The organism is Bradyrhizobium sp. SMVTL-02, from assembly GCF_051853005.1.
In the GTDB taxonomy this organism is placed as follows: domain Bacteria; phylum Pseudomonadota; class Alphaproteobacteria; order Rhizobiales; family Xanthobacteraceae; genus Bradyrhizobium.
The window spans coordinates 2,609,297-2,724,639 of sequence record NZ_CP182469.1; the positions used below are offsets into that span (position 1 = coordinate 2,609,297).

Here is a 115,343-nt window from a genome sequence, read left to right on the forward strand (position 1 = left end):
CATCGTTGAAATCGGTCGGCATCTACGCGGTCTATCTTCTCGTCGTGTTCATCCGGCCGCGTGGCCTGTTCGGGTCGATGTGATGGACAAGCAATTCGTCGAGCGGCGCCGCCGCGACCTCATCACCGCCGCCGGTCTTGCCGCCGTCGCCGCGATCGTGCCGCTCTTCGTCAAGGACGTGTACGTCCAGAACATCATGGTGCTGACGCTGATGTACGCGGCGTTGTCGCAGAGCTGGAACATCCTGTCCGGCTATTGCGGGCAGATATCGCTCGGACACGCGCTGTATTTCGGGCTCGGTGCCTACACCACCGCGCTGCTGTTCACCAAGTTCGGCGTGCTGCCCTGGTTCGGCATGATCGCCGGCGGGCTGATCTCGGCCGCAATCGCAATGGCGCTGGGCTATCCCTGCTTCCGGCTCGGCGGCCACTACTTTGCGATCGCCACCATCGTGATCGCCGAGATCGGATTGCTGCTGATCCAGAACTGGGATTGGGCAGGCGCGGCCCTTGGCATCGACATTCCCGTGCGCGGCGACAGCTGGCTGAAATTCCAGTTCACGCGCTCGAAGCTGCCATACTTCTACTTCGCGCTGGCGCTCGCCTGCGTCGCCTGGTTCGTCACCTGGTGGCTGGAAGATTCGAAATGGGGTTATTGGTGGCGCGCGGTGAAGGACAATCCGCAGGCGGCCGAGAGCCTCGGCGTCGTCGTATTCAACTCGAAGATGGGCGCGGCGGCGGTCTCCGCCTTCCTGGTCGCGGTCGGCGGCAGCTTCTATGCGCAGTTCGTTTCCTACATCGATCCCGGAAGCGTCATGGGCTTCCAGTTCTCGCTCTTGATGGCGTTGCCGGCAGTGCTCGGCGGCATCGGCACGCTGTGGGGGCCGATGCTCGGCGCCGTCATCCTGATCCCGATCACCGAGCTGACGCGGTCCTATATCGGCGGCTCCGGCCGCGGCGTCGACCTCATCGTCTACGGCGCGCTGATCGTCCTGATCGCACTCGCGCGGCCGGAAGGGCTGGTTGGCCTGTTCTCGCGCCGGCGCAAGGAGGCCACGCGATGACGACGCTCCTGGAAACGCGCGGCGTCTGGCAGCGCTTCGGCGGCCTGATAGCCAACAGCGACGTCTCGATCTCGGTTGGCCGCGGCGAGATCGTCGGCCTGATCGGCCCGAACGGCGCCGGTAAGTCGACGCTGTTCAATTTGATCGCCGGCGTGTTGCCGCCAACCCAGGGCTCGATCATCTTCGATGGCGAGGACGTCACCAATCTGCCGGCGGCCGCGCGCTGCCAGCGCGGGATCGGTCGCACCTTCCAGGTCGTGAAGAGCTTCGAGACCATGACGGTCATCGACAACGTCATCGTTGGCGCGCTCGTGCGCAACACCGTGATGCGCGAGGCCCGCCGCAAGGCGCATGAGGTGCTGGAATTCACCGGCCTTGCCGCGCGCGCCGACGTGCTCGCGAGCGACCTCGTGCCGGCGGAGAAGCGCCGCCTCGAAGTCGCGCGTGCGGTCGCGACCGAGCCGAAGCTGTTGCTGCTCGACGAGGTTCTCACCGGCCTGACGCCCACCGAGGCGCAGACCGGCGTCGCGCTGGTGCGCAAGGTCCGCGAGACCGGCGTCACCGTGCTGATGGTCGAACACGTCATGGAGATCGTGATGCCGCTGGTCGACCGTGCCATCGTGCTCGACCTCGGCAAGGTGCTGGCCGAGGGCAAGCCTTCCGACGTCGTCCGCGATCCCAAGGTGATCAGCGCGTATCTGGGAGATCGTCATGCTGTCGGTGCGTGAAGTCACCACCGCCTATCAGGGCCTGGTTGCGATCTCCGCGGTCTCGATCGAGGTACAGAAGGGCGAGATCGTCTGCGTGGCCGGCGCCAATGGCGCGGGCAAGTCGACGCTGCTGAAATCCATTGCCGGCGCCGAGCGTCCGCGCTCGGGCACGGTGACGTTCGACGGCAAGCGCCTCGACGGCATGGCGCAGCATCTCATCACCGCAACAGGCATCGCCTATGTGCCGGAGAACCGCCGCCTGTTTCCGCGCCTGTCGGTGCGCGACAATCTTCGCCTCGGCAGCTATCTCTACCGCGGTGATGCGAACCGCGAGGGGCCGCTCGATCTCGTCTTCAACCTGTTTCCGCGTCTCCAGGAGCGTTTGGAGCAGCGCGCCGAGACGCTCTCCGGCGGCGAGCAGCAGATGCTCGCCATTGGCCGCGCGCTGATGACCCGCCCGCGGCTGTTGATGCTGGACGAGCCCTCGCAAGGCATCATGCCGAAGCTGGTGGATGAAATCTTCCAGGCGGTGAAGCGCATCCGCGACGCCGGCATGACCGTGCTGATCGTCGAGCAGCGCCTGGCCGAGTGCCTGGAGATCGCCGACCGCGCCTACATCTTGCAGACCGGCCGCGTGCTGATGCAGGGCCCGTCCGCGGAGATCAAGGGCAATCCGGACGTCAGGAAGGCGTATCTGGGATTGTAGCCGCTCGCTAGGATCCCTATCCCGATTGCTTCTTGTTCCGGTTCTTGCTTGCGCCGCGCAGCGTTGACGCGGGTGCGGAAGCTTGCCCGAAGCCATTCATCTGGATGCAAGAGAGCAGGTCGACATAGCTTTCGATGCCACCGGCGGAGGCCTCGGCGGAGCATTGGGTGCGAATCGTCTCCGGCGTCGTCGTCCAGATGGACCCGAGTTGTTGCTGTGCGGTTTGCTCGTCGTTCATGCACGCCTCGTAGGACTGCGGCTCGGTCAGCGACTTGTCGATCTCCTGAGTTGCCTTGCAGTTGGCCTCGACCTTGAGATCGGGGACGCCGCCGCGCGCGGACGTCTGGGCGTTTGCGGAAAGGGACAAGACAACAAAGCAGGCTACAGAGAGGAGGGCGCAGGATACTTTGAAATCCATGACAATTCTCCTGGCGATCGATGAAACAACTCCTTCAGTCAATTACAGGGGATCATGTGCTCGCGATCCCGCTGATGCAAATCAATTCCGGCAGTGCCAGAAGGTGTCGTAGCCCGGATGAGCAAAGCGATATCCGGGACCGCTGGTCCCGCATGTCGCGCCGCTCATGCGGGCTACTCCGTCGCCACATCCTCAGTCATTGCGAGCGCAGCGAAGCAATCCAGAGTCTTTCAGCGGCGGTATTCTGGATTGCTTCGCTACGCTCGCAATGACGAGGATGGGGCCGGGCCTAATGCTCGTGCCCATGGTCCGGCAACGTCACACCGAACACCTTCACCAGATCCTTCACCTGCTCCGGAGACAGATACCGCGGGTTCATCCCGCGCAGCAGCAGGTACAGCTTCGCCGTCTCCTCCAACTCTTCCGTCGCGAACACCGCGGCCTCCAGCGTGTCGCCGGCGACGACCGGGCCGTGATTGGCGAGCAGCACCGATGAATACTTTCCCGCTAGGCCTTTGATCGCATCCGCCACCGCCGGATCGCCCGGGCGGTAATAGGGCACGAGCGCGGTGGCGCCGCACTTCATCAAATAATAGGCCGTCATCGGCGGCAGCGCGGCGCGCGGGTCGATCTCGGGCAGCATCGAGAGCGCAACCGAATGGGTCGAGTGCAGGTGCACGATGGCACGTGCGCTGCCGCGCGTGTCGTAGAGCGCGGTGTGCAGCGGGACTTCCTTGGTCGGCGCATCGCCCGAGATCAGCCGGCCGGTTTCGTCCAGCCGCGACAGCTTTGCGGGATCGAGGAAGCCGAGCGAGGCGTTGGTCGGCGTCACCAGCCAGCCGCCGCCCTCCAGCCTGACGCTGATATTGCCGGAGGATCCCGGCGTCAAGCCGCGCTCGAACAGGGACCGTCCGAAGCGGCAGATATCCTCACGCAGCCGGATCTCGTTGCTGGGTTCAGTTCTCATGGCCGTCATGCCTGCTTGTCTCACGCTTTGGCAGCGCGGCCAAGCCGTGTTATTTGGTTGCCAAGCTGCCGCAAAGGGCGGCTACTTGGGAAACGTTCGTAAGGATCGGTTGTATATGTCCGCCTCCACCTCACCAAATCGGCGTATCGCCGTCGTCGGGCTCGGCTCGATGGGATTCGGCATGGCGACCTCGCTGAAGCGCGCCGGCCATGCCGTCACCGGCTGCGACGTCTCGGCTGACGCGGTGGCGCGGTTCGCGAAGGACGGCGGCGCAGGCGCCAAAACGCCGGCGGAGGCGGCCAGGGATGCCGACATCGTCGTCAGCGTCGTCGTCAATGCCGCCCAGACCGAGGCGATCCTGTTCGGCAAGGATGGCGCGGCCGAGACCATGCCGAATGACAGTGTCTTCATATCCTCCGCCACCATGGATCCGGACGTGGCGCGGCGCCTCGCAAAACAGCTCGAGGCGACCGGCCGGCACTACCTGGATGCACCGATTTCCGGTGGCGCGCAGCGCGCCGCGCAGGGCGAGCTGACGATCCTCGCCTCCGGCAGTCCGGCGGCCTTTGCAAAGGCACGGCCGGCGCTCGATGCCATGGCGGCAAAGCTCTACGAGCTTGGCGATGCCGCTGGCCAAGGCGCCGCCTTCAAGATGATCAACCAATTGCTGGCCGGCGTGCACATCGCCGCCGCGAGCGAAGCAATGGCGTTCGCGGCCAAGCAGGGCCTCGACATCCGCAAGGTCTATGAGGTGATCACGGCTTCCGCCGGCAATTCCTGGATGTTCGAGAATCGCATGCCGCACGTGCTTGACGGCGACTACACGCCGCGCAGCGCCGTCGAGATCTTCGTCAAGGACCTCGGCATCATCCAGGATATGGCGCGCAGCGCCCGATTCCCGGTGCCGGTTTCGGCCGCCGCGCTCCAGATGTTCCTGATGACGGCTGCCGCCGGCATGGGCCGCGATGACGACGCCTCGGTCGCGCGCATGTATGCGCAGGTCACCGGCGTGAAGCTGCCGGGCGACAAGTAAGCAAGAGGATCTGCAATGCCCCGTTTCGCCGCCAACCTCTCGATGATGTTCACCGAGGTGCCGTTCCTCGACCGCTTCGATGCCGCCGCCCAGGCGGGATTCACCGCCGTCGAGTTTCTCTTTCCCTACGAGCATCCGGTGGCGGCCGTCGGCGAGCGTCTCAAGCGCAACGGCCTGACCCAGGCGCTGTTCAATCTGCCGCCGGGCGACTGGAATGCCGGCGAGAAGGGCTTTGCGGCGCTGCCGGCGCGCTTCAATGATCTCAAGGCGAGCCTGGAAACCGCGCTGCCTTACGCCAAGGCGACCGGCGTCAAGCGGCTGCATTTGATGGCCGGCATTGCCAATCGCGGCGAGCGCGTCGCGATCGAGGCCTTTTACAAGTCGGTGGCGTGGGCCGCCGAATTCTTCGCACCGCACGGCATCGACATCGTGCTCGAGCCGATCAATGCCCGCAACGTGCCCGGGTACTTCCTCAACGATTTCGGCTTCGCCCGCGACCTGATCCAGGAGCTTCGGCTGCCGAACCTGAAGCTCCAGTTCGACATCTATCACTGCCAGATCATCCACGGCGACGTCACCATGCGCCTGCGCGAGATGATGCCGATCATCGGACACATCCAGATCGCCAGCATCCCCTCGCGCAACGAGCCCGACGGCGAGGAGCTGAACTATCCGTTCCTGTTCGAAGAACTCGATCGGCTCGGCTATGCCGGCTTCGTCGGCTGCGAATACAATCCACGCGGCAAGACCACCGATGGCCTTGCCTGGTTCAAGCCCTATGCGGGAGTGAAGCCGTGACTCTTGCGCTTGGCTGCATCGCCGACGACTACACCGGCGCCTCTGATCTCGCCAACACGCTGACGCGCGCGGGCCTGCGCACGGTGCAGACCATCGGCGTGCCCTCGGACGATCTGGCGCTGCCCGAGGTCGACGCCGTCGTGGTGTCCTTGAAGAGCCGATCGATCGAGGCGGGCCTTGCCGTATCGCGCTCGCGCGCAGCGGACAAATGGCTGCGCGGCCGCGGCGCGAGCCATGTGCTGTTCAAGATTTGCTCGACCTTCGATTCCACCGACGCCGGCAATATCGGCCCCGTCATGGATGCGCTCCGTTCAGATTGCGGCGAGAGCGCAGTGCTGGTGACCCCGGCGTTTCCGGAGACCGGCCGCACCGTCTACCAGGGCAATCTGTTCGTCGGCCCCGTGCCGCTGAATGAGAGCCCGTTGAAGGATCATCCGCTCAACCCGATGCACGATTCCAACCTGGTGCGCGTGCTGGCGCGCCAGAGCAGGACGCAAGTAGGCCTCGTCGATCTCGCCACCGTCACGCGCGGCGCGGATGCCGTGCGGGCAAGGCTGACCGAACTCGCGGGCAAGGGCATCGGTGCTGCGATCATCGATGCCGTGTTCGACCGCGACCTCGAGACCATCGGTCTCGTCGCGGCCGAACATCGGCTTTCGGTCGGCGCCTCCGGCATAGGCCTCGGACTGGCGCGGGCGCTGGTTTCGACGGGCAAGGTCAAGTCGGCTGCGGGGAGCGGAGAGAGCGGCGCCGCCGTCGGCGGACCGGCAGCATGTCTTGCCGGAAGCTGCTCGCAGGCCACACTTCAGCAGATCGCGAATGCCGAGCGTGTCATGCCGGTGTTGCATCTCGATCCGGACCGTATTCTTACGGGAACAGGCGAAGCGCAGCGTGCGCTGGACTGGGCGAGGCCGCGACTGGCTAAAGGTCCGGTGCTGATCGCATCGAGCTCGACACCCGATCAGGTCGCCGCGCTGCAGGCGCGTCACGGCCGCGACGCGGCCGGGCATGCCATCGAGCAGACGATGGCCGACATCGCTGAAGGCCTCGTAAAATCGGGTGTGCGACGCCTCGTGGTAGCCGGTGGCGAGACTTCCGGCGCCGTGGTCGACCGGTTGAAGATTCCCGGATTTCTCGTAGGAGTGGAGATCGCGGCGGGCGTTCCGGTGCTGCGCGCGGTCGGTGCTGGAGGCGAGATGTTGCTCGCTCTGAAGTCCGGAAATTTCGGCGGTGCGGAGTTTTTCTCGGACGCGCTTAGGCTCATGCGCTGAGAGCAGAGCCTTCTTAGGCGCTCGTTCATTTCTTTCGGCTTCCGTGCTTGTGCGGAGTCGCGGTTCTCAACTGCTCGGTCGTTTTGTTGTTGGATGTCGTCGCCGCAACTTTTGGTTGATACATAGTTCCGGACGCGCCGCCGCGCCAACACAAAGAGACCCGATTATGCTCTCCACCATTTCCATCCGCGCCAAGATCATCAGTGTCGTGGCATTCCTGCTGGTCGCGATGGCCGGCATGGGCCTGCTCGCCGTCATGAAGATGCGGACGATCAACGCCAGCACGGTCGATATCACCACAAACTGGATGCCCAGCGTCCGCGTGATCGGCGACCTCCGTGCGGGCGTCATTACCTACCGCAACGTGATCCGCGAGCACATGCTGTCGGAGACACTGGAGGAAAAGCTTGCGGCCGAGAAGACCCTGGCGACAGTGATCGAGGCGAACACAAAGTTCCGCAAGTCTTATGAGGGTATGATCACCTCGCCCGAAGAGCGAGCTCTGTACAGCGAGTGGTCTAATAAGTGGGAAGAGTACAGGAAGGGCACTCAGGAAGTCATGGCGCTGTCGCGCCGGGACGCCAACAAGATCGCGCATGACGCGCACGAGCTGAACACCAAGACAGTCAACAAGATCGGGCTTGAGGCCGATGCCATCCTGACCAAGGACATCGAGCTCAACACGAAGGGCGGCGATCAGGCTGCTGCAGATGCCGCCGACACGTTTTATTACGCGTTCCTGCTGGTTGCGATCATTCTCGGCGCCGCCGTCATCGTCGGCTTCGGCGTCGGCTTCTACCTCGTCCATGACGTCTCCAGCGGCATCAGTTCAATCATCGAGCCGATGCAGGCACTGGGCAGGGGCGACCTCTCCGCCGAGGTCCCGCACCGCGGCGAGAAGACGGAGATCGGCGCCATGGCTGACGTGCTCCAGGTCTTCAAGGAAGCGCTGATCGCCAAGAAGGCCGCCGACGAGGCCGCCGCGGCCGACGCCGAAGCCAAGATCGAGCGCGGCCGCCGTGTCGACAACATCACCCGCGAATTCGAGACCATGATCGGCGAGATCGTCCAGACGGTGTCGTCGGCCTCGACCCAGTTAGAGGCGTCCGCCTCGACGCTGACCTCGACCGCCGACCGCTCCCAGCGGCTGGCGACCACGGTCGCCGGCGCCTCGGAAGAAGCCTCGACCAACGTGCAGTCGGTGGCCTCGGCCACCGAGGAGATGGCCTCCTCCGTTGGCGAGATCAGCCGACAGGTGCAGGAATCGGCGCGGATGGCGGGCGATGCCGTCGGCCAGGCCCGCGCCACCACCGAGCGCGTCAGCGAGCTCTCCAAGGCGGCGTCCCGCATCGGCGACGTCGTCGAGCTCATCAACACCATTGCCGGCCAGACCAACCTCCTGGCGCTGAACGCGACCATCGAGGCGGCGCGCGCGGGCGAAGCCGGCCGCGGCTTCGCCGTCGTCGCCTCCGAGGTGAAGGCGCTCGCCGAGCAGACCGCGAAGGCGACCGGCGAGATCGGCCAGCAGATCTCCGGGATCCAGGCCGCGACCAACGATTCGGTCGGCGCGATCAAGGAGATCTCCTCGACCATCGAGCGCCTGTCCGAAATCTCCTCGGCGATCGCAGCGGCTGTGGAAGAGCAGGGCGCGGCGACGCAGGAGATCGCCCGCAATGTGCAGCAGGCAGCGCACGGCACTCAGCAGGTTTCCTCCAGCATCACCGACGTGCAGCGGGGTGCGACCGAGACCGGCACGGCCTCCTCGCAAGTGCTGTCGGCGGCGCAGATGCTGTCCAACGACTCGAGCCGGCTCAAGATTGAGGTCAGCAAGTTTCTGACCAACGTCCGCGCCGCGTAATTCGTCGGGCGACCTGTTGATCGAACGACGAGCGGCGCCAAAGGCGCCGCTCGTTTTGTTTGACCTGTAGCACCAGCCAGTCGGCATGTGCCTGAACTGGGTCGGCCCCGCATCGTCCGGCCGCATAGCTGCGATGTCGATTTCGCAGTGCGGTAGCAGGGAAGTGAATGCAGGATAGTGCCTGGTCATTAGCGTTTCATGCAGTGCTCAGGTAAAGGGAAAACAGGATTCCCGTGGGGGCGGATTCCGTATCCCTGCCTGACCTGGATTTGCCTGGCGCATGATTGCTCTGGTCCGTATTGCCCTGAGCCGGCCCTATACGTTTGTCGTGCTGGCGCTCCTGCTCCTGATCATCGGACCGCTCGCCGCATTGCGGACGCCGACCGACATCTTCCCGGACATCCGCATCCCCGTGATCGGCGTGGTCTGGCAGTATACCGGCCTGCCGCCGGACCAGATGTCCGGCCGCATCACCACGCCGTTCCAGCGCGCGTTGACGACGACCGTCAACGACATCGAGCACATCACGGCCAATTCCTATAACGGCTTCGGCATCATCAAGATCTTCTTCCAGCCGAACGTCGACATCCGCACCGCCAACGCGCAGGTCACGGCGATCTCGCAGACGCTGCTGAAGCAGATGCCGCCGGGCGCGACGCCGCCCCTGATCCTGAACTACTCCGCCTCGACCGTGCCGATCATCCAGGTGGCGCTGTCGGGCGACGGCCTCACTGAGCAGAACCTCGCCGACATCGGCATCAACCAGCTGCGCACGCCGCTGGTCACCGTGCCCGGCGCGGCGATCCCGTATCCGTTCGGCGGCAAGCAGCGCCAGGTCCAGATCGATCTCGATCCGACCGCGCTTCAGGCCCGCGGGCTATCCGGCCAGGACGTCGCCAACGCGCTGGCCGCCCAGAACCTGATCACGCCGGTCGGCACCCAGAAGATCGGCCAGTTCGAATACAACATCCAGCTCAACAACTCGCCGCTGAAGATCGACGAGCTGGGCAACCTCCCGATCAAGACCGTCAACGGCGCCATGGTCTATGTGCGCGACGTCGCCACCGTGCGCGACGGCAATCCGCCGCAGACCAACATCGTCCATGTCGACGGCAACCGCTCGGTGCTGATGATGGTGCTGAAGGCGGGCGCGACCTCGACGCTCGACATCATCGCCGGCATCAAGCAGAAGGTGATCGAGGTCAAGGACCAGCTCCCGGATGCCCTGAAGATCGGCTTCATCGGCGATCAGTCGGTATTCGTCCGCGGCGCCATTCAAGGCGTCGCCTTCGAGGGCGTGATCGCGGCGCTGCTGACCAGCATCATGATCCTCTTGTTCCTCGGCAGCTGGCGCTCGACCATCATCATCGCGGTGTCGATCCCGCTCTCCGTTCTCGGCGCCATCATCATGCTGGCCGCGATCGGCGAGACGCTGAACATCATGACGCTCGGCGGCCTTGCGCTCGCGGTCGGCATCCTTGTCGACGACGCCACCGTCACCATCGAGAACATCAACTACCATCTGGAGCAGGGCAAGCCGGTCGAGCAATCGATCCTCGACGGCGCCAACCAGATCGTGACGCCGGCCTTCGTCTCGCTGCTCTGTATCTGCATCGTGTTCGTGCCGATGTTCTTCCTCACCGGGGTCGCACGCTTCCTGTTCGTGCCGATGGCGGAGGCCGTGATGTTCGCGATGATCTGGTCGTTCATCCTGTCGCGCACGCTGGTGCCGACGATGGCGAACTACCTCCTTAAAGTGCAGGTCCATCACGAGGGTGCCCCACCGAAGTCGCGCAATCCATTCGTCTGGTTCCAGCGCGGCTTCGAGGCGCGGTTCGAGCGCATCCGGGGCGGCTACCGCCGCCTGCTCGGCCTCGCTTTGGCGCATCGCGCCATGTTCGTGATCGGCTTCATCTGCGTTGTCGGCGCGTCCTTCGCGCTGGTGCCGTTCCTCGGGCGCAACTTCTTCCCCGCGGTCGATGCCGGCAACATCCTGATGCATGTCCGCACGCAAGTCGGCACCCGCGTCGAGGAGACTGCCAACCAGCTCGCCGACGTGCAGAAAGCAGTCCGCAAGCTGATCCCGGGCGAGATCGAGACCATGACCGACAACATCGGCATGCCGATCTCCGGCATCAACATGACCTACAACAACACCGGCGTGATCGGTCCGCAGGACGGCGACATCCAGATCAAGCTGAAGGAAGGCCACAAGCCGACCGAGGAGCATGTGAAGGTGCTGCGTGAGCAATTGCCGCGGCTGTTCCCAGGCGTCAGCTTCGCCTTCCTGCCGGCCGACATCGTCAGCCAGATCCTGAATTTCGGTGCGCCCGCGCCGATCGACCTGCAGATCCGCGGCGCCAATCTCAGCGCCAACTTCGCCTACGCCAACCACCTGCTGGCGAAGGTCCGGCGGATTCCGGGCGTGGCCGATGCGCGCATCCAGCAATCGCCGAGCAACCCGACCTTCAACATCGATGTCGACCGCACCCGCGCCCAATATGTCGGTCTGACCGAGCGCGACGTCACCAACAGCCTCGTCGTCAACCTCGCCGGCTCCTCGCAGGTCGCACCGACCTACTACCTGAACCCCGACAACGGCGTGTCCTACTCGATCGTCATGCAGACGCCGCAGTACCAGATCGACTCGCTCAGCGCGCTGCAGACGCTGCCGATCACGGCCGCGGGCAATGCGCAGTCGCCGATTCTCGGTGGCATCGCCGATATCAAGCGTTCGACCTCCAGCGCGGTGGTCTCGCAATACGACATCCAGTCGATGGTGCAGATCTTTGCAACGACCTCGGGTCGCGATCTCGGCGCGGTCGCCGCCGAGATCCGAAAATTGATCGCCGACACCGCGAAAGAGGTGCCGAAGGGCTCGTCCGTGGTGTTGCTCGGCCAGGTGCAGACCATGAACAGCGCCTTCACTGGTCTCTTGTTCGGCTTGCTCGGGGCCGTCGTGCTGATCTACTTCCTGATCGTCGTGAACTTCCAGTCCTGGTCCGATCCGTTCGTGATCATCACGGCGCTGCCGGCCGCGCTCGCCGGCATCGTCTGGATGCTGTTCGCGACGGAGACAACGCTGTCGGTCCCGGCGCTCACCGGCGCGATCATGTGCATGGGCGTTGCCACGGCCAACAGCGTGCTCGTGATCTCCTTCGCGCGCGAGCGCTACGAGGAGCTGGGCGATCCCATCGCAGCGGCGCTTGAGGCCGGCTTCGTCCGGTTCCGCCCCGTCCTGATGACTGCGCTCGCCATGATCATCGGCATGGCGCCGATGGCGCTGGGTCTGGGCGAGGGCGGCGAGCAGAATGCGCCGCTCGGCCGCGCCGTGATCGGCGGCCTGATCTTTGCGACCTTCGCCACACTGATGTTCGTTCCCGTGGTATTCAGCATGGTCCACAAGAAACAAGGCGCCAAAGCCGCCGCCTCAACGGAGACCCCGCATGTCGCCCACTGAACCCCGCTCGGCGGTGTCGCACCGGAAACTGGGCATTTTCGGCGTGGTTGCGCTGATTGCGGTGGGCCTTGTCGTCGGCACCGGCATCCGCGCCCGCGAGGAGCAGGGCTCCAAGCTGAAGGAATGGACCGATGATCAGGCGGTTCCCAGCGTCGCTGTGACCCAGCCGAGTGCCAAGGCCCTCAACGCCACCATCGATCTGCCGGGACGGCTGGAGGCCTATTATCGTGCGCCGATCTTCGCCCGCGTGAGCGGCTACCTCAAAAGCTGGAGCGCCGACATCGGCGCCCGCGTCAGGGCCGGGCAGGTGATCGCCGAGATCGAGGCGCCGGACCTTGACCAGCAGCTGCTTCAGGCCCGCGCCGACCTCGCCAGCCAGCAGGCCAGCGCCAGGCTGTCGGAAGCAACGCTGAACCGGCGCAAGACGCTGGTCGCCTCCAACTTCGTCTCCGCGCAGGAGATCGACGAACGCACCGCCGATCTCTCCAACAAGAACGCCGCCGTGAATTCGGGCAAGGCCAATGTCGAGCGGCTGGAAGCGCTCGCCGGCTACAAGAAGATCACCGCGCCGTTCGACGGCGTGGTGACGGCGCGCGATACCGATGTCGGCGCGCTGATCAACGCCGGCGGCGGCTCGGGCCCGGCGATGTTCGTGGTCTCCGACATCACCAAGCTGCGCGTCTACGTCAACGTGCCCCAGAACTACGTGCCGGCGATCAGGATCGGCGCCAAGGCCACCATCACGCTGCCGGAGTACCCGAACCGGACTTTTCAGGCGACGGTGGAGGCTTCCTCGCAGGCCGTCGACGTCGCCTCGGGCACTACGCGCATGCAGCTCGGGCTCGACAATTCCAGCGGCGAGCTGATGCCCGGCGGCTATGCCAGCGTGAAGCTGAACCTGCAGCGCGATTCCGCCCCGCTCAGCATTCCCGCCAGCGCGCTGATCTTCAACGGCAGCGGCCTGCGCGTTGCGACGGTTGGGGCGGACGACAAGGTGCTGTTCAAGACCGTGACCATCTCCCGCGATCTCGGTCGCGAGATCGAGCTCGCCTCGGGCATCGGGCCGGACGATCGCGTCATCACAGCGCCGCCGGATGGTCTTGCGGACGGCGATCAGGTCCGCGTCGTCGGCGCCGGCGCCAATGGCAAGCCGACGACAGCGTCGGAGAAGCAGCCGCCGAAGAGCTAGAGCGTTTCACATTTTGATTGAAGCATAACCGGCGCTGGCGAAGTAGTTGGCGCATTCGCGAGGCTGGATGTCTTGGACGAGGTGACCGATATGGCGCCAAGTCTCCTCGATTGAGCGCTTCTGAGCTTGCCGCATCCAGTGTTTGATCTTGGAGAAGGCCTGTTCGATTGGGTTGAGGTCGGGCGAGTATGGCGGCAGGTACCAGAGTCTGGCGCCAGCAGCCTTGATCATTTGCCTGACGGCTTTCGACTTATGGCTTCCGAGATTGTCGAGAATGACGATGTCGCCTTCACGCAGGGTTGGCAGGAGAATGTGCTTTACGTAACCACGGAAGCATTCACCGTTGATCGGGCCATCGAAGACGCAGGGTGCCGTGAGTTGGTCATGGCGGAGCGCGCCGAGGAATGTGAGGGTACGCCAGTGACCGTGCGGAGCGAAGCCGCGCAGGCGCGCCCCTTTGGGTCCCCAGCCTCGCAAAGGGGCCATGTTGGTCTTGATCCAGGTCTCATCGATGAAGACGAGCCGGCCCGGATCGAGCCCGGCCTGCCAGGCTCGCCAACGCAAGCGCCTACGAGAGACGTCGGCGCGAGCCTGTTCGAGGGCGAACAGTGTTTTTTTTGAACCGCAGCCCTTCCCGGCGCAGGAACAGCCAGACCGCATTGTGTGAGACCTTGACCCCACGGGCTGCCAGTTCCGCCTTCAGACCATGCAGCGTCAGGTGCGGCGTCTGAGTGATCCGCTCGACGATGAAGGCGCGGTGCGGATCAAGCACAGGCTTGCGGTGACCACCCATCTTGCCAGGCGCTACCGAGCCGGTCGTTCGATAACGCTGTGACCACTTCACAACTGACGAGACAGCAACGCCAAACCGTTCCGCCACAGATCGGCAGCTCTCACCTTTGGCAACAGCGGATACCGCACGCTTACGCAAATCGTTGGAAATTGGTCGGACCATCGGATGCTGGCCTCCAGCCCAGCCAGCATCTTGAATCATATTCGTCCCAGACCCGGAATCTTGAGGGTTCTGTGAGGTCGCGTGGCAGGCGCGAGCCGCGCGCTCTGTGGTGCGTGCGACCTCATAGAAGCCGGATTGAACGAAGCTGCGGAGTTGTGGGCGCTATGGGAATAGTGCAGCGGGTGCGGCTGCGGGGAACGCTCGCCTGTGGTCGCCGCGCGTCCGCGAGTCATTCATCGGATGTGAGGGGCCCGATTGATCGGGCCAAGGGCGCGATCCAGCGAGCGATTTGCAGCGCTGGGATGCGCTACCGAACGATTGGCGGGGTGTTCGGTGACGAGCGCGGCCACGGCGACTTCGGACGTTGCCACCAAGAAGGTGATTACGGAAGGGGTGGATGGTACAGACGCTGGTCATGACGTATCACAATGAAACGGCTGGTCGCGCGCGCAGGCTCGCGGGACGATATCGACGCGCCGCATGGTGCCGCCACAATGCGGGCAGACGGGGATCTCGCATTTGGTGAGGGGATCGGCGCCGGCTTCTTGATCAGTCGGAGCGTTGCGGACAGCAAGGAGTTGACGGCAGAAAGCGATTTTATCGTTGCGTCCGCCATTGGCGAGGAAACCATAGTGGCGGATGCGGTGGAAGCTGTCCGGCAGGGTGTGCAGGAGAAAGCGACGAATGAACTCATCGGCCTTAAGCGTCATCACTTTGGTTTTACGATTCTGCCGATAGTCCTTCCAGGCAAAGCTCACCTTGCCGTCGGCAAGCGAGATCAGCCTACTGTTGGCGATGGCGACGCGATGCGTATAGCGGCCGAGATAAGCCAGCACCTGTTCGGGCCCACCGAATGGCGGCTTGGCATAGACGACCCAGTCGGTCCATCGAAGTTGAGCGAGGCGCTCGGCGAATGCGGCGGGATCGGCGAGACGGGCGAGATCGCCAAAGAAGCCCAACTGGCCAGCCGCGAAGGCAGCTTGCAGCTCTTGCAGAAACAGGCGGCGGAACAGCCTGGAGAGGACGCGCACCGGCAGGAAGAAGCCGGGCCGGCAAGCGACCCAGTGTGTGCCGTCGAGTGAAGGTCCACCACCAGGCACGACGCAGTGGATATGCGGATGGTGTTGCAGGGTTTGACCCCAAGTATGGAGGACGGCGGTCAGACCGAGCTGAGCGCCGAGATGCTTGGGGTCGGCCGCGATGGTGGTGAGCGTCTCGGCCGCGCAGCGGAACAGAATGGCATAGACCACCGCCTTGTTCTGGAAAGCAATCTCTCTGGCCGGCGCCGGCAAGGTGAAGACGACGTGGAAGTATGGCACGGGAAGGAGTTCGGATTGTCGCTCGGCAAGCCATTGCGCGCGCGCCGAGCCTTGGCACTTCGGGCAATGCCGATTGCGACAGGAGTTGTAGGCGATCCGGGTGGCACCGCAGTCGTCGCATTGCTCGATGTGGCCGCCAAGCACAGCCGTCCGGCATGCCGTGATCGCGCCCATGACGCGCCGCTCGACGCGACCCAGATGTCCGGCACGAGCTTGCCGAAACGCTTCGCCGTGGCGGCGGAAGATATCCGCCACTTCCAGAACTGGAGTCATCAGGTCCGCTCAGCCGGGCGGCACGACCTCCAGGCGGAGCCGGTCAAGCGGACTTGGCGTATTGCTGATGGTCTTTGTGGCGACTTGGGTATAGCGCGCCGTGCTCTGCAGACTGGCATGGCCGAGCAGCACCTGGATGATGCGCACGTCGGCCCCGTTCTCCAGGAGATGGGTCGCGAATGTGTGCCGCAGCGTATGCACTGTCACCGACTTGCTCAAGCCGGCCGCCGTACAGGCTGAACGGCAGGCGGCGTGCAGCACGTTAGGGACGAGCGGACGCTCGTCGTCGCGGCCGGGAAATAGCCATCGTTTGGGCCGAGTGAGCCGCCAATACGTCCGCAGAATCCTCAAAAGCTGCGGCGAGAGCATAACGTAACGGTCCTTGCCGCCCTTGCCGTGCTCGACCCGGATCAACATCCGCTGGCTATCAATGTCGACAACCTTCAAGAGGACCACTTCCGATACGCGCAAGCCTGCGGCATAGACGGTGGTCAGCGCGGTACGGCTCTTGAGGCTTGGGATTGCTTCCAGGAAGCGCACGACCTCGTCGGCGCTCAGCACCACCGGCAGTTTGCGCGGTTTACGCGCATAGGCGATGCGCTCCGGAACGGTGTCATGACCCAGCGTCACACCGTAGAAAAACCGCAGTGCGCAGACGATCTGGTTCAGCGCCGGCCAGGACATCCCCGTCGCAACCAGATGAACCTGGAAAGCACGGATATCCTCCAGGTCGAGGCGGTCAGGAGAACGACCGAAATATCGGCTCAACTTCGCTACGGCGTTGAGGTAGGATTGCTGCGTCGCCGGTGACAGATTGCGGACCGTCATGTCCTCGATCATGCGGCGGCGAAGTGGGCTGATCTCAGCCATCGGAAAACCTCCTGTCTAAAGGGTTGGGCTTCGAAAACCCGCAATCCTCTCAGACAGGAGGCAATCCTTGCTATGCCTCCCTACATGCCGCGCCAGCGGCTTCGTTCAATCCCTTCCGATTCAATAAATCCGTGAACCGCTCTAGCTCTTCTTCACCTCGCCCCGCTTGCGGGGAGAGGTCGGATCGTATCGTGGATGCGATCCGCGTGAGGGGGACTCTCCGCGAGTCCAATTCTCATCGTCCTCGTCGCAAGCGGGGAGAGGGATACTACCCCACCCGCCACTCCGGCACGCCATCGGCGGCCATCGTGACCTCGCCGAGTGAGCCCACTGGGGTGCGATTCATGTCCAGCAAATGCCCCAGCGTCGCGCTGTCGCTCGCCGGAATCCGCGCCAACGTGCGCCGATCATCCGCAGTGCGCAGCATCACCACGCCATGCTCGACACCGCCCCCACGGCCGTAGAGCACCGTGAAGCTCTCGACCTTGCCCTCGCCTGACGCCTCCGTCACGAACTCCGGCACCGCGCGCCTGTTGCGGTCGGCCTCGCCTTGCACACTCGTCTCCTGCGCCATCGCCTCGCGCGGCGGCGCCTTCGAGACCACCAGCGCATGATGCTTGGTGACGAAACCGCCCTGGCCGTAGAGCATGCCGAGTTTTGCGCCATCGCGCACGCGCCGCACCATGGCGCAGGCCGCGTGCGTCATGTAGGTGTTGAGCGGCGCGCCGAAGAAGGTGAGACCACCGGTCACGGTCGGCTGCACGTCGGCCGAAAGGCCCAGCGTCCGCCGCGCCATCTTGGGGACGCAAGGGAAGCAGCTGTAGAGCTCGATCGCGTCGAATTTTTTGCCTCCGGCAAGATCCATCACCGCCTTCAGCACCGCGTTCTGCGGATGGCTCTCGTAGAACTGGTCGCGCAGCAGATAGTCGCGTGGCTCCTCGGCCGAGGCGCCGCCGAGCGGATAGACCAGCTTGTGTTCCGCGATGCCTGCCGCGCGCGACTTGGCAAGGCTTGTGAGCAGCACGGCGCCGCCCATGTTGACGCTTGGGTTGGCGACCATCAGCTTGTTGTAGGGCCAGGCGATCAGCCGGTTGTCCGCCGTCGGCGTCGTGATCTCCTCGGGCGCATAGCGTCGCTTCAGCCAGGCGTTGGGATTCTGCGCGGCGGCTTCCGAATAGCGCGACCACAACGTGCCTGACTCCGCCATCGCCTCGCGCGGCGTCTGGCCCCAATGCGCGGAGGAGCCGGCTTCATAGAACGGATAGACCGTGACGGGCCGGAACACGCCGAGCTTCACCGCCAGCGGCTTCTGGAACGCCGCGCCGCGCTTGGGCTCCTCGACGTCATGCGCGAACGGCGTCCATGGCAATTGCGCCCCGGCACGCTCCGCCTTGGTCGCGGTCGACTGCGCCTCCGCGCCGCACACCGCGGCGACGGTGCATTCGCTGCGCGCGATGCGCTTGGCCGCCTCGTGGATGTAGCGGATCGGGCTCTCGCCGCCGACCGGGCCGTAATAGCAATGCGCCGGCGTGACGCCGAGGCGCTGCGCCAGCTGCTTCTCCGGATCGCGATAGCGCCAGCTCAGGAAGTTGACGACGTCGAGCGACTGCAACTCGCCGAGCAGCTGCGCACCGGCATCCGCCTCTGCGCGCCGCAGCGCCCGCTCGAGCAGGTCGAGCGGCTCGAGGCCCTCGGTGAGCTCCTTGGGGCGGTCGACGATCTCGCCGATGCCGACGATGACGGGGATGCGGTCTTCGGGAATGTTGGTCATTTCATCTTGCTTCAATTCACGATGTCAGCTGTTTCGTCATTGCGAGCGCAGCGAAGCAATCCCGAATCTTTCCGTGGCGGCAGCCTGGATTGCTTCGCCTCGCTCGCAATGACGGTGTGGATGCTACTCCGCCACCAGCGCATTCATGTGCTCGACGGCTTCGGCGAAATCTTCCTTGAACTCCTGCACCACCGCGCCCGCCGACTTCACGCTGTCGATCAGGCCGACGCCTTGGCCGACAAAATAGCTGACGAGGTCGCGCGCCCTGGCATTCCCGCTTGCGGCTGCGCGGTCGATTGCGTTGAAGGCGTCGCGGCTGACGATGCTTTGCAGCGGCATCGGCAGCGCGCCGGGGCTCTCCGGCGCACGGTCCCAGGCATCGGTCCAGACCGAGCGGAGCTGCCGCGCCGGCTTGCCGGTGCGCCCCTTCGAGCGCACCGCGTCGCGCGAGGACGCCGCGATCATCTTCTCGCGGAAGATTGCCGTGGTCTCGGCCTCGACGGTCGCGAGCCAAACCGAACCGGTCCAGGCACCGGCGGCGCCCATTGCCATGCAGGCCGCCATCTGCCGTCCCGTCATGATGCCGCCTGCCGCCAGCACCGGCACGTCGCGGATGCGCTTGATCGCCTTGATCACCTCCGGCACCAGCACCATGGTCGAGACCTCGCCGCAATGGCCGCCGGCTTCGGTGCCCTGCACCACGAGGATGTCGACCCCCGCCGCGACCTGGCGCAGCGCGTGCTCCTTGGCGCCGACGAGCGCTGCGACCGGCACGCCATGTTTCTTGCCCATCTCGATCATCGCCTTCGGCGGCACGCCCAGCGCATTTGCGATCAGACGGATCGGATGATTGAAAGACACCTGGAGCAATTGAAGCGCGGTCTTCCCGTCGAATGGCTGTGGCTGATTGTCCGCCACTTCGGTGGCGGTCAGCTCGATATCGTATTTCTTCAGAAGATGGCGCGTGTAGTCGCGGTGCGCCTGCGGCACGCGCGCTTCCAGGCTCTTCCAGGTGACGTCCTTCTCGCCCGCCGTCGAAATATTCTCGGGGATCAGAACGTCGATGCCGTAGGGCTTGCCGTCGATGTGGTCGTCGATCCATTTCAGCTCGCGTTCGAGCGTGTCGGGTGTGTGCACGGTGGCACCTAACACGCCGAAGCCGCCGGCGCGGCTGACGGCGGCGACGACGTCGCGGCAATGGCTGAAGGCGAGCAGCGGGAACTCGATGCCCAGCATGTCGCAGATCGGCGATTTCATGGTTCTCTCCCGGCGGCAGGCTACGCATTCTCGTTGCTTTCGCTGGCAAAGCAAAGTGACGCTAGCCGATCGATGACATGCCGGATTCGGCGAGGCATCTTGTGTGTAGACGTCGCGCGCTATCCGCGGGCCGTAGGCCGCAGCGTCCCAAGTGATGCCGTCATTCCGGGGCTCGCGCGAGCGAGAACCCGGAAGCCATTTCTCAGCGCATTCTCGGCGGGATGGATTCCGGGCTGGCCCTGCGGGTGCCCCGGAATGACGGCGGGGAGGGGCTGCCATGACAAAACGCGGAGTTGTCCCGTCCGGCACTGCATTTCGGCGCCCTTGTCATCGGCCAATTGCGGGCTAATTAATGCAGACGCATCTTTTTTGCCGGAGCCCCCATGACCGACGCCCCCGCCTACGTGCCGCCCAAAGTCTGGACCTGGAACAAGGAGAATGGCGGGCAGTTCGCCAGCATCAACCGCCCGATCGCCGGCCCCACCCACGACAAGGAGCTGCCGGTCGGCAAGCATCCGCTCCAGCTCTATTCGCTGGCGACGCCGAACGGGGTGAAGGTCACGGTGATGCTGGAGGAGCTTCTGTCGCTCGGCCACAAGGGGGCCGAATACGATGCCTGGCTGATCAGGATCGGCAATGGCGATCAGTTCGGCAGCGGCTTTGTCGACATCAACCCGAATTCGAAGATCCCCGCGCTGATGGATCGCTCCGGGCCGGAGCCGATCCGGGTGTTCGAGTCGGGCTCGATCCTGTTCTACCTCGCCGAGAAGTTCGACGCTTTTCTGCCCAAGGACATCAAGACCCGTACCGAGGCCATGTCCTGGCTGTTCTGGCAGATGGGCAGCGCGCCCTATCTCGGTGGTGGCTTCGGCCATTTCTACGCCTATGCGCCGTTCAAGATCGAATATGCCATCGACCGCTTCGCGATGGAGACCAAGCGCCAGCTCGACGTGCTCGACCGCCGCCTTGCCGACAACGAGTACCTCGCGGGCAAGGAGTACACCATCGCCGATATCGCGGTGTGGCCCTGGTACGGCGCGCTCGCCAAGGGGCTGGTCTACGGCGCCGGCGAATTCTTGTCGGTGCAGGACTACAAGCACGTGCAACGCTGGACCGACCAGATCGCAAAGCGCCCGGCCGTGAAGCGCGGCCGCATGGTCAACCGCGTCTCCGGCGATCCCGCCAGCCAGCTGCACGAGCGCCACGACGCCAGCGATTTCGAGACGAAGACCCAGGACAAGCTCGCGCCCGCCACGTAGGGCGGTTGCTTCTTCACCTCGCCCCGCTTGCGGGAAGAGGTCGAATTCGATCGCAGATCGAATTCGGGTGAGGGGAGTCTCCGCGAGTTCGACTGTCACATCTTTGCGGAAGCTCCCCTCGCCCTGACCCTCTCCCCGCAAGCGGGAGAGGGGAAAGAGAGAGCGGAGCTTTACGCCATGCTGAGCTCGTGCCGTCCCACCACCATCCAGTGCACCTCGTCCGGGCCGTCGGCAAACCGCAGGTGCCGCACGTCCTGGTACATTTCGGCGAGTGGTGTCCAATGCGAGATGCCGGTGGCGCCGTGCATCTGGATGGCCTGGTCAATGATCTTGCAGGCGCGCTCGGGCACCATGGCCTTGACCATGGAAACCCAGACGCGGGCCTCCTTGTTGCCGAGCACGTCCATCGCCTTGGCGGCCTTCAGCACCATCAGCCGCATCGCCTCGATCTCGCAGCGCGCCTGCGCGATGATCTGCATGTTGCCGCCGAGATGGGCGATCTTCTTGCCGAAGGCTTCGCGGGTGAGGCCACGCTGCACCATGAGGTCGAGCGCCTTCTCGGCCTTGCCGATGGTGCGCATGCAGTGATGGATACGGCCCGGGCCGAGGCGCAGCTGCGAGATCTCGAAGCCGCGGCCCTCGCCGAGCAGCATGTTCTCCTTCGGCACGCGCACATTGTTGAAGCGCATGTGCATGTGGCCGCGCGGCGCGTGGTCCTGGCCGAACACGTACATGGGGCCGAGCACCTCGACGCCGGGCGTGTCGCGCGGTACCAGGATCTGCGACTGCTGCTTGCTCGGCGCCGCGTCCGGGTTGGTCTTCACCATCACGATGAGGATCTTGCAGCGGGGATCGCCGAGGCCGGAGATGTAGTACTTCTCACCGTTGATGACCCATTCGTCGCCGACGAGCTTGGCGGTGGTCGAGATGTTCTTGGCGTCGGAGGAAGCGACGTTCGGCTCGGTCATGACATAGGCCGAGCGGATCTCGCCGTTGAGCAGCGGCTTCAGCCATTTCTCCTTCTGCTCCTGGGTGCCGACGCGCTCCAGCACCTCCATGTTGCCGGTATCCGGCGCCGAGCAGTTCATGGTCTCCGAGGCGAGCGGGCTCTTGCCGAGCTCGGCGGCGATATAGGCGTAGTCGAGATTCTTCAGGCCCTGGCCGGTCTCGTCATCGGGGAGGAAGAAGTTCCAGAGGCCTTCCTGCTTGGCCTTGTTCTTGGCCTTCTCCAGCAGCTCGAGCTGCTTCGGCGTGAAGCTCCAGCGATCCTCCTTGCCTTCGCCGGCCTTGGCGAACTCGATCGACATCGGCTCGACGGTGTCGCGGATGAACTTCTTGACGTGATCGTAAAGCGGCCGGACCTGGTCCGACATCCTGAGGTCGTTGAGCTCATCGCCCGGATTGAGCGTGTAGTTGGTGGTGCGGGGAATGTAGGTGTGTTTTGTCATTGGTCCTCCCGGGAGCGCTGAGATCATGTTGGCCGGGAGAATAGTCGCAGCGATGCCAAAGTGCGAGCGCGTATTTTCTCACGCGAGGCCATGCCACGCGATGGAATATCGCGACGACGTTTGAAATGTTGTTTGAATGGGGCGGCGCGCAAGTGGGCTGGAGCGCCGTCCGATCCCGGGACTCCGTCATTGCGGGCGCAGAGAAGCAATCCGGAATCTTACCGCGGCGGCAGTCCGGATTGCTTCGTCGCAAGAGCTCCTCGCAATGACGAGGACGGTCCGGTCGGCCTCAAGCCGGCATCCGGTGCATCGCGCAGATCTTGTTGCCGTCCAGGTCGCGCAAGTAAGCGAGATAGAGCTTGTTGCCCGCGCCCTCGCGGATGCCGGGCGGATTTTCGATCGGCGTTCCGCCGGCCGCGACGCCGGCGGCGTGCCATCTGTCGACCTGCTCGGGCGAGTTGGCGGCAAAGCCGATGGTGCCGCCGTTCGCGCAGGTCGCCGGCTCGCCGTTGATCGGCTTCGTCACGGAGAACACGCCGGTCTTGGTGAAGTAGAAGATGCGGTGACCGTCGACCTTGGCGGGGCGCACCTCGAGCGTGCTCAGTAGGCTGTCGTAGAACGCCTTGGCCTTGTCGAGATCGTTGGTGCCGATCATCACGTGCGAGAACATTTGCCCATTCCCCTCAGTGTTTGTAGCCCGAATGGAGCGTAGCGAAATCCGGGTCTTGTTTGCTTCTTGGAAATCCCGGATTGCGCTTCGCTCCATCCGGGCTACGAGACTCAGAACGCCGTATAGCCGCCGTCGATCACGAACGTGTCCGCGGTGTGATAGGATGACGCCTTGCTCATCAGGTACACCGCAATGCCGCCGAAATCAGAAGGCTCTCCGAAGCGGCGCTGCGGAATGCGCGGCATCACGTTGGCGACGAATTTTTCGTTCGCCATGATGCCCGCGGTCATGTCGCTCTTGATCCAGCCGGGCAGGATCGCGTTCGCGGTGACGCCGTGGCGCGCGAGCTCGACGCCGAGCGCGGGGACCACCGCGTTGATCGCGGCCTTGGTCGCCGCATAGTGCTCGTTGCGCGCGGTGCCGAAGATCGAGGCGAGGCTCGAGGTCGCGACCAGCCGGCCGAAGGGATCGCCGGCACTGGCGCGGTCGACCATATGGCGGGCGGCGGCCTGGAATGAATGAAACACGCCGTCGAGATTGGTCGCAAACATCGAGCTCCATTCCTCTTCGGTGCGCTCGATGAAGGCGCGGCGGCCGCCGCCGCCGATGCCGGCGTTAGCGAAGCAACCGTCGACCCTGCCGAAGCTGTCGAGCGTCGCCTTCATCGCGGCATTCACGGAAGCTGGATCGGTGACGTCGCAAACGCGGGTATCCACCTTGCCTGACAGCCCCGCCATGCTCGCGGCAGCAGCCTTGTTCTTGTCAGCATTGCGGCCCCAGATCGAGACGTTGCAGCCCTGGCCGGCAAGCGCCTGCGCGATGCCGAGCCCGATGCCGCCATTGCCGCCGGTGATCACGGCGACGCGGCCCGAGAGGTCGAAAATGTTCATGGCGCGTTTCCTGTTCTTGGCATAAAGCGCGTCAGCAGCTGCGCACAAGATTGCTTGCTATGCTCCGATCACCATGGACAAGACCGCGCCAAAAATCAAATATGAGCCCCGGCAAAAAGTAATTCCGGTCTGCGAAACTGACGCAGGCCGCAACTGATGAGGAAACCATGCAGTTCAAACACGTCACGCTCGATTTCGATGGCTCGGTCGCGATCCTCAGGCTCGACCATCAGGAGGTGATGAACGCGGTCTCCATCGACATGCTCGGCGGCCTTGCCGAGGCGCTCGATACGATCGAGGAGAAGAAGGATGAGGTGCGCTGCGTCGTGCTGACCGGCGCGGGCCGCGCCTTCTGCACCGGCGCCAATCTCCAGGGCCGCAACAACCAGTCGAAGAAGACCAAGGCGGGCCTGACGCTGGAGACCGGCTTTCATCCCTTCCTGCGCCGCATCCGCAATCTGCACTGCCCCATCGTCACCGCGGTCAACGGGCCGGCGGCTGGCGCCGGCATGAGCTTCGCGCTGCTCGGCGACATGATCCTGTGCGCGCGGTCCTCTTACTTTCTGCAAGCCTTCCGCCGCATCGGCCTCGTGCCGGATTGCGGCTCGACCTGGCTGCTGCCGCGCCTCGTCGGCCGCGCGCGTTCGATCGAATTGTCGCTGATGGGCGAGCGGCTGCCGGCCGAGAAGGCGCTGGAATGGGGCCTCGTCAACCGTGTCTATGACGATGGCGTGCTGATGGAGGAGGCGATGAAGCTCGCGCGCGAGCTTGCCAGCGGCCCGACCGTGGCGCTGTCGCTGATCCGCAAGCTCTACTGGGACAGCCCGGAGAATTCCTTCGAGGACCAGCTCAATCTCGAATTCCAGTGCCAGCTCCGCGCCGGCGACACCCAGGATTTTCGCGAGGGTGTCGGCGCGTTCCTGGAGAAGCGTGCCGCGCAGTTCAAGGGCAAATGATCGAGACGGAGCTTTCGCGCAGCGTCCAGCGCTGGTACCCGGGCGCGACCGGCGTCACCGGTGCGGCAAAATTGTCCGGCGGCGCCAGCCAGGAGACCTGGCGCTTCGACATCGTGCATCCCAATGGGCCGATCGGCGCGATCCTGCGCCGCTCACCGAAGGGCTATGGCGCCGCTCCAACGCGTGCGGCGGGACTTGCCGCCGAAGCGCAGCTGATGCAGCTCGCGTTCGAGGCGGGCGTGCCGTCGCCGCGCGTGATGCATGTGCTGACGGCCGAGGATGATCTCGGCACCGGCTTCATCATGCAGCGGGTCGAGGGCGAGACCATCGCCCGCAAGATTCTTCGCGATGAAGAGTATGCGGCCGCGCGGCCGCTGCTTGCGGGACAGATCGGCGGCATTCTCGCGGGCCTGCACAGGCTGCCGCAGGACAAATTGCCCGCGCTGCGCAGCCGCGGCTCCACCCAGGAGATCTCCGAGTTCGAGCGCGACTATCGCAGCCTGAACTGGCCGAAGCCGGTATTCGAGCTGGCGCTGCGCTGGCTGCGCGACCACGATCCCGGCCCCTCCGTCGAGACCACGCTGGTGCACGGCGATTTCCGCAATGGCAATCTCATCATCGGCCCCGACGGTGTCCGCGCCGTGCTGGATTGGGAGCTCGCCCATCTCGGCGATCCCATGGAAGATCTCGGCTGGGTCTGCGTGAACTCCTGGCGTTTCGGCGAGATCGACAAGCCCGTCGGCGGTTTTGGCTCACGCGAGGAGCTGTTCGCCGGCTATGAAGCGGCAGGCCGAAAGGTCGACCCCGCGCGCGTAAAATTCTGGGAAGTGATGGGCACGCTGCGCTGGGGCATCATGTGCGGCGGCATGATGCAGCGTTTTCGCGAGGGGCCCGACCATTCCATGGAGCGCGCCATGATCGGCCGCCGCGCCTCCGAGACCGAGATCGATCTGTTGCGGCTGCTGGCGCCGCGCGGGAGCTGACGCATGCAGGATGAGCCAACGCCGATCGAGCTGACCAAGTCAGTCGCCGATTTCCTCCGCAACGACATAGCGCCGCTGATCTCCGGCCACCCGGCCTTCAAGCTGCGTGTCGCCATCAACATCCTCGATCTCGTCACGCGGCAACTGACGCAGGAGGAGGGAAGTGATGCCGTGGAAGTCGAACGCCTGCGCGCGCTGCTCGGCATCGATGGTTCGGTGAGCGAGCTCAACCGCGTACTCGCCGAGCGCATCGCGAGCGGCGAGGTCGATTTGGCGACCCCGGGTCTCGCCGAGCATCTGTGGGCGACCACGATGGACAAGCTCGCGGTGGATCAGCCGAATTACGCGTCCTACAAGCGGGAGCTGGAGCGGGGCGGGTAGGCAACGCTCATCCACCGTCATTGCGAGCGTAGCGAAGCAATCCAGAATCGATCCGCGGAGGCAGTCTGGATTGCTTCGTCGCAAGCGCTCCTCGCAATGACCAGCGGAGAGACTTGTTACCTCCCCACCCATTTCGGCGGCCGCTTCTCCGAGAAGGCTTTCGGGCCCTCGATGTAGTCCTGCGAGGCCGCCATCGCCTGCACGGCCGGATAGTCGCGCTGCTCCGCGATCGCTTGCTCCAGTGATACGCCAAGCCCCCGTTGGATGGCCTGCTTGGATGCGCGGATCGACATTGGCGAGTTCTTGCTGATCATCTCCGCCCAACGCAGCGCGGCGTTGAGCGCCTCGCCCTGCGGCACCACCTCGTTGACGAAGCCGAGCTCAAGACCTTCCTTGGCGCTGACGTGGCGCGCGGTGAGGATCATGCCCATGGCGCGCTTCAGCCCGATCTGCCGCGGCAGCCGATGCAGGCCGCCGGCGAGCGCGGCGAGGCCAACACGCGGTTCCGGCAGGGCGAAGGTCGCGTTCTCCGCGGCGATGATCAGGTCGCAGGCGAGCGCGATCTCGAAACCGCCGCCCATGGCGACGCCGTTCACGGCAGCGATGATCGGCTTGTCGCAGTCGAAGCGCGAAGTCAGGCCGGCAAAGCCGCCCTTGTCCCAGCCGCGCTTGCCGCCGGCGGCCTGCCACTTCAGGTCATTGCCGGCGCAGAATGCCTTGTCGCCGGCGCCGGTGACGACCGCGATCCACTGCTCGGGATCGGCCGAGAACTCGTCGAACACTTTCTGAAGCTCGAAATGCGCGTCGGTGTGCAGCGCATTGTAGACCTCGGGCCGCGACAGCGTGACGATCGTGATCGGCCCCTTGCGTTCCACCTTGGAAAATCTCAGCTCCATCGCGCGCTCCCGCATTTTCTCGTGAAGGAATATTGGCGCCATACTACCGCGCGTTCGCGCCAGAGCACCATCGAATTGCGCTGGTACGCTTTGCGCACCTCACACGTCTCGGGTTGCTTGACTTGGCGAGGCTCTTCTCACCTTAATCGAGCGAAGCACAAATCTGCGTAGCGCCTTAACGCAAAACGACAAAATCAATCCGGGAGAGAGCCGTGGATTTCTCATTGCCTGCCGACCTCGTCGCCTATCTCGGAGAGCTCGATCGTTTCATCGAACGCGAGATCAAGCCGCTGGAGGAGGCCGACGACAACATCCGCTTCTTCGACCATCGCCGCGAATGGGCGCGCACCGATTTCGAGAATGGCGGCCTGCCGCGTCATGAATGGGAAGCGCTGCTGCGCAAGGCCAAGGATCTCGCCGACGCCGCCGGCCATCTGCGCTTTCCGGTGCCGAAGCAATATGGCGGCAAGGACGGCTCCAATCTGTGGATGGCCGTGATCCGCGAGCACTTTGCCGCAAAAGGCCTCGGCCTCCACAACGATCTCCAGAACGAGCATTCCATCGTCGGCAATTTCCCCGTCGTCACCATGCTCGACCGCTACGGCCGCGACGACCAGAAGGCGATGATCGACGGCTCGATCAGGGGCAAGTACCGCATCACGTTTGGATTGACGGAGCCGCATCACGGCTCGGACGCCACCCACATGGAGACGCGCGCGGTGCCCGCGACGCGCGACAACGTCAAGGGCTGGATCATCAACGGCGAGAAGATGTGGACCACCGGCATGCACGTCGCAACGCACTGCGCGCTGTTCGCGCGCACCAGCGGCAATGACGGCGATGCCCGCGGCATCACCTGCTTCCTGGTGCCGGCAAAGAGCCACGGCGTGAAGGTCGAAGAATACATGTGGACCTTCAACATGCCGACGGACCATCCCCGCGTCAGCTTCACCGACGTGTTCGTGCCCGAGGATGCGCAGTTCGGCGAGGTCGGCCGCGGCCTCTCCTTGGCGCAGTGCTTCGTGCACCAGAACCGCATCCGCCAGGCGGCGAGCTCGCTCGGCGCGGCGGTCTACTGCATCAACGAGAGCGTGAAGTACGCGCGGGAGCGAAAGCCATTCGGCAGGGCGCTGGCCGAGAACCAGGCGATCCAGTTCCCGCTGGTCGAACTCGCGACCCAGGCCGAGATGCTGCGATTGTTGATCCGCAAGACCGCATGGGAGATGGACCAGCTCACCGAGGAGCAGATCGAGCGCACGCTCTCCGACCGCGTCTCAATGTGCAATTACTGGGCAAACCGCCTCTGCTGCGAAGCCGCCGACCGCGCCATGCAGGTTCACGGCGGCATGGGCTACTCGCGCCACAAGCCGTTCGAGCACATCTACCGCCACCACCGTCGCTATCGCATTACAGAGGGCAGCGAGGAGATTCAGATGCGCAAGGTGGCGGGGTTCCTGTTCGGCTATATGGGGCCGGGGAAGCATTGATGGCCGTGCGAATGCGACGAAGCGTCTTGCTGCGGCGGCAGTCTGGATTGCTTCGTCGCATCAGCGCTAAATTGCTATGCAATTTTGCCGCGAGCTCCTCGCAATGACGGGGAGAGAGGATGCGCACTGTCTCCACACCGTCATTGCGAGCGAAGCGAAGCAATCCAGAAATGTCACCGTTGAGGGACTATGGATTGTTGCGTCGTTCTGCCGTCAATTCACCCGTCGATCCTTCCCCGCCCAATACGGCTCGCGCAACTGTCGCCGCAAAATCTTGCCGCTTGGATTCCGCGGCAACGCCGGCAGGAACTCCACGCTCTTCGGCGTCTTGTAGCCGGCGATGCGCGTCCGGGTGAAGTTGATGATGTCGGTGGCGGTCGCCTGCTTGCCGGGCTTCATCACCACCACGGCCTTCACCGCTTCGCCCCATTTGTCGTCGGGCACGCCGATCACGGCGGCCTCGGCGACGTCTGGATGATCGCACAGCGCGCTCTCGACCTCGGCCGGGTAGATGTTCTCGCCGCCGGAGATGATCATGTCCTTGATGCGGTCGTGGATGTAGAGGTAGCCGTCCTCGTCCATGTAGCCGGCATCGCCGGCGCGCAGCCAGCCGTCACCGCGCAGGGTCGCGGCGGTCGCCTCCGGCAAATTCCAGTAGCCCGCCATGTTAGAGCCCGAGCGCGTTGCGATCTCGCCGACCTGCCGCGGCGGCAGCGGTTTGCCGTCGGCATCCAGGATGGCGATCTCGACACCCGGCAGCGCCTTTCCGGCCGAGCGCATCCGCTCCAGCCCCTCGACGTGATCTTCCGGCGGCAGCGCGACGATGGTGCCTGTCGTCTCGGTCATGCCGTACATCTGCACGAAGCCGCACTTGAAGACCTCGATGCACTCCTTCAGCAGCGCGGCGGGAATAGGCGAGGCGCCATACAGCATGTATTTCAGCCGCGAGAAATCCACCGTTTTGGCGCGCGGCTGCCGCACCACGAACTGCATCGCCGCCGGCACCATGAACAGTTTGGTGATGCCCGACTGCTCGAAGAAATCCAGCACCTTGGTCGGATCGAACTCGCGCGCGATCACGCCGCGGGCGCCGTGATAGAGCCCCATCACGCCCCAGCCCGAGCCGCCGATGTGGAAGATCGGCATCGCAACCAGCGAGACGTCGTCGGCCGACCACCGATTCCACTCCGGCTTGTCCTCGGCATTGCCCGTCTGCACGAGGTTCAGGAAGTTCGCGTGCGACAGCATCGCGCCCTTCGGCTTGCCCGTCGTGCCCGACGTGTAGAGCTGGATCGCGATGTCCTTGGTGTCGATGGGCACCCTGGGATCATCTCCACTCTGCGCATCGCGCCAGGCCGCAAAGTCCTGCCACTCCGGCGCGCCGCCCTCGGTAGTGATGATCGTGCGCACGCCCGGAATCTGGTCCCTGATCTGGCGCACCTGTGTGACGAACTCCGGCCCGACGAACAGCACCGGCGCCTTGCAATCCGAAACGATGAAGGCGACCTCGGGCCCCGCGAGCCGCCAGTTCACCGGCGCCATCACCACGCCGGCCTTCATCGCGCCCATCAGCAGCTCGAAATAGAGATCGCTGTTCTTGCCGAGATAGGCGATGCGATCGCCCTTGTTCACGCCCATGGCGATCAGCGCGTTCGCGACCTTGTTGGTCTTGACGTCGAATTCGGCAAAGCTGGTGGCGCGGCCCTCGAACTCATAGGCGATGGCGCTGCCGCGGCTCTTCGCGCGCTCGCGCACCATGTCGGCGAGATTCGCCAATGGCTGTGTGGACATGTCTCTCCCGTGACGTTTCGTTTTGGGGAGTGTGGCGTCATCCGCGGGTGAAGACAAGATGGTCCCCCGCTGTCATCCCGGAGAAGGGCGCCTCAAGCGCGCGCAGATCGGGGACCCATAACCACACGGAGAGGTTTTGCGAAGACTCGGAGTTACCAGTCTCGCTACGACTTCTCCCTGTGCTTATGGGTCCCCGGCTCGCGCTACGCGCGCCCCGGGACGACAGCGGGGGGCCTCACCCCCGCTTCGCCCGGTCCTTCTCGTTCTGCGCCATGATGCTCTCGCGTGCGGTCTTCCAGTCTTCGTCGCTCCAGTCGCGGAGCTGGTAGAAATTGCCGCCCATCGCGAGCGCCTGGCCGCCGTCCATGGCGATGGTCTCGCCGTTGATCCAGTCGCAGCCGCCGGAGATCAGGAACACCGCGAGGTTCTGCAACTCCTCCATGGTGCCGACGCGGCCCATCGGGTTCATCGCCCTGGTGCGCGCGCCGGCCTCGTCGCCAGGCTTGATACGCTTGCTCATGCCCTCGGTCGGGATCTCGCCCGGCGCGATGGTGTTGAGGCGGATGCCGTAGCGGCCCCATTCGGTCGCGAGCGACATCGTCATGGCGTGGATCGCCGATTTGCTCATCGCCGACGGCACGACATAGGGCGAGCCGTTGCGGACCCACGTCACTGTGATGGAGACGACGTTGCCGGGCCGCTTCAGGGCGATCCAGCGCTTGCCGATCGCGTGCGTGACGTAGAACGTGCCGTGCATGACGATATTGGCGACCGCGTCGAAGCCGCGCGGTGACAAATCCTCGCTCCGCGAGATGAAATTGCCGGCGGCATTGTTGATGAGGTCGGTGAGGGGTGCTTCGCGAAAAATGTTCTCGATCATCTCGTCGACCGCGAGCGCGTTGCGGATGTCGACGCCGTGGCTGGCGACACGGCCGCCATATTGGTCCATCAGCTCGGTCGCGGTCTCGTCGCACACGATCTTGCGCCGGCCGCAGATGTGCACCTCGGCCCCGAGTTGCAGGAAGCGCGCCGCCATCGACTTGCCGAGCCCGGTGCCGCCGCCGGTCACGAGAATGCGCCGTCCGGCCAGAAGATTTTCCTTGAACATCGTCGTTTCTCCCGTACGGATTGTCAGTTAATTGGTCGATTGACTAAATCCGGCCGTCAGCTTTCTGTAAAGCGGCACCGAACAAGAACAGGGGAGAATTCATCCATGGAAGAGCGCGTCTCGATCTCGATCTCGGAAGGTGTCGCCGACGTGCGCCTGGTGCGCGCGGACAAGATGAACGCGCTCGATCAGGCCATGTTCGAGGCCCTTGTTGCCGCAACCGACCGGCTTTCGAAGGACAAGAGCGTGCGCGTCGTCGTTCTTTCCGGCGAGGGCCGCGCCTTCTGCGCCGGTCTCGACATGGGACGTTTTGCCGCCATGAAGGAGAAAGGCGGCAACGGAATTCCGGGTGGCGAAAATCGCGATCTCACCAAGCGCACCCATGGCCAGGCGAACTTTCCGCAACAGGCGGTATGGGGATGGCGTCAGCTTCCGGTTCCCGTGATCGCGGCCGTGCATGGCGTCGCGTTCGGCGGCGGCTTCCAGCTCTCGCTCGGGGCGGACATGCGGTTCCTCAGCCCCGATGCCCGGATGTCGGTGATGGAGATCAAATGGGGCCTCGTCCCTGACATGGCGGGCACGCCGATCCTGGCCCAGCTGGTCCGCGACGACATCCTGCGCGAACTCACATACACGGGGCGCATCTTTTCCGCACAGGAGGCGATGACTTACGGTCTCGCGACGCGCATCTGCGATGATCCACGCGCGGCCGCCCTCGAAGTCGCGCGCGAGATCGCGGGCAAGAGCCCCGATGCGATCCGCGCGGCCAAGCGTCTGCTCAACAACCTCGCGGTCGATCCCGGCCGCGCACTGCTTGCCGAATCCGTCGAGCAGCAGAAGCTGATCGGCAGTGCGAACCAGACCGAGGCGGTGCGCGCCAACCTCGAGAAGCGCGCGCCGAAGTTTGCGGACTAGCACAGACCTCATCCCGAGGAGCCGCGAAGCGGCGTCTCGAGGGATGGGCCACGGGCTCCCATGGTTCGAGACGGCGCTGCGCGCCTCCTCACCATGAGGGTCGAGTTCCAACAACAAAGAAAACAACAATGAACCAAACGTCCCCATTTCTCGGCATCATCTCCGGCGAGCGCCGCCGCTCCCATGCCGAGGTTGCCAATCGCGCCGACCGCATCGCAAGCGGCCTCGCCAGGATCGGGGTCCGCCAGGGCGATTGCGTCTGCATGCTGATGCGCAACGACATCGCCTTCCTCGAGGCTGCTTACGCCGCAATGCGGCTCGGCGCTTACGGCGTGCCGATCAACCGGCACTTCAAGCCGGAGGAGATCAACTACATCCTTGGCGACACCGGCACGTCCGTGCTGATCGGGCATGCCGACATGCTGCACGTCCTGCGCGACGCGATCCCGAAAGGCGTCACCGTCCTCAGTGTGCCGACGCCGCCGGAGATCCTGTCCAACTACAAGATCGACCCGGATCAGTTGAAGACGCCGGACTTCGCGATCGATTTCGAAGCCTGGCTCGCGCAATTCCAGCCCTATGACGGTCCAATCGTGCCGCAGCCCATGAACATGATCTACACCTCGGGCACGACGGGCCATCCCAAGGGGGTGCGGCGCAACGCACCGACGCCGGAGCAGCAGGCCGCCGGCGAGCGCATGCGCGCGATGATCTATGGCCTCAAGCCCGGCGCCCGCGCGTTGCTGCCGGGCCCGCTCTATCATTCCGCGCCCAACTCGTTCGGCATCCGCGCCGGCAAGCTCGGCGGCGCCTTGGTGCTGATGCCGCGCTTCGAGGCCGAAGAATTTCTGGACCTGATCGAGCGGTTCAAGGTCGACACCATCTTCATGGTGCCGACCATGTTCATCCGCCTGATGAAGCTGCCGGAAGAGGTGCGCAGGAAGTACGACGTCTCTTCGCTGCGCCATGTCATCCACGCCGCCGCGCCGTGTCCGGCCGACGTCAAGCGCGCCATGATCGAATGGTGGGGGCCGGTGATCTACGAATTCTACGGCTCGACCGAATCCAGCGCCGTCACCTTCGCGACCTCCGAGGATGCCCTGAAGAAGCCCGGCACTGTCGGCAAGACATCACCCGGCGCCGAGCTGCGCTTCATCGGCGAGGACGGAAGCGTGCTGGGCGTCGGCGAGATCGGCGAGATCTATTCTCGCATGGCGGGGCTCGCCGACTTCACCTACCACAACAAGCCGGAGAAGCGCGCCGAGATCGACCGCGACGGCTTCATCACCTCCGGCGATGTCGGCTATATCGACGAGGACGGCTACGTCTTCATCTGCGACCGCAAGCGCGACATGGTGATCTCGGGCGGCGTCAACATCTATCCGGCCGAGATCGAATCCGTGCTGCACGCCGTGCCCGGCGTGCATGATTGCGCCGTGTTCGGCATTCCCGATGCCGAGTTCGGCGAGGCGCTGATGGCGGTCGTCGAGCCGCAAGCCGGCGTTACGCTCCACGCTGGCGAGGTCCGCGCGCGGTTGAAGACCTCGCTTGCCGACTACAAGGTGCCGAAACACATCGAGATCCGCACCGCGCTGCCGCGCGAAGATTCCGGAAAGATCTTCAAACGCCGGCTCCGAGATCCCTATTGGGAGCAGGCGGGACGGAAGATCTGAGAATGAACCCGTCGGGTGGCAAATCGGAGGCCCGGGGGCACGAGTGGAGTAGCAATCATCGGGCGGCTCGGCTAGGTTGCGGTTATCGCTTCCTGCAGCTTGTGATCTTCCATGCCATCTTACCGTGCCAGTCCCGGCTTCTTCGAAGTTCCCCATGCCGCCGTCTTCGCACTGATGACGGTCACAGTCCTCGCATCAGGCTTCTGCTTCATACAGGCAGGCGGCGCGGCGGCGCCGGCGGAGCTGCTGTATCGCTACGGCGGCATGTATGCGACCGCGATCGCGCGACACGAGTACTGGCGCCTCGTTGCCTATGGCTTCCTGCACGTCAATTTCGTCCACCTTACCATGAACATGTTGTGTCTCGTGCTGTGGGGCGGACATCTCGAGCGGCGGGTCGGAGCGGCCTATTTCCTCATCATCTATCTCTGCGCCATGGTGTTCGGCGCCGTCATCGGTAATGGCATCCATTCCACGCCCTATTTGACGGTCGGCGCGTCCGGTGCCACGTCGGGCATTCTGGGCGCGCTGCTGTGCCTGTGGATCCTCGGCAAGCTCGATGTCAGGTTCGACTTCTTCGCGATCAATATCGGATTGAACATCGCGTTTGCGCTCGGCAATTCGCGGATCGACTGGGGCGTCCATCTCGGTGGTTTTGCGGCCGGGCTGATCGCCTGCGCAGTGCTGGACCTGATCGAGAAGGCGAACGTCTGGCTGCTTCGTTGCAAGTTTCCCGAAACCGTGAAGGTCAATCTCACCCTGCTTGCCTGTGTCGCTGCGCTTTGGGCCTGGAGCGGTCAGGCTCAGGCGATCGCAGCGGCGGGTTCTGGACGGGGCCCGGCCATCGTTGTCGTGATCGCATGTTGTGCCGTCGTGAAGACGATTGATCTCGCACTCTCCATCAAGAAGGGCCTCGCGATCGTCGTAACGGCCCTGGCCGGAGCGAACGCTGCCGCCGTGATGCTGTCCGGCTGGGCTCTGGCATCGTCCTGCAGCCCGCCCTGGCCGACCGGGTCCGTTCCGCTCGACAGTTTCCTCGTCACGTTCTGTCCCAATCCTGTTCTCATTTCGGGGTTAGGCGCGATTGGGGCCGCCGCGTTGACGCTTTGGCTCTGCTCGAAAGAGATATCGCGCGGGATGGAGGATGTCGGATTTGTCAGCGCCTCGCTGCGTGCCGAACGCAGCCGGCGTCATGGACTATGACCGCAGCGGTCGTGCTATAAGAGGGCTCATCGACCGCGGATCATCCCATGACCCCCGTTTCCATCCTGCTCAACATCCTCTGGATTCTCATTGGCGGCGCCTGGATGGCGTTCGGCTGGCTCGTGGCCGCCGTCATCATGGCCATCACCATCATCGGCCTGCCCTGGGCGCGGGCGGCCTTCAATATCGCCGTCTACACGCTGCTGCCGTTCGGCTCGCGGGCGGTCAACCGTTACGAGGTCACCGGTGTCGAGGATATCGGCACCGGGCCGCTCGGGGTGATCGGCAACATTATCTGGTTCGTGCTCGCCGGCTGGTGGCTGGCGCTCGGCCACCTCGTGACCGCGCTGGTCCTGGCCGTCACCATCATCGGCATTCCCTTCGCCTGGGCCCATCTGAAGCTCGCGGGCATCGCGCTGTGGCCGATCGGAAAGGTGATCGTGCCGGCCTGATATCCCGGAGTGTGCGCCGCCCCCAACTTCACCTTGCGCTGCGGCAAAAAACTTGCACACTCGGAAGGCCGGGGAGCCATAGGGAGCTCTAGAAGGGGAGCGAGCCGATGTCCCTCCAGACCGTAACATCCGACGCCACCGAGCATCGCCCGAACCGCCCCGAGGACGCGCAGGCGCTGGAAGCGGATGCCCGGCTGCGCGACGACATCCGCCTGCTCGGGCGCATCCTGGGCGACACGGTGCGCGACCAGGAGGGAGCCGATGTGTTTGACCTGGTCGAGCGCATCCGGCAGACCTCGATCCGGTTCCACCGCGACGAGGACCGGCTCGCCCGCCGCGAGCTCGAGCAGATCCTCGACAGCATGTCGACCTCCGAGACGGTGCGGATCGTCCGCGCCTTCAGCTATTTCTCCCACCTGGCCAACATCGCCGAGGACCAGAACAACATTCGCCAGATGCGCGCCCGCAGCGCCGCCAAAACCGGCGGCTCCGGCGTGCTGGCGGAGACGCTGGCGCACGCCAAGGCGGCGGGCATCGGCGCCGACCAGCTCCGCAGCTTCTTCAAGACCGCCCTCGTCAGCCCGGTCCTGACCGCGCACCCGACCGAGGTGCGCCGCAAGAGCACCATGGACCGCGAGATGGAGGTGGCAAGCCTGCTCGATCGCCGCGAGCGCGTCGCGCTCACCGCGGACGAGGCGGCCGCCAGCGACGAGCAGCTTCGCCGCGAGGTGCTGACGCTGTGGCAGACCAACCTGTTGCGCCGGACCAAGCTCACCGTGCTCGACGAGGTCGCCAATGGCCTGTCGTTCTACGATTATACCTTCCTGCGCGAGGTGCCGCGGCTGGTGAACGTGCTGGAGGACCGGCTGGAGGAGGGCGGCGAGGCTGCGACGAGCGAGCTCGCCTCGTTCCTGCGCATGGGCAGCTGGATCGGCGGCGACCGCGACGGCAATCCCTTCGTCACTGCCGACGTCATGCGCGGCACGCTGCGGCTGCAGTCGAGCCGGGTCATGCAGTTCTATCTGAACGAGCTGCACGTGCTCGGCTCCGAGCTGTCGATCGCAGCACATCTCGCCGATGTCTCCGAGGAGCTGCGCACCCTGGCGGAGCGCTCGCCGGACACCTCGCCGCACCGGAGCGGCGAGCCCTATCGCCTCGCGGTGTCGGGCATCTACGCGCGCCTGACAGCGACGGCCGAAAAGCTCGAGGTCGAGATCACGCGCCGGCCGGTCGGCAAGGGTGCGCCTTACGAGAGCGTCAGGGAGTTGCAGGCCGATCTCGACGTGCTGCACCGTTCGCTGATCTCCAACAACGCCCGCGTCATCGCCCGCGGCCGGCTCCGGCTGCTGCGCCGCGCAGTGGACTGCTTCGGCTTCCATCTGGCGCGGCTCGACATCCGCCAGAACTCGGCGGTGCACGAGCGCACCATTGCCGAGCTGATCGACGCAGCCAATCCCGGCATGTCCTATCTCGCGCTCGGCGAAGAGGCGCGCATCTCGCTGCTGACGAACGAGCTGCGCTCGACACGCTCGCTGGTCTCGCCATTCGTCAAATACAGTGACGAGACCATGGGCGAGCTCAACGTGTTCCATGCTGCAGCCGAAGCGCATGCGAAGTTCGGCTCGGACGCGATTCCCCAATGCATCATCTCGATGTGCAAGGGCATGTCCGACATGCTCGAGGTCGCGGTGCTCCTGAAGGAGGTCGGCCTCGTCCATCCCTCCGGGCGCAGCGCCATCAACATCGTGCCGCTGTTCGAGACCATCGAGGATCTGCAGGCCTCATCCGGCATCATGGACCGCATGCTGTCGCTGCACGATTACCGTCGCCTCGTCGACAGTCGGGGCAGCGTGCAGGAGGTGATGCTCGGCTATTCCGACTCGAACAAGGACGGCGGTTTCGTTACCTCGGGCTGGGAGCTCTACAAGGCCGAGATCGGCCTCGTCGAGGTGTTCGAGCGCCACCACGTCCGGTTGCGCCTGTTCCACGGCCGCGGCGGCTCGGTCGGCCGCGGCGGCGGGCCGAGCTATGATGCCATCATCGCGCAGCCCGGCGGCGCGGTGAACGGCCAGATCCGCATCACCGAGCAGGGCGAGATCATCTCATCGAAATATTCCAACGCCGAAGTCGGCCGCAACAATCTGGAGATCCTGGCAGCCGCGACGCTCGAAGCAAGCTTATTGCATCCGCGCCAGAGCGCGCCTCGCCGCGAGTATCTGGTCGCGATGGACGAGCTTTCGAATCTCGCCTTCAACGCCTATCGCGGCCTCGTCTACGAGACCGAAGGCTTCGTCGATTACTTCTGGGCGTCCACTGTCATCAACGAGATCGCGACGTTGAACATCGGCAGCCGCCCGGCCTCGCGCAAGAAGACCCGCGCGATCGAGGATCTGCGCGCGATTCCCTGGGTGTTCTCCTGGGCGCAATGCCGCCTGATGCTGCCGGGCTGGTACGGCTTTGGCAGCGCGGTCGAGCAGTGGATCGCGGAGCATCCGCAACAGGGCATGCCGTTCCTGAAAGAGCTCTACAAGGAATGGCCGTTCTTCCGCATGCTGCTGTCGAACATGGACATGGTGCTGGCAAAAAGCTCGATCGCGATCGCCTCGCGCTATGCCGAGCTCGTGCCGGATGAGGCCTTGCGCGAAAAGATCTTCGGCCGCATCCGCCGGGAATGGCATTCCTGCATCGAGACGCTGCTCGACATCATGGGCCAGGACCGGCTGCTGCAGGGCAACCCGCTGCTGGAGCGCTCCGTGCGCCACCGCTTCCCTTACCTCGATCCGCTCAACCACGTGCAGGTCCAGCTGTTGAAAGAGCATCGCGCGCAGAATCCCGACGAGCAGGTGCTGCGCGGGATTCAGCTGACGATCAACGGGATCTCGGCGGGGCTGAGGAATACGGGGTAGGGATAGCGAACAGACGGGCGCGCCGCCCGCTCTTCGCTACCCCACCCGCTATTCGGTCAAGGCTTCATCGCGCCCTGCACACTGGTGTAGACGGCATAGAGCGATGTCGAGCCGCAAATATACAGCCTGTTTCGCTGCTGGCCGCCGAAGCACAGGTTTGCCACGGTCTCCGGAATATGGATCTTGCCGAGCAACTCGCCCGATGCCGTGTAGCAGCGCACGCCGTCTTCGTTCGGATCACCCCAGCCGACCGAACACCAGACCCGGCCTTCGGTGTCGCAGCGGACGCCGTCGGTGATGCTCGGTTTGGGCATCTCGGCGAAGACCTTGCTGTTCGATACCTTCCCCCCAGCCACATCGAGGTCGAACACGCGGATATGGGATGGGTTGTCCGGCCCATCGGTGAAGCCGGTGTCGCAGATGTAGAGCTTCTTCTCGTCGGGTGAGATGGCGAGCCCGTTGGGCTCCACAAAATCGTCGACCACGACCTTGACCTCTCCGGACTTGGGGTCGACCCGATAGACATTCTTTTTCTCCTGCTCGGGTTCGGCTTTGATACCCTCATAGAAGCCGCCGATGCCGTAGGCAGGATCGGTGAACCAGATCGCGCCATCGGCCGTGACCACCGCATCGTTGGGCGAATTCAGTCGCTTGCCGTTGAATTTGTCCGCAATGATGGTGATCGAGCCGTCGAGTTCGGTCCGCGTCACGCGCCGGCCGCTATGCTCGCATGTGATCAGGCGTCCTTCGCGATCGATGGTGTTGCCGTTCGAGTTCATCGAGGGCTGGCGGTAGACGCTGAGGTGACCGTCATCCTCCGAGAAGCGCATGATGCGGTTGTTCGGAATATCGCTGAACAACAGGTATCGCCCGGCTGCGAAGTACACCGGGCCCTCAGCCCAGCGAAAGCCGGTGGCGACGCGCTCGACGGCCATGGTGCCGGCGAAGGCTGGAAAACCGGGGGGCCCGAATGTCGGCGGTCCCTTCTTGGCGGATTCCAGGTGGGAGTCGGGGTAGCGGCTCCCCGGCAGTGGACCCAGGGGCAATGGCGCCGTCGATCTCGTCGGCGCGCCCGTCTGGCCCAAGGGCGCCACGGAGGCTGCCAGGGCGGCATTCACGGAAACGCCCGTCGCCGCAACGGCGGCCGCCGCGCCCTTCAACAGGGTGCGGCGCGCAAGAAAGGGCTCGCTGGGTTCGGCAGAAATGGTCAGTGGTTTCGTCATAGTCGCCTCCCATATTTTTGTTTGGGAGGAAACCATCCGCCGGCAATCGGGCGTAAAGCGGGCGATCCCCGGCCGGGCAACCGGAGATCGCAATGCAGCAAAGCTGGGACCGGCTAGACCGGATCCCAGGTGAAGATGTCGGCCGAGCGGTCTAGCTTGTAGAACGAGCCCTTTAGCGCCGGCATGCCGTGTTCCGCGATCGATTGCGGGGTCCAGCCTTCGCTCCGCTGCACCGAGCGGATCGGCCGGTTCTGGCTGAACAGGAAGATCTCGTTCATGCGCACGCCGAAGATCTGCCCCGTGACGTCCTTGGCGGAATCGCCGAGCAGATAGCCGCAGAGCGGTGCGATCTTCTCCGGTCCCATCTGCTTGATCTTCTCGACGCGCGCCTTCTCGGCATCGGTCTCGGTCGGGATGGTGCCGATCATGCGGGTCCAGGCGAACGGCGAGACGCAGTTGGAGCGGACGTTGAAGCGGCCCATGTCGAGCGCGATCGACTTCGACAGCCCGACGATGCCGAGCTTGGCGGCGGCGTAGTTGGCCTGGCCAAAGTTGCCGATCAGGCCCGAGGTCGAGGTGAAGTGGACGAACGAGCCCGACTCCTGCTCGCGGAAGATCCGCGCTGCGGCGTGGCTGACGTAGAACGAGCCCATCAGGTGCACCTTGATGACGGCCTCGAACGCTTCCACGCTCATCTTGTGGAAGATCATGTCGCGCAGAATGCCGGCATTGTTGACGACGCCGTCGAGCCGGCCGAAATGATCGGTCGCGGTCTTCACGATCTTGCTGGCGGGGATCGCTTCGGCGACCGACTCGAAATTGGCGACCGCGGTGCCGCCGCGCTTGCTGATCTCCTCGACCACTTCTTCGGCCGGAGCAGCGTTCGAGCCGGCGCCGTCGGCGGCCCCGCCGGGATCGTTGACGACGACCTTGGCGCCTTCGCCGGCGCACAAGAGAGCGATCTCGCGCCCGATGCCGCGGCCTGCGCCGGTGACGATGATGACCTTGTCTTGCAGTGATTTGCTCATGTGGGTTCTCCGCCAGCCGTTCCAAATTCCACCGTCATTCCGGGGCGCGCCTCTTGGCGCGAGCCCGGAATCCATAACCACCATCGGGAGTATGGATTCCGGGCCTGCGCCTTCGGCGCATCCCGGAATGACGGGCTGTTACCTCTCGTTCGTAAACACGATCGTGCCTGACGCCGCGAACATGCCGCCGACGCCGTGGCACACTGAAATCTTCGCATTCGGGACCTGCGCCGGTGCGATGCCGCGCATCTGGCGCACGCTCTCCTGAAGCGCGTACATGCCGTACATGCCGGAATGCATGTAGCTCAATCCGCCGCCATTGGTGTTGAGCGGCAGCTTGGCCCCGGGGCGCGTATTGCCGTCCGCGATGAATTGGCCGGTCTCTTCATACGGCATGAAGCCGAGATCGCCGAGCCCGAACAGCGGCAGATGCGCAAACGCATCGTAGATCATGAGATGATCGACGTCCTTGTGCGCGATGCCGGCCTCCTTGAAGGCGAGGGGGCCGGCAACCTTGAAGGCGCGCGAGGAGTTGAACGTCTCCATCTGGCTGACCATCGGCGTCTCCACGCTTTCGCCGGTGCCCATGATGTAGACCGGTTTGCGAGGAAAATCCCTGGCGCGGTCGGCCGAGGTCAGGATCAGCGCGCCGCCGCCGTCGGTGACGAGGCAGCATTGCAGAAGGCGGAACGGATAGGCGATCATGCGCGAGTTGAGCACGTCGGCGACCGTGATCGGGTCCTTCATCATCGCGCGCGGATTCTTCGCGGCCCATTCCCGCTGCACCACCGCAACCGAAGCCAGCTGCTCGTGGGTGATGCCGTAGGTCTTCATGAAGCGCAGCACCGGGATGGGGAACATGCTGGGCGGGCCGTAGACGCCATAGGGCGCCTCGAACTGGCCTTGCAGGCTGTCGGCAGGGATCGAGCGCGGCAGCTTGCCGATCATCGACTTGCCACTCTCGGCGTGGGTGATCAGGACGGTCTTGCACAGGCCGGCCTCGATCGCAGCCGCCGCGTGGCGGACGTGCAGCATGAACGAGCAGCCGCCGACCGAGGTGCCGTCCACCCAGGTCGGCTTGATGCCGAGATAGTGGCAGACCTGCTGCGGCGTTTCGACCGCGGTGGCAAAGCCGTCGATGTCGGACAGCTTCAGCCCGGCATCGGCAATGGCATTGAGCGCCGCATCCGCGTGGAGCTGGAGCTGCGAGGCGTTGGGGATGACACCGAGCTCGGTGGTCTCGGCCGCGCCGACGACGGCAACCTGGTTCCTGCGCATGCTCTACCCCTTCACCGGACGAAACACGGGCAGGGTGATCTTGTCGTCGAGCTCCTGGAAAGCGACCTCGAGCTTCATGTCGAGCTCGAGCGCCTCCGGGGTTTGCGGGCAGTCGATGATGTTGCTCATCATCCGCGGGCCCTCGGCGAGCTCGACCACCGCGATCGCGTAGGGCGGCGTGAAGCCGGGCGCGGCGGGGCGGTGGTTGATCACGTAGCTGTAGAGGAAACCCCTGCCGCTCGCCTTGAAGATGCTGACCTTGCGCGAGGCGCAGGATGGGCAGAACGGGCGAGGCGGGAAGTAGACATGCGCGCAGGCGTCGCAGCGTTGCAGGCGCAGCTCGCCGGCCTTGGTGCCGTCCCAGAAATGCTGGGTTTCCGGCGTCGGTTTCGGTCGCGCGCGCTGCGGTTCGGCCATCTCGGAACGCCCTCCCAGGACTTCTTTCGACGATGGGCAGGCGCTACGCCTGCCTGTTTCGATTGATGCGACAATCGACCATCGTGCGTCAACGGTCCAGCAATGCGCATGCATGCCATCATGCGCACAATGCTTGTGTCGAACTGAGCCAGCGCTATAGATTGCGCGCGCCAATATTCCGTGGGACAGACATGCCCGATTTTCCGACACTGGCGAAGCTCGCCGACGACCTCGAAAGCGGCCGCACCACCTCCCGCAAGCTGGTCGAGGCGTGCATCGCCAGGATCGCCGATCCCGCCGGCGAGGGGCAGCGCACCTTCATCCATGTCGACAAGGATGCCGCGCTGGCGACCGCCGACGCCATGGATGCCCTGCGCAAGGTCAAGGCGGCGCCCTCGCGCTACGCCGGCATTCCCATCTCGATCAAGGATCTGTTCGACGTCAAGGGGCAGACGACGCGCGCCGGCTCCCGTGCGCTCGACGATTCCGATCCGGCCGAGCACGATGCGGTGGCGGTCGCCCGGCTGCGCAATGCCGGCTTCGTGCTGATCGGGCGCACCAACATGACCGAGTTTGCCTATTCCGGGATCGGCATCAATCCGCATTACGGCACGCCGAAGGGTGCCTGGAACCGGGCCGATGGTCGGGGCCATGTGCCCGGCGGCTCCTCCTCGGGCGCCGCGGTCTCCGTGCTCGACGGCATGGCGCATGGCGCGCTCGGCACCGACACCGGCGGCTCCTGCCGGATTCCGGCAGCCTTCAACGGCATCGTCGGCTACAAGCCGACGCAGTGCCGCGTTCCGCTCGATGGCTCCGTGCCGCTGTCCTTCTCGCTCGACAGCATCGGGCCACTGGCGCGATCGGTCAGCTGCTGTGCCATACTCGACGCCGTGCTCGCGGGCGAGCCGATCGTCGCGCTGAAGCCGCGTCCCCTGAAGGGCATGCGGCTCGCGGTGCCGACCACGATCGCGCTCGACGATCTCGACGCGGCGGTCTCCGAGACTTTCGAGCGTGCGCTGAAGACGTTGGCCGACCACGGCGCAACCATCGAGCGGATCGAGATGGCCGAATTCCACGACATCGGCCCGATGAACGCCAAGGGCGGCTTCGCTGCCTCCGAGAGCTATGCCTGGCACCGCTATCTCATCACGGCCAAGGGCGACGTCTACGATCCCCGCGTCTTCGTCCGCATCATGCGCGGCGAGGCGCAGAGCGCGGCCGACTACATCGATCTGCTCAACGAGCGCCGCTCGCTGATCGCCCGCGTCAACGCCCGCATCGCGCCCTATGACGCCCTGGTGCTGCCGACCACCGCCAATACGCCGCCGAAGATCGCGGACCTTGCCGACGACAAGGCGTTCACCACCCAGAACCTGCGCGCGCTGCGCAACTGCACCCTCATCAACATGATCGACGGCTGCGCCATCTCGCTGCCCTGCCATCGCGAGGGTGACGTCCCGGTCGGCCTGATGCTGGCGGGCGCCGGCGGCTCGGACCGTCGCATCTTTGAACTTGCTGCCGGCATGGAGGCCGTCATTCGTGTTTGATCTCACTTTCATCGTCGACGCCCAGGACACCACCACGCCGCTGACCTTGGCGATCGACCAGATGGTCATTGCCGGCTGGACCGGCCGCGACCCGGTCGCGCGCGACAAGCACATCGCCGAGCTGCAGGAGATGGGCATCGCCCCCCCTGCCTCGACGCCGATCTACTACCGTGCATCGGCGCGGCGGCTGACCCAGGAAGACAGCATCGAATGCACCGGTGGCGATTCCAGTGGCGAGGTCGAGTTCGTGCTGATCGGCTGGCAGGGCCGCATCTTCGTCGGCTGCGGCTCCGACCACACCGATCGCAAGGTCGAGGCCTATAACGTCACGGTCTCCAAGCAGATGTGTGACAAGCCGATCGCGTCGACGCTGTGGGAGCTCGAGGACGTCATCGGCCACTGGGACAAGATGATCCTGCGCTCTTATGCCACCATCAAGGGCGAGCGCGTGCTCTACCAGGAGGGCACGCTGGATGCGATGCTGCCGGTCACTGATCTGATCGCGCGCGGCTTCGAAGGTGGCAAGTTCCCCGATGGCTGCGCCATGTTCGGCGGGACGTTTGCGGCCAAGGGCGGCATTCGCCCGGCCGACCGCTTCGACTTCGAGCTCGAGGACCCCGTGCTGAAGCGGACGATCAGGCACGGGTATGACGTGACGACGCTGCCGGTGAGGGGCTGAGGCGCCTCCCCCGATATTGAGAGCGCAACTCTCTCCTCCCTCATTGCGAGGAGCCCTTGCGACGATCCAGACTGGTTCCGCGGAGGGATTCTGGATTGCTTCGCGGAGCTCGCAATGACGGGGAGATAATCATCGGAAATCGGGTGGCGGGGTGAACGTCCGGCTGCGAGGGTGATTGCTATGACAATGACCGCACGAAAATCAGCCCACCCCTCCCACTTCGCCGCCCACGTCGACGCACTCGACTGGCCGCAGATCACCGCCGAGCTCGACTCCCAGGGCAGCGCCGTCCTGAAGAACCTGCTGACGCCCGACCAATGCCGCGCGATCGCCGCCCTCTATCCCGACGACACCCACTTCCGCAGCCGCATCGTCATGGGCCGCCACGGCTTTGGCCGCGGCGAGTACAAGTACTTCTCCTATCCGCTGCCCGATCCGATCGCACAGCTCCGCCCGGCGCTCTATGCGCATCTTCAAGTCGTCGCCAATCGCTGGAACGAAGCGATGGGGATCGTCATCCGCTATCCCACAGCGCACGCGGCATTCCTCAAGCGTTGCCATGAGGCCGGCCAGGCGCGGCCGACGCCGCTGCTGTTGCAATACGAGGCCGGCGACTACAATTGCCTGCATCAGGATCTCTATGGCGAGCACGTGTTCCCGCTCCAGGTCGCGATCCTCTTGTCCGAGCCCGGGCGCGATTTCACCGGCGGCGAGTTCGTGCTGACCGAGCAGCGCCCGCGCATGCAGTCCCGCGCCGAGGTGGTTCCGCTGATGCAGGGCGATGCGGTCGCCTTCGCCGTGCATCACCGCCCGGTGCAGGGGACGCGCGGCGCCTACCGCGTTAATCTCCGCCATGGCGTCAGCCGGATCAGGTCCGGCAAGCGCCACACGCTTGGCGTGATCTTCCATGATGCGAAATGAAGTGAGTCATTGACGGCTGATTTGTTCGACAGTGTTGCCGAGGCGCAGCCCTCGCGCGAGGAGATCGCGGACGGCGCCGTGCTGCTGCGCGGCTTCATCAAGCCGATCGAAAGCGAGCTGATCGAAGCCGTGCGTGCGATCGTGGCGCAATCGCCGTTCCGGCGCATGACCACGCCCGGCGGCTATCAGATGTCGGTCGCGATGACCAATTGCGGCGAGCGCGGCTGGATCACCGATCACACCGGCTATCGCTATGATCCCATCGATCCGCGAACCGGCGCGCCATGGCCGGCGATGCCGCCGGTGTTTTGCGATCTCGCCCGCCGCGCGGCAGAGCAGGGCGGTTTTGAAGGCTTTTCGCCCGATGCCTGCCTCGTCAATCGCTACGAGCCCGGCACCCGACTGTCGCTGCATCAGGACAAGGACGAGCTGGATTATTCGGCCCCGATCGTCTCGGCCTCGCTCGGCCTGCCCGCGACCTTCCTGTTCGGCGGCCTCGCGCGCGCCGACAAGCCGCGCCGCTTTCGCCTCGTCCATGGCGACGTCGTGGTCTGGGGCGGCCCGTCCAGGCTCGCCTATCACGGCGTTGCGCCGCTCGCCGAGGGTGAGCATGCGCTGCTGGGACGGAAACGGATCAATCTGACGTTTCGCAGGACGCGGTGATCTTCCTTCTCCCCTTGTGGGAGAAGGTGGATCGCCCTTCGGGAAGGCACCTTCTCCCGCAAGGGGAGAAGGGACGAGTCCCGGAAAGACGATGCTTCGTTTACGGCTTCGGCGGATGAATGAACGCCCACGGACTCACCTCGGAGTCGCGCGTCACCTCGACCGAGATCAGATACGGCCCGCCGTGGCTAAGCGCCTTCTCCATCGCCGCCTTGAACTGGTCCGGCGCGGTGACGCGCGCAGCTGCCACGCCAAAGGACTCCGCGAGCTTGACGAAATCCGGATTGACGAGGTCGGACGCCACCACGCGGCCATCGAAGCGTTCGCGCTGGTCGCGGCGGACGTTGCCATAGGCGTTGTTGTTGAACACCAGCGTCACCACGCTGATGTTGAACTGGACGGCGGTGGCGAGCTCCTGCACGCCGAACATGAAGCCGCCGTCGCCGGTGATGGCGACCACAGGCTTGTCGGGGTTCGCCACCTTGGCGCCTAGCGCGGTCGGGAAACCCGATCCGAGCGTGCCCTGGTAGCCTGACGTGATGAAGGTGCGCGGCCGGTAGATCGGAAAGCCGTACCAGGAGGCGAAGCCGACCTGGGACAGCTCATCGGTCACGATAGCGTTCGCCGGCAGCAGCTCCCGCAGGATGTCGAGATACGCCATTTGCGGCTGGACGCGCTGGATCTCTTGTTGCGCGGCCGCGGTCGCTTCGCGGATCGCGCCGCGCCGGCCGGCGGTCTTGCTGTAGCCGGCCGTGCGCACGGCGGCAGCGAGATCGGCGGTTGCGATTTTGGCATCGGCAACGATGGCCGTATCCGAGATGAACCGCCGCATCTCGACCGGATCGATGTCGATGCGGATGCTCTTCAGGCCGGCGGGCCGATACGGCCAGCGCGACATCGTCGGCAGCTCCAGCCGCGTGCCGATGCCGATCATGAGATCGGTGTTGGGCCACAGCTTGTAAGCGGCGGCCATGGTGAGGCCGAGCTCATGCGCGTTGGAGACGATGCCGCGGCCGCTGCGGAAGGCGACCACCGGCGCATCGATCATCTCGGCGAGCTCGAGGATCTCCTCGCCTGCCTCGATGGCGCCGCTGCCGACGAAGATCATCGGCGCCTTGCTCGCCTTGATCAGCGCGGCCGCCTGCTTGATCAGGTCGGGATCGGGAAGCGGCGCAGGCAGCGGCTCCAGCACCTGCGCTGTGGCGGTATCCGCGCGCTGGGTGAAGATGTCCCAGGGCATCTCGATCGAGGCGGGGCCGCGCCGCCCCGAGGTCATCTCCTGGAAGGCTCGCGCCACCGTGGTCGGTGCATTGCCGGGCGTTTCGATCCGGTCGGCCCATTTCACGTAGGTACGCAAGGTGGCGAGCTGGTCCGGCATCTCGTGCAGATGGCCGCGCCCCTTCCCGAGGAATTGCGTCGGCACCTGACCGGTCACGCACAGCACGGGCTCGTTGCAGCCATAGGCGGTGAGCAGCGCCGCGCTGGCGTTGAGCACGCCGGGGCCGGGCACCACGCTGAACACGCCGGGCCGGCCGCTGGCGCGCGCATAGCCGAACGCCATGTAGCCGCAGGCCTGCTCGTGCCGCGCGCCGATCACCTTGAGCTGGGCCTGATGGAAGGCGTCGAACAGCCCGTAGATCTGCGCGCCGGGCAGGCCGAACACGGTGTCGACGCCATGGGCGACAAGCCCGCTTACGATCGCTTCGCCGCCGGTGAGGGTGGTCATTGCATCATTCCAATCTTGTTCAAGCTTCGTCGACGACGCCGTTGCGCAAGGAGCCGATGCCTTCGGCCGCGACCTCGATGACGTCGCCCGGTTTGAGGTAGCGCGGCGGTTCGAACCGCGCGCCGGCCCCGGTCGGCGTTCCCGTCACGATGACGTCGCCGGGGACGAGCGTTGCGAAGGTCGAGATATAGCTGATGAGATAGCGGAACGGAAACATCAGCCGGCTGGTACGGTCGTCCTGCCTGAGCTCGCCATTGACATGCGTGGTGAGGCGGATGTCCGCGATCTGTGCTTCCCTGGTGTAAGGCACCAGCCACGGGCCGAGACTGCCGCTGGAATCAAAGTTCTTGCCTTGCGTGACGTTGAATTTCGCGTGGCGCAGCCAGTCGCGCACCGAGCCTTCGTTGCAGAGCGTCAGTGCCGCAATGTGATCGAGCGCGGCGCTCTCGGCGATGTGCCGGCCTTGCTTGCCGATCACCAGCACGATTTCGCCCTCATAGTCGAGCTGGTGCGAGGCGCGCGGGCGCACCAGCGGCGTTTCATGGCCGACGAAGGAGCGTGGGCTCCGCATGAACATGCTCGGATATTTCGGCGCCTCCTGGCCGTCCTTGTACTCGGCGTTGCGGTCGGGATAGTTGACGCCGATGCAGATGATCTTTTCCGGCGCGGGGACGGGCGGCAGCCAGGTGATCTCGTTGAGCGCGTGAACCGGCGTGCGGCCAGCGGCTTCTTCGGCGAGGCTCACGAGCTTCCCGGCCGCGATCACCTCGCGGAGCGTCGGATAATCCTTGGCATAGCGCGCGGAGAGATCGACGATGCCGCCCTCGAGGACGGCGCCATAGCGCGTTTCACCCTTGACGGAATAGGTGGCGAGGCGAGGGAGTTTCATCAGTCAGCCACCAGCACGTCGGCCACGAATTTCGGCTCGCGCACGGCCTGGCCGGTGAACGGCGAGCCCTGCTCGAACCATGACCGCGGCGCCGGTGCGCCCCACAGCGTCTGGCGGCGCGGGTCGCGCAGCGACCAGCGCAGCGGCTCGTGGTCGTGATCGCCGGTGAAATAATCGCTGGTGTAGAGCTCGAGGCGGTGGCCGTCAGGATCGCGCACGTAGAGGAAGAACGCGTTCGAGATGCCGTGGCGTCCCGGGCCGCGCTCGATGTTCTTCACAAAACCTTGCGAGGCCATGACGTCGCAGAGATGGATGATGTTCATCGCCGTCGGCGTCCAGTAGGCGAAATGGTGCAGGCGAGGGCCCTTGCCATTGGTCATCGCGAAATCGTGGACGTTGCCCTTGCGATGCATCCAGGCCGCGGCGATGCGCCCGTTGGGCCCGTCCTCCTCGGCATATTCGGTGAGGCGGAAGCCGAGCCGTGCGTAGAAATCGACGGTGTCCTGCACCTCGGCGGCGAAGACGTTGAAATGGTCGAGCCGCTGCGGGTGGCAGCCGCGGTAGAGGTCGTAGCGGCGGAGCAGATGCGGCCGCCGCTCCATCGACGCATAGAGCTCGATCTGGAAGCCGAAGGGATCGGTGAACTGAAGGGTGCGGCCCTGGAAGGGCTGGTCGGCGAAGGCGTAAGCGAGGCCGTTCTCCGAGAGGAAGGCGGCGGCCTTGTCGAGATCCTTCTCGTTGCCGACCTTGAAGCCGAGCCGGGCGCAGGCCGGTGCGGCTGCTTTCCGCAGCACCAGCGAGTGATGCTGGTGCTCCTCCGCCGCGCGCAGGTACACGACGCTGTCGTGGGCGTCCTCGACATGCAGGCCGACGGTGGTCTCGTAGAACTCGCGGCTCAGCTTCAGATCGGTGACGTCGAGCACGACGTGGCTGGAACGGATGATGTTGAACGGCGGCTCGAAGACGTGTTGCGGTACGGGCATTGGCTTTCCCCTCGGTCCTGTCATTCCGGGGTGGCTCGAAGAGCCGAGCCCGGAATCTATCGCGCAGCAAAGTTGGTGGATGAACGGATTCCGGGCTCGTGCTGCGCACGCCCCGGAATGACCATTTCCTAAGTTCCCAGCTTCTGAATCTTGTGCGTGCCCCGCGCCAGCGAGACGTGCTTGGTTTCCATGTAGAAGTCGAACGAGTAGTCGCCGCCGTCGCGGCCGATGCCGGAGGCCTTCATGCCGCCGAACGGCGTCGGCAGATGGCGGACATTTTCCGAATTCACCCAGATCATGCCGGCCTCCAGCGCATCGGCGACACGCAGCGCGCGGCCGACGTCGTTGGTCCAGACATAGCCGGTGAGGCCATAGCGGATGTCGTTGGCGATCTCGATCGCGTCGTTCTCGTCCTTGAACGGCAGCACGGTGAGGAAGGGGCCGAACACCTCCTCCTGCGCCACGCGCATCTTGCCGTGCGCGCCGGTCACCAGCGTCGGCTCGACATAGTGTCCGCCGCCGGGACCGTCATGGGCCTTGCCGCCGACCGCAATAACGGCGCCGTCCTGCCGGGCGACGTCGAAATAGGAGCAGACTTTTGCCAGGTGCCGCTCGTGGATTAGCGGGCCGATCTCGGTGGCGGGATCGAGGGGATGGCCGACCTTCAGCGTCTTCACCCGCGCGGTCAGCTTCTCCACGAATTTCTCCGCGATGCTCTGCTGGACCAGCAGGCGGCTCGACGAGGTGCAGCGCTCGCCGTTGAGCGAGTAGATCATGAACACGACGGCATCGAGCGCGCGGTCGAGATCGGCATCGTCGAACACGATCACGGGGTTCTTGCCGCCGAGCTCGAAATGCACGCGCTTCAGGGTCGGCGCACCCTGAACCATGATCGCCGAGCCCGTCGCGCTCTCGCCGACGAAGCCGATCGCCTTGATGGCGGGATGCTCGGTCAGCGCCTTTCCGGCCTCTTCGCCAAAGCCGTGCACGGTGTTGAGCACGCCGTCGGGCACGCCCGCTTCCTTGACCAGCCTTGCCAGAATGGACGCCGTCACCGGCGACCATTCGGCCGGCTTGTGCACGACCGTGCAGCCGGCCGCGAGGGCAGGGGCGATCTTCCAGGTCGAGAGCATGAACGGCGTGTTCCAAGGCGTGATCACGCCGACCGGGCCGATCGGCACGCGTGTCGAGATGTTCCAGTGCTCGTCGCTCGGCGTGTTGAGGCCGTCGCGCGCCTCGGCGCATTTGTCGGCGAAGAAGCGGAAGTTCTCGGCGGCGCGGATCGCGGCCTTGGCCATGAAGCGATAGGCTTGTCCCGTGTCGATGCATTCGAGCACGGCGATGTCGTCGGCGTTGTCCTCGATCGCGTCAGCCACACGATGCAGCAGCTTGCGCCGCATCGCCGGGCCCATGTCGCGCCAGGATTTGAAGGCGAGCGCCGCGGCCGTTGCCGCCGCGTCGATGTCCTCGGCATTGCCGCGGGCGACGCTGGCGAGCACCGCGCCATCGACCGGCGACCTGGTCTCGAAGGTCTCGCCGGAGATCGAGGCGACGGTCTTGCCGTCGATCATGTGGCCGATGCCGTCGGCACGCATAGTCGTCAGCAGCGGCGCGACGCGGTCGCGGTTGGCCTGGAATACGTCGGCTTTCGGAGTGGGCTTATCCATGGGCGGCCTCCACTTTCAGGGCGTCGTGGATGTTGTTGCGCTTCCAGCTCGTGTCCTTGTCGTTGATCTGCATGTCGAACGACAGAGCGAACTTGCTGGCGGCGAAGACGGGATCGAGATGTCTTGAAAGCGCCTGGAAGACGTGCTCGCCGGCCTTCTGGCGCGTAGCAAGGTCGCGGCCCTCGCCAATGCGCAAGACCATGTCGAGAAAGCCGTAGTCCTGCCGCGCATCTGCAATCGCGTAATGCTCGCACCTGACGGCGCGGACGCGGATGCCGCCGAGCGGGAAGATGCCGGTCTCCACGGCCGCCTTGCGCACGACCTCGCACACAGTGCCGATGTCGAGGCGGCCATCGAGATTGGCCGAATATTCGATCGTGAAATGCGGCATCGCGGTTTCACTCCCTGTCTTCTTGTCGTCTTAAGCGAAGTAGCAGCTCACCGAGCCATAGGCGCCATAGTCAGCCTGGATTGTGTCGCCCTTGCGGGTCTCGATTGGACGGATGAAGGAGCCGGCGAGCACGACCTGGCCCGGCTCCAGCGCCAGCCCAAGCGGCGCGATCTTGTTGGCAAGCCACGCCACGGCGGTCGCGGGATGATTGAGCACGCCGGCTGCAAGGCCGGTCTCTTCGAGCTGGCCGTTCTTGAAGCAGAGCGCACCGATCCAGCGCAGATCGGCGTCCAGCGGACGGATCGGCCGGCCGCCAAGCACGATGCCGGCATTCGCCGCATTGTTGGCGATGGTGTCGAAAATTTGCGCGTCGCCTTGGTTTTGGGATCGACGCGCTCGATCCGCGTATCCAAAATCTCCAGCGCCGGCACCACGAAAGTCGGTGGCATTGAGCACGTCGAACATGGTGCAGTCGGGGCCGGCGAGCCGCTTGCTCATGACGAAGGCGAGCTCGGCCTCGACGCGCGTCGCGATGAAGCGCCCGGTCGGAACGAGGCCGCCATCGGCGAAGAACATGTCGTCGAGCAGAACGCCGGAGTCCGGCTCGTCGATACTGAGCGCGCTCTGCATCGCCTTGGAGGTCAGCCCGATCTTGTGGCCCTTGACGATGCGCCCCTCCGCGATCTTGACGTCGACCCAGGCCTTCTGAATCGCGTAGGCATCGGCGATGCTGATCTCTGGGAAATCCTGCGAGAGCTGGCGGATCTGCGTGCGGGTCTTCTCCGCCTGGTGCAGACGCCTCGCGCAAGCCTGCATATCGTCGTTGGAAAGCGCCATCCGTGATCTTACAAATCGTGGTGCCCGGAGATGCTTAACATGTTAAGTGAATGCGTCAAACAGAATCTGGGTTTGCTGCACTGCAAACGTTATGCGGTTTGAAAGGGCGCCATGAGCAAGAGACCGGCCGATCCTGCGAACGGAAGCGCGCCTGCTGCGCGGCAAGTGCCGATGCGCGACTTCTCGCGCTCGCTGCCGATGTCGCTGCTCAGGGCGCGCGAGGCAGTGATGCGGCAGTTCCGTCCCTCGCTGCGCGAGCACGGCCTGACCGAGCAACAATGGCGCATCCTGCGCGCGCTCGCCGCCATCGAGGCCGCCGAGGTCACGGAACTCGCGCGCACTGCGTTTCTGCTCGGACCGAGCCTGTCGCGTATCCTGCGCGATCTCGAGGCGCGCAATCTGATCGAGCGCAAGACGGCGAAGGCGGACCAGCGCCGTAGCATGGTCTCGATCTCGAAGGAGGGCGTGAAGCTGATGGCCGCCGTGGCGCCGACGTCGGAGGCGATCTACGCGGAAATCACCAGCCGGTTCGGCGCCCGCAAACTCGCCGAATTGCAGGAGATGCTCGGCGAGCTCGAACAGAGTCTTGCGGAGCTCGGCGCCGGCAACGAGGCAAGTGCCGAGGAGTGACAGCAGATATGCGCTCCGGCGAGGCAACTGTCATGGACATGGCCGCATTTTTTCGCTCAAAGTGCCGCCCAGGCCGATCGCTCGAAAGTCGGCGCCGGGACGGATGACGCCCCCTGCCGGATGACATCTTGCGTCATTGCGAACGTAGCGCGGGGATCGACTTCGCGGTAATAACGGCATCGCCTTGTCGCGGCGCTCGTCATGGTGACGACGGTCAAACAACAAAGAAGGAAGGCAACGTGGCGAACAAAGTCAAAGAGATCTGGAAGTCGGGCAAGGCCGTGGTCAATGCGTGGCTGGCAATTCCCTCCGGCTTCTCGGCCGAGATGGTCGCGCAATGCGGCTTCGACAGCGTCACGGTCGACATGCAGCACGGCGTGCAGGACTATCTCTCGATGGTGCAGTGCTTTCAGGCCATGGACAAGCACCCCGTGACCCCGATGGTCCGCGTGCCCTGGAACGAGCCCGGCATCATCGGCAAGGTGCTCGACGGCGGCGCCTATGGCGTGATCTGCCCGATGGTCAACACGCCGCAGGAAGCCAGCAACCTCGTCTCCTATGCGAAATATCCGCCGAAGGGCGTGCGCTCCAACGGCCCGATCCGCGCCGGCATGTACGGCACCGCCGGCTCCTATCAGAAGACGGCCAACGACGAGATCGTGCTGCTGCCGATGATGGAGACGAAGACCGCGGTCGAGAACATGGAAGCGATCCTCGACGTCGAAGGCATCGACGGCGTCTATATCGGGCCGTCCGATCTCGGCTTCTCCTACGGACTCGAGCCCAAGCTCGACCGTAGCGAGCCCGAGATCCTCGCCATTTACGAGAAGATCATCAAGGAATGCGGCAAGCGCGGCCTCAATCCCGGCATTCATTGCAGCGGCGCCGAGGGCGCCGCACGTGCCATCAACATGGGCTTCAAGCTGGTGACGCTCTCGAACGAGGTCGGCCTGATGACGACCTATGCCAAGATGCAGGTCAACGCGACCCGCAAGGATTCGGCCGGCAAGGCCTGAGCTCTCTCCTTTCCCTCTCCCTGCTCTTGCTGGGAGAGGGAAAGGGTGAGGGGCCTCTCTCAACACGAATCGAACTCGCATGTGGATCGCACCCGACGATGCTTCGCATCGCCAGCCATCCGCCCTCTCCCCGCAAGAACGGGCAGAGGTGAAGTAAGAGACCCAAGGAGATACCCATGACCATCAGCCCCGTCATCCGCCTGCATCCCGATGATGGCGTGGTGATCGCGCGCGCGAGCCTGCCGCCGGGAACGGTGGTGGCCAACGGCGTGACCACGGTCGATCGCATTCCTTCCGGCCACAAGGTGGCGATCAAGCCGATCGCCGTCGGCGAGCCCGTGATCCGCTACGGCCAGATCATCGGCTTTGCGACCATTCCGATCGCGCCGGGCCAGCACGTGCACGTGCAGAACTGCGGCATGGGCGACTTCGCCAAGGACTACGCCTATTGCGCCGACGTCAAGCCGACGCCGAATTTCGATCTGCCGGCGACCTTCGAAGGCATCCGCCGCCCGGACGGCCGCGTCGCCACGCGCAACTATATCGGCATCCTCACCTCGGTGAATTGCAGCGCGCATGTCGCAAGCCTCGTCGCCGACGTCTTCAAGAAGAATCCCTTTACCGGCGACAATCCGCTGGCCGATTTCCCCAACGTCGACGGCGTGGTCGCGCTGACCCACAAGACCGGCTGTGGCATGACGCAGAACGAGCCGCTGGCATTGCTCCGCCGCACCCTCGGCGGCTATGCGCGGCACGTCAATTTCTCCCACGTCATCGTGCTCGGCCTCGGCTGCGAGGTGAACCAGATCGGCGGGCTGATGGAAGAGCAGAAGCTCGCGGGACGCCTGCGCGCGATGGACATCCAGGAGGTCGGCGGCACCCGCAAGACGGTGGAAGCAGGCATCGCCTTCGTGCGCGAGGCGCTCACTGACGCCAACAAGGTCAAGCGCGAGACGGTGCCGGCGAGCGAGCTCACCGTAGCGCTGCAATGCGGCGGCTCGGACGGCTATTCCGGCGTGTCGGCCAATCCGGCACTTGGAGCCGCCAGCGATCTCGTCGTCCGCCACGGCGGCACCGTGATCCTGTCGGAGACGCCGGAGACCTATGGCGCCGAGCATCTCTTGACGCGTCGCGCCGTCAGCCGCGAGGTCGGTGAGAAGCTGGTCGACCTCATGCGCTGGTGGGACGAGTACACGAGGCGCGAAGGCGCCGAGATGAACGCCAATCCGAGCCCCGGCAACAAGGCCGGCGGCCTCACCACCATCCTGGAAAAGTCGCTCGGCGCGATGGCCAAGGCCGGCACCACCAATCTCGTCGAGGTGCTGCGCTACGCCGAGCCGGTGAGCAAGCGCGGCTTCGTCTTCATGGACACGCCCGGCTACGATCCCGTCGCCGCAACCGGGCAGGTCGCCGGCGGCGCCAACCTCGTCTGCTTCACCACCGGCCGCGGCAGCGTGTTCGGCTGCAAGCCCGCGCCCTCGATCAAGCTCGCCACCAACACGCCCATGTACAAGCGCATGGAAGAGGACATGGACGTCAATTGCGGCACCATCCTCGAAGGCGAAGAGAGCGTCGAGCAATGCGGCCAGCGCATCTTCGAACTCATCCTCAAGACCGCCTCGGGCCAGCCGACCAAGAGCGAAAGCTTCGACTTCGGCGGCGCCGAGTTCGCACCCTGGGTGCTGGGCGCGACGATGTGACGGTGCTGATGCACCTCGCTGCCGAAATGACAGACGCGGACACCTACGTAGTCATACGTAGGTGTCATATGATCGCAGGAGTTCCTGCGGTCACTCGGGATTAAGATTTCGCGCCGTAATCGTGAGGCGATGCGGGCGACTCCTTCGAGGGCGCTGCCCTTCGACAGGATTCGTCAATGATGACGCGTGCGATACGGCCGAGTGGCGTGGAAAATCTCCTCGGTGAGGAGGAGCTGATCGTGTCCAAGACCGATCTCAAGGGCCGCATCACCTACGCCAACGACGTCTTCATGCGCATGGCGAAATACTCTTACGCCGAGCTGATGGGCGCGCCCCACAGCCTGATCCGCCATCCCGACATGCCGCGCGCGGTGTTCAAGCTGCTCTGGGATACGCTGCAGTCCAAGCAGGAGATATTCGCCTACGTCGTCAATCTGGCGAAGGACGGCAGCCATTACTGGGTGTTCGCCCACGTCACGCCGACCTTCGACGAGCGCGGCAACATCGTCGGCTATCACTCCAACCGCCGCAAGCCCGATCCGGCGCAGGTCGACCGCATCAAGCCGATCTAAAAGACGCTGTGTGCGGAAGAAGCGCGACATGCCAATGCCAAGGACGGCATGCATGCCAGCTTCGAGGCCATGGTCGGACTGCTCGAGCAACAGGGTGTCGGTTACGATGAATTTGTGCTCTCTCTCTAAGGCGCAGGGAGCGACCGCGCTCGCGTGTGTTCTTGCCGTCGTTGCGTTCGGACTTTCGCTGCTCGGTGTGACCGGTATAGCCAATGCCGTCTTGCTCGGCACGACCGTCGTGCTGCTCGGCTATGCGGTCTGGTGCCAGCATCGCATGGCCGCGGCCGTCGATGAGGTCGCCGATGTCTGCCGCAAGGCCGCGCATGGCGATCTCGAGGCGCGCATTCTCAGCGAGCTGCAGGCCGGGCGGATCGGGTCCATCCAGAAATCCGTCAACGATATGCTCGACATCACCGATGCCTTCCAGCGCGAAGCCTCGGCATCGATGGACTATGCCAGCCGCGGCAAGCATTTCCGCAAGATCCTTGCACGCGGATTGCCGGGCTCGTTCCGCCGTTCAGCCAACGTCATCAATTCCGGCACCGACAGCCTCGGCCGCAGAGTCGTCGAGATCGCCGGCCTCGCAAAGCAGTTCGGCACGCATCTCGACGGCGTCGCCGGGACGCTGATGGGCGCAGCGACCGATCTCGAATCCGACGCCCACCAGATGGCAGCGGCAGCCGACAAGACCAGCCGGCAGACCTCCGGCGTGCTCAGCGCGTCCGACCAGGCTTCGCGCAACGTTGCCACCGTCGCCAGCGCGGCGGAGCAGTTGGCATCCTCGATCGCCGAGATCGGCCGCCAGGTGGCCGGCTCGACCACGAGCACGGGGCGGGCGGTAAACGAAGCCAATCGCGCCGGCAGCGAGATCCGTAACCTGGCAGACGCGGCGATGCGGATCGGCGACGTCGTCAAGCTGATCAGCGAGATCGCCTCGCAGACCAACCTGCTCGCGCTCAACGCCACCATCGAGGCGGCGCGCGCGGGCGAGGCCGGCCGCGGCTTTGCGGTGGTGGCCTCCGAAGTCAAGAGCCTCGCCAACCAGACCGCGAGGGCCACTGAGGAGATCAGCGCCAAGGTCGGCGAGATGCAGCAATCGACCACCAATTCGGTCGCGGCCGTGGAGGCCATCGCGCAGACCATCACCGAGATCAACGGCATCACCGCCTCGATCGCGACTTCGATCGAGCAGCAAGGCCTTGCCACCCGCGAGATCGCGCGCAACGTCCAGGAAGCCTCGGCCGGCACCTCCGAGGTGTCCTCCAACGTCACAGGCATCAGCGAAGCCGCCGCCGACACCGGCCGCGTCGCCACCCGCGTCAACAGCGCCTCCGAGCGCGTCCACGGCGAAGTCGAGACGCTAAGGCGCGAAGTGACGCAGTTCTTGCAGCGGCTGACCTCGGCGGCGTAGGGATTTTTGCCAAGAGTACGCTGCGAACCCTCTCCCCTTGTGGGAGAGGGTGGCTTGGCGAAGCGAAGCCGGCTGAGAGGTCTCTATCCTTTCGAATAGTCTTGCGGCCGGAGAGAACCCCTCATCCGGCGCTTCGCGCCACCTTCTCCCACAAGGGGAGAAGGGAAGAGCAGCCTCGCCGGCGCGGCCGGATGACAACCCACCAGCACCCGGCCCGCACCTTGCATAGGCACCCTCTGCCCGTTGTTAGTGCTTGATCGCATTGACGTCAGGTGTTCTGCTCAAAAAAGCTGCTGGAGCACCGCACCCCGTGTCGATCTACGTCGCATTACACCACGTCACGCACTACAAATACGACCGCCCGATCGATCTGGGACCGCAGACCATCCGCCTGCGGCCGGCGCCGCACACGCGTACGCCGATCCTGAGCTATTCGCTCAAGGTCACCCCGGCCAACCACTTCGTGAACTGGCAGCAGGACCCGCAAGGCAACTGGCTCGCGCGCTACGTCTTTCCGGAGAAGACCACCGAGCTGAAATTCGAGGTCGACTTCACGGCGCAGATGACCGTGGTCAACCCGTTCGACTTCTTCGTCGAGCCCTATGCCGACAGCTTTCCGTTCGACTATCCGAAGGACCTGAAGACCGAGCTCGCGCCGTATCTCGAAACCCTCAAGCCCGAGCCCGAATTCGCGAAATACCTCGCCTCGATCCCGCGCGAAGCGCCGAACACCGTCAACTTCCTGGTCGAGCTCAATCGCGAACTGCAGAAGAAGATCCGCTACATCATCCGCATGGAGCCGGGCGTGCAGACGCCGGAGGAGACGCTGACCTCCTGCGCCGGTTCATGCCGCGACTCCGCCTGGCTGCTGATCCAGACGCTGCGTCATCTCGGGCTCGCCGCGCGCTTCGTCTCCGGCTACCTGATCCAGATCCGTCCCGACATCGATCCGATCGAGGGGCCGCCGGAAGTCGAGAACGACTTCACCGATCTGCATGCCTGGGCCGAGGTCTATCTGCCCGGCGCGGGCTGGATCGGGTTCGACGCCACCTCCGGCATGCTCGCCGGCGAGGGGCACATCCCGGTCGCCGCCACGCCGCATTATCGCTCGGCCGCGCCGATCTCCGGCGGCGCCGGGTTTGCCGAGGTCGAGTTCGCCTTCGACATGAGCGTGAAGCGCATCCGCGAGGCGCCGCGCATCACAAAACCGTTCTCCGATGAATCCTGGGCGCGGCTCAACGATCTCGGCGAGCAGGTCGACGGCGATCTCGCCGCGCAGGACGTGCGGCTCACCATGGGCGGCGAGCCGACCTTCGTCTCGGTCGACGATCTCGAAGCGGGCGAGTGGAATACGGAAGCCGTCGGCCCCACCAAGCGCACGCTCGCCGACGACCTGATCCGCCGCCTGCGCGCGCGCTTTGCACCCGGCGGCCTGCTGCATTACGGCCAGGGCAAATGGTATCCGGGCGAGAGCCTGCCGCGCTGGGCCTTCGGACTCTACTGGCGCAAGGACGGCGTGCCGATCTGGAAGAACGCCGATCTCATCGCCAAGATCGCCAACCCGCGGCGGCCCGAGGTCAGGGACGCCGAGGCCTTCATGGAGGGCACCGCCGCGCGGCTTGGGCTCGATCTCGGCTACATCATGCCGGCCTATGAGGATCCAGTCTATTGGCTGCAGAAGGAAGCCGACCTTCCGATCAATGTCGATCCGACGGACTCGAAGCTGTCTGACCCCGAAGCGCGCGCGCGGATGGCGCGGGTGTTCGACCAGGGCCTGACCACGCCGCGCGGCTTCGTGCTGCCGATCCAGCGCTGGAATGCGCCGCCGCGCTGGCGCAGCGAGCGCTGGCCGCTCCGGCGCAATCATCTGTTCCTGACGCCGGGCGATTCACCGCTCGGCCTGCGCCTGCCGATGGGCTCGCTCGGCCACGTCCCGCCGAACCAGTATCCCTACATCGTCGAGCAGGATCCAATGGAGCCGCGCGGCAAGCTGCCGGTGTTCACCCGCATGGCGCGTCCGCCGTCGCCGCCGCGCACGTCCCATGAATATCTCAACACGGCGATTCCCGTCCGCACCGCGATGGCGGTGGAAATCCGCGACGGCGTGATCTGCGCCTTCATGCCGCCTGTCGAGCGCATCGAGGATTATCTCGAGCTGATCTCGGCGCTGGAAGACACCGCGGAGGAGATGCAGCTCTCCGTTCATGTCGAAGGCTATCCGCCGCCGTTCGATCCGCGCATCGAGGTCATCAAGGTCACGCCCGATCCTGGTGTCATCGAGATCAACATCCAGCCGGCCAAGAGCTGGCGCGATGCGGTCGAAATCACCTCCGGCCTCTACGAGGACGCCGCCAAGGTGCGCCTCGGCGCCAACCGCTTCCTGGTCGACGGCCGCCACACCGGCACCGGCGGCGGCAACCACGTCGTGGTCGGCGGCTCGAGCCCGCAGGACTCGCCGTTCCTGCGCCGGCCGGATCTATTGAAGAGTCTGGTCCTGTACTGGCAGCGCCATCCGTCGCTGTCGTACTTCTTCTCCGGCCTCTTCATCGGCCCGACCAGCCAGGCGCCGCGCATCGACGAAGCGCGTCACGACAGCATCTACGAGCTCGAGATCGCGCTCTCGCACGTGCCGCCGCCCGGCTATCAGACGCCGCTGTGGCTGGTGGACCGGCTGTTCCGGCATCTGCTCGTCGACATCACCGGCAACACCCACCGCGCCGAGATCTGCATCGACAAGCTCTATTCGCCGGAAGGGCCTACGGGGCGGCTCGGACTGGTCGAATTCCGCGCGCTAGAGATGCCGCCGGATCCGCGCATGTCGTTGGCGCAGCAGCTCCTGATCCGCGCACTGATCGCCAAATTCTGGCGCGAGCCGCAACAGGGCAAGTTCGTGCGCTGGGGCACCGCGCTGCACGACCGCTTCATGCTGCCGCATTTCATCTGGGAAGATTTTCAGGACGTGCTCTCCGAGCTCAAGCAGTTCGGCTATCCGTTCGAGCCGGAATGGTATCTGGCCCAGCTCGAATTCCGCTTCCCCGCCTTCGGCCGCGTCCATCATGGCGGGGTGACGCTGGAATTGCGCCAGGCGCTGGAGCCCTGGCACGTGCTCGGCGAGGAGGGCTCGGCCGGCGGCACCGTGCGCTATGTGGACTCCTCGGTCGAGCGGCTCCAGGTCAAGGCGGAAGGCTTCGTCGAGGGCCGCCATGTCGTCACCTGCAACGGCCGTCGCCTGCCGATGACCTCGACCGGCCGCTCGGCCGAGGCCGTGGCCGGCGTCCGCTTCAAGGCCTGGCAGCCGGCCTCCGGCCTGCACCCGACCATTCCTGTCCATGCGCCGCTGACCTTTGATCTCATCGACACCTGGAACGGCCGCTCGCTCGGCGGCTGCGTCTACCACGTCGCCCATCCCGGCGGACGCAACTACGACACCAAGCCGGTCAACACCTACGAGGCCGAGGCGCGGCGGCTGGCGCGCTTCCAGGACCACGGTCACACCCCGGGGCCGATGCAGCCGCCGCCCGAGGAACGCACAAATGAATTTCCGCTGACCCTCGACTTGCGGACCCCGCTCCTGCAATGAGTATGAGGGTGGGAAAGGGAAAGGCCCATGGGCGAGGGCGCAGCGGAAGACAACGACCAGGCGGGCAGGGCGAAGGCCCAGCAGCGGATCGCGCAATGGGTCCGCGACTATAGCCGCCTGCCCGGCATCCCCGACGAGTTCCTGGGGCCCGACGGGGCGCCCCGCGCGGTCTGGAGCCGCTTCTTCGACGCCTTCGGCGCGCTGGCGCCCGACGAGGTCGAGCGGCGCTTCGGCATGGCCGACCGTCACCTGCGCGAGGCCGGCGTCACCTACCGCGCCCCCGGTGACAGCGCCGACCGGCCCTGGTCGCTGAGCCACCTGCCGCTGCTGATCGACGAGGCCGACTGGCAGCAGCTCTGCGCCGGCATCACCCAGCGTGCGGAGCTGCTCGAGCTCGTGCTGCGCGACATCTATGGCGAGGGCCGTCTGGTCGCCGAAGGCGCGCTGCCGGCCGCCGCGATCGCCGGCAGCCCCGAATATCTCCGCCCCGTCTGCGGCGTGCCGCCGCCCGGCGGGCGCTGTCTCTCGATCTATGCCGCCGACGTCGGCCGCGGCCCCGACGGCCGCTGGTGGGTGCTCGGCGACCGCACGCAGGCGCCCTCGGGTGCGGGCTACGCGCTGGAAAATCGCCTGGTGCTCTCGCGCGCCTTTTCCGATCTCTACAAGTCGATGAACGTGCCGCGCGTCGCGCCGTTCTTCGAGGCGTTCCGCGACAGTCTGCGCGCACGCGCCGATCGCGACGAGCCGCGCATCGGCGTGCTCACCCCCGGCAGCTTCAGCGAGACCTATTTCGAGCACGCCACGCTGGCGCGCTATCTCGGTTTCCTGCTGGTCGAGGGCGACGATCTCGCCGTCAGCGACAACCGCATCCACATCCGCACCGTCGCCGGCCTGAAGCGCCTCGACGTGCTGCTCCGCCGCGTCGATTCCAACTCGCTCGATCCGCTCGAGCTCGATGCCTCGTCTCGGTTAGGGGTGCCCGGCCTGATCGACGTGCTGCGCAAGGACGGCGTCGTCGTCGCCAACATGCCGGGCTCGGGCGTGCTGGAGGCGCGCGCGCTGCTCGGCTTCCTGCCGGCGCTGAGCCGCCGCCTGCTCGGCGAAGAGCTGAAGATGCCGCACATCGCGACCTGGTGGTGCGGCCAGCGCAGCGCGCGTGATGAAGTTTTGTCGCGGCTCGACGAGGTCGCGATCGAGGGCGCCTACCGGCGCGGCGTTCCCGGCTTCGACTCGAGCGGCCCGGTGCTCGCGAGCGAGCTCGATGCTGCCGGGCACCAGCGCCTGATCGACGCCATCGCCGCGCGCGGCATGGACTATGTCGGCCAGGAAGTGGTGCGGCTCTCGACCATGCCGGTGTGGGAGCAGGGCCAGCTCACGCCGCGCCCCTTCGTGCTGCGCGTGTTCGCAGCCGCCACGGCCGACGGCTGGGCCATCATGCCCGGCGGCTTCTGCCGGATCGCCGAGCAGCCCGATGCGCGCGCGGTGTCGATGGGCGACGGCGCCCGCGCCGCCGACGTCTGGGTCGTCTCCGACAAGCAGGTCTCGACCGCGACGCTCTTGCCCGCGACCGACAAGGTCCGCATCCGCCGCATCGCCGGCGTGCTGCCGAGCCGGGCCGCCGACAATCTGTTCTGGCTCGGCCGCTATCTCGAGCGCGCCGAGGCGACGCTGCGCCTGGTGCGCGCGCTGGGCTCGCCGAGCGGACCCAACAAGGGTACCGCGGCCTCGCTGCAATCGTCCGAACGCATCCAGCGCATGCTGGTGGCCTGGGGCGCGATCTCGCAGACCTCGCGCGCGGCGCCCGGGCGCATCGTCGCCGAGGCGCTGCAGAGCGCGGAGCGCTTCGGCTCGGCGCTGTCGCTGGTGCGCGCGGCCCTGCGCACCGCGACGTCGTTGCGCGAGCGGCTGTCGCCGGACGCCTGGCAGGTCATCACCGAGATGGCCGAGCGTCTCGCCCATGAGGTCGAGGACGACGACAGCGTGCTCAGCGCCGCCGAGCTGACCCTGCAGGAGCTGGCGAGCTTCGCGGGCCTTGCGCAGGAGAACATGAACCGCGCCGCCGGCTGGCGCTTCCTCGACATCGGACGCCGCACCGAACGCGCCATCAACACCACGCGCTTTGCACGTCAATTTGCCTATGACGAGGCCGGCGACGAGGATCTCGACATCCTGCTGACGCTGGTGGATTCCCAGATCACCTACCGCTCGCGCTATCTGCTGGCGCCGATCCTGGCCCCGGTGCGCGACCTCGCCGTGCTCGACTGCTACAATCCGCGTTCGGTGGCGTTCCAGGTGGCGACTCTGAACGAGCACATCGCGGCGCTGCCGAGCCTGAAGGAGCACGGCCTGATCGAGCAGCCGCAGCGGCTTGCCGTGGCGGTGCAGGCGATGCTGGCGACGGCCGAGGCCGAGAAGCTCGACGTCAAGACGCTGTTCGCGCTGGAGCAGGATCTGCTCAGCCTCGCCGAGGCGATCGGGCTGCACTATTTCCCGCACGGACCCAATGCCAGCCGGCCGGAAAAGCTGACGGGGCTGGCGTGATCTACGACATCCGTCACGTCACGACCTACGAATACGAAAGTCCGGTCAGCTTCGCCCGCTGCACGCTGCGGCTGGAGCCCAGAAGCGGCGGCGGCCAGGAGCTGATCTCGCATCAGGTGGAGATCCGTCCGCGCCCGTCCGAGCGCAATGTCCGGCGCGACTTCTTCGGCACGCTGACCGAGAGCGTCGTCATCGAGGCCGCGCATCGCAATCTGCGCATCGACTCGCGCTCGCGCGTCTCCGTCACGCGCCGGCCGCCGGCGCGCGATGCGGTCAGTCCGCCCTGGGAGAGCATCCGCGACGTCGCCTTCGAAGCGACCAGCCTCGGGCCGTCTTCGCCGGTAGGCTACGTCTTTGCCAGTCCGCTGGTGCCGGTGCTGCGCCCGGTCAGCGCCTATGCGGCGGAAAGCTTTCCAGCCGGCGAGGGCATCCTCAAAGGCGCGGTCGATCTCATGCATCGCATTCGCAACCAGTTTCGCTACGACCCCAAGGCGACGGTGATCTCGACCCCGCTCAACGAGGTCTTCGACAAACGTCACGGCGTCTGCCAGGATTTTGCCCATGTGATGATCGCGGGGCTGCGCGGGCTCGGTCTGCCAGCCGCCTATGTCAGCGGGTACTTGCGGACCATTCCGCCGCCGGGCCAGCCGCGCCTGCAGGGCGCGGACGCCACCCACGCCTGGGTGTCGCTGTGGTGCGGGGAGGAGCTCGGCTGGGTCGATTTCGATCCCACCAACGATCTCCTGGTCGGGAACGACCATATCGTGCTCGCGGTGGCCCGCGACTTCTCCGACGTCTCGCCGGTCGACGGCATCATCCTCGGCTCACCCAAGCAGAAGCTCGGCGTCGCCGTCGACGTGCTGCTGGTGGAGTGACGGCGCGCTCCGCCGTCACCGCCGCGAAGACGATGAAGACGCATGCGCCAGGCTGCCGCGCATCGCGCGAGCCTTGCGCTGACCTCCGATAAAGCGAAATTTGATTTCCGCGCCTCGGCCGGAGCCTTCCGACTGGTCGGCCCGGCTGCATCGCGCCGTGACCGCAACCACGATCTCGCAGGGCACAAGAGCAGCTTAATTTACGTATTTGGGGTGCGGGATTTGGTCCCTCGGCCCAACTTGGGCTATGCTGATCCTCGCGCCGAGGACAACTATGGGACGTCGGGAGCTGGCGTGGGACACCACCGACAAGCGGGGCTGCATCCATGATGACGTTACCGAGACTGGCGGCGGAATCCCTGGAGAAGTTGCTGGGCTCGTTCATGCGGCGCAGGTACGGCGAAGAGTCGGCGAACGTCATCGAGAGCGCCACGCGCACCACCATGGAATGCATCGGCAACAGCGATGCGCTCTACCACAACATCGAGCATACGATGCTGGTGACTTTGGCCGGCCATTCCATTCTCAGCGGGCGGTACCTTCACACTCACCTGGAGGCGGACGACTACGTTCATGTCCTGATCGCCTGCCTTGCGCACGACATCGGCTATGTCCGCGGCCTGTTTCCGGAGGATGACGAAGATGGCTTCATCATCGACGACGCGGGGACCAAGGTGTCGCTGCCGCGCGGCGCTTCGGATGCCAGTCTGATGATGTATCACGTCGATCGCTCGCAACTGTTTGTGCGGCGGCGGCTGCCGCCGATCCGCGGCCTCGACTCTGAGCGCATCGTCCGCGCCATCGAGGGGACGCGCTTCCCGGCCCGTGAGGGGCAGGAATATGACGACGAAGCCTCGATCCTGCGCGCTGCCGATTTCATCGGCCAGCTCGGTGATCCCAACTATCTGCGCAAAGCGAACGCGCTCTATTACGAGTTCGAGGAAGTGGGCATGAACCGGCAGCTCGGCTACGACTCGCCCGCCGACATCGTGAACCGTTATCCGCAATTCTACTGGAACAGCGTCGCACCGCACATCCAGACCGAGATCGGTTATCTCAACAAGACCGAGATCGGCCGGCAGTGGATCGCCAATCTCTACAGCAACGTGTTCCGCGCCGAACGCGACATCACGCTGTCCGGGCCGCAGAAGTAAGGCCGTTGTAGCCCGCATGGAGCGAAGCGGAATGCGGGAACGCCTGTATCCGCGAATCCCGGATTGCGCTGCGCTCCATCCCGGCTACGACCGCGCAACTCCGTGAGAAAGCCATGCAACGAAAAACCATCACCACGGATGTCCTCGACATCGCCTATCTTGAATACGGCGCACCTGATGGCTGGCCCTGCATCGTGGGCCACGGCTTTCCCTATGACGTGAACGCCTATGCCGAGGCCGCGCCGTTGCTCGCACATGCCGGCGCGCGGGTGCTGGTGCCCTGGCTGCGCGGCTACGGTCCGACGCGGTTTCGCTTTCCTGCAACGCTGCGCTCCGGCGAGCAGGCCGCGCTGGGCGCCGACCTGCTCGCCTTCATGGACGCGCTTCACATCGAACGCGCGATCGTCGGCGGCTACGATTGGGGCGGACGCGCGGCCTGCGTGGTTTCCGCATTGTATCCCGAGCGCGTCGCCGGGCTCGTCTCCGGCAATTCCTACAACATCCAGAACATCGCCCGGTCCATGGAGCCGGCCTCGCCGCCGGAGGAGGCGGCGCTCTGGTATCAATATCTCTTCCACAACGAGCGCGGCCGCCGCGCGCTGGAGCGCAACCGGCGCGGCTTCGCCCGCCAGCTCTGGTCGATGTGGTCGCCGACATGGGACTTCGACGACGCGACGTTCGAGACCAGCGCGGTGTCTTTCGACAACCCCGACTTCGTCGATGTCGTGATCCACTCCTATCGCCACCGCTACGCGTTGGTCGAAGGCGATCCCGCCTATGCCGGGATCGAGGCCAGGCTCGCCGCGCAACCCGCGATCCGGGTCCCGACCATCGCAATCGACGGCGACAGCGACGGCGTCAATCCCGGCACCGCGCACCATGCGCGCAAGTTCGAGGGCTTCTTCGAGCACCGCGTGTTCACCGGCGCCGGCCATAATCTGCCGCAGGAGCGGCCGGCCGAATGGGCGAAGGCCGTGCTCGACGTGCGCGCAGCCGGGTCCTGATTTTCGCGACCGCGGGAACTTTTCACTCATCCCGCCGTCCAATTCCTGAGTTGCGCGTCAAGCTGTCAGGAGGTGAGCATGAGCGAGGACAAGAAGCCGAGCGGGCCGGATCTGACCACGGGCGTATCGCTCACTGCGTTCAAGGACGGCAAGCTGCTCGGCCATGTCGGGGACGAAGACGTCCTGCTGGTGCAGGCCGGCGGCGAGATTTTTGCGATCGAGCCCGCCTGCAGTCATTATCACGGTCCGCTCGCCGAGGGCCTCGTGGTCGGCGACACCATCCGTTGCCCCTGGCATCACGCCTGCTTCTCCCTGCGCACAGGCGAGGCCACGCGTCCGCCCGCATTGAATGCGCTGGCGGTGTGGGAGGTGACGCAGGACGGGGGCAGGATTCGGGTTCAGCGCAAGCGTGAGGCGCCGAAGCCCTCGGCCGTGCATCGCAGCGCGCCGACACCCGAAAAATTCGTCATCGTCGGCGGTGGCGCGGCCGGCTTTGCCGCAGCCGAGACGCTCCGGCGCGAAGGCTTTGCCGGCGCCATCACCATGCTGAGCAATGACGGCGCGATGCCGGTCGACCGTCCGAATCTCTCCAAGGATTATCTCGCCGGCAACGCGCCGGAGGATTGGCTGCCATTGTGGAACGAGGACGACTATCGGAGCGCCGGCATCGATCTCAGGCTCAACACCAGGGTTACGGGGATCGATCCAAGAGCACGCAGCCTGACCCTCGGCAATGGCGACAGGCTGCCGTTCGACCGCTTGCTGCTCGCGACCGGCGCCGAGCCCATCAAGCTGCAAATCCCGGGTGCGGAGCAGCCGCACGTCCACACCTTGCGCTCCGTCGCCGACAGCCGCGCCATCATCAAGGCCGCCGGCAGCGCCCGGCGCGCGCTGGTGATCGGCGCCAGCTTCATCGGCCTGGAAGTTGCGGCGTCCTTGCGGGCGCGCAAGCTCGATGTGCATGTGGTCGCGCCCGAGCGGCGACCGATGCAGAAGGTGCTCGGGTCCGAGATGGGCGACTTCATTCGCGCGCTGCATGAAGAGAACGGCGTCAACTTTCACCTCGAGGACACCGTGGAGAGGCTCGAGGGCGCCCGCGCCACGCTGAAGAGCGGCGCCGTCATCGAGGCGGACCTCGTGGTGGTCGGCATCGGCGTCAGGCCGCGCCTTGCGCTGGCCGAGCAGGCGGGCCTTGCCGCCGATCGCGGCGTCAGCGTGACTGAATATCTCGAAACCAGCGTTGCCGGCATCTTCGCCGCCGGCGACATCGCGCGCTGGCCCGATCCGCATTCTCGGCACACCATCCGCGTCGAGCATTGGGTGGTGGCGGAGCGCCAGGGCCAGACCGCGGCACGCAACATGCTCGGCAGGCGCGAGCGCTTCGATGCCGTGCCGTTCTTCTGGTCCCAGCATTACGACGTCCCGATCAATTATGTCGGTCACGCCGAGAGCTTCGACGAGGTCGCCATCGACGGCAGCATTTCCGGCAAGGATTGCCTGCTGAAGTACCTCAAGGGCGGCCACGTGCTTGCCGTCGCTTCAATTTATCGCGATCTCGACAATCTCAAGGCCGAGCTCGAGATGGAGCGCTCGCGCGGCTGACGCACCGCATTCGAAGTTGATTTGCGTCAATGTTGCTGCCGCTGTGGACTGCTTTGGTGGCTGTCGCCCCGGCACGGCATGTGCTATTCTGGCGCGTGCTCCCGGGCTTCGCAAGCAGGAGTGGCCGCCATGACCAGTGCTTCCGATACGTCTCATCATCCCAGCCTCGGCTCCGGCATCGCGGCGCTGCATGCCAAATGGGGCTGGATCGTCGCGCTCGGCGTCGTCTACCTCATCGCGGGCTTCATTGCGCTCGGCAGCATGGTGATGGCTACGGTGGCGAGCGTCATCGTGGTCGGCGCCATGATGATCGTCGCCGGCGTGACCGAGATCATCGGTGCGTTCCAGATGAAGAGCTGGGGCAAGTTCTTGATCTGGGCCTTGCTCGGCGTGCTCTACGTGATCGCTGGCTTCCTGACCTTCGAGAATCCGCTGTTCGCAGCCGTCCTGCTGACGCTGTTTCTCGGTGTCTCGCTGATCGCCTCGGGCGCCGTCAGGCTGTTTCTCGCCTTCAGCATGAAGCGCGAGAGCCCGTGGGTGTGGGTGGCGCTGTCGGCCGTCATCACGCTGCTGCTTGGCCTCTTGATCGTGGCACGCTGGCCGGTGAACAGCGTCTATATCCTCGGCCTGTTCCTCGGCATCGACCTGATCATGGCCGGCGCCGGCTGGATCAGCGTCGGCCTCAGCCTGAAGCGGCGCGGCTGAAACCTCCGGCCAGGTGCGCGGTGCCGAAGCGCGATCAGATTTGGATGGATGGTCATCGCGCTTCGGGTTGACGTTTGCGCATGAGCTTTCCGCTCAGCCGCTTCGTACCTTTCCGGATCATGCTTGGGCTGATCAATCCAGTGGCATCTCGTCGAGCGGCCAGATCGGGCGGCGAACCTTGCGATAGGTGAGGGTCGTGTAGTCATTCGTGGCAAGGCCGCCGCTGTCGGCCAGGATCACTTCCTTGGCGATCGGCTCGAAAGCGGCGCGGAAGTGGTGGGCGGACTTGACCGCGACGACCCGAAACTGCGCCGGCTCCGCTCCGAGAATTCGGAACATTTCCTGATCATAGGTTTGCAGCGTGTTTGTCGACAGCGCGATCGAGATGCCGTTCACCTCGAGCAGGGCGGAGCGGCCGAGTGTCATGGGCTGACCGGCATTCATCGGTCCCTCGCAGACGAAGGCACCGTCCGACAGCGCGGCGACGCGTCCGGCCAGCGTGAGTGGTGGCCCGTAGCTTGCGGGATCGCGCTTGGCGCCGACAACGACGTCGAGGTCGGCCCCGAGACCTGCAGCATGACAGCGGGCGGCGGCTTCGGGATCGCCGAGCACACCGAGGAGCACGCCCTTGACGTTGGCCTTCAGCAGCGCCTCCAACAGGCGGACGCCGTCGCCATAGGCGCCTGAACCCGGGTTGTCGCTGTAATCGGAAATCACAAAGGGACGGGCATCGGCGACATCGGCTGCCGCCACCGCGGCAAGCCTGGTCGCGGCCGCCAAATCATATACCGCAACAGTGACCTCGGCGCGGCGACGGTAGATCTCGTCATAGAGCGCGGCCGCAGCCTGCCGCGCCGCCGTCTCGGCGGCGTTATGCGAGGCATCGTAGGTCACCTGCACGCTGGGGCCGACCTCGGCAATGTCCGAGCGGCTGAAACCCGCGCAGAGGTCGACCGACAACAGGCCGGGCGTTCGCGCCTCCATGTCTGCAGCGCGGGTCAGGAGATCGCTCATCACGCCGCCCTGGGTTCGCCCGTGATTGCATCCGTCGAGCAGCGGTCCTTGCAGGTGGACGACCTTCGGACGGATGTTGCCGTCCATCGCCGATTGCAGCAGATCGGCCGCGCGAAGTGCCGTCTCGTATTGGTCGATATGGGGATAGGTCCGGTAGGGCAGCATGATGTTGGCCAGGCGGCCCATGCGCTTGGTGACGTTGGCATGCAGGTCGAGCGTCACCGCGATCGGGATCGTCTCGCCGAGCCGCTTGCGCAATCCTTCCAGCAGCGCGCCCTCGGCATCCTCGTCGGTCTCGGTCACCATCGCGCCGTGCAATGCGAGGATGACGCCGTCGAGCGGGCCCGTCTCGCAGGCCTCGTAGACCAGACGTTGCAGCTCGGCCCAGCACTCGGCCGTCACCTTGCCGGAGGGCGTCGCCGAGGCTGCGATCGGCTGCACCAGGGTCCAGCCGTAGCGTTTGGCCGCATCCAGATGCCCGGCGATCTCCATCTTGGTGGCGCCGAGCGCGGGGGCGATCTCGGCTCCCAGCAGAAACAGCCGCTTGCGAAAATCATCGAGCGTGGTCGGAACGATCGAGAACGTGTTGGTCTCGTGGGCGATCTGCGCGGAGAGCACACGTCGCGTCTGGCTCATAGGGGCACCTTCTTGTTCATGGAAGCCGCGGGCCTGATCTCGCGTCCTCACAAGGCGCTTCGCTAGCATCGAATCGGGCTTCCCCACCAGCAACTCGACGCAAGACCATCTGGCGGAACTCCGCTGATCTGGCGCCCTGACAAGAGCAGCCCGCCGCGCGGCTGCTTCGCTGGCGGCGATGATCATCGGGGAGACACCATGAGAGCCGCTTTGGCCCTGGCCGCAGCTTTGGCTGCCGCCTGCCTGTCCACGCCTGCGCCTGCACAAAAATCCTATGGTCCCGGCGTCAGCGACACCGAGATCAAGATCGGCAACACCATGCCCTATAGCGGCCCGGCTTCGCCGCTCAGCATCACCGGCCGGGTGATTGCGGCCTATTTCGACGAGGTCAACGAGAAGGGCGGCGTCAATGGCCGCAAGCTCAATCTGATCTCGCTGGATGACGCGTTCTCGCCGCCCAAGACCATGGAAGCGGCGCGGCGCCTCGTCGAAGGCGAGGGCGTCGCCTTCATCTTCGCCACCATGGGCACCGCGCCGAGCTCGGCGATCGCCAAATATCTCAACAGCAACAAGGTGCCGCAGATCTTCCTGATCAGCTCGGCGTCGAAGTGGAACGATCCCGCCAACATGCCCTGGTCGATGGCGCTGCCCTGGGCGCCCAACTACACCAGCGAGGCCGCGATCGACGTCGCCTATGCCCGCGCCAAGAACCCGAATGCGCGGTTCGCCGTGCTCTACCAGAACGACGACGCCGGCAAGGAATATCTGCGCGGCGTCAGGGAAGCGCTGGGGGCCGATGCCGACAAGGCGATCGCGATGGCCTCGAGCTTCGAGGTCGCCGATCCCACGGTCGATTCCCAGGTGCTGACGCTCGCCAACACCAAGGCCGACGTCTTCATGATCTATTCGGTGACGCCGCGTGCCTGCGCGCAGGCGATCCGCAAGGCCCACGAGGTCGGCTGGCAGCCGACGCGCTTCCTCGCCTCGGGCTGCGCCAACAAGGCGACCGTGATGGTGCCGGCCGGGCTTGAGGCCGGCAAGGGCGTGCTGTCGCTCGGCGCGCTCAAACCTTTCGTCGAGGCGCCGAAGGACGACCAGGCGATGACGACCTATATCGACTTCATGAAGAAGCGCCTGCCCAACGCCGACATCAACAACGTCGCCGGCCTCTACGGCTACACCGTCGCCGAGGCCCTGGTGGTACTGCTGAAGCAGTGCAAGGACAATCTGACGCGCGAGAACATCATGGCACAGGCGGCGAACCTCAAGAACGTGCCGCTGTCGCTCCTGATGCCCGGCATCACGCTGAACACCACCCCGCAGGATTTCCGCCCGATCAAGGACGGCTACATGCTCCAGTTCGACGGCAACGATTGGATCGTTGCCAGCGAGCTCCTGCGCGGGACGTGAGGCGCGAAACAGCGGCCGCGGCGACGGTGCACCCTCTCCCCTTGCGGGAGAGGGTGAATGCGCGAAGCGCAGCCGGGTGAGGGGTCTCTCTCCTCACGACGGGTTGTGCGAGCAGAGAGAACCCCTCATCCGGCGCTTCGCGCCACCTTCTCCCGCAAGGGGAGAAGGGAAGAAGCGCCCTCATCGGGCGCAGAATTCTTGGCGAACAGGAGGACCCATGGACTTTCAACACTCCGCCCGTTCGCTGGAGCTGCAGGAGCGCGTTCGCCAGGCCGCCGACAAGATGGACCGCAAAGGCAACAGGCCGCGCGCGATCTGATCGTGGCGGCCAACATCGTGGTCCCCAGCACGGCCGCCCGCGTCATCACCGCGCCATCCAGATCCACGCCGCCGCCGGCGTCTCGCAGGACACGTTCCTCGCCCGCGCTTACGTCTGCGCCCGCTTCATCCGAATCGGTGACGGCCGGACAGGTGCATCTGGCGGCCCTGGGCAAGGAACTGACCAGGCGCGACGGAGTGATGGCGGGCTGAAAGCGGTAGCTGACTGCCGCTCGCTCATTGCCTCGGCGGTGCGCACCGCTGCCGTATTTTTCATCGCGACGGCCGTTCCGAGTGTTTCAGCGACTTGCCACTTTTTGGAGGGCTTGCCGCGCCGGGTCCATTCGGCGACACTGCTCGTATTTCAAGTAGTTGTTTTAACGGGGGCCTTGCATGCCCGAAACATTGGAAAGCCTGTTGTGGTGTGCCGCGCTGGCGACGTGGCTGATGCTTCTCTTCAGGATCTTGGGTGAGCGCTTGAAGCCGCTCTCGAAACGCTTCAGCCATCTGATCGAGGTCGCTTTCGGGCCAAGGGCGAAGTGATGCGGTAACGGCCTTCCTTCAAGGCCACGTCGCGTTGCCCTTCGTAGTATCTTGCGCATTCGCAGCTCTGCGAGTGGCGAAGACGCTTGCGCCACGATTTGGAGCAAAGTTCTGCAGGTCACCGGCTGCACACCGCGGAAGAAGCTGAAACGAACGGCGCTGCTAGCCGGTCAGTCTCCGATCGAGCGAGAGCCGGCCCGCTCCGGTGACGAAGATCAACAGGGCGCCCCCCATGATCGTGATGTTCTTCAGGAAATGATTGTACTGCCCGATCTGCTGCGCGCCGGCCGGATATTCCCAGTAGCGATGTCCGACTGCAGTCGCCGAGAGTACGAACAGGAACATCACGATTGCGCAGTAGCGCGTGCCGATGCCGAGGACCAGACAAGCCGACATCACGATTTCCAGCGCGACGGTGAAGGTCGTGAACAGCACGGGCGCCGGTACGTTCAGCGACCGGAAATAGCCGACCGAGCCGCTGAAGTTGGTAAGCGCGCCGTACGCGCTGCCGATGAAGACCCAGGCCAGCAGGATGCGGCCGACCAGGATCAGCAGGTCGGCATTGCCGCTTGCGAACTTGTCGATCGCAGATGTGGACCAGGAAGAGCGCGATAGCATGGTGGCTGCCTTATCGCTGAGGACGGCACCTGAATGACGATGATGGTATCACGATCGGCGAAGCGCATGAAGGGCGCCTGGCGGCGCATGATGCGCTGCAAGCAGGCGCCGCAAATGCCGCAAGTCAATTCAAGAGTAGCGCCCAATCGCCATGCTGACACTATGCCAGTGTTTTGCCCGACGGGTCAAACGAATTTCGTAAAATCAGCAGTTTCTCGCGCCGGCGGCCAAGCATTTATAAAGCCGACCCCGGCTACTGTGCATGGGGTTGTTTTCCGAACTTTTGGGTGAGCGCGGGCCGCCGACGGCTTCGCGCGCCGCTATCCCGCCCTGGCGATGCGGCCCTCCGTCGCCCCCGCGCGCAGGTTCTGGAAGAACGTCTCCACCTCCCGCGACAGCGTCGCCGCCGTCTCGGTCAGGCTGCTCGCGGCCGTCAGCACGGAGGCTGCGGCCGTGTCGGTCTCGCCGATGGCGTCGCGCAGCGAGCTGATGTTGGCGACGAGCGTCGCGTTGCCTTGCGCGGCGCTTTGCGCGTTGGACGAGATCTCGCGCGTCGCCTGGTCCTGCTGGCCGACGGCACCGGCAATGGCTGACGTGACCTCGTTGATCTCGCGCACCGCGCCGCCGATCTCGCGCACGGCGTCGACCGCGTTGCGGGTGGAGGCCTGGATCATCGCGACGTTCTCGCTGATGTCGGCGGTCGCCTTCGCGGTCTGTCCCGCCAGCGCCTTCACCTCATGCGCGACGACGGCAAAGCCGCGGCCGGCATCGCCGGCACGCGCGGCCTCGATCGTGGCGTTGAGGGCGAGCAGATTGGTCTGCTCGGCGATCGCCTGAATGAGATTGAGCACGCCGTCGATGCGCTGCGTGGCGGCCGCAAGGCTCTCGATCTCCGCGATCGATTTCTCGGTGCGCTGGCCGGTCTGCTCGACAGCGCCAGCGCTCTGGCGCACCTGGCGGCCGATCTCCTCGACCGAAGCCGACAGCTCCTCGGCCGCGCCCGCGACCGCCGTGACGTTGTGCGAGGCCTGCTCCGTGGCCTTCGCCGCGGTGCCGGCGCGGCTGGATGCATCCGCGGTGACGCGGGTGATGGTCTGCGCGGTCTCGCGCATCACGGAGGCGTTGTCGCTGAGGCCGCGCATGATCGCGCCGATCGCCTCGCGAAACGCCTCGACGGATTGCTCGATATGGCGGGCGCGCGCCTCGCGCGCGGCGGAATCCTGCGAGACCTGCGAGGCCAGGTTGCGATTGCGCGCCATCGCGTGCTGGAACACCTGGATCGCGCGGGCGAGCGCGCCGATCTCGTCGGCGCGGCCGGAGTGCGGCACCACGACGTTCTCGGCGCCGTCGGCGACCTGCTCGATGGTGGCGGTGATCGCGGCGAGGGGCCGGGCGATCGAGCGGGCGATGATGACGATGCCGATCACGACCAGGGCCAGCGCCAGGCCGCCGAGGCAGGTCAGGACGAAGGAGAGGGTGCGGTTGGTCTCGGTCTCGTGCGCGACCTGCCTGGCGCGCTCGGCATAGACCTTGGACAGCGCCTCGAGATCCTTGTTCAGCGCCGAGCGCACCGCGCGGTTGGCGTCGTTGTCGCCCCATTCGCGGCCGGCGGCCGCGTTGATCTCGACGCCGCGGCGCACCAGCTCCTTGCGGAACTCGACGAACTGCTCGATGCGCTTCTTGAAGGTCGCGAACTGCTCGGCATCGTCGGCCTTGACGATTGTCTCCCAGCGCTTCACGACATCGAGGATCTGGGTGTTGAACTTGAGCAGGCCTTCGCCGTATTTCTTCACCACGGCCGGCTCGGTCGACATGTAGACGCCGCGCGATTCCATCACCACCGCATAGACCAGCGAGTTGACGCGCTCGACGTTCAGCGCGGCCGCGTTCGCGGTCTCGATCGCGCTGGTCAGGTCGGCGCTGCGGCGGCTGTTGTAGTCGGACAGCATCGCGATCGCCGCCGTCAGCAGCGCGAACAGCGCGAAGACCGCATAAAGCTTGGTGGCCAGCGTAAAGCGGCCCGCCAGGGTGGCGGCATTCCCAGATCGGTCGGATGTCATGGTGTTCAGGAGCCCGGAATGGCCTGAAGCGGCCGGTGAGCGACGGTCGTGCGGAATTGATGCAAAACTATGCGAAATGAAGATGGACGCGGCGTTAACGCGCTGCTTGGCTCCCTTCGTGCTTTGTCGAAAGGAAGGCAAGCTATTTCAGCGTCTTGAACCGAAGGTATAGTTCCAGGATAGTGCTGGGCCGGCCGTTGGCCGACGAGCCCCGGAGAGGCCCTTGGTCTACCGCCACACCATCGACGCCACGACCTACACATTCCCTGATCTGCGCGACCTGCTCGCCAAGGCGACCCCGCCGCGCTCCGGCGACCGGCTGGCCGGAATTGCCGCTGCCAGCTCCGAGCAGATGATCGCGGCGCGGATGGCGCTCGCGGACGTGCCGCTCGTCGAGTTCCTGCAGGAAGCCGTCATTCCCTACGAGACCGACGAGGTCACCCGTCTCGTCATCGACAGCCACGATGCCAGGGCCTTTGCGCCGGTGGCATCGCTGACCGTCGGCGCCTTCCGTGACTGGTTGCTGTCGGACGCTGCAACGTCGGAGGTGTTGAACGGGCTGGCGCCCGGCATCACGCCCGAAATGGCGGCCGCGGTGTCAAAACTGATGCGCAACCAGGACCTGATCCTGGCGGCGCGGAAATGCGAGGTCACCACCGCCTTCCGCAACACCATCGGCCTGAAGGGTCGCATGAGCACGCGGCTGCAGCCCAACCATCCGTTCGACGATGCCAGGGGCATCACCGCCTCGATCCTCGACGGCATCCTGCTGGGGGCCGGCGATGCCTGCATCGGCATCAATCCGGCCAGCGACGACCCCGCCGTCATCGCGCAATTGCTGCGGCTGCTCGACGAGATCATCGCGCGGCTGAAGATCCCGACGCAAGCTTGCGTGCTCACCCATGTCACCACGACGCTGTCGCTGATCGGGCAGGGCGTGCCGGTCGATCTCGTCTTCCAGTCGGTTGCCGGCACCGAGGCCGCCAACCGCAGTTTTGGCATCGACCTCGCGCTGCTGAGGGAGGGGCAGGAGGCAGGCCTGTCACAGAAGCGCGGCACGGTCGGGCAGAACGTGATGTATTTCGAGACCGGCCAAGGCTCCGCGCTGTCGGCGGGCGCCAATCACGGCGTCGACCAGCAGACCTGCGAGGCCCGCGCCTATGCGGTCGCGCGCGCCTTTGCGCCGCTCCTCGTCAACAGCGTGGTCGGCTTCATCGGCCCGGAATATCTCTATGACGGCAAGGAAATCATCCGCGCCGGGCTGGAGGATCACTTTTGCGGCAAGCTGCTCGGCCTGCCGCTCGGGATCGACATCTGCTACACCAACCATGCCGAGGCGGACCAGGACGACATGGACAATCTGCTGACGCTGCTAGCCGCTGCCGGCGTCACCTTCATCATGGGCGTGCCCGGCGCCGACGACGTCATGCTGAACTACCAGTCGACGTCTTTTCACGACGCGCTCTATGTCCGCGACGTCTTCGGCTTGCGCCGCGCGCCGGAATTCGATGAATGGTTGGTGCAGTCGGGGATCGCGGGCGCCGATTTCCGCCTGGCCGGCGATGCAGGCCTGCTACCCGATTTCGCCTCGCGGCTGATCGCGTGAGGTGGACCGGGAGTCGCCCGAGAAACCATTGGTCCCCCGTGGAATTATGCTCATGCCACAATATTGAGAAATTCCGGCGACAGCATTACGCTATGTGCCTGGCTGGCAATTTCCGCAACCAGGTCGAGTGTGGCGGGGGAGCTTAGATGCGAGCTGAAAGCAACGGTACGTCCCGGCGGATTCTCTGTGTGTTTCCGCGCTACACGTCCTCGTTCGGTACCTTCGAGCATTCCTACCCACTGACCGATGGCGTCCGCGCCTTCATGCCGCCGCAGGGCCTGCTGCTGATCTCCGCCTATCTTCCGAAGGACTGGCAGGTCAAATTCGTCGACGAGAACCTCCGCCGCACGACCAAGGAAGAGTTCGAATGGGCAGAGGCCGTATTCGTCAGCGGCATGCACATCCAGCGCCAGCAGATGAACGACATCTGCCGCCGCGCCCACGAGTTCGATCTGCCGGTCGCGCTCGGCGGTCCCTCCGTCAGCGCCTGCCCGGACTATTATCCGTCGTTCGACTATCTCCATGTCGGCGAGCTCGGCGACGCCACCAACCAGCTGATCGAGATTCTGTCGCGCGACACCTCGCGTCCTGACGAACAGGTGGTCCTCACTACCAAGGACCGGGTGCCGATGACGGAATTCCCGATCCCGGCTTACGAACTCGCCGACGTGAAGAAATACTTCCTCGGCAGCATCCAGTATTCCAGCGGCTGTCCCTATCAGTGCGAGTTCTGCGATATCCCCGGCCTCTACGGCCGCAATCCGCGCATCAAGACGCCGGAGCAGATCATCGCCGAGCTCGACCGCCTGCGCGAATGCGGAATGACCGACACGGTCTATTTCGTCGACGACAATTTCATCGGCAACCGCAAGGCGGCCATGGATCTGCTGCCGCATCTGATCGAATGGCAGAAGAAGACCGGCTACGTGGTGCGGCTCGCCTGCGAGGCGACGCTCAACATCGCCAAGCGCCCCGAGATCCTCGAGAAGATGCGCGAGGCCTATTTCATCACCATCTTCTGCGGCATCGAGACGCCCGACCCCGATGCCCTCAAGGCGATGCACAAGGACCACAACATGATGGTCCCGATCCTGGAGGGCGTGCACACCATCAACTCCTACGGCATGGAGGTCGTCTCGGGGATCATCATGGGGCTCGACACCGACAAGCCGAACACTTCGGAGGCGCTGCTCGCCTTCGTCGAGGAGTCCCGGATTCCGCTGCTCACCATCAACCTGCTTCAGGCGCTGCCGAAGACGCCGCTATGGGACCGTCTGGAGCGCGAGGGGCGCCTGATCGAGGACGACGGGCGCGATTCAAACGTCGACTTCCTGTTACCGTATGACGACGTCGTCGCATCGTGGAAGCACGCCATGGCGGTCGCTTACGAGCCCGAGAAGGTCTACGCGCGCTTCCAGTATCAATGCGACCACGTCTATGTGCACCGCCTCAAGGTGCCGGTGCCGGAGGAGATGAAGACCTGGCCCAATATCAGGCGGGCTCTCGTCATGCTGCGCAACATCTTCTGGAAGGTCGGCGTACTCGGCGACTACAAGCGCGTGTTCTGGAACTTCGCGCTCGGACGCCTGAAGCGCGGCGACCTCGAAGGCCTGATCGGCTGCACTCTGATTGCGCACCATCTCATCACCTTTGCGCGCGCGGCCTCCAGCGGCAAGCAGAACGCCTCGAACTACTCGATCCGGCTGCGCGAGGCCGCCGTTCCCGCAGAATGAGCGACAAATCTGTTCCGGCCCGTCCGACCATCGATCTCAGGTCGTTCACGCCCGCGCGCGTTGCGCTCGGGCGCAGCGGTGCGAGCGTGCCGACAAAGCCGCTGCTCGATTTCACGCTTGATCATGCCCGCGCCCGCGACGCCGTGCATGCCGTCTTCGAAGCGCCGCGTCTGCTCGCCGATCTCGGCGCACTCGGTCTCGCGGTCAGCGCGGTGAGGAGCCAGGCCGTCGACCGCGGGGACTATCTGCGGCGGCCGGATCTCGGACGACAGCTCGATCCAGCGGCCGCCGAAGCTCTCGCGCGAAGCGCTGCCGGGCCATGCCCGCTCGCGCTCGTGATTGGCGATGGCCTCTCGGCGGCGGCGGTCCACGCCCATGCGGTGGCGCTGGTGGCGCGCCTGCTGCCGCTGCTCGCGGAAGGCGATGCTGTCGCGCTCGGCCATGTCGTCGTCGCCTCGGGCGCGCGCGTCGCACTCGGCGACGAGATCGGCGCGATTCTCGGCGCGCGCATGGTCGTCATGCTGATCGGCGAGCGTCCCGGACTGTCCGCGCCGGACAGTCTCGGCGCCTATCTCACCTTCGCCCCGAAGCCGGGCCGCACCGATGCCGAGCGCAATTGCGTGTCCAACATCCACAAGGCCGGGTTGAGTCATGGCGAGGCCGCCTTCAAGATCGCCTGGCTCGTCCGCGAGGGCCTGGCCAGGGAGGTGACCGGCGTGGCGCTGAAGGACGAGAGCGCGGACCGGGCGCCGCGTCGAATCGGCACGGCATTGCCGGAATGACGGGCATTCCGGCAAAATCGCCGCATCTTGATCGATTCGGCCACCCTCCGCGCGCTTGCGAACAGGCCTTTTGACCTGCTAAACCGCTGCCGGCGATTTTCCGCGCATTTTCAACGGGCAAGCCTCCCATTGGTATGGCGTTTTCAAGCCGTTCGCGGGGCGCAATAAGCTCACAAGACCGAGCCGATTTAGGAACTGGACAAGGCATGCTCGAAAAGCACAGCGAGAGTGAGGTTCATGTCGACAAGGTCGAGCAGAGACCGGCGTCCTCCATCGCCTTCGGGCTGGAGCGGCTCGGGCTGATCGCCGTCCGCGCCCCGATCGTCTCCTGCATCGTCCTGCTGGCCCTGATCGTCGGCGCCGTATTCGGCATCCAGCGGATCAAGATCGACGATTCGCTGTCGCAGCTGTTCCGTTCCGACACACGCGAATTCAAGCAGTATGAAGAGGTGACCAAGAAGTTCCCGGCCGAGGAGTTCGACGTCCTGGTCGTGGTCGAAGGCAAGAATCTGCTGGCGCGGAACAACCTCGAGAAGCTGCGTGACTTCATCACCGATATGCAGCTGGTCGAGGGCACGCGTGGCCTCGTCTCGCTGTTCTCGGCGCGCCAGGCACCGGCCCCGGGCAAGCTGCCGGCGGCGCTGTTCCCGCCCGAGCTGCCCGAGGGCGCGGCCTATGACAAGTTCATCGAGACGGTGAAGAACAACGAGATCATCCGCGGCAAACTGCTGTCGGAGGATGGCACGCTGGCGCTGATCGTGCTCTCGCTCGATCCGGAGGTGGTCGCCTCCAGCAAGCTGACCAAGACCGTCGGCGACATCCGTACGCTGATGAAGGAAGACCTCAGCGACACCGGGCTCAACGTGCAGCTCTCCGGCGTGCCGGTGATGCAGCTCGAGATCCGCAACGCGGTCGAGCGCGACGGACTCACCTACAATATCTCGGCATTCTTGCCGGCTGTGTCATCGCCATCATCTTCTTCCGCAAGATCTCCTTCATGATCGCGGCGGCGTTCCCGCCGATGATCGCGATCCTGCTGGCGCTCGGCGCGCTCGGCTGGGCCAATTTCAATCTCAACATGTTCCTGAACGTGATGACGCCGCTCATCATGGTGATCAGCTTCTCGGACTCGATGCAGCTGACTTTCGCCGCGCGCGACCGGCTGATCGCCGGCCAGGACAAGTTCACCGCGTTCAAGAACGCGGTGCTGGTGGTGGGGCCGGCCTGCGTGCTGACGCATGGCACCGCCGGCATTTCCTTCATCGCGCTCCAATTCTCCAATTCCGACCTGATCCGCAAGTTCGGCGAGGCGGGCCTTGCCGCCACCATCATCGCGCTGGTCGCGGTGCTGTCGCTGGTGCCGGTTTTCGGCGTGCTGTTCGTGCGCAACGAGAAGATCTTTGCGGTCAAGTTCCAGGGCGCGGACGCCGGCGTCCAGGCGCTGCGCAATTTCTGCTACTGGATCGCGGTGCGCATGGTCGGCCGGCCCGGCCTGTTCAGCTTGATCGCGGTGCTGTTCGTCGGCGGCCTCGGCGTCATCTATGCCAATCTGGAGCCGCGCTACCGGCTCGCCGACCAGGTGCCGGACAAGCGCCAGGCGGTCGCCGCCAGCGACCGGCTCGATGCCAAGCTCACCGGCGCCAACCCGGTCAACGTGCTGATCGCGTTCCCCAAGGATGAATCGCTCTATTCCCCGGAGACGCTGCAGACCATCGCGGATGTGCATGCGACGGTGGAAAAGGCAGCCGGCGTCGGCAATGTCTGGTCGCTCGAGACCCTGCGCCGCTGGCTCGCGGAAAAAGCCGGCAGCGCCGACGTGGCGACGCTGAAGGAATATGTCAGCGTCATCCCCGAGCATCTGGTGCGGCGTTTCATCGACGCCGAGCAGGACGCCGTCGTGGTCGCGGGCCGCGTGCCGGACAAGGATTCCAGTCAGCTCCTGCCGATCGTCGACAAGCTCGATACAGAGCTCGACACCGTCCGCAAGAAGCATCCCGGCTACGAGATCGCGGTGACCGGTCTTGCCGCGATTGCCGCGCGCAACTCGGCCAGCATGATCGAGAAGCTGAACCGCGGCCTGACCGTGGAATTCGCGCTGGTCGCGATCTTCATCGGCCTCGCCTTCCGCTCCTGGGTCGTGATGCTCGCCTGCATTCTGCCGGGCATCTTCCCCGTGGTGATGTCCGGCACGGTGCTGTGGGCGATGGGGGAGGGGCTGCAATTCGCCAGCGTCGTCGCGCTGACCGTCTCGTTCGGCCTCGGCCTCAGCGCGACCATCCACTTCCTCAACCGCTTGAGGCTCGAGAGCAAGCCGGGCGTCGGCTCGGCACTCGCAGTGGAGCGGGCGACCGTGCTGGTTGGACCTGCGCTGATCCTGACCACGGTGGTGCTCGCCTGCGGCCTCGTCGTCACGGTGTTTTCCGACCTGCCGTCACTGCGGCTGTTCGGCTGGCTCAGCGCCTTCTCGATGGTCATGGCGCTCGTCGCGGACCTCTTCATCCTCAGGCCGACGGCGATGTGGTTGATCAACCTGCACGGCAAGTTGCAGGGCACGGACAAGCCGGCGATCTGAGCGTGGGGCGGCGAGGCCGCCCCGCAATCACGTCTCGATCCGGACGATCCCGTCCGGATTAAACTTGAAGTCGTCCTCGGGGTGGTCCTGCTGCCCGCGGCAGCGTGAGCTTGCGATCGCGCAGCGTCGCGTCGATGCCGTGCTCGGCCATGGCGTTGGCGATCTCCTCCTTCAGCATCGCCGCGGACCATTCGTTGCCGCGCGATTTCGATCGATCTCGAAGTTGAAATCCGCAATCGTTCTGGCCACCGCTTCCGGCGGGTGCAGCGTCATCCTGGCGCGGCTTTAGCAGAAGGCTGCATGTCCCTCTCCCGCTGGATCGACGGTTGATCATTGGGCCATGCGCTGCTCGCGGCGAAGAGCCCAGTGGCTTTGAGCAGCTTTCTGCGGAGATGGTTCATGTCAGCAAAAAGCCCCCGGCTCTTGAGAACCGGGGGCGTGTTCCTCATCGGCCCAGAAGGGCGATCAGCCCTTCGTCATCGTGATGTTGACGCCGCGGATCTCGCCCTTGGAGGAGATCTGCACCGTCTGCTTGGTGCCGTTGGTGCGCAGCGACAGATTGGCGGCAAAGCCGTTGGCCTCGACGAACACGTCGATCTGGCCGCCGCCGGCGGTGCCCTGCAGATTGCCGAAGATGTTGCGGCTCGCCTCGCTCCAATTGCCGGAGATGCGGTCGCCCTGGCTGGTCACGTCGCTGGTGAGGTCGAACTTGTAGCTGTCGGAGGCGCAGTGCAGGGCCTGCTTGAGGTTGAGGCCGCTGCCGGCGACCTTGTAGTCGGCCTTGCAGCGGATGCGTTCGGTGGACCCGTCGGACAGCGAGACCGTGCCGGTGCCGGTCCACGCGCCGTCGAAGCCGGTAAACGGTCCGGACTGTGCGTGGCTCGCCGAAACCGAGAAGAGCAGCGCAGCGCCAACGCCGGCCGCGGTCATTGCCAGTCCAGATCGCCCACAGAATTTCATCACAAATATCCCGTTTTGGAACGACGTCCGCTGAGGTCCAGGACGTCTCGCCACATCGAAGGTTTAGTGCTTCGAGCCTGTGTCAGGTTCAACGCGCAGGCACCAGAGATAGTGGTTCATGCGGCGCCGGCGAGGGCCTGGACCATGCGATTTGCTGTGTTTCGGTGCGTTTCTGGCCTTAAGGGCAGGGCGGAGAGATGCAGCTCTGCAACAGCTAAGCAGTAAAATGCGGACCTCCTGAATTATGATGTAGTATCAAACTCTTACATCTGCCAATGAAGGCGCAGGGAAGACCTGATTTGGTGGGCGGCGCCAATTTGGCCGCATTTGCCAGTGCTTGTGCCTTCTCCGAGGCCGCTACCCCGCGGCGACTTGCCATCAGAACAATCCGTTCCGGTCGTCCGCCCAGTGCTGTCCGGGATCGGTGCGATTCTGCCGTCAGAATGAAGGAATACAATGCGTAAGCTTCTCGTCGCTCTCACCATGCTGTCGGCATCCCTCTCGACGGCCGCATTCGCCCAGCAAGGAGGGCGCGGCACGGACGCCGAGCAGAAGGCCTGCACGCGCGATGTGCAGAAGTTCTGCCGCCCGGTCATCGATCAGGGCGATTTCACCATCCTGGCCTGCCTGAAGGAGAACAGGGCCAAGATCTCCCAGGCCTGCGACCAGGTCCTGAAGAACCACAACCAGTAAGCTCGGCCACCGGCCCACCCGAGGCGGCCCCGGGCCGCCTTTTCGGGCCGGGTCCGCACGGGGCAGCCATCGAGAGCAGGATTGGTTTTGCGGCCGTATTCCCCTATATGGGGGCCGCGGCGGCATCGCCGGCATGAGCCCGCGCGAGCCAAAAAGCCCTTCCTGTCCAAACGATTGTTAACCAGCCCTCGATGACCTCTGCGAGCGAATTGCGATCCGGCAAGGGTGACCGCGACGAGAATTTTCCCGTCGCGTCCTGGATCATTCATCCGCGTCATCGCGCCCTGATCCTGGCCTATTACAATTTCGTCCGCACCGCCGACGACATCGCCGATCACGCGACGCTGCCGCCCGACCAGAAGCTTGCCTATCTCGACCTGCTCGAGGCGGAACTGCTCGGCAACGGCGACACCCAGGCCGAGGCCGTCACGCTGCGCCGGGCGCTGGCCGAGCGTGGCATGCCGCCGCGCCACGCGCTCGACGTGCTGATCGCCTTCCGCATGGACGTGACCAAGCTGCGCTACGAGACCTGGGACGAGGTCATCCATTATTGCCGCTATTCGGCGATGCCGGTCGGCCGCTTCATGCTCGACGTCCATGGCGAGAGCACCTCGACCTGGGCCGCATCGGATGCGCTCTGCGCGGGCCTCCAAATCAACAATCACCTGCAGGACTGCGGCAAGGATTTCCGCGAGCTCAACCGCGTCTATCTCCCGCGCGATGCGCTGGCCGCGAGCGGCGCCTCGGTCGAGCAGCTTGGGCTCGCGCAATCGCCGCCGGCGATGCTCGCCTGCCTGCAGTCGCTCGCCGCGCGCAACGAGGCGCTGCTCGACGAGGGCAGGTCGCTCAGCGCCGAGATCCGCGATTTCCGCCTCGGCGTCGACGTCGCGGTGATCCAGGCCTATGCCGACCGCATCGTGCGCCTCTTGAAGGTGCGCGATCCCCTGCGCGAGCGCGTGCACCTGAACAAGTTCGAGCTTCTCACATTCAGCCTCACCGGCATGATCGGCGAAGTCGGCCGCCGCGCCATCGGACGCAAGGCCATCTCCAGACCGGGGACTGCACATGACGCTTGAGGCGACCTCGCCCGGCGCCAGTTATGGCTCGACCGCATCCGGCAGCTCGTTCTATGCCGCGATGCGCATCCTGCCGCACGACCAGCGCGAAGCGATGTTCCAGATCTACAGCTTCTGCCGACAGGTCGACGACATCGCCGATTCCGACGGTCCGCGCGAGGAGCGGCTCGCTGCGCTCCAGCAATGGCGCAACGACATCGACGCGCTCTATCAGGGCAATCCGCCGCCGCGGCTGAAGGACTACGTCGCCTCGGTGAAGACCTTCGGGCTCAAGCGCGAGGATTTCCTGGCCATCGTCGACGGCATGGAGATGGACGTGCCGCAGGACATCCGCGCGCCCGACATGGCGACGCTGGACCTCTATTGCGACCGCGTCGCCAGCGCCGTGGGGCGGTTGTCGGTGCGGGTGTTCGGCATGCCGGAGGAAGACGGCATCCTGCTCGCCCATCATCTCGGCCGCGCGCTTCAGCTCACCAACATCCTGCGCGACATCGACGAGGACGCCGGCCTTGGCCGGCTCTATCTGCCGCGCGAGGCGCTGCTGCATGCCGGCATCACCTCCAATGATCCGAACCGCGTGATCGCCGAGCGTGCCTTGCCGAAGGTCTGCCTGCCGCTGACGCAGCGTGCCAAGGCGCATTTCGAGAAGTCGGACGAGATCATGAACCGCAACAAGCGCCGCGCCGTGCGCGCGCCGCGGATCATGTCGAAATACTATCATTCCATTCTGGACCTCCTGATCGCGCGCGGTTTCGACGCACCGCGCGAGCCCGTGCGCGTGTCGAAGATCGCACGCATTCTGATCCTGCTCCGTTACGCTTTCATCTGATGCAAAACACAGCTCACATCATCGGTGCCGGAATTTCCGGCCTCTCCGCCGCCGTGCGGCTCGCGAATGCCGGCTTCAAGGTCGCCGTGCACGAGGCGACGCACCAGGCCGGCGGCCGCTGCCGGTCCTATTTCGACGGCGCCACCAATCTCACCATCGACAACGGCAACCACCTGCTGCTGTCGGGCAACAGCCACGCGCGGGCATATGCGCGCGCGATCGGCACCGAGGCCGGCCTCGTCGGGCCGGATCGCGCACAATTTCCGTTCGTCGACATCAAGACCGGTCAGCGCTGGCAGATCGATCTAGGCGATGGCCGCTGGCCGACCTGGGTGCTCGACGAAGGCCGCCGCGTGCCCGACACCGGCCTCACCGATTATCTCAGGCTGGCGCCGCTGGTCTGGGCGTCGGAAGAGACGCTGGTCGGCAAGTCGATTCCGACCGAGGGCATCCTCTATCAGCGCCTGGTGCAGCCGCTGCTGCTGGCGGCACTCAACGTCGATCCGCCCGAGGGGTCGGCCGGGCTCGCCGGCGCGATCGTGCGCGAGACGCTGCTCGCGGGCGGGAAGGCCTGCCGTCCCCTGATCGCGCGCGACGGTCTCAGCGCCGTGTTGATCGAGCCGGCGGTGAAGTTCTTGTCTGAGCGTGGCCACACCGTTCAGCTCGGCCATGAGCTGCGTTCGTTCGTCAGCGCAGACGGCAAGGTGACCGCGCTGGACTTCGGCGGCGAGGATGTGATCCAGCTCGGTGCAGGTGACGTCATCGTGATGGCGGTGCCGCCGCGCGCGGCAGCTAACCTGTTGCCCGGTCTGAAGACGCCGACCGAATTCCGCGCCATCGTGAACGCGCATTTCCGCTTTGAGCCGCCGCCAGGCTCGGCACCGATCCTCGGTGTGATCGGCGGCGTCGTGGAATGGCTGTTCGCGTTTCCGAACCGGCTCTCGGTAACCATCAGCAACGGCGACCGTCTCGTCGATGTGCCGCGCGAGGAACTTGCGCAGGCGATCTGGAACGATGTCTGCAAGGCGGGCGGTGTCGCCGGCGAGCTGCCTCCTTGGCAGATCGTGCGTGAGCGCCGTGCCACATTCGCGGCAACGCCCGCCCAGAATGCCCTGCGTCCGGGGCCGGTCACCGCGCTGAAAAACCTGTTCCTCGCCGGCGACTGGACTGCTACGGGATTGCCGGCAACCATCGAGGGATCGGTCCGGTCGGGTGACCGGGCCGCCGATCTGGTTCTGGCCGCAAAAGGATCCTGACAAGCGGCCCTGACGGGCAAATGTCCCGGTCAACTTTCAATCGACTATCGGAGCAATCGAGCGACATGGATTCCGTGAACGCGACCAGCCGCGAAGCTTTGGAATCGAGCATTGCGTCGGCGACGCAAGGCGTTCTCGGCTTCCAGCAATCGGACGGCCACTGGGTGTTCGAACTCGAGGCCGACTGCACGATTCCGGCCGAGTACATCCTGCTGCGGCACTATCTCGCCGAGCCGGTCGACAGCGTGCTCGAGGCCAAGATCGCGAACTATCTCCGCCGCGTGCAGGGCGCCCATGGCGGCTGGCCGCTGGTGCATGACGGCGAGTTCGACATGAGCGCCAGCGTGAAGGCTTACTTCGCGCTGAAGATGATCGGCGACTCCGTCGACGCCCCCCACATGGTGCGGGCGCGCGAGGCGATCCACGCCCGCGGCGGCGCTATCAACAGCAACGTCTTCACCCGCTTCCTGCTGGCGACGTTCGGCGTCGTGAGCTGGCGCGCGGTGCCGGTGCTGCCGATCGAGATCGTGCTGCTGCCGTTCTGGTCGCCGTTCCATCTCAACAAGATCTCCTACTGGGCGCGCACCACCATGGTGCCGTTGATGGTGATCGCCGCGCTGAAGCCGCGCGCGAAGAATCCGAAGGGCGTCGGCATCGACGAATTGTTCCTGCAGGATCCGCGTTCGATCGGCATGACCTCAAAGGCGCCACATCAGAGCATGGCCTGGTTCCTGCTGTTCCGTTCGCTCGATGCGATCCTGCGCGTGATCGAGCCGCTGTTTCCGAAGCGCCTGCGCAAGCGCGCGATCGACGCCGCGCTCACCTTCATCGAGGAGCGGCTGAACGGTGAAGACGGCATGGGCGCGATCTATCCGCCCATGGCCAACATCGTCATGATGTACGACGCGCTCGGCAAGGACGAGAATTATCCGCCGCGCGCGACGACGCGCCGGGGCATCGACAAGCTGCTGGTGATCGGCGAGGACGAGGCTTATTGCCAGCCCTGCGTCTCCCCGGTGTGGGACACGACGCTGGCCGCGCATGCGCTGCTGGAAGCCGGCGGCGACAAGGCGGTGCCTGCGGCCAAGCAGGGCCTCGACTGGCTGATCCCGAGGCAGGAGCTCGAGGTGAAGGGCGACTGGGCGGTGAAGCGGCCCGACGTGCGTCCGGGCGGCTGGGCCTTCCAGTACAACAACGCGCATTACCCCGATCTCGACGACACCGCCGTCGTGGTGATGTCGATGGACCGGATGCGCCGGGAGCACGGTGCCACCGGCTATGATGCCGCGATCGCCCGGGGCCGGGAGTGGATCGAGGGCATGCAGAGCGACGACGGCGGCTGGGCCGCCTTCGACGTCAACAACCTCGAATACTACCTCAACAACATCCCGTTCTCGGACCACGGCGCGCTGCTCGATCCGCCGACCGAGGACGTCACTGCGCGCTGCATCTCGATGCTGGCCCAGCTCGGCGAGACCCGGAAGACCAGCAAGCATCTCGCCGCCGGCGTCGCCTATTTGCGCAAGACCCAGCACCCCGAGGGGTCCTGGTACGGCCGCTGGGGCATGAACTTCATCTATGGAACCTGGTCGGTGCTCTGCGCCCTCAACATGGCCGGCGTCGACCACAAGGACCCTATGATCCGAAAGGCCGCCGCCTGGCTGGCCTCGATCCAGAACGACGACGGCGGCTGGGGGGAGGACGCGGTCAGCTACCGGCTGGATTACAAGGGCTGGGAGGCCGCCCCCTCGACCGCCTCGCAAACGGCATGGGCCTTGCTTGCTCTGATGGCGGCTGGCGAGGTTGATCACCCGGCCGTGGCCCGCGGGGTGGAGTACCTGATTGCAACACAAAACAAAAAAGGACTGTGGGACGAGCAGCGCTACACCGCCACAGGCTTCCCCCGCGTGTTCTATTTACGGTATCATGGTTACCCGAAGTTCTTTCCGTTGTGGGCGTTGGCGCGGTACCGGAACTTGCGGAACACCAACAGCAGGGTGGTAGGGGTCGGAATGTGACTTTGGGGACGGGGGACTATGTTACCGCGGGTAATGCTATCGACCCGCGGCCGATACTGATCGTGACCGGACTGGTGCAGGAGGCCCGCATTGCGGCCGGGCCTGGAATGGCGGTCATCTGTTCATCCAGCAGCCCGGCCCAGTTGCGGGCGCTGCTGACGGTGGTGGACCCTGAGACGATTCGCGGCGTGATCTCGTTCGGCGTGGCCGGCGGGCTTGACCCGACGCTGCGCTCCGGCGACGTCGTGCTGGCGACCGAGGTGCTCGCCGGCGACACCCGGTGGGCCGCCGGCCTGACGCTCGGCGACGATCTGATCGAGCGCCTGACCTCGGACCGCCGCCGCGTGGTGCGCGGCAGCCTCGCCGGCGCCGAGGAAGTGGTTACGAAGCGGTCCTGCAAGGCGGCGCTGCATTCGGAGACGGGCGCTGCCGCCGTCGACATGGAAAGCCACATCGCGGCCGCGTATGCGGCCGCGGCCGGGCTGCCGTTCGCCGCGGTCCGCGTCATCAGCGATCCCGCCCATCGCGCGCTGCCGGCGCTCGCCCGCGCCGCCATCAAGCCGAACGGCCAGATCGACCTCGGAGCCGTGCTGCGCGGCATTGTGCGCAATCCGGCGACCCTGCATGCGCTGGTCTCGACCGGCATCGACTTCAACCGCGCCCTGCGCTCCCTGCGCGGCTGCCGCGACTACCTGATCGGGACCGAGCTCGTCGACAGCGAGGCTTTGGTCTCCAAGGCGGCCTGACCTCTTGATGCGATAAAACAAAAGGCCCGGTCGCCATTGGTGACCGGGTCTTTTGCGTTTTGGTGCATGCTCGCTCGGTCGCCTCCATGCGGTTTCGGTCCGCGACCCAGAGCGTCTGTCGCATCATGCCCTCGACGATGGCCGCCGATTCGCTTGGACGCAGATAGATCGCAGTGGACTTGAGCAGCCATGGCCACACCGATTGCTCGAGCCGCTCCTCATAGGCGCGGCGCATCATGCGCGACGCGGCTTCGTCACGGCGAATGTGGCCGCTCTGTCGGAACGTCATCGCCTTGGAGCGACTTGGCACGTCCAATGTGACGCGGTTGCCAGCCGCCGGTGGGCGCCGGAAAGCATCAAAAAGATTCCCGAACCAGCTGCCCGACCGCCTCCGGTCTCCTCAGCTTGCGCCGAGCAAGCAAAAGGCCCGGTCGACCGGGCCCTTTGTGTATCGATGTTCGTAGCCGCCCTACGCGGCCGTCGAGGCCTTCTGCGCGGCCTTCGCCTGCGCGGCGGCGGCCTCGTCCTTGCGGATCTCGGAGAGCTTCTTCTGGACCTGCTCCGAGAAGATGTACTGCGCCGGGCGCTGCTTGGAGAGGTCGATCTCCGGCGCCATGGGGCCAGAGGTCTTGATGCCGCGTAGCGACACCCACATCGCCTTCAGCGGGTTGTTGAGCGCTGCGGTCGCCGCGGTCGGCTCGTAGCCGCAATGGGCCATACAGTCGGCGCACTTCTCGTAACGGCCGGTGCCGTAGGAATCCCAGTCGGTGGTCTCCATCAGCTCCTTGAAGGTTTTTGCGTAGCCTTCACCGAGCAGGTAGCAGGGCTTTTGCCAGCCGAAAATGTTGCGCGCGGGCATGCCCCAGGGCGTGCACTCGTATTCCTGGTTGCCGGCAAGGAAGTCCAGGAACAGGCCGGAATGCATGAAGTTCCACTTCTTGCCCTTGCCCATGGCGAAGACGTCGCGGAACAGCTTCTTGGTCTTGGTGCGGTTCAGGAAGTGCTCCTGGTCCGGCGCGCGCTCGTAGGCGTAGCCCGGCGACATCGAGACGCCGACACCGAGCTCGACGGTGAGGTCCAGGAACTTCGCGATCTCCTCGGCCGGGTGGCCGTCGAAGATGGTGGCATTGACGTTGACGGTGAAGCCGCGCGCTTTGGCCGCCTTGATCGCGGAGACGGCGCGGTCGAACACGCCCTTCTGCGACACCGCCTTGTCGTGGTGATCGCGCAGGCCATCGAGATGCACCGAGAAGAACAGGTACGGCGAGGGCTCGAAGAGATCGAGCTTCTTCTCGAGCAGCAGGGCGTTGGTGCAGAGCGAAACGAACTTCTTGCGCGCCACGAGGCCGCGCACGATCTCGCCGATCTCCTTGTGGATCAGCGGCTCGCCGCCGGGAATCGCGACCATCGGCGCGCCGCACTCGTCGGCGGCGTCCCAGCACTCCTGCGCGGTCATGCGGCGGTTGAGGATCGCGTCGGGATAGTCGATCTTGCCGCAGCCGACGCAGGCGAGGTTGCAGCGGAACAGCGGCTCCAGCATCAGCACGAGCGGATAGCGCTTGCGGCCAAGCAGTTTCTGCTTGAGCAAATAGCCGCCGATACGCATTTCCTTGAAGAAGGGGATTGCCATTACACGTTTCTTTCTGGGCTTTTCAATTCGGGTGGGGTCAGCTCGCAGCCAGTTGGGCTGGAAGCCGGAATTCGATGTTTTCCTCGCGACCGGGGAGCACCTGGACCTTGACCGGTCCGATCCGCCGCATCGCTTCGATCACGTCATCCACGAGTACCTCGGGCGCCGAAGCGCCGGCCGTGACGCCGACAGTCCTAGCATCTTTCAACCACTCCGGATTGAGCTCGCTGCCGTCGGCAATCAAATAACTCGCGACGCCGGCTTCGGTGCCGATTTCGCGGAGCCGGTTCGAGTTCGAGCTGTTGGCAGCGCCCACCACCAAGATCACGTCGACCAGCTTGCTCAAGTTCCTTACCGCAGATTGGCGGTTCTGTGTCGCATAGCAGATATCCCGGATATCCGGGCCTTGAATATCTGTAAAGCGGGCCTGGAGCGCCGCAATGATGTCCCTTGTGTCGTCGACCGACAAAGTGGTCTGGGTGATGTAGGCCACTGGGCTATCCGTCGGCAGCGTCAGGGCGTTAACCTCTTCAACGCTCTGAACAAGTAGCACCGGCCCGGGGACCTGGCCCATGGTGCCCTCGACCTCGGGGTGGCCGGCATGGCCGATCAGGATCAGGGTGCGGCCCTTGGAGATGTACCGCTTCCCCTGATTGTGAACTTTCGTGACCAGCGGGCAGGTGGCATTGAGCACCGGAAGGTTGCGCGCGGCGGCCTCTTCCTCGACGCTGCGGGCGACGCCATGGGCGCTGAAGACCGTGACGGATTTCGGCGGAACCTCGGACAGCTCCTCGACGAAAATGGCCCCTTTGTTCTTCAGGCTCTCGACCACGTATTTGTTATGCACGATCTCGTGGCGCACGTAGACGGGCGGGCCGTATTTCTCCAGGGCCCGTTCCACGATCTCGATTGCACGCACCACACCCGCACAGAAGCCGCGCGGCTGCGCCAGATAAACTTCCATAGGACGCCCATCACGCAAGTTGTACCAATCCGCTTCCTTGTCCCAGCGGCACCCGATCCACCAATGGGTTGCAATAAACGCACCATTAGCTCGCGCCCGCGGTAACCGCCCACCCCAACCAGGCCCGGCGCATGGAGGCACAGCACTTTGTGTCAAAAAATCGGCAGAAAGGAAAGCGCGGATGAAACTATGGTTCCGGGCGGGTGAAGATCGCGGTACTATAGTATAGCGATTTCCGCGAGCAAAATGGCACATTTGTGCTCACCCCTTCGTCACGTTCCCGCCTCAACTGCACGGCTATACCGACCGCCCCGCATGATTTTGCCACGGTCCTCCGCCGTTTACCCCGAACCTTCTTGCGGCGAGAACCACTCAAAACAGCAATAGGTTTCGCCCGGGAACTCCGATAAACAGCGGGCGTTTCCGGCAAGCTGTTTAAACGCAGAAAGAAAAGAAGTGCTGCAAAGCGTAGTCGTTGCCATCGTCAGGGCCTGTACCCGGCTTGCCTCCCTCGTCGTCGTTCTCGGGCTCCTGCTGGCGGTGGCCGCGGGCTATTACGCTGCGCGCCATTTCGCCATCAACACCGACATCAATTCGCTGATTGCCAAAAATCTCGACTGGCGGCAGCGCGACCAGCAATTCGACCGCGCCTTCGACCGCGATGCGACGATTCTGGCGGTCGTCGAGGCGAGGACGCCGGAGATGGCGACCGCCGCGGCGGATGCGCTCTACGCGAAGCTGAAAGACGACAAGACCAATTTCGTGTCGATGCAGCAGCTCGGCACCGGCGAGTTCTTCGAGCGGAATGGCCTGTTGTTCCTGCCGACCGAAGAGGTTGCGAAGGCGACCAGTCAATTCGAATCCGCAGCGCCCCTGATCGAGATCATGGCGGGCGATCCCTCGATCCGCGGCCTGACCGGTGCGCTCGAGACAGGGCTTGCCGGCGTCAAGCGGGGGCAGGTGAAGCTCGACGGCACCGCGCGGCCGTTCAACCAGATCGCTCAGACCGTCGAGACCGTGCTCAACAAGGGCAACGCGAGCTTCTCCTGGCGCGAGCTCGTCAGCGACGAGCCGCTGTCGGATTCTGACAAGCGCGCCTTCATCGAGTTCAAGCCGATCCTCGACTACAACGCGCTGGAGCCCGGCAAGGACGCCACCGACGCAATCCGCAAGGCGGCAGCCGATCTGGATTTCCCGACCAAGTACCAGGCGCGGGTGCGCCTGACCGGTCCCGTCCCGATCGCGAACGAGGAATACGCGACCGTTCAGGAAGGCGCCGTGGTCAACGGCGTCGGCACCATCCTCGTCGTGCTGCTCATCCTTTGGCTGGCGCTGCATTCGGCGAAGATCATCTTCGCCGTGTTCGTCAATCTCTTCGTCGGCCTCGCGATCACGACGGCGGCCGGCCTGATGATGGTCGGATCATTCAATCTGCTGTCGATCGCATTCGCGGTGCTGTTCGTCGGCCTCGGCGTCGATTTTGGCATCCAGTACAGCGTCCGCTATCGCTCGGAGCGCTACAAGCACAACGATCTCTCCGGTGCGCTGGTGCTGGCTGCGAAACGCTCGGCGGTGCCGTTGTCGCTCGCCGCGATGGCGACCGCGGCTGGCTTCCTTTGCTTCATGCCGACGGACTACCAGGGCATCGCGGAACTCGGCCAGATCGCCGGCGTCGGCATGCTGGTGGCCTTCCTCTCCTCGATCACCATTCTGCCGGCCCTGCTGAAGCTTCTGAACCCGCCCGGTGAGATGGAGCCGGTCGGCTATGCCTTCCTGGCGCCGCTCGACCGCTTCCTGGAGAGGCATCGTTTCCTGGTCGTCGGGGGCACGCTGCTGCTCGCGCTCGCCGGCCTGCCGCTGCTCTACTTCATGAAGTTCGACTTCAACCCGATGAACCTGCGCAATCCGCACGCCGAGTCGATCGCGACCTTCCTCGACCTGCGCAAGGATCCCAACACCGGCGCCAACGCCATCAACGTGATGACCACGTCGGAGGAGCAGGCAAGGCAGGTCCAGGCGAAGCTGGAGCAGGTGCCGGAGGTGCTCCGGGTGATGTCGCTCGACAGCTTCGTGCCGCAGGACCAGCAGCCGAAGCTGAAGTTGATCGCGCAGGGCGCCAAGGTGCTGAACCCCGCGCTCAATCCTGATCAGATCGATGCGGCCCCGACGGACCAGGAGAACGTGGAATCGCTGAAATCCTCGGCCGATAATCTGCGTCGGACCGCCGGGGACGCCAAGGGCCCGGGCGCCGTCGCCTCGCGCCGGCTCGCGGATGCGCTCGAGAAGCTCGCCAATGGCGACGAGGCCACGCGCAACAAGGCGCAGGACGTCTTCGTCACGCCGATGAAGATCGTGTTCGACCAGCTCAGGAACGCGATGCAGGCAGGGCCCGTCACCCTGAGCTCACTGCCGCCCGACCTCGTCAGCGCCTGGAAGAGCAAGGACGGCATCATCCGCGTCGAGGCGCTGCCCAAGGGCGATCCCAACGACAACGACACCCTGCGCAGATTTGCGGCGGCGGTGCTCAAGGCCGAGCCGACCGCGATCGGCGGGCCGGTCTCGATCCTGAAATCCGGCGACACCGTGGTGAAGGCGTTCATCCACGCCGGCATCTACGCGCTGCTCGTGATCGGCCTGCTGCTATGGATCACGTTGCGGCGGTTCGTGGACGTGCTGATGACGCTGGTGCCGCTTCTGGTTGCCGGCGCCGTGACGCTCGAAATCTGCGTGTTGATCGGCCTGCCGCTCAACTTCGCCAACATCGTCGCGTTCCCGCTGCTGCTCGGCGTCGGCGTCGCGTTCAAGATCTATTATGTCGTGGCCTGGCGCTCCGGCAGAACAAACCTGCTTCAGACCAGCCTGACGCGCGCGATCTTCTTCAGTGCGCTGACGACGGCGACCGCGTTCGGGAGCCTGTGGCTGTCGAGCCATCCCGGCACGTCCAGCATGGGCAAGCTGCTGGCGCTCTCGCTGGTGACGACGCTCGCCGCCGTGCTGCTGTTCCAGCCGGCCCTAATGGGCAAGCCCCGCAATCTCAGGGAGTAGACAGATGTCGCCGACGGGATCGGCGGCGCCCTTCTGAGCGGGCTTGGCAGCGGCGGTCTTCGCAGCCGGCGCAGACGCTGTAGCGCCCGTCGTGGCTTGGGGGGGCTGGGCTGGTTGTTGCGCTGCCTGTTGGGCTCCCTGTTGTGTTCCCTGGGCTTTCGGCGCCCCACCGGACTTCGGCGCGCCCTTGGCCATGGCATTGGCAGGGCTCACGGGGATCGGCGGTCCGACCCGGGTCCAGGTCTCGCCGCCACAGAGGAAGCCCATCACGCAGCCCTTGATCTCGAGCTGGTCGGTGCCGACAGGTGTGATCGTCGCGCTGTAGGTCTGGCCGTCTTGCGCGTTATAGACCTGTCCCTCCCACTGATCGGCGCCGGGCTTCTTCTTCATGTCGAGGAGGGTGGGCATGCCCAGGGTCGGCCTGTTCTTTTTCGAGACATCAGGGTTGTTCTCGTCGCGACCGCCGGGCTTCTTTTCCCAGGAAACGGCGCCCCACATGCTGCCATTGCACTGGGCGACACGGATGTTGGCGACGCCGTCGGCGACCCGCCAGTCGCCGGTGGGATCGGCCGCGAGGGCTGGCGGCAGGCAGGCGTAACCGCCAGCCAGTATAATTCCGGTGTAAAGGGCCAAACGCATGAGTGTTCCTTGGCAGTGCAACATGATCTAAAAGCTGTGCTTGCGAAGATGGTCCGAAAAAGGGCAAAAGGCCGCACAGACCGTTTGCAGTAACGGTCCGTTTTCCAGTTGACGAGACGGCCCTCAATCGAAGTATGTAGCGGATGCCCAGTCCAAATCCAGACATGTCTCAGCTGTTCGCGGACCGGCAGGCCCAGCGCAGCGCCCTGCATAATCGGTATCTGAACGAGCAGTTCGTCCGGGTGCTCAAGACCATCGGCTACGATGTCGGCTTCCAGAAGGGGCAGGGGCAGTACCTCTACGACCGCGAGGGCGCGCGCTATCTCGACCTGCTGTCCGGCTTTGGCGTGTTTGCTATCGGACGCAATCATCCGGTCATGCGCGAGGCGCTCAAGAGCGTGCTCGATGCCGACCTGCCCAACCTCGTCCAGTTCGACGTCTCGACGCTCGCCGGCGTGCTGGCCGAGCGCCTCCTGAAATATGTTCCCTATCTCGACAAGGCGTTCTTTGCCAATTCCGGCGCCGAATGCGTCGAGGCCGCGATCAAGTTCGCGCGCGGCGCGACGGGGCGTCCCGGCATCGTCTATTGCGCCCATGGCTATCACGGCCTGACCTATGGCGCGCTGTCGCTGACCGGTGATTCGAACTTCCGCACCGGTTTCGAACCGCTGCTGCCAGGCTGCACCCCGGTTCCGTTCAACGATCTGGCCGCGCTCGAAAAGGCGCTGGCCTCGCGCGAGGTCGCCGCGTTCATCGTCGAGCCGATCCAGGGCAAGGGCGTCAACATGCCCACGGACGAGTTCCTGCCCGGCGCGGCCGCGCTCTGCAAGAAATACGGCACACTGTTCGTTGCCGACGAGATCCAGACCGGCATGGGCCGCACCGGCCGCTTCCTCGCGGTCGAGCACTGGAACGTCGAGCCCGACATGGTGCTGCTGTCGAAGTCACTGTCGGGCGGCCACGTGCCGGTCGGCGCGGTGCTGACCCGCAAGGCGATCTTCGACAAGATCTTCAATCAGATGGACCGCGCGGTCGTGCACGGCTCCACCTTCTCCAAGAACGACCTCGCCATGGCCGCGGGCATTGCCACGCTGGACGTGATGGAATCGGAGAAGCTCATCGATGCGGCCGCCAAGCGCGGCGCCGAGCTGCGTCTGGCGCTGACGCGCATGGTGCCCGGCTACGAGCTGTTGAAGGAAGTTCGCGGCAAGGGCCTGATGATCGGCATCGAGTTCGGCCCGCCGAAATCGCTGCGCCTGCGGGCCTCATGGAACGTGCTGGAGACCGCCAACAAGGGCCTGTTCTGCCAGCTCATCACCGTGCCGCTGTTCAAGGATCACAAGATCCTGACGCAGGTCGCCGGCCACGGCAGCCACACCATCAAGCTGCTGCCGCCGCTCACCATCACCGAGGAAGACTGCAGCTGGATCGAGAAGGCGTTCGATGACGTCATCGCGGGCAGCCACAAGGTCCCCGGTGCGATCTGGTCGCTGGGCAAGACGCTGGTGGACAACGCGGTGCGGCGCTCGGCTTAAGTTCGCCGATCTGTCTCAGCAATCGTCATTGCGAGCGAAGCGAAGCAATCCAGTATCCCGCTCGCGGAGACGGTCTGGATTGCTTCGCTTGGCTCGCAATGACGACGTGTTCAAGGCTACCCCTCCACATTCGCCTTCATCGCCGCCTCGAACTTGTCGACGAATTCGGCGAGCTCGTCGGCGCCGAGATCGCTGACGGCCCAGAAGTTCAGGCCGCGGCCGCCCCAGCGGCGGCAGTTGAAGCCCTGCATGGTCTGGGTCTTCGGCGCCCGGTGCTCCGTGCTGGCGGTTTGCGACACGAACAGGTTGATCACGTGTTGCCGGCGCCGGTAGACCACGGCGCCGATGGCGCGGGCGTCGATATAGTCGAGCCGGCCGCCGACCAGCGTAAACCCTTGCGCGGTGAGGTCGATCACCGGCGGGGCGACGTCGAGCTTGCCGTTGAACCAGGGCTTGACGGTGTGCTGGTCGGTCGAGACCACGTCGGTGAGGTGGCCGGCCTGGAGCGAGCGCAGATGCGCGGAGACGACCTCCGACAGGATACGCTGCTGGTCGTCCTGGCGCAGCACCACGGCGACGACGGCGGAGGCGGCGAGCGCGGAGACGGCCGAGCCCATCGCAAAGCCGCGCAGCACGGAGCGGCGGCTCGGTTGCTGGCGCTGCGGCTGCGGCAGCGACACTTCGATGCGGGTACGCAGGCTCGCCGGCGCGGTGTAGCGCAGATCGGTGGCCGCGAGCACGCGCTGCATGTCGCGCTGCGCGGCGAGCTCGGCAGCACAGGCCGGGCAGCCCGCGATATGCGCTTCGACCTCGCGCGCATGGCCGGCGTCGAGCTCGCTGTCGAGCAGCGCGTGAAGCAGGATCCTTGCTTCGTCGCAGGTCATTTCGCTTGCTCCTCTTCCGCCGTCCAGGCCGCGCGCAGCATGGCGCGGGCGCGGGCGAGGCGGGACATCACGGTGCCGACGGGAACGCCGACGGCCTCGGCGATCTCGCGATAGGACAGATTGTTGATCTCACGCAGCACGAATGTTTCCTTGAACGGCTCGGCGAGTGCGTCGATCAGCTTGCGGATCGCGCCGGCATCGCGGCTGCGCAGCACTTCGGTCTCAGGGCTCGCCTCGGTCTCCTGCCAGAGCGGCGTCTGTTCGTCGGCGCCGGGCGTGTCCTCGATCGCGCTGGGCCGGTGCGCGCGCCGTGCATATTCGGCGTTGCAGACGTTGCGCAGGATGGCGAACAGCCAAGGCTTCATCGCCGGGCCGCGGTAGCTGTCGAAATGCTTCAGCGCGCGCAGATAGCACTCCTGCACCGCATCCTCGGCGTCGGACGCATCGCGCAGCAGGTAGCGTGCGAGCGTGTAGACGTCGTCGAGATAGGGCAGCGCCGCCTCGCGGAAGCGCTGTGCCTTCTGCACATCGTCGGTGGCGGGCATCGCTCCTCGCTTTGCCTCTGCTTCTTCTCTTGCCGTGACCCCAGGCACACGAGCCCGGCCGGCGTGGGACCACCGGCCGGGCAAGACGTTGATGCCTTGGTTGAAGACGTTACTCAACCTTGATCATCCCCGTCATGTGCGGGTGCAGCGAACAAAAATATTTGTAGTCGCCGGCGTTGGTGAAGGTGAAGGAGAACTTGTCGTCGGTGTCCAGGGTCTTGGACCTGAACTTGCCGGCGGACACGATGGTGTGCGGGATGTCGTCCCGGTTGGTCCAGGTCACCGTGGTCCCGACCTTGATCTTGAGCTCGGCCGGCTGGAACACGAAATTGTCGATATGCACCTCCGTGTCGTCGGCACGGGCTTTTGTCGCGGGCAGCAGGATGGCCGCGACCAGAGCGAGACCGAGGTCGACACCGAAGTCGCGGCGATTGAGAGTCTTCATTGTCAGCTTCCGTTCAGCGTTAACCCTGCAGCGGCGTGTCGATGATCGCGAGCCGCTGCTCGTTCTGCTTGAAGTTGATGCTGGCTACCCCCAGCATGGAGCGCAGCCTTGCGTCCTCGACCTTCATCGGGCCGGGTGAGGGGGCAGCTCCCGGCGCCGGCTGCGGGAAGGCGGTCGAGCGCGCAGTGTGGAACGTGACGTTGCCTTCGACCTTCTGCATGACCTGGTGGATGTGGCCATTCAGTACGGTGACCGAGCCAAAACCCTTGACGTATTCGAGCGCGCGGCCGCCGTCCTCGGTGCCCCAGCCCCATTCGGGATAGACGGTCCAGAGCGGGATGTGGGCGAACAGCACGATCGGCGTCGATTTCGACTTGCCGCGCAGATCGTCCTCGAGCCAGGCGAGTTGTTCGGCGCCGAGATTGCCGAGACCGCCGGCCTTGAGGTCGACGACGTTGACGAGGCCGACGAAGTGCACGCCGCCGGCGTCGAACGAATACCAGCCGTGCCCCTTGGTGCCGCGGCCGTAACGCTCGCGATAGAGTTTCACCTCCTCGTCGATGAAGTCATGCTCGCCGGGGACGTAGTGCACGTCGAGCTTGGTCTGCGAGATGATGCGCTCGGCATTGTCGAACTCGGCGGCCTTCGACAGATGCGTGATGTCGCCGGTGTGGATCATGAACGCTGGCTTGGCCGGCATCGCGTTGATCTTGTTCACGGCCTCCTCCAGCGTGCCGAGCGCGTTCGGATTGGCCGGCTTGTCGAAGCCGACATGGCTGTCGCTGATCTGGAGGAAGCTCACGCCGGGCGCGGCCGCGGTCGCGGCCTCGGCGGAATCGATGATGCCGAGCGAGCGCGGCACGCCGCCCGTGACGGTCCAGAGCACCCCGGTGCCGGCCCAGGTCATGCACTCCAGCACCTTGCGGCGGCTGACGCCGTCATCCCCATGATCTTGTCCGCTCATCGCGCCTCTCCAGGTCGCCCGGAATTGGGCTTCGGGGAGGTGATTGCGGAAGCGGGGGAGTTATTCCCGAATGCGATGACGATTTCGTGAGCGAGTTGTAACCCGGAGGGAGCGAAGCGTAATCGGGTCAGTGTTGTGGCGACGACCCGGAATGCGCTTCGCTCCATCCGGGCGGCGTAGGATTACTTCGCATCCTCGAGGATCATCGTTGCGCCTTTCTCCGCAATCATCGCTGTCGGTGTGTTGGTGTTGCCCGAGGTGATGGTCGGCATGATCGAGGCATCGACGATGCGCAAATTGCCAAGGCCGTAGAAGCGCAGGCGTTCATCGACCACGGCCATCGGGTCGTTCGCGGTACCCATCTTGGCTGTGCCGACGGGATGGAAGATCGTCGTACCGATATCGCCGGCGGCCTTCGCGAGCGAGGCGTCGTCGTCGCCGACGGAGGGGCCGGGCAGATATTCGCTGGGGCGATATTTTGCCAGCGCCTTCTGCTGCATCAGGCGCCGCGTGGTGCGGATGGCGTCGGCGGCGACCTGGCGGTCGTCGTCGGTCGACAGGTAGTTTGGCGCGATGATCGGCTTCTCGTCAGGCGTTGCCGCGCGCAGCCGCACGGTGCCGCGGGAGGTCGGCTGCAGATTGCAGGCGCTGACCGTGATGGCGGGGAAGCGGTGCAGGGGATCGCCGAACTTGTCGAGCGACAGCGGCTGCACGTGGAACTGGATGTTGGCACGGGCACGCGTCGCATCGGAGCGCGTGAAGATGCCGAGTTGTGACGGTGCCATCGTCAGGGGCCCGCGGCGGCGGAAGGCGTAGTCCAGCCCCATCAGTCCGCGGCGGAACAGATTGTAATAGGTCTCGTTCAAAGTGCGTACGCCCTCGACCTTGTAGATCGCCCGCTGCTGCAGATGATCCTGCAGGTTGCGGCCGACGCCGGGCTTGTCCATGACGATGTCGATGCCCAATGGCGATAGCCAGTCGGCAGGGCCGATGCCGGAGCGGTGCAGCACCTGCACCGAGCCGATGGAGCCTGCCGAGAGAACCACCTCGCGCTTCGCACGCGCCTCGATGATCTCGCCGTTCTGGATGAAGCGCACGCCGACGGCGCGGCCCTGCTCGATGATCAGGCGGTCGACCAGCACGTGCTTCTCGAGCCGCAGGTTCGGGCGCTTCAGCGCGGGCTTGAGGAAGCCGCGCGCCGAGGACCAGCGCCGTCCGCGCTTCTGGTTGACGTGGAAATAGCTGATGCCTTCGTTGTCGCCGGTGTTGAAGTCCGGGATGCGCTTGATGCCCATCTCCTCGGCGGCGTCCCCGACGGCGTCGAGAACGGCCCATGACAGCCGCGGTGCCTCGATGCGCCAGCCGCCGCCGACACCGTGATGCTCGCTCGCGCCGAGGAAGTGGTCTTCGAGCCGCTTGAACAGCGGCAGCACGTCGTCATAGCCCCAGCCGGTCATGCCGAGCTGACGCCAGTGATCGTAGTCGGCGGCCTGGCCGCGCATCGAGATCATTGCGTTGATTGCCGAGCAGCCGCCGATTACCTTGCCGCGGGGATAGGCCAGCGCGCGGCCGTTCAGGCCCGGCTCGGCCTCGGTCTTGAACATCCAGTCCGAGCGCGGATTGCCGATCGCGAAGAGATAGCCGACCGGAATGTGGAACCAGATCCAGTTGTCGTCGCCGCCGGCTTCGAGAACGAGCACCCGGTTGCGCGAGTCTGCCGACAGCCGGTTGGCGATGATGCAGCCGGCCGTGCCGGCTCCGACGACAATGTAGTCGAATTCATCCTCGAGCCGTCTCGGCATTCTGTTTCCACCCGTCGCTTAACTTTCCGTCCTAATAGGCAGACCTGCCGGACCGGACAAGCCCGGCCATGTCCGTTCGTCAGGGCCAGACCCCGTTCCCAGGGAGTTGGGTGGACTGACGGTTGCATGGTAGACAGTCCTGTATTCCCAACAAAGCTTGAGACCCGCCATGCCCATCGTGAACCGTGTCGCCGACCTCCAACCCGATATTCAGGCCTGGCGCCGGGACATCCATGAGCATCCGGAGCTGCTTTACGACGTCCACCGCACCGCAGCATTCGTGGCGGACCGGCTGCGCGAGTTCGGCTGCGACGAGGTCGTGACCGGCCTCGGCCAGACCGGCGTGGTCGGCGTGATCAAGGGCAGCAAGCCCGCTGGCGAGGGTCTCAAGGTGATCGGACTGCGTGCCGACATGGATGCGCTGCCGGTCGAGGAGCAGACCAACCTGCCTTACGCCTCCAAGAATCCGGGCAAGATGCACGCCTGCGGTCATGACGGCCACACCGCGATGCTGCTCGGGGCGGCCCGCTATCTCGCCGAGACCCGCAACTTCGCAGGCGACGCGATCGTGATCTTCCAGCCGGCCGAGGAGGGCGGTGCCGGCGGCGCAGCCATGGTCAAGGACGGCCTGATGGAGCGCTTCGGCATCGAGCAGGTCTACGGCATGCACAACGGCCCGGGCATCCCGATCGGCTCGTTCGCGATCCGGCAGGGACCGATCATGGCGGCGACCGACGAGGTCGATATCATGATCGAGGGCGTCGGCGGCCATGCCGCGCGTCCGCACAAATGCATCGATTCCGTGCTGGTCGGCGCGCAGGTGATCACGGCGCTGCAGTCGATCGTCGCGCGCAGCGTCGATCCGCTGGAATCGGCCGTGATCTCGATCTGCGAATTCCACGCCGGCAACGCCCGCAACGTCATTCCGCAGACCGCGACCTTGCGCGGCACCATCCGCACGCTGTCGCCGGAGGTGCGCAAGCTGGTCGAGAAGCGCGTGCACGAGGTGGTGGCGGGCGTGGCGCAGATCACCGGCGCCAAGATCGATCTGCACTACAAGCGCAACTATCCCGTCGTGAACAACCACGCCGCGGAGACCGAGGTGGCGCGGCGTATCGCCAGGCAGGTCGCGGGCGAAGCCAATGTGCACGAGATGCCGCCGCTGATGGGCGGCGAGGATTTCGCCTACATGCTGGAAGCGCGCCCCGGCGCCTTCATCTTCTGCGGCAACGGCGACAGCGCCGGCCTGCATCACCCCGCCTACAATTTCAACGACGAGGCGATCGTCTACGGCACGTCCTATTGGGTGAAGCTGGTCGAGGAATCGCTCGCGGCGTCGTAGCTTTTCGTCACCTTGCCCCGCTTGCGGGAGAGGTCGGCGCGAAGCGCCGGGTGAGGGGACTCTCCGCGAGTCCATCTGTCACCATTTTCGCGCATGGAGCCCCTCACCCTAACCCTCTCCCCGTAAGAACGGGGAGAGGGAGAGGCTCTCAGAACATCCGCGAGAAGATCACGTAGAGCGTGGCCGACAGCATGATCGCGCAGGGCAGCGTCAGCACCCAGGCCATCAGCAGATTGCGGATGGTGGACCACTGCAGCCCCGAACCGTTCGCGGCCATGGTGCCGGCTACGCCGGACGACAGCACATGCGTGGTCGATACCGGCAGGCCGAACACGTCGGCGGCGCCGATGGTGGCGGCGGCCACGAGCTCGGCGGAGGCGCCCTGCGCGTAGGTGAGATGGCTCTTGCCGATCTTCTCACCGACGGTGATGACGATGCGCTTCCAGCCGATCATGGTGCCGAGGCCGAGCGCGATGGCGACGGCGATCTTTACCCAGTTCGGGATGAACTTCGTGGCAGCATCGAGCGAGCCCTTGTAGGCGTTGAGGGTCGCGATCTCCTCCTTGTTGAGATCGTTCTCCTTGTCCTTCATCAGGAAGCGGATTGCCTCCGACGTCAGGTACATGTCGTTGCGGGTGTTGCCGACGGCTTCCGCGGGCACCTTGTTCAGCGTGCCGTATTTGGCAACCTGGTCGCCGACATCCTTCACCAGCACGGCGAGCGCGGGATAGGTGCCTTCGCTGATGTGGTGCGAGGTGATGTACTGCGTCACTGCCGGGCGGGGATCGCCGATGATGCTGTGGCCGGCACCCTTGGCCGAGATCACCCTGGCGGCTGCCTCCGAAGTCTTCTGGAACTGGGTGACCTGGGATTCCGGCAGCGCGCGGTTGAGCGCGTAGGCGGTCGGCACGGTGCCGATCAGGATCAGCATGATCAGGCCCATGCCCTTCTGACCATCGTTGGAGCCGTGCGCGAAGCTGACGCCGGTGCAAGTGAGGATCAAGAGGCCGCGGATCCAGAGCGGCGGAGCCTTGTTGCCTTCGGGCGCGGCATAGAGGGCCGGGTTGCGCACGGCGAACTTGAGCACGAGCAGCAGCACGGCGGCGCAGAGGAAGCCGACCAGCGGCGACAGCAGCAGCGCGTAGCCGATCTCGGTGGCCTTGCTCCAGTCCACGCCCGAGGTGCCGTCGCGGCCGCGCATGACGGCATTGGCGATGCCGACGCCGATGATCGAGCCGATCAACGTGTGCGAGGAGGAGGCGGGCAGGCCGAAGAACCAGGTGCCGAGATTCCACAGGATCGCCGCGATCAGCAGCGCGAACACCATGGCGAAGCCGGCGCTGGAGCCGACCTGCAGGATCAGCTCGACCGGCAGCAGCGAGACGATGCCGAAGGCGACGGCGCCCGAGGAGAGCAGCACGCCGAGGAAGTTGAAGAAGCCGGACCACATCACGGCGACTTCAGCCGGCAGCGAATGGGTGTAGATCACGGTCGCCACCGCATTGGCGGTGTCGTGGAAGCCATTGACGAACTCGAAGCCGAGCGCGATCAGCAGCGCGACGAACAAGAGGATGTAGGGCAGGAAGGTCGTCACGCGCGTGCCGGTCGCGTTGACGTCGACATAGATGCTGTAGGCGACGAACAGCAGGCCCGCGGCGAGGATGCCGAAGAACAGGATCATGGTCAGCGGGTTGAAGCCCTTGTCGAGATTGGGCCGGGAGGCCGGCTGGATCGGCGCGGGATCGGCTACCGCGCCGTCAAATGCTACATCGGTCATGTCAGGACGCCCCTTAACTTTCAAGTAAGGGTATTGTCCGCGACGGATACGAAGGCTGGATGACAAGCGCTGGTTGAAAAGCGCTTTCCCGCCGGTATTCAGGCGGCGCGCGCGGATTTCCTCTGCAGGCCGGCGGCGATCTTCAGGTCTTCGACAAAGCGCTGATATTCCAGCACCTTGGCCTCGGGATCGGGCAACCGCAGCAGATAGGACGGGTGCACCGTCACCAGCGCCTTGCGGCCGTCGGGAAGGTCGATCAACCGGCCGCGGTTCTTGCCGATGGGCGTGATCTTCCCGAACACGCTCTGCGCGGCGGTTGCGCCCATCGCCACGATGAGATCGGGCTGGATTGCCGAAACTTCCCGCTCATACCATTGCCGGCACGCCCGGATCTCCGGCGTATTCGGCTTCTGGTGCAGGCGGATCTTTCCGCGCGGCACGAATTTGAAGTGCTTCACGGCGTTGGTGACATAGACCTTCTTGCGGTCGACTCCGGCCTCCTCCAGCGCGCGGTCGAGCATCTGGCCGGCCGGACCGACGAAGGGATGGCCGGCGAGGTCTTCCTTGTCGCCGGGCTGCTCGCCCACCAGCATGATGTTGGCGTTTCTCGGGCCTTCGCCGAACACGGTCTGGGTCGCGTCCTTGTAGAGATGGCAGGCGTGGCAATGGGCGGCTTCCTCGCGGAGAGCTTCGAGATCGTCGGCTGAGGTCTTGCGTTTCATCGGAGCCTCCGGCCGCTTCTGAGGCTTGTGCGGGTCGGTTGCGGCATTGGCGAGCATGGCGCCGGTCATGCGCTCGGCGTCCTCGATCAAAGGCTTAATGATCGAAGCCTCGGGCAGGTTCCTCCAGTATTTCTTCGGCATCTCGGCCTGCATCGCCTTCACCTTGAGCCGGGCCGGATTGAAGATGCTGGCGTAATAGCGCCGCCAGGTTTCCTCCAGCCGGTCTTCGCCGGGTGCCTCGCTCTTGCTGACGCCTGACGTGAACGAGAGCGCATGGCCGTCCCAATGCGCGCACAGATCCGGTGTCAGGATCGACCAGGGCATGTCGGCAAAGCGCTTGGCGAAGAACGGGGCTGCGAGCTCGACGATGTGATGTTCCGGCTCGAACCAGGCGACGTAATGCGCCGCGCGTTCCCGGCCGATCTCGCGGAAGCGCACGAAGGCATGCATCTTGTGCTCGTCGCGATGGACGGCTCTTGCCATCGCCGTGACCTGGGCGAGGTCACGATCGGTCGCGACCTCGATGAGGTCGTGGTTGTCCTTCAGCCGGAACAGCAGGCGATAGAGGATGGCAAAGCGTTGGGGATCGCGGTGCAGGATCGCTGCCTTGGCGAGCTCGACGAATTTTGCCGATACGTTGAAGCTGCCCTCGTTCACCTCGAGGATCGGAGACGGCCCCGGCGGTGCAAACAACTCCGCTTCGCCGCCTTTCACCGTCCAGGTGACATCGCTGGGCTGCACCTGGTGAAGCACGAGGCTACGCGCGGCTTTGCGCCAGCCGTCGAAATCCGTTTCGGTGTCGAAAGTGATGTATTGCATCAGAAGCCAAATCCCAGTTGCGTTGCTTTCGGCTTGAACCGTTCGATCAGCCCGGCAGCGTCGAGCCGATGCGGTGAGGGACGGTGATCGCTGAGGACGATGAACGGCAGCGCCTTGTTGCGGGGCACGTGCAGCCGCGCGAGATCGGCGAGGCGAATCGTGGTGGTGCGCCGCGTTGCGATGATGCGTTCGACCGCCTTGGTGCCGAAGCCGGGCACGCGCAGCAACTCCTCGCGGCTGGCGCGGTTGACGTCGAGCGGGAAGCGGTCGCGGTGGCGCAGCGCCCAGGCGAGCTTGGGATCGATGTCGAGCGGCAGCATCGCGCTGTCGTCGACGATCTCGCCGACCTCAAAACCGTAGAACCGCATCAGCCAGTCGGCCTGGTAGAGCCGGTGTTCGCGCAGCAGCGGTGGCTGGACCAGAGGCAAGGCACGGCTCGCGTCGGGGATCGGGCTGAAGGCGGAGTAGTAAACGCGCCGCAGTTTGTATGAGCCGTAGAGATTGGCGCTGGTGTGGAGAATGGTGTGATCGGAGGCGCGATCGGCGCCGACGATCATCTGCGTGCTTTGGCCTGCCGGCGCGAAGCGCTGCGGTTTTGCTTTCGTCTTCGCGCTGCGATTTTCCTCGGCTTCGTCGAGTTTCAGCCGCAGCCGGCCCATGGTGCGGCGGATCGCACGGACGTCCTTCTCGGGCGCGAATTGCTTAAGGCTCGTTTCCTGCGGCATCTCGATGTTGATCGAGAGACGATCGGCATATTTGCCGGCTTCCGCGATCAGGGCGTCGTCGGCGGGAATGGTCTTGAGGTGGATATAGCCGCGGAAGTGATGCTCCTCGCGCAGCTTGCGCGCGACGCTCACGACCTGCTCCATGGTGTAATCAGGGCTGCGGATGATGCCGGAGGAGAGGAACAGGCCCTCGATGTAATTGCGCCGGTAGAAGTCGAGCGTCAGCTTGACCAACTCCTCGATGGTGAAGCGGGCGCGCGGCACATTGGAGGAGGCGCGGTTGACGCAATAGAGGCAATCGTAATTGCAGGCGATCTCAAGCTTGCGTTGTACGTCCATCCCGGAATCCCTTTGATTCAGCTCATGAATCCCTGGCGCGCCAATTCGATTTGACTCTTCGGCCGCCGTTAGCTTTATATTAGAACATATCATGAACAAATGAGCCAGCCGTTGGTTCTTCTTTTGAAGACGACGGCACCAATTCCTGAGGAGCGGCGAGCATGAGCGGCGCACGAACAAGCGCGCTTGCGATCTTGCGCAGCCAGATCGAGCGCATCGAGACGGCGGAAGTCGTGCATCAGCACGAGCGTGTCGCGCTCGGCCACGGCGAAATCGATCGCGCGCTGAAGGGCGGGCTCGCGCGTGCGGCGATCCACGAGGTGTTTTGCGAGGGGCGCCAGGGCGCGGCCGCGACGGGTTTTGTCATGGGACTTGCGGGGCGTGTCTCAGCGCGCCGGCCGCTGCTGTGGGTGCGGCAGGATTTTTCGGAAATCGAAACAGGCGCGCTGTCGATGAGCGGGCTTGCCGAGCTCGGCCTCGACCCGCGCCGCGTGGTGATGGTGCGCGCCGCCGATGTCGAGAGCGCGCTGCGCACTTCGGCCGATGCGCTCGCTTGCGATGCGCTCGGTGCCGTCGTCCTAGAGCTCTGGGGCGAGATCAGGCAGTTCGATCTCGTGGCGAGCCGCAAGCTGACGCTGGCCGCACAAGGCTCTGGCGTCACCGGCCTCCTGCTGCGGATGGCGGCGCAGCCGTTGCCTTCGACTGCGGAGACACGATGGATGCTGCGCGCGGCGCATTCGCCGCCGGGCTCAGCTTCAATGCCTGCGGTGCCTTGGAGCGCCTGGGGCGCGCCGCGCTTCGATGCCGCGCTCTTGCGCAATCGTCATGGCCCCTGCGGCCGGTGGATCATGGAATGGAATTGTGATGAGTGCCAGTTCAGTGAACCGTCGACGTATTCTCAGCCTGTGGCTGCCGCGCCTGCCCATCGACCGGATCCAGCGGTTCCTTGGCAGCGCCGGACTGCATGAGGCCGATCATGAGCCGAGCATTGTCGTCATCAAGGACAACAACGCGCTGGTGATCCATGCGCTGGACGATGCGGCGTCGCGTTTGGGCCTGCACATCGGCCAGCCGCTCGCGAATGCACGAGCGATGTGCCCGGACCTGAGAGTGTTCGACGCCGATGTCGTGGCCGATGCCAAGACGCTCAGCGACATCGCCGACTGGTGCGACCGCTTCACGCCGCTGGTGGCGCTCGATCCGCCGCATGGCCTGTTCCTGGATATCACCGGTTGTGCGCACCTGTTCGGCGGCGAGGCTGCGCTGTTGCAGACGCTGGTCCGGGCGCTCGGTCGACAGGGTTTTGCCGTCAGCGCGGCGATTGCCGGTACCTCGATTTGCGCGCGTACGCTGACACGGCAGGCATCTGGCACCATCGTGGCCGATGGCGAGGAGGCGGCGGCGATCGACCGGTTTCCGGTCTCCACGCTCGGTGCGGGCGAGGCCATCACCACCGGCCTGCGCCGTGCCGGCCTGAAGACGATCGGCGATGTCGCCTCGCGCAGCGCCCCCGAGATCACGGCGCGGTTCGGTGCGCGGTTCTCGACCCTGCTTGCGCACGCGCTGGGGCAGGGCGATGCGCCGATCAATCCGCGCAAGCCGCTGCCCGACTACATCGTCGAGAAGCGCTTTGCCGAGCCGATCGCGACCGACACGATGATTGCGATGACGCTGTCGCGGCTGGCCGACACTTTGATTGCCTCCATGGAGAAGCAGGGCAAGGGCGCGCGGCGGCTGGAGGCCGCCTTCTTCCGCACCGACGGCGTGGTGCGCGCGATCATGGTCGAGACCGGGCGTCCTGTGACGCGCAGCGCGGTGGTCGACCGCCTGTTCCGGGAGCATCTCGATGCGCTCGCCGATCCCTTGGATCCCGGCTTCGGCTTCGACATGGTGCGGCTGTCGGCGAGCCGCACCGAGATCGTGGTGCAGGAGCAGCGCGACCTCGACGCCCATGTCCACGACAATGACGAGCTCGCCGCTTTGATCGACCGCATCGCCGCGCGCATTGGAGGCAAGCGCGTCGTCGTGCACCTGCCTGAGGATACCCATATCCCCGAAAACGCGGTGCTGGCCGCGCCCGCGCAGCATCATCTCGCCGCCGCCATGCAGGCCGAATGGCCTGTTCGCACCGAGAGCGAGCCGCCGCTACGCCCCTTGCGGCTGTTCGACAAGCCGGAGCCGATCAAGGTGCCGTTCGCGACCGTGCCCGATGGCCCGCCACACCAATTCACCTGGCGTCGCGCGCTGCACGCGGTGGTGCGGGTGGAAGGGCCCGAGCGCATCGCCATGGAATGGTGGCGGCAGGACGGCAAGCAGCTGACGCGGGACTATTTCCGCATCGAGGATGCCGAGGGCCTGCGCTTCTGGATCTTCCGTGATGGTCTCTACGAAGGAGAGGTGTTCGACGGCGACGGCAAGCCCGCGTCTCCCGGCTGGTATGTGCACGGTCTCTTCGCATGAATACATCAGCCTATGCCGAGATCGGCATCACCACCAACTTCTCCTTCCTGCGCGGCGGCTCCGATCCGCGCGCTTATGTGCATCAAGCGAGCCTCCTCGGCATTCCCGCGATCGGCATCGCCGATCACAACACGCTCGCCGGCGTGGTGCGGGCCTACAAGGAGCTCGACAATGACAAGGTGCTGCACAAGCCGAAACTGCTGATCGGCGCCCGCATCGTCTTCATCGACGGCACGCCGGACATTCTGGTCTATCCGCGCGATCGCGCGGCCTATGGCCGGCTGTGTCAGCTTCTCACCCGGGGCAAGCGCGGCGACGACATCACGCGGATCGAGAAGGGCGAGTGTCGTCTCACCTTCGCCGATCTCCTGGAGTTTTCTGAAGGTCAACTCCTGATCCTGACGCTGCCGCATCGCTTCGAGCCAGTACAGGCCCTGGATGTCCTTGCCCAGCTCAAAGGCAGCCGCGCCGAGGGCGTGTGGCTGGCGGCCAGCCTGATCTATCGCGGCGACGACCGGCGGCGCCTGGCGCGGCTCGACGATCTCGCCGCAAAGGCGAAGGTGCCGCTACTCGCAACCAACGAGGTGCTCTATCACGATCCCGGCCGCCGTCCGCTTCAGGACGTGCTCACCTGCATCCGGGAGAAGACTACGATCGAGGCGGTCGGGCGGAAGCTCGAGGCCAATGCCGAACGCTTTTTGAAGACGCCCCGCGAGATGGCGCGGCTGTTCCGCGATTTCCCCGAGGCGATCGCGGAGACCATGCGCTTTGCGAACAGGATCGACTTTTCGCTCGACCAGCTCAAATACCAGTACCCGGACGAGCCGGTTCCGCCGGGCAAGACCGCGCAGGGGCATCTGGAGGACCTGGCCTGGGCGGGCGTCGATAAATATTTTGGCGGTATCGAAAACATCGACGACAAGCTGCGCGCCACTCTCAAGAAAGAGCTCGCGCTGATCGCCGAGCTGAAATACGCGCATTATTTCCTCACCGTGCACGACATCGTCCACTACGCCCGCAGCCAGAACATCCTGTGCCAGGGGCGGGGATCGGCGGCGAATTCGGCCGTGTGCTACGTGCTCGGCATCACCTCGGTGGACCCGACCAAGGTCGACCTCTTGTTCGAGCGCTTCATCTCCAAGGAGCGGCTGGAGCCGCCCGACATCGACGTCGATTTCGAACATTCGCGGCGCGAGGAGGTGATGCAATATGTCTATCGCCGCTACGGCCGCCACCGTGCCGCGATCATCGCCACCGTCATCCACTACCGCCCGCGCAGTGCCATCCGCGACGTTGGCAAGGCGCTAGGCCTGACCGAGGACGTCACTGCTGCGCTCGCCGATACCGTCTGGGGCAGCTGGGGCAAGGGCCTCAACGACATGCAGGTGCGGCAGGCCGGGCTCGATCCGCAAAATCCCATGATCAACCTCGCAGTCGAGCTTGCGACCGAGTTGATCGAGTTCCCGCGCCATCTCTCCCAGCATGTCGGCGGGTATGTGCTGACGCAGGACCGGCTCGACACTTATGTGCCGATCGGCAACGCCGCGATGGACGACCGCACCTTCATCGAATGGGACAAGGACGACGTCGACGCACTCAGCATGATGAAGGTCGACGTGCTCGCACTGGGCATGCTGACCTGCATCCGCAAGTGCTTTGATCTGATCGATCAGCACAAGGGCAAGCGCTGGGTTCTGGCGACTGTCCCGCAGGATGATCCCAAAGTTTACGACATGCTGTGCGCCGGGGAGTCGCTTGGCGTATTCCAGGTCGAGAGCCGTGCCCAGATGAATATGCTGCCGCGCCTCAAGCCGCGGACCTTCTACGATCTCGTCATCGAAGTCGCGATCGTGCGACCGGGTCCGATCCAGGGCGATATGGTGCATCCTTACTTGCGGCGGCGAAACGGGCTCGAGAAGGTGAGCTATCCCTCGCCCTCGCCGGAGCACGGTCCCGCGGACGAGCTCTACAAGGTGCTGCACAAGACGAAGGGCGTTCCCCTGTTCCAGGAACAGGCGATGCGCATCGCGATCGAAGCGGCAAAATTCACCTCCGAGGAAGCCAACGGCCTGCGCCGCTCGATGGCGACCTTCCGCAATGTCGGCACCATCGGCCAATACGAGGAGAAACTGATCGGCAACATGGTCGCGCGCGGCTACGACCCCAGCTTCGCCAAAAGCTGCTTTGACCAGATCAAGGGCTTTGGTTCCTACGGCTTTCCGGAGAGCCATGCCGCGAGCTTCGCGCAACTGGTCTACATTTCCTCATGGCTGAAGCATTACCATCCCGACGCCTTCTGCTGCGGCCTGCTGAACTCGCAGCCGATGGGCTTTTATGCCCCGGCGCAGATCGTCGGCGATGCCCGCAAGAACGGTGTCGAGGTCCGTGACATCGACGTGTCCTTCAGCTTTGCGCAGAACACGCTGGAGAACACTGACGGAAAATATTGCGCCGTGCGTCTCGGCTTCCGCCAGATCGACGGCTTCCATTGGCTGGATGAAGATGAGGAGAGGCTGAAACGCTTCCAGCTGTCATTCGGGGGCGCGCAAAGCGCGAACCCGGAATCTATCGAGCCGCATACGCCTGGAGAAATGTATTCCGGGCTCCTCGCTGACCCGACGCGCCGGAATGACAAGAAAGAAGACTGGGCCGACCGCATCATCGCGGCCCGCAACCGCCGCCCCTTCACCTCGCTGGAGGATTTCGCCCGCGACACCGGCCTGCCCAAGCGCGCGCTGATCCTGCTGGCCGATGCCGACGCGTTCCGCTCGCTCGGGCTCGACCGCCGCGAGGCGCTGTGGCAGGTGCGGCGGTTGCCCGACGACGTGCCACTGCCGCTGTTCGAGGCGGCGACCGCGCGCGAGCAGCCGGACGAAGGCGCAAAGCCGCTGCCGGCGATGCCGCGCTCGGAGCAGGTGGTCGCGGATTACCAGACCATCCGGCTGTCGCTGAAGGGGCATCCGATGGAATTCCTGCGCGAGATGTTTACGCGTGAGCGTGTCGTCGCCTGCAAGGAGATCAGCCACGAGAACGAGCGGCGGCGCGTCCGCTGCGCCGGCGTGGTCCTGGTGCGGCAGCGGCCGGGCAGCGCCAGCGGTGTCGTGTTCATGACGCTGGAGGACGAAACCGGCATCGCCAATGTCGTCGTCTGGCCCAAGATCATGGAGCAGTACCGCAAAGAAGTGATGGGCGCGCGTCTCATCGAGGTTCAGGGCTACATCCAGAGCAGCCCCGAAAAGGTGACGCATCTCATCGCCCAGCGCCTGATCGACCGCTCGCACGATCTGGTCGGCCTCGCCAACGATGCGCTAAGCGGCAAGCATCCGGTGCCGGCAGGCGCAACCGTGGTCGAGCCGCTCAACGAAGACCCCCGCGCGCTTGCGGACATGCCCGCGCAAAAAATCCGCCACCCACGCAACGTCCGCATCCTGCCGCCGTCGCGGGATTTTCGTTGAGCGTCGTAAGGCGGGCTGCCCACCACGCCGTCATTGCGAGCGCAGCGAAGCAATCCAGAGTCTTTCCGCGGAGGCAGTCTGGATTGCTTCGCTGCGTACGCAATGACGAGTTTGCCGAACGATCGCGCGCCACACTCTCCGTCGTCATACCCCGCGAAAGCGGGGTATCCAGTACGCCGCGGCTTCTCGACTCAATCACAGCCGCCTCTGGAATACGGGATCGCCCGGTCAAAGCCGGGCGATGTCAGCACACCCCCTAAAAATTCACCCGGTTCGAGATCGCGCCATCCACCACGAGATTGGATCCCGTGGTGAACCCCGACACCGGGCTCGCCAGAAACACCGCGGCGCTCGCGATTTCCTGCGGCGTCGCCATGCGGCCGGTCGGATTGCGCTTCATCGCGTC

General features: G+C 65.1%; 90 protein-coding genes and 3 pseudogenes (2 of these 93 running past the window's edge). 54 read left to right on the forward strand and 39 right to left on the reverse strand.

Annotated elements, in window-relative coordinates; genetic code table 11:
- The 4 genes in view from ACNJYB_RS12175 to ACNJYB_RS12190 are tightly spaced (each overlapping or abutting the next) and all read left to right on the forward strand, a layout consistent with a single transcriptional unit that may run on beyond the window.
- Positions 1–83: the 3' portion of a branched-chain amino acid ABC transporter permease gene (locus tag ACNJYB_RS12175; RefSeq protein WP_246583944.1), read on the forward strand. Its footprint begins 751 nt before the window's first position; only the last 83 of its 834 coding nucleotides appear in the window; the start codon falls outside the window, past its left edge; the stop codon is at positions 81–83.
- Complete coding sequence (locus ACNJYB_RS12180) at positions 83–1,063, forward strand: branched-chain amino acid ABC transporter permease (protein WP_439374181.1); 981 nt, start codon at positions 83–85, stop codon at positions 1,061–1,063. Before ACNJYB_RS12175 ends, ACNJYB_RS12180 begins: the two co-directional genes overlap by 1 nt.
- Complete coding sequence (locus ACNJYB_RS12185) at positions 1,060–1,791, forward strand: ABC transporter ATP-binding protein (protein WP_439374182.1); 732 nt, start codon at positions 1,060–1,062, stop codon at positions 1,789–1,791. The genes ACNJYB_RS12180 and ACNJYB_RS12185 overlap by 4 nt, the downstream gene beginning before the upstream one ends.
- Positions 1,775–2,479, forward strand: coding sequence for an ABC transporter ATP-binding protein (locus tag ACNJYB_RS12190; protein ID WP_439374183.1), 705 nt, complete (start codon positions 1,775–1,777; stop codon positions 2,477–2,479). Before ACNJYB_RS12185 ends, ACNJYB_RS12190 begins: the two co-directional genes overlap by 17 nt.
- A 16-nt stretch (positions 2,480–2,495) precedes the next feature.
- Here ACNJYB_RS12190 and ACNJYB_RS12195 read toward each other — a convergent pair whose 3' ends face one another.
- Positions 2,496–2,897 carry a hypothetical protein gene (locus tag ACNJYB_RS12195; protein ID WP_439374184.1) on the reverse strand — a complete coding sequence of 134 codons (402 nt, stop codon included), beginning with the start codon at positions 2,895–2,897 and terminating at the stop codon, positions 2,496–2,498.
- Between the two features lie 289 nt (positions 2,898–3,186).
- Complete coding sequence (otnC, locus tag ACNJYB_RS12200) at positions 3,187–3,873, reverse strand: 3-oxo-tetronate 4-phosphate decarboxylase (protein WP_439374185.1); 687 nt, start codon at positions 3,871–3,873, stop codon at positions 3,187–3,189.
- A gap of 106 nt (positions 3,874–3,979) precedes the next feature.
- Here otnC and ltnD point away from each other — a divergent pair, with 106 nt between their 5' ends.
- The 6 genes from ltnD (at position 3,980) to ACNJYB_RS12230 (ending at position 13,473) form a co-directional block, all read left to right on the forward strand.
- A complete protein-coding gene (gene ltnD / locus ACNJYB_RS12205) occupies positions 3,980–4,897 on the forward strand; it encodes an L-threonate dehydrogenase (protein WP_439374186.1) in 918 nt (305 codons plus the stop codon).
- 15 nt (positions 4,898–4,912) lie between these two features.
- Positions 4,913–5,695 carry a 2-oxo-tetronate isomerase gene (gene otnI / locus ACNJYB_RS12210; protein ID WP_439374187.1) on the forward strand — a complete coding sequence of 261 codons (783 nt, stop codon included), beginning with the start codon at positions 4,913–4,915 and terminating at the stop codon, positions 5,693–5,695.
- Positions 5,692–6,966 (forward strand): 3-oxo-tetronate kinase, encoded by a 1,275-nt coding sequence (gene otnK / locus ACNJYB_RS12215; protein ID WP_439374188.1) that lies wholly within the window; start codon positions 5,692–5,694, stop codon positions 6,964–6,966. Before otnI ends, otnK begins: the two co-directional genes overlap by 4 nt.
- A 166-nt stretch (positions 6,967–7,132) precedes the next feature.
- Positions 7,133–8,824 (forward strand): methyl-accepting chemotaxis protein, encoded by a 1,692-nt coding sequence (locus tag ACNJYB_RS12220; RefSeq protein WP_439374189.1) that lies wholly within the window; start codon positions 7,133–7,135, stop codon positions 8,822–8,824.
- A gap of 280 nt (positions 8,825–9,104) precedes the next feature.
- Positions 9,105–12,284 carry an efflux RND transporter permease subunit gene (locus tag ACNJYB_RS12225; protein WP_439374190.1) on the forward strand — a complete coding sequence of 1,060 codons (3,180 nt, stop codon included), beginning with the start codon at positions 9,105–9,107 and terminating at the stop codon, positions 12,282–12,284.
- Positions 12,271–13,473 carry an efflux RND transporter periplasmic adaptor subunit gene (locus tag ACNJYB_RS12230; protein WP_439374191.1) on the forward strand — a complete coding sequence of 401 codons (1,203 nt, stop codon included), beginning with the start codon at positions 12,271–12,273 and terminating at the stop codon, positions 13,471–13,473. Before ACNJYB_RS12225 ends, ACNJYB_RS12230 begins: the two co-directional genes overlap by 14 nt.
- A gap of 6 nt (positions 13,474–13,479) precedes the next feature.
- Here the strand turns inward: ACNJYB_RS12230 and ACNJYB_RS12235 are convergent.
- The 5 genes from ACNJYB_RS12235 to ACNJYB_RS12255 all read right to left on the reverse strand — a co-directional run bounded on the left by ACNJYB_RS12235 (position 13,480) and on the right by ACNJYB_RS12255 (position 19,918).
- A protein-coding gene (locus tag ACNJYB_RS12235) for an IS630 family transposase (RefSeq protein WP_439368321.1) occupies positions 13,480–14,428 on the reverse strand; the annotation gives its coding sequence in 2 pieces (ribosomal slippage) (positions 13,480–14,091 and positions 14,093–14,428; 948 coding nt in all).
- Between the two features lie 413 nt (positions 14,429–14,841).
- Entirely contained in the window at positions 14,842–16,023 is a 1,182-nt protein-coding gene (locus tag ACNJYB_RS12240) for an IS91 family transposase (RefSeq protein ID WP_439375460.1), read from the reverse strand.
- Positions 16,024–16,029: 6 nt separating this feature from the next.
- Positions 16,030–16,890 carry a tyrosine-type recombinase/integrase gene (locus ACNJYB_RS12245; RefSeq protein ID WP_439368084.1) on the reverse strand — a complete coding sequence of 287 codons (861 nt, stop codon included), beginning with the start codon at positions 16,888–16,890 and terminating at the stop codon, positions 16,030–16,032.
- Between the two features lie 268 nt (positions 16,891–17,158).
- The gene (locus ACNJYB_RS12250) at positions 17,159–18,661 is read right to left on the reverse strand and encodes an acetyl-CoA acetyltransferase (protein ID WP_439374192.1); all 1,503 of its coding nucleotides are present in this window, start codon (positions 18,659–18,661) and stop codon (positions 17,159–17,161) included.
- A gap of 123 nt (positions 18,662–18,784) precedes the next feature.
- Complete coding sequence (locus ACNJYB_RS12255; RefSeq protein WP_439374193.1) at positions 18,785–19,918, reverse strand: nitronate monooxygenase; 1,134 nt, start codon at positions 19,916–19,918, stop codon at positions 18,785–18,787.
- A 383-nt stretch (positions 19,919–20,301) separates the two neighbouring features.
- Here ACNJYB_RS12255 and yghU point away from each other — a divergent pair, with 383 nt between their 5' ends.
- On the forward strand, positions 20,302–21,177 hold the full coding sequence (gene yghU / locus ACNJYB_RS12260; protein WP_439374194.1) for a glutathione-dependent disulfide-bond oxidoreductase: 876 nt from the start codon (positions 20,302–20,304) through the stop codon (positions 21,175–21,177).
- A gap of 170 nt (positions 21,178–21,347) precedes the next feature.
- Here yghU and ACNJYB_RS12265 read toward each other — a convergent pair whose 3' ends face one another.
- From ACNJYB_RS12265 to ACNJYB_RS12275, 3 genes are all read right to left on the reverse strand, one after another.
- On the reverse strand, positions 21,348–22,625 hold the full coding sequence (locus tag ACNJYB_RS12265; RefSeq protein ID WP_439374195.1) for an acyl-CoA dehydrogenase family protein: 1,278 nt from the start codon (positions 22,623–22,625) through the stop codon (positions 21,348–21,350).
- A 289-nt stretch (positions 22,626–22,914) separates the two neighbouring features.
- A complete protein-coding gene (locus tag ACNJYB_RS12270; protein WP_439374196.1) occupies positions 22,915–23,295 on the reverse strand; it encodes a VOC family protein in 381 nt (126 codons plus the stop codon).
- A 110-nt stretch (positions 23,296–23,405) separates the two neighbouring features.
- Positions 23,406–24,185 carry an SDR family NAD(P)-dependent oxidoreductase gene (locus ACNJYB_RS12275; RefSeq protein WP_439374197.1) on the reverse strand — a complete coding sequence of 260 codons (780 nt, stop codon included), beginning with the start codon at positions 24,183–24,185 and terminating at the stop codon, positions 23,406–23,408.
- 167 nt (positions 24,186–24,352) lie between these two features.
- Between ACNJYB_RS12275 and ACNJYB_RS12280 the strand changes: the two genes are divergently transcribed.
- From ACNJYB_RS12280 to ACNJYB_RS12290, 3 genes are read left to right on the forward strand one after another with little or no spacing between them, the layout of a single operon-like run.
- Positions 24,353–25,141 (forward strand): enoyl-CoA hydratase/isomerase, encoded by a 789-nt coding sequence (locus ACNJYB_RS12280; RefSeq protein WP_439374198.1) that lies wholly within the window; start codon positions 24,353–24,355, stop codon positions 25,139–25,141.
- Positions 25,138–26,124: a phosphotransferase family protein gene (locus ACNJYB_RS12285; RefSeq protein WP_439374199.1), complete on the forward strand. Its 987-nt coding sequence runs from the start codon at positions 25,138–25,140 to the stop codon at positions 26,122–26,124. The genes ACNJYB_RS12280 and ACNJYB_RS12285 overlap by 4 nt, the downstream gene beginning before the upstream one ends.
- A 3-nt stretch (positions 26,125–26,127) precedes the next feature.
- A complete protein-coding gene (locus ACNJYB_RS12290) occupies positions 26,128–26,505 on the forward strand; it encodes a DUF6285 domain-containing protein (protein ID WP_439374200.1) in 378 nt (125 codons plus the stop codon).
- 116 nt (positions 26,506–26,621) lie between these two features.
- Here ACNJYB_RS12290 and ACNJYB_RS12295 read toward each other — a convergent pair whose 3' ends face one another.
- On the reverse strand, positions 26,622–27,401 hold the full coding sequence (locus ACNJYB_RS12295) for an enoyl-CoA hydratase-related protein (protein ID WP_439374201.1): 780 nt from the start codon (positions 27,399–27,401) through the stop codon (positions 26,622–26,624).
- Between the two features lie 212 nt (positions 27,402–27,613).
- Between ACNJYB_RS12295 and ACNJYB_RS12300 the strand changes: the two genes are divergently transcribed.
- The gene (locus ACNJYB_RS12300; protein WP_439374202.1) at positions 27,614–28,888 is read left to right on the forward strand and encodes an acyl-CoA dehydrogenase family protein; all 1,275 of its coding nucleotides are present in this window, start codon (positions 27,614–27,616) and stop codon (positions 28,886–28,888) included.
- 213 nt (positions 28,889–29,101) lie between these two features.
- Here the strand turns inward: ACNJYB_RS12300 and ACNJYB_RS12305 are convergent, their stop codons facing one another.
- Positions 29,102–30,679 carry a fatty acid--CoA ligase gene (locus ACNJYB_RS12305; RefSeq protein ID WP_439374203.1) on the reverse strand — a complete coding sequence of 526 codons (1,578 nt, stop codon included), beginning with the start codon at positions 30,677–30,679 and terminating at the stop codon, positions 29,102–29,104.
- A 235-nt stretch (positions 30,680–30,914) separates the two neighbouring features.
- On the reverse strand, positions 30,915–31,787 hold the full coding sequence (locus tag ACNJYB_RS12310; RefSeq protein WP_439374204.1) for an SDR family oxidoreductase: 873 nt from the start codon (positions 31,785–31,787) through the stop codon (positions 30,915–30,917).
- Positions 31,788–31,892: 105 nt separating this feature from the next.
- On the opposite strand from ACNJYB_RS12310, the gene ACNJYB_RS12315 reads away from it, so the two are divergent.
- The 5 genes from ACNJYB_RS12315 to ppc all read left to right on the forward strand — a co-directional run bounded on the left by ACNJYB_RS12315 (position 31,893) and on the right by ppc (position 38,936).
- A complete protein-coding gene (locus tag ACNJYB_RS12315) occupies positions 31,893–32,702 on the forward strand; it encodes a crotonase/enoyl-CoA hydratase family protein (RefSeq protein ID WP_439374205.1) in 810 nt (269 codons plus the stop codon).
- Positions 32,703–32,830: 128 nt separating this feature from the next.
- Positions 32,831–34,375, forward strand: a complete 1,545-nt coding sequence (locus tag ACNJYB_RS12320; protein WP_439374206.1) for an acyl-CoA synthetase — start codon at positions 32,831–32,833, stop codon at positions 34,373–34,375.
- 111 nt (positions 34,376–34,486) lie between these two features.
- Positions 34,487–35,578 carry a rhomboid family intramembrane serine protease gene (locus ACNJYB_RS12325; protein WP_439374207.1) on the forward strand — a complete coding sequence of 364 codons (1,092 nt, stop codon included), beginning with the start codon at positions 34,487–34,489 and terminating at the stop codon, positions 35,576–35,578.
- A gap of 47 nt (positions 35,579–35,625) precedes the next feature.
- Positions 35,626–36,030 (forward strand): YccF domain-containing protein, encoded by a 405-nt coding sequence (locus ACNJYB_RS12330; protein ID WP_439374208.1) that lies wholly within the window; start codon positions 35,626–35,628, stop codon positions 36,028–36,030.
- Between the two features lie 107 nt (positions 36,031–36,137).
- A complete protein-coding gene (gene ppc, locus ACNJYB_RS12335) occupies positions 36,138–38,936 on the forward strand; it encodes a phosphoenolpyruvate carboxylase (protein ID WP_439374209.1) in 2,799 nt (932 codons plus the stop codon).
- Between the two features lie 56 nt (positions 38,937–38,992).
- Here the strand turns inward: ppc and ACNJYB_RS12340 are convergent, their stop codons facing one another.
- The 4 genes from ACNJYB_RS12340 to ACNJYB_RS12355 all read right to left on the reverse strand — a co-directional run bounded on the left by ACNJYB_RS12340 (position 38,993) and on the right by ACNJYB_RS12355 (position 42,882).
- The gene (locus ACNJYB_RS12340) at positions 38,993–40,159 is read right to left on the reverse strand and encodes an SMP-30/gluconolactonase/LRE family protein (protein WP_439375540.1); all 1,167 of its coding nucleotides are present in this window, start codon (positions 40,157–40,159) and stop codon (positions 38,993–38,995) included.
- A 113-nt stretch (positions 40,160–40,272) separates the two neighbouring features.
- Complete coding sequence (locus tag ACNJYB_RS12345; protein ID WP_439374210.1) at positions 40,273–41,187, reverse strand: SDR family oxidoreductase; 915 nt, start codon at positions 41,185–41,187, stop codon at positions 40,273–40,275.
- A 138-nt stretch (positions 41,188–41,325) separates the two neighbouring features.
- Complete coding sequence (locus ACNJYB_RS12350) at positions 41,326–42,465, reverse strand: thiolase C-terminal domain-containing protein (RefSeq protein ID WP_439374211.1); 1,140 nt, start codon at positions 42,463–42,465, stop codon at positions 41,326–41,328.
- Positions 42,466–42,468: 3 nt separating this feature from the next.
- Positions 42,469–42,882, reverse strand: coding sequence for a Zn-ribbon domain-containing OB-fold protein (locus tag ACNJYB_RS12355; RefSeq protein WP_439374212.1), 414 nt, complete (start codon positions 42,880–42,882; stop codon positions 42,469–42,471).
- A gap of 191 nt (positions 42,883–43,073) precedes the next feature.
- On the opposite strand from ACNJYB_RS12355, the gene ACNJYB_RS12360 reads away from it, so the two are divergent.
- The 4 genes from ACNJYB_RS12360 (at position 43,074) to alkB (ending at position 46,692) form a co-directional block, all read left to right on the forward strand.
- Entirely contained in the window at positions 43,074–44,429 is a 1,356-nt protein-coding gene (locus ACNJYB_RS12360; RefSeq protein WP_439374213.1) for an amidase, read from the forward strand.
- The gene (locus tag ACNJYB_RS12365) at positions 44,422–45,108 is read left to right on the forward strand and encodes a DUF2848 domain-containing protein (protein WP_439374214.1); all 687 of its coding nucleotides are present in this window, start codon (positions 44,422–44,424) and stop codon (positions 45,106–45,108) included. The genes ACNJYB_RS12360 and ACNJYB_RS12365 overlap by 8 nt, the downstream gene beginning before the upstream one ends.
- 180 nt (positions 45,109–45,288) lie before the next feature.
- The gene (locus ACNJYB_RS12370) at positions 45,289–46,029 is read left to right on the forward strand and encodes a 2OG-Fe(II) oxygenase (RefSeq protein ID WP_439374215.1); all 741 of its coding nucleotides are present in this window, start codon (positions 45,289–45,291) and stop codon (positions 46,027–46,029) included.
- Between the two features lie 9 nt (positions 46,030–46,038).
- Complete coding sequence (gene alkB, locus ACNJYB_RS12375; protein ID WP_439374216.1) at positions 46,039–46,692, forward strand: DNA oxidative demethylase AlkB; 654 nt, start codon at positions 46,039–46,041, stop codon at positions 46,690–46,692.
- A gap of 100 nt (positions 46,693–46,792) precedes the next feature.
- On the opposite strand, the gene ACNJYB_RS12380 is transcribed toward alkB, so the two are convergent.
- The 6 genes from ACNJYB_RS12380 to hpaH all read right to left on the reverse strand — a co-directional run bounded on the left by ACNJYB_RS12380 (position 46,793) and on the right by hpaH (position 53,185).
- A complete protein-coding gene (locus tag ACNJYB_RS12380; RefSeq protein WP_439374217.1) occupies positions 46,793–48,418 on the reverse strand; it encodes a thiamine pyrophosphate-dependent enzyme in 1,626 nt (541 codons plus the stop codon).
- A 19-nt stretch (positions 48,419–48,437) separates the two neighbouring features.
- Positions 48,438–49,307: a fumarylacetoacetate hydrolase family protein gene (locus ACNJYB_RS12385; protein ID WP_439374218.1), complete on the reverse strand. Its 870-nt coding sequence runs from the start codon at positions 49,305–49,307 to the stop codon at positions 48,438–48,440.
- Positions 49,307–50,290 (reverse strand): 3,4-dihydroxyphenylacetate 2,3-dioxygenase, encoded by a 984-nt coding sequence (gene hpaD / locus ACNJYB_RS12390; RefSeq protein WP_439374219.1) that lies wholly within the window; start codon positions 50,288–50,290, stop codon positions 49,307–49,309. Before hpaD ends, ACNJYB_RS12385 begins: the two co-directional genes overlap by 1 nt.
- Positions 50,291–50,418: 128 nt before the next feature.
- Complete coding sequence (gene hpaE / locus ACNJYB_RS12395; protein ID WP_439374220.1) at positions 50,419–51,957, reverse strand: 5-carboxymethyl-2-hydroxymuconate semialdehyde dehydrogenase; 1,539 nt, start codon at positions 51,955–51,957, stop codon at positions 50,419–50,421.
- The gene (locus ACNJYB_RS12400) at positions 51,950–52,348 is read right to left on the reverse strand and encodes a 5-carboxymethyl-2-hydroxymuconate Delta-isomerase (protein WP_439374221.1); all 399 of its coding nucleotides are present in this window, start codon (positions 52,346–52,348) and stop codon (positions 51,950–51,952) included. The genes hpaE and ACNJYB_RS12400 overlap by 8 nt, the downstream gene beginning before the upstream one ends.
- A 30-nt stretch (positions 52,349–52,378) precedes the next feature.
- Complete coding sequence (gene hpaH, locus ACNJYB_RS12405; protein WP_439374222.1) at positions 52,379–53,185, reverse strand: 2-oxo-hept-4-ene-1,7-dioate hydratase; 807 nt, start codon at positions 53,183–53,185, stop codon at positions 52,379–52,381.
- A gap of 111 nt (positions 53,186–53,296) precedes the next feature.
- Here hpaH and hpaR point away from each other — a divergent pair, with 111 nt between their 5' ends.
- The 12 genes and pseudogenes from hpaR to ACNJYB_RS12465 all read left to right on the forward strand — a co-directional run bounded on the left by hpaR (position 53,297) and on the right by ACNJYB_RS12465 (position 69,975).
- Positions 53,297–53,815 carry a homoprotocatechuate degradation operon regulator HpaR gene (hpaR, locus tag ACNJYB_RS12410; protein WP_439374223.1) on the forward strand — a complete coding sequence of 173 codons (519 nt, stop codon included), beginning with the start codon at positions 53,297–53,299 and terminating at the stop codon, positions 53,813–53,815.
- A gap of 239 nt (positions 53,816–54,054) precedes the next feature.
- A complete protein-coding gene (locus tag ACNJYB_RS12415; RefSeq protein ID WP_439374224.1) occupies positions 54,055–54,831 on the forward strand; it encodes an HpcH/HpaI aldolase family protein in 777 nt (258 codons plus the stop codon).
- Between the two features lie 176 nt (positions 54,832–55,007).
- Positions 55,008–56,531, forward strand: a complete 1,524-nt coding sequence (locus ACNJYB_RS12420) for a UxaA family hydrolase (protein WP_439374225.1) — start codon at positions 55,008–55,010, stop codon at positions 56,529–56,531.
- 179 nt (positions 56,532–56,710) lie between these two features.
- Positions 56,711–57,232 (forward strand): annotated as a pseudogene (locus ACNJYB_RS12425) (PAS domain-containing protein).
- The gene (locus ACNJYB_RS12430) at positions 57,210–58,514 is read left to right on the forward strand and encodes a methyl-accepting chemotaxis protein (protein WP_439374226.1); all 1,305 of its coding nucleotides are present in this window, start codon (positions 57,210–57,212) and stop codon (positions 58,512–58,514) included. Before ACNJYB_RS12425 ends, ACNJYB_RS12430 begins: the two are co-directional and overlap by 23 nt.
- 310 nt (positions 58,515–58,824) lie before the next feature.
- Entirely contained in the window at positions 58,825–62,094 is a 3,270-nt protein-coding gene (locus ACNJYB_RS12435; protein WP_439374227.1) for a DUF2126 domain-containing protein, read from the forward strand.
- Positions 62,095–62,121: 27 nt separating this feature from the next.
- Positions 62,122–64,635 carry a circularly permuted type 2 ATP-grasp protein gene (locus ACNJYB_RS12440; RefSeq protein ID WP_439374228.1) on the forward strand — a complete coding sequence of 838 codons (2,514 nt, stop codon included), beginning with the start codon at positions 62,122–62,124 and terminating at the stop codon, positions 64,633–64,635.
- The gene (locus ACNJYB_RS12445) at positions 64,632–65,510 is read left to right on the forward strand and encodes a transglutaminase family protein (RefSeq protein WP_439374229.1); all 879 of its coding nucleotides are present in this window, start codon (positions 64,632–64,634) and stop codon (positions 65,508–65,510) included. Before ACNJYB_RS12440 ends, ACNJYB_RS12445 begins: the two co-directional genes overlap by 4 nt.
- A gap of 326 nt (positions 65,511–65,836) precedes the next feature.
- Complete coding sequence (locus ACNJYB_RS12450) at positions 65,837–66,664, forward strand: metal-dependent phosphohydrolase (RefSeq protein ID WP_439374230.1); 828 nt, start codon at positions 65,837–65,839, stop codon at positions 66,662–66,664.
- Positions 66,665–66,777: 113 nt separating this feature from the next.
- Positions 66,778–67,668, forward strand: a complete 891-nt coding sequence (locus ACNJYB_RS12455) for an alpha/beta fold hydrolase (RefSeq protein ID WP_439374231.1) — start codon at positions 66,778–66,780, stop codon at positions 67,666–67,668.
- A gap of 78 nt (positions 67,669–67,746) precedes the next feature.
- On the forward strand, positions 67,747–69,270 hold the full coding sequence (locus ACNJYB_RS12460) for an FAD-dependent oxidoreductase (RefSeq protein ID WP_439374232.1): 1,524 nt from the start codon (positions 67,747–67,749) through the stop codon (positions 69,268–69,270).
- Positions 69,271–69,399: 129 nt separating this feature from the next.
- On the forward strand, positions 69,400–69,975 hold the full coding sequence (locus ACNJYB_RS12465; RefSeq protein WP_439374233.1) for an HdeD family acid-resistance protein: 576 nt from the start codon (positions 69,400–69,402) through the stop codon (positions 69,973–69,975).
- 132 nt (positions 69,976–70,107) lie between these two features.
- On the opposite strand, the gene ACNJYB_RS12470 is transcribed toward ACNJYB_RS12465, so the two are convergent.
- Positions 70,108–71,625, reverse strand: a complete 1,518-nt coding sequence (locus tag ACNJYB_RS12470) for a M81 family metallopeptidase (protein WP_439374234.1) — start codon at positions 71,623–71,625, stop codon at positions 70,108–70,110.
- Positions 71,626–71,823: 198 nt separating this feature from the next.
- Between ACNJYB_RS12470 and ACNJYB_RS12475 the strand changes: the two genes are divergently transcribed.
- Both ACNJYB_RS12475 and ACNJYB_RS12480 read left to right on the forward strand, forming a co-directional pair.
- A complete protein-coding gene (locus ACNJYB_RS12475; RefSeq protein ID WP_439374235.1) occupies positions 71,824–73,035 on the forward strand; it encodes an ABC transporter substrate-binding protein in 1,212 nt (403 codons plus the stop codon).
- A gap of 268 nt (positions 73,036–73,303) precedes the next feature.
- Positions 73,304–73,566: pseudogene (locus ACNJYB_RS12480) on the forward strand (acyl-CoA dehydrogenase family protein); the annotation flags it as partial.
- A 492-nt stretch (positions 73,567–74,058) separates the two neighbouring features.
- Here ACNJYB_RS12480 and ACNJYB_RS12485 read toward each other — a convergent pair.
- Both ACNJYB_RS12485 and ACNJYB_RS12490 read right to left on the reverse strand, forming a co-directional pair.
- The gene (locus tag ACNJYB_RS12485) at positions 74,059–74,514 is read right to left on the reverse strand and encodes a DoxX family protein (RefSeq protein WP_439374236.1); all 456 of its coding nucleotides are present in this window, start codon (positions 74,512–74,514) and stop codon (positions 74,059–74,061) included.
- A 320-nt stretch (positions 74,515–74,834) separates the two neighbouring features.
- Positions 74,835–76,574, reverse strand: a complete 1,740-nt coding sequence (locus ACNJYB_RS12490) for a methyl-accepting chemotaxis protein (RefSeq protein ID WP_439374237.1) — start codon at positions 76,572–76,574, stop codon at positions 74,835–74,837.
- A gap of 223 nt (positions 76,575–76,797) precedes the next feature.
- Here ACNJYB_RS12490 and ACNJYB_RS12495 point away from each other — a divergent pair, with 223 nt between their 5' ends.
- The 4 genes and pseudogenes from ACNJYB_RS12495 to ACNJYB_RS12510 all read left to right on the forward strand — a co-directional run bounded on the left by ACNJYB_RS12495 (position 76,798) and on the right by ACNJYB_RS12510 (position 83,267).
- Positions 76,798–78,180: an ethanolamine ammonia-lyase subunit EutB gene (locus ACNJYB_RS12495; protein WP_439374238.1), complete on the forward strand. Its 1,383-nt coding sequence runs from the start codon at positions 76,798–76,800 to the stop codon at positions 78,178–78,180.
- Between the two features lie 146 nt (positions 78,181–78,326).
- Complete coding sequence (locus ACNJYB_RS12500; RefSeq protein WP_439374239.1) at positions 78,327–79,913, forward strand: B12-binding domain-containing radical SAM protein; 1,587 nt, start codon at positions 78,327–78,329, stop codon at positions 79,911–79,913.
- Complete coding sequence (gene eutC, locus ACNJYB_RS12505; RefSeq protein WP_439374240.1) at positions 79,910–80,695, forward strand: ethanolamine ammonia-lyase subunit EutC; 786 nt, start codon at positions 79,910–79,912, stop codon at positions 80,693–80,695. Before ACNJYB_RS12500 ends, eutC begins: the two co-directional genes overlap by 4 nt.
- Before the next feature lie 206 nt (positions 80,696–80,901).
- A pseudogene (locus tag ACNJYB_RS12510) lies at positions 80,902–83,267 on the forward strand (efflux RND transporter permease subunit).
- Positions 83,268–83,732: 465 nt separating this feature from the next.
- On the opposite strand, the gene ACNJYB_RS12515 reads toward ACNJYB_RS12510, so the two are convergent.
- Entirely contained in the window at positions 83,733–84,227 is a 495-nt protein-coding gene (locus ACNJYB_RS12515) for a hypothetical protein (protein ID WP_439374241.1), read from the reverse strand.
- 456 nt (positions 84,228–84,683) lie between these two features.
- On the opposite strand from ACNJYB_RS12515, the gene ACNJYB_RS12520 reads away from it, so the two are divergent.
- The 6 genes from ACNJYB_RS12520 to ACNJYB_RS12545 all read left to right on the forward strand — a co-directional run bounded on the left by ACNJYB_RS12520 (position 84,684) and on the right by ACNJYB_RS12545 (position 90,845).
- The gene (locus tag ACNJYB_RS12520) at positions 84,684–84,920 is read left to right on the forward strand and encodes a hypothetical protein (protein WP_439374242.1); all 237 of its coding nucleotides are present in this window, start codon (positions 84,684–84,686) and stop codon (positions 84,918–84,920) included.
- Positions 84,921–85,111: 191 nt separating this feature from the next.
- The gene (gene hpnC, locus ACNJYB_RS12525) at positions 85,112–85,996 is read left to right on the forward strand and encodes a squalene synthase HpnC (RefSeq protein ID WP_439374243.1); all 885 of its coding nucleotides are present in this window, start codon (positions 85,112–85,114) and stop codon (positions 85,994–85,996) included.
- Positions 85,986–86,825 (forward strand): presqualene diphosphate synthase HpnD, encoded by an 840-nt coding sequence (hpnD, locus tag ACNJYB_RS12530; protein WP_439374244.1) that lies wholly within the window; start codon positions 85,986–85,988, stop codon positions 86,823–86,825. The genes hpnC and hpnD overlap by 11 nt, the downstream gene beginning before the upstream one ends.
- Entirely contained in the window at positions 86,825–88,081 is a 1,257-nt protein-coding gene (hpnE, locus tag ACNJYB_RS12535) for a hydroxysqualene dehydroxylase HpnE (protein ID WP_439374245.1), read from the forward strand. The genes hpnD and hpnE overlap by 1 nt, the downstream gene beginning before the upstream one ends.
- A 65-nt stretch (positions 88,082–88,146) precedes the next feature.
- Positions 88,147–90,099, forward strand: a complete 1,953-nt coding sequence (shc, locus tag ACNJYB_RS12540; protein ID WP_439374246.1) for a squalene--hopene cyclase — start codon at positions 88,147–88,149, stop codon at positions 90,097–90,099.
- Positions 90,096–90,845, forward strand: a complete 750-nt coding sequence (locus ACNJYB_RS12545) for a phosphorylase (protein ID WP_439374247.1) — start codon at positions 90,096–90,098, stop codon at positions 90,843–90,845. Before shc ends, ACNJYB_RS12545 begins: the two co-directional genes overlap by 4 nt.
- Positions 90,846–91,314: 469 nt before the next feature.
- Here ACNJYB_RS12545 and hpnH read toward each other — a convergent pair whose 3' ends face one another.
- Positions 91,315–92,475 (reverse strand): adenosyl-hopene transferase HpnH, encoded by a 1,161-nt coding sequence (gene hpnH, locus ACNJYB_RS12550; RefSeq protein WP_439374248.1) that lies wholly within the window; start codon positions 92,473–92,475, stop codon positions 91,315–91,317.
- 37 nt (positions 92,476–92,512) lie between these two features.
- Entirely contained in the window at positions 92,513–93,439 is a 927-nt protein-coding gene (ispH, locus tag ACNJYB_RS12555) for a 4-hydroxy-3-methylbut-2-enyl diphosphate reductase (RefSeq protein ID WP_439374249.1), read from the reverse strand.
- A gap of 456 nt (positions 93,440–93,895) precedes the next feature.
- On the opposite strand from ispH, the gene ACNJYB_RS12560 reads away from it, so the two are divergent.
- Positions 93,896–96,484, forward strand: coding sequence for an MMPL family transporter (locus ACNJYB_RS12560; RefSeq protein ID WP_439374250.1), 2,589 nt, complete (start codon positions 93,896–93,898; stop codon positions 96,482–96,484).
- Here ACNJYB_RS12560 and ACNJYB_RS12565 read toward each other — a convergent pair.
- Positions 96,452–97,123: a DUF2147 domain-containing protein gene (locus tag ACNJYB_RS12565; protein ID WP_439374251.1), complete on the reverse strand. Its 672-nt coding sequence runs from the start codon at positions 97,121–97,123 to the stop codon at positions 96,452–96,454. The two genes, ACNJYB_RS12560 and ACNJYB_RS12565, sit on opposite strands and share 33 nt — an antisense overlap.
- A gap of 143 nt (positions 97,124–97,266) precedes the next feature.
- Here ACNJYB_RS12565 and hpnO point away from each other — a divergent pair, with 143 nt between their 5' ends.
- Entirely contained in the window at positions 97,267–98,658 is a 1,392-nt protein-coding gene (gene hpnO / locus ACNJYB_RS12570; RefSeq protein WP_439374252.1) for an aminobacteriohopanetriol synthase HpnO, read from the forward strand.
- A 116-nt stretch (positions 98,659–98,774) separates the two neighbouring features.
- On the opposite strand, the gene ACNJYB_RS12575 is transcribed toward hpnO, so the two are convergent.
- The 5 genes from ACNJYB_RS12575 to ACNJYB_RS12595 all read right to left on the reverse strand — a co-directional run bounded on the left by ACNJYB_RS12575 (position 98,775) and on the right by ACNJYB_RS12595 (position 103,298).
- Positions 98,775–99,542 (reverse strand): anti-sigma factor family protein, encoded by a 768-nt coding sequence (locus tag ACNJYB_RS12575; protein WP_439374253.1) that lies wholly within the window; start codon positions 99,540–99,542, stop codon positions 98,775–98,777.
- Entirely contained in the window at positions 99,539–100,087 is a 549-nt protein-coding gene (locus tag ACNJYB_RS12580; RefSeq protein ID WP_211410311.1) for a sigma-70 family RNA polymerase sigma factor, read from the reverse strand. Before ACNJYB_RS12580 ends, ACNJYB_RS12575 begins: the two co-directional genes overlap by 4 nt.
- 109 nt (positions 100,088–100,196) lie before the next feature.
- Entirely contained in the window at positions 100,197–100,532 is a 336-nt protein-coding gene (locus ACNJYB_RS12585) for a cupredoxin domain-containing protein (protein ID WP_439374254.1), read from the reverse strand.
- A 19-nt stretch (positions 100,533–100,551) separates the two neighbouring features.
- Positions 100,552–101,496 carry a metallophosphoesterase family protein gene (locus ACNJYB_RS12590; protein ID WP_439374255.1) on the reverse strand — a complete coding sequence of 315 codons (945 nt, stop codon included), beginning with the start codon at positions 101,494–101,496 and terminating at the stop codon, positions 100,552–100,554.
- A 182-nt stretch (positions 101,497–101,678) separates the two neighbouring features.
- A complete protein-coding gene (locus tag ACNJYB_RS12595) occupies positions 101,679–103,298 on the reverse strand; it encodes a GMC family oxidoreductase (RefSeq protein ID WP_439374256.1) in 1,620 nt (539 codons plus the stop codon).
- Positions 103,299–103,467: 169 nt separating this feature from the next.
- On the opposite strand from ACNJYB_RS12595, the gene ACNJYB_RS12600 reads away from it, so the two are divergent.
- On the forward strand, positions 103,468–104,640 hold the full coding sequence (locus ACNJYB_RS12600; protein WP_439374257.1) for a M20 aminoacylase family protein: 1,173 nt from the start codon (positions 103,468–103,470) through the stop codon (positions 104,638–104,640).
- 148 nt (positions 104,641–104,788) lie between these two features.
- On the opposite strand, the gene ACNJYB_RS12605 is transcribed toward ACNJYB_RS12600, so the two are convergent.
- The 3 genes from ACNJYB_RS12605 to ACNJYB_RS12615 all read right to left on the reverse strand — a co-directional run bounded on the left by ACNJYB_RS12605 (position 104,789) and on the right by ACNJYB_RS12615 (position 109,022).
- Positions 104,789–106,417: an inorganic phosphate transporter gene (locus ACNJYB_RS12605; RefSeq protein WP_439374258.1), complete on the reverse strand. Its 1,629-nt coding sequence runs from the start codon at positions 106,415–106,417 to the stop codon at positions 104,789–104,791.
- A gap of 98 nt (positions 106,418–106,515) precedes the next feature.
- Positions 106,516–107,958, reverse strand: coding sequence for a UdgX family uracil-DNA binding protein (locus ACNJYB_RS12610; protein WP_439374259.1), 1,443 nt, complete (start codon positions 107,956–107,958; stop codon positions 106,516–106,518).
- Positions 107,958–109,022, reverse strand: a complete 1,065-nt coding sequence (locus ACNJYB_RS12615; protein ID WP_439374260.1) for a putative DNA modification/repair radical SAM protein — start codon at positions 109,020–109,022, stop codon at positions 107,958–107,960. Before ACNJYB_RS12615 ends, ACNJYB_RS12610 begins: the two co-directional genes overlap by 1 nt.
- Positions 109,023–109,183: 161 nt before the next feature.
- Between ACNJYB_RS12615 and ACNJYB_RS12620 the strand changes: the two genes are divergently transcribed.
- From ACNJYB_RS12620 to ACNJYB_RS12630, 3 genes are read left to right on the forward strand one after another with little or no spacing between them, the layout of a single operon-like run.
- On the forward strand, positions 109,184–109,990 hold the full coding sequence (locus tag ACNJYB_RS12620; protein WP_439374261.1) for an ImuA family protein: 807 nt from the start codon (positions 109,184–109,186) through the stop codon (positions 109,988–109,990).
- Positions 109,887–111,482: a Y-family DNA polymerase gene (locus tag ACNJYB_RS12625; protein ID WP_439374262.1), complete on the forward strand. Its 1,596-nt coding sequence runs from the start codon at positions 109,887–109,889 to the stop codon at positions 111,480–111,482. Before ACNJYB_RS12620 ends, ACNJYB_RS12625 begins: the two co-directional genes overlap by 104 nt.
- The gene (locus ACNJYB_RS12630; RefSeq protein ID WP_439374263.1) at positions 111,479–114,937 is read left to right on the forward strand and encodes an error-prone DNA polymerase; all 3,459 of its coding nucleotides are present in this window, start codon (positions 111,479–111,481) and stop codon (positions 114,935–114,937) included. Before ACNJYB_RS12625 ends, ACNJYB_RS12630 begins: the two co-directional genes overlap by 4 nt.
- 256 nt (positions 114,938–115,193) lie before the next feature.
- On the opposite strand, the gene ACNJYB_RS12635 is transcribed toward ACNJYB_RS12630, so the two are convergent.
- Positions 115,194–115,343, reverse strand: partial view of an SDR family NAD(P)-dependent oxidoreductase gene (locus ACNJYB_RS12635; RefSeq protein WP_439374264.1) — the 3' end only. It continues 621 nt past the right edge of the window; only the last 150 of its 771 coding nucleotides appear in the window; its start codon lies off the right edge, out of view; it ends in the stop codon at positions 115,194–115,196.

Bases quoted from the DNA above. Each gene is read 5' to 3' on its own strand.
- hpnE (WP_439374245.1), top strand. From the start codon at position 86,825: ATGCAAAACACAGCTCACATCATCGGTGCCGGAATTTCCGGCCTCTCC.
- ACNJYB_RS12295 (WP_439374201.1), bottom strand. From the start codon at position 27,401: ATGGAGCTGAGATTTTCCAAGGTGGAACGCAAGGGGCCGATCACGATC.
- shc (WP_439374246.1), top strand. From the start codon at position 88,147: ATGGATTCCGTGAACGCGACCAGCCGCGAAGCTTTGGAATCGAGCATT.
- ACNJYB_RS12370 (WP_439374215.1), top strand. From the start codon at position 45,289: ATGACAATGACCGCACGAAAATCAGCCCACCCCTCCCACTTCGCCGCC.
- ACNJYB_RS12190 (WP_439374183.1), top strand. From the start codon at position 1,775: ATGCTGTCGGTGCGTGAAGTCACCACCGCCTATCAGGGCCTGGTTGCG.
- ACNJYB_RS12520 (WP_439374242.1), top strand. From the start codon at position 84,684: ATGCGTAAGCTTCTCGTCGCTCTCACCATGCTGTCGGCATCCCTCTCG.
- hpaR (WP_439374223.1), top strand. From the start codon at position 53,297: ATGAGCAAGAGACCGGCCGATCCTGCGAACGGAAGCGCGCCTGCTGCG.
- ACNJYB_RS12575 (WP_439374253.1), bottom strand. From the start codon at position 99,542: ATGACCTGCGACGAAGCAAGGATCCTGCTTCACGCGCTGCTCGACAGC.
- ACNJYB_RS12360 (WP_439374213.1), top strand. From the start codon at position 43,074: ATGCCCGATTTTCCGACACTGGCGAAGCTCGCCGACGACCTCGAAAGC.
- ACNJYB_RS12250 (WP_439374192.1), bottom strand. From the start codon at position 18,661: ATGACCAACATTCCCGAAGACCGCATCCCCGTCATCGTCGGCATCGGC.
- ACNJYB_RS12500 (WP_439374239.1), top strand. From the start codon at position 78,327: ATGCGAGCTGAAAGCAACGGTACGTCCCGGCGGATTCTCTGTGTGTTT.
- ACNJYB_RS12320 (WP_439374206.1), top strand. From the start codon at position 32,831: ATGAACCAAACGTCCCCATTTCTCGGCATCATCTCCGGCGAGCGCCGC.
- ACNJYB_RS12580 (WP_211410311.1), bottom strand. From the start codon at position 100,087: ATGCCCGCCACCGACGATGTGCAGAAGGCACAGCGCTTCCGCGAGGCG.
- ACNJYB_RS12265 (WP_439374195.1), bottom strand. From the start codon at position 22,625: ATGACAAAACACACCTACATTCCCCGCACCACCAACTACACGCTCAAT.
- hpnH (WP_439374248.1), bottom strand. From the start codon at position 92,475: ATGGCAATCCCCTTCTTCAAGGAAATGCGTATCGGCGGCTATTTGCTC.
- ispH (WP_439374249.1), bottom strand. From the start codon at position 93,439: ATGGAAGTTTATCTGGCGCAGCCGCGCGGCTTCTGTGCGGGTGTGGTG.
- ACNJYB_RS12600 (WP_439374257.1), top strand. From the start codon at position 103,468: ATGCCCATCGTGAACCGTGTCGCCGACCTCCAACCCGATATTCAGGCC.
- ACNJYB_RS12585 (WP_439374254.1), bottom strand. From the start codon at position 100,532: ATGAAGACTCTCAATCGCCGCGACTTCGGTGTCGACCTCGGTCTCGCT.
- ppc (WP_439374209.1), top strand. From the start codon at position 36,138: ATGTCCCTCCAGACCGTAACATCCGACGCCACCGAGCATCGCCCGAAC.
- hpaE (WP_439374220.1), bottom strand. From the start codon at position 51,957: ATGGATAAGCCCACTCCGAAAGCCGACGTATTCCAGGCCAACCGCGAC.
- eutC (WP_439374240.1), top strand. From the start codon at position 79,910: ATGAGCGACAAATCTGTTCCGGCCCGTCCGACCATCGATCTCAGGTCG.
- ACNJYB_RS12275 (WP_439374197.1), bottom strand. From the start codon at position 24,185: ATGAACATTTTCGACCTCTCGGGCCGCGTCGCCGTGATCACCGGCGGC.
- ACNJYB_RS12290 (WP_439374200.1), top strand. From the start codon at position 26,128: ATGCAGGATGAGCCAACGCCGATCGAGCTGACCAAGTCAGTCGCCGAT.
- ACNJYB_RS12220 (WP_439374189.1), top strand. From the start codon at position 7,133: ATGCTCTCCACCATTTCCATCCGCGCCAAGATCATCAGTGTCGTGGCA.
- ACNJYB_RS12310 (WP_439374204.1), bottom strand. From the start codon at position 31,787: ATGTTCAAGGAAAATCTTCTGGCCGGACGGCGCATTCTCGTGACCGGC.
- ACNJYB_RS12620 (WP_439374261.1), top strand. From the start codon at position 109,184: ATGAGCGGCGCACGAACAAGCGCGCTTGCGATCTTGCGCAGCCAGATC.
- ACNJYB_RS12305 (WP_439374203.1), bottom strand. From the start codon at position 30,679: ATGTCCACACAGCCATTGGCGAATCTCGCCGACATGGTGCGCGAGCGC.
- ACNJYB_RS12440 (WP_439374228.1), top strand. From the start codon at position 62,122: ATGGGCGAGGGCGCAGCGGAAGACAACGACCAGGCGGGCAGGGCGAAG.
- ACNJYB_RS12420 (WP_439374225.1), top strand. From the start codon at position 55,008: ATGACCATCAGCCCCGTCATCCGCCTGCATCCCGATGATGGCGTGGTG.
- ACNJYB_RS12430 (WP_439374226.1), top strand. From the start codon at position 57,210: ATGAATTTGTGCTCTCTCTCTAAGGCGCAGGGAGCGACCGCGCTCGCG.
- ACNJYB_RS12225 (WP_439374190.1), top strand. From the start codon at position 9,105: ATGATTGCTCTGGTCCGTATTGCCCTGAGCCGGCCCTATACGTTTGTC.
- ACNJYB_RS12565 (WP_439374251.1), bottom strand. From the start codon at position 97,123: ATGCGTTTGGCCCTTTACACCGGAATTATACTGGCTGGCGGTTACGCC.
- ACNJYB_RS12230 (WP_439374191.1), top strand. From the start codon at position 12,271: ATGTCGCCCACTGAACCCCGCTCGGCGGTGTCGCACCGGAAACTGGGC.
- ACNJYB_RS12345 (WP_439374210.1), bottom strand. From the start codon at position 41,187: ATGAGCAAATCACTGCAAGACAAGGTCATCATCGTCACCGGCGCAGGC.
- ACNJYB_RS12475 (WP_439374235.1), top strand. From the start codon at position 71,824: ATGAGAGCCGCTTTGGCCCTGGCCGCAGCTTTGGCTGCCGCCTGCCTG.
- ACNJYB_RS12245 (WP_439368084.1), bottom strand. From the start codon at position 16,890: ATGGCTGAGATCAGCCCACTTCGCCGCCGCATGATCGAGGACATGACG.
- ACNJYB_RS12470 (WP_439374234.1), bottom strand. From the start codon at position 71,625: ATGAGCCAGACGCGACGTGTGCTCTCCGCGCAGATCGCCCACGAGACC.
- ACNJYB_RS12465 (WP_439374233.1), top strand. From the start codon at position 69,400: ATGACCAGTGCTTCCGATACGTCTCATCATCCCAGCCTCGGCTCCGGC.
- ACNJYB_RS12590 (WP_439374255.1), bottom strand. From the start codon at position 101,496: ATGAGCGGACAAGATCATGGGGATGACGGCGTCAGCCGCCGCAAGGTG.
- ACNJYB_RS12455 (WP_439374231.1), top strand. From the start codon at position 66,778: ATGCAACGAAAAACCATCACCACGGATGTCCTCGACATCGCCTATCTT.
- ACNJYB_RS12515 (WP_439374241.1), bottom strand. From the start codon at position 84,227: ATGAAATTCTGTGGGCGATCTGGACTGGCAATGACCGCGGCCGGCGTT.
- otnC (WP_439374185.1), bottom strand. From the start codon at position 3,873: ATGACGGCCATGAGAACTGAACCCAGCAACGAGATCCGGCTGCGTGAG.
- ACNJYB_RS12285 (WP_439374199.1), top strand. From the start codon at position 25,138: ATGATCGAGACGGAGCTTTCGCGCAGCGTCCAGCGCTGGTACCCGGGC.
- hpnD (WP_439374244.1), top strand. From the start codon at position 85,986: ATGACGCTTGAGGCGACCTCGCCCGGCGCCAGTTATGGCTCGACCGCA.
- ACNJYB_RS12355 (WP_439374212.1), bottom strand. From the start codon at position 42,882: ATGGCCGAACCGCAGCGCGCGCGACCGAAACCGACGCCGGAAACCCAG.
- hpnC (WP_439374243.1), top strand. From the start codon at position 85,112: ATGACCTCTGCGAGCGAATTGCGATCCGGCAAGGGTGACCGCGACGAG.
- ACNJYB_RS12185 (WP_439374182.1), top strand. From the start codon at position 1,060: ATGACGACGCTCCTGGAAACGCGCGGCGTCTGGCAGCGCTTCGGCGGC.
- hpaD (WP_439374219.1), bottom strand. From the start codon at position 50,290: ATGCCCGTACCGCAACACGTCTTCGAGCCGCCGTTCAACATCATCCGT.
- ACNJYB_RS12490 (WP_439374237.1), bottom strand. From the start codon at position 76,574: ATGACATCCGACCGATCTGGGAATGCCGCCACCCTGGCGGGCCGCTTT.
- ACNJYB_RS12610 (WP_439374259.1), bottom strand. From the start codon at position 107,958: ATGCAATACATCACTTTCGACACCGAAACGGATTTCGACGGCTGGCGC.
- ACNJYB_RS12595 (WP_439374256.1), bottom strand. From the start codon at position 103,298: ATGCCGAGACGGCTCGAGGATGAATTCGACTACATTGTCGTCGGAGCC.
- ACNJYB_RS12270 (WP_439374196.1), bottom strand. From the start codon at position 23,295: ATGTTCTCGCACGTGATGATCGGCACCAACGATCTCGACAAGGCCAAG.
- ACNJYB_RS12255 (WP_439374193.1), bottom strand. From the start codon at position 19,918: ATGAAATCGCCGATCTGCGACATGCTGGGCATCGAGTTCCCGCTGCTC.
- ACNJYB_RS12280 (WP_439374198.1), top strand. From the start codon at position 24,353: ATGCAGTTCAAACACGTCACGCTCGATTTCGATGGCTCGGTCGCGATC.
- ACNJYB_RS12340 (WP_439375540.1), bottom strand. From the start codon at position 40,159: ATGACGAAACCACTGACCATTTCTGCCGAACCCAGCGAGCCCTTTCTT.
- ACNJYB_RS12315 (WP_439374205.1), top strand. From the start codon at position 31,893: ATGGAAGAGCGCGTCTCGATCTCGATCTCGGAAGGTGTCGCCGACGTG.
- ACNJYB_RS12630 (WP_439374263.1), top strand. From the start codon at position 111,479: ATGAATACATCAGCCTATGCCGAGATCGGCATCACCACCAACTTCTCC.
- ACNJYB_RS12330 (WP_439374208.1), top strand. From the start codon at position 35,626: ATGACCCCCGTTTCCATCCTGCTCAACATCCTCTGGATTCTCATTGGC.
- hpnO (WP_439374252.1), top strand. From the start codon at position 97,267: ATGCCCAGTCCAAATCCAGACATGTCTCAGCTGTTCGCGGACCGGCAG.
- ACNJYB_RS12380 (WP_439374217.1), bottom strand. From the start codon at position 48,418: ATGACCACCCTCACCGGCGGCGAAGCGATCGTAAGCGGGCTTGTCGCC.
- ACNJYB_RS12180 (WP_439374181.1), top strand. From the start codon at position 83: ATGGACAAGCAATTCGTCGAGCGGCGCCGCCGCGACCTCATCACCGCC.
- hpaH (WP_439374222.1), bottom strand. From the start codon at position 53,185: ATGGCGCTTTCCAACGACGATATGCAGGCTTGCGCGAGGCGTCTGCAC.
- ACNJYB_RS12625 (WP_439374262.1), top strand. From the start codon at position 109,887: ATGAGTGCCAGTTCAGTGAACCGTCGACGTATTCTCAGCCTGTGGCTG.
- ACNJYB_RS12615 (WP_439374260.1), bottom strand. From the start codon at position 109,022: ATGGACGTACAACGCAAGCTTGAGATCGCCTGCAATTACGATTGCCTC.
- ACNJYB_RS12450 (WP_439374230.1), top strand. From the start codon at position 65,837: ATGATGACGTTACCGAGACTGGCGGCGGAATCCCTGGAGAAGTTGCTG.
- ACNJYB_RS12195 (WP_439374184.1), bottom strand. From the start codon at position 2,897: ATGGATTTCAAAGTATCCTGCGCCCTCCTCTCTGTAGCCTGCTTTGTT.
- ACNJYB_RS12350 (WP_439374211.1), bottom strand. From the start codon at position 42,465: ATGCGCAGGAACCAGGTTGCCGTCGTCGGCGCGGCCGAGACCACCGAG.
- ACNJYB_RS12325 (WP_439374207.1), top strand. From the start codon at position 34,487: ATGCCATCTTACCGTGCCAGTCCCGGCTTCTTCGAAGTTCCCCATGCC.
- ACNJYB_RS12485 (WP_439374236.1), bottom strand. From the start codon at position 74,514: ATGCTATCGCGCTCTTCCTGGTCCACATCTGCGATCGACAAGTTCGCA.
- ACNJYB_RS12400 (WP_439374221.1), bottom strand. From the start codon at position 52,348: ATGCCGCATTTCACGATCGAATATTCGGCCAATCTCGATGGCCGCCTC.
- ACNJYB_RS12605 (WP_439374258.1), bottom strand. From the start codon at position 106,417: ATGACCGATGTAGCATTTGACGGCGCGGTAGCCGATCCCGCGCCGATC.
- ACNJYB_RS12460 (WP_439374232.1), top strand. From the start codon at position 67,747: ATGAGCGAGGACAAGAAGCCGAGCGGGCCGGATCTGACCACGGGCGTA.
- ACNJYB_RS12385 (WP_439374218.1), bottom strand. From the start codon at position 49,307: ATGAAACTCCCTCGCCTCGCCACCTATTCCGTCAAGGGTGAAACGCGC.
- otnI (WP_439374187.1), top strand. From the start codon at position 4,913: ATGCCCCGTTTCGCCGCCAACCTCTCGATGATGTTCACCGAGGTGCCG.
- ltnD (WP_439374186.1), top strand. From the start codon at position 3,980: ATGTCCGCCTCCACCTCACCAAATCGGCGTATCGCCGTCGTCGGGCTC.
- yghU (WP_439374194.1), top strand. From the start codon at position 20,302: ATGACCGACGCCCCCGCCTACGTGCCGCCCAAAGTCTGGACCTGGAAC.